The sequence below is a fragment of the Aeromonas allosaccharophila genome (assembly GCF_000819685.1).
GTDB lineage: Bacteria > Pseudomonadota > Gammaproteobacteria > Enterobacterales > Aeromonadaceae > Aeromonas > Aeromonas allosaccharophila.
Genome location: NZ_CDBR01000109.1, coordinates 1 through 89,883, shown reverse-complemented (window position 1 = coordinate 89,883; position 89,883 = coordinate 1). Strand labels below are relative to the sequence as shown.

The following is an 89,883-nucleotide window of genomic DNA, read 5'->3' as shown; positions in this document are numbered from 1 at the left end:
CTGAGCAGGGAGAGCAATCGGGTAACCGGTAGCAGATGGCCCGCCCCCTTGATCTGCCCCATCACCATCAGGTCCCAGCAGGAGACCAATCATCTCGGCGCTGACGCCCACCCCCTCCAGCCAGAGCGACCAGAACGGCAAGTAAGCGCCGTAGACAAAATAGAAGGCGCCGAAAAAGAGCGCTAACCAGGAGAACGCGGGCATAGATCCTCTGCAACCAGATGACGGGAGCAGAATGATAACCCATCCGCCCCCACAGATCCCGATGGAAACCCCGCGAAGAAAACGAAAAAACTTCAATAAAATTGAACCATTACCGAAGAAGCGGGGTCTACCTGATAACACCTCCTCCTGGTTAGTGTTGCAATCCTTCCACCCGCCCATGGCGGGTTTCTTTTTTTAGGCAAACATCTGCCCTGCTCCATCGTCACAACATGGCGGCCGCAAAAAAGGGGCCGAAGCCCCTTTGATCATCTGCGTCTGTTGTTTGCTCTTTAGAATACGTATTTGACCCGTGCACTCAGGTTGCGGCCCGGTTCGGTCATCAGGCTGTTATCGGAGCCCTCGGCACGACCGGCGATGCGCTCGTAGCTGGTGTACTCCTTGTCAAACAAGTTGAATACCCCGACGTTGAGCTGCAGGTCGGTCATCGGGTTGAACTGGGCGTACATATCCACCACACCCCAACCGGCGCTCTTCACGTACTCGTTGCCTTTGGCATCCTTGCGCACCTTGTCCATGTCGTCGGCAAAGCGCAGCGCGGTGTTGAAGTTCCATTGGGACTGTTCCAGACGCACACCGACCGAGCCGTTCAGCGGGCTCAGGCTGTTGATGTAGTTACCATCCCCATCCTTGCCCTCGATGTAGGCGAGGTTGCCCCAGACATTGACGATATCGTTGAGCCAGTAATCCGCCTTGGCCTCAACCCCTTTGGTAGTCGCCTTGCTCAGGTTCTGGTACTGGTAGACGGCGGTGCGCCCTTGTTGACCCACTTCCACCATCTCGATGAAATCATCGAACTTGTTGTAGAAGCTGGCCACTTCGTAGCTAAAGCCGTGGCTGTTACCACGCACGCCGAGATCGATGCCGTCGCTGCTCTCAGGATTGAGGTTCGGGTTGGGCTCGATGCGATAGCCGTAAGCCTGATGGTTCAGGGTGGAGAAGGCGCTGTCATACATGGGGGCCTTGAAGCCGTGGCTGTACTGGGCGAACAGGTTGGCCGCCTCGTGCGCCTTGAACACCAGACCCAGCTTGGGTGACAACTCCCCTTCGGAGAACTTGTGCAGCTGATCGCCTGTGTAGGCGGGATCGTTGTCCGGGGTCATCCGGTAGTAGTCATAACGGGCACCCGGGGTCAACACCCAGCGCTCGCCAAACTTGATCTCGTCAAAGGCCCACAGGGCGCTGCGTTCGCTGGTGGTCGCCGGGAAGCTCAGCTCGTTGTAGCCGACAAAATCACCGGGAGTGGTCGGCCCCTTGTAACGGGTACGTTCGTTGTCGGTATGCTCGTATTCAGCGCCCCAGGCCAGACGGTGATTCGCGACCGCCTTGTGGAACTGCAACTGGGCGCCGATGTTCTTCTGATCGAACACATTGTGATCCAGCGAGTTTTTGGTCACATAGGGGTTGCCGGGGCTGACCGGATACTTGGACGAGGCGTACTGATCCAGCGTCTGCTTGGTGCGACCGAAGTAGACCTTGGTATCCATCCGATCGGCCCAGCCTTGATTCAGTGCGATACCGTGATCCAGCACCAGCGAGAGGTTGTCGGTCTGCTTGTCGGTGATGGGCTGATCGAACACGCGGGCAGTGCCGGTCCCCACCTTGTTGAGCTTGACCGCATCCGGCTCCTCGCCATCGGTCAGGTAGTCAACGGTCAGCTTGAGGAACTGCTCATCGGAGAGGTTCCACTTGATCTTGAGCAGCAGGGCGTGGGTACCAATGTCGAAGTCGTTCTTGCTGGAGTCGTAATTCTGGGTCACCCCGCCATCACGCCAGGTGTAGCGCAGCAGGTTCTCCACCTCGCCGGTGCGCAGGGCGCCGGTAAAGCCCGCCATCTTCTGGTGGCTGCTGGAGGCGTAACCGCTGGTCACATCCAGATAGCTATCCTTGCCCTTGAGGAAGTCGCTGGCATCCTTGGTGGTGATGGCAATCACGCCACCCAGCGCATCGGAGCCGTAGGCCGCAGACGCAGGCCCCTTGGCCACTTCCACCTGCTTGATCATGTCGGTATCAAAGTAGCTCTGGCCGACACCACCCTTGCTGTAGGCATCGTTTTGGCGCACGCCGTCGCGCACCACCTTGACCCGGTTTTCACCCATGCCGCGGATGACGAAGGTCTGCGCATCCCCCTGACCGCCGAGCACAGTCACACCAGGTTCGTAGCGGAACAGGTCGGCGACATTGGTGACGACCTGCTCTTCAATCTGCTTGGCGGTGATCACCGAGATGGGGCCGGAGACATCTTCCAGTTTTTGCTCCATCCGTGAGCCGCTGACGACCACGACTTCATCCGCCTTCTGGGTGGCAGCAAAGACCTGGGAGGAGAGACCGGCCGCCACGGCGAGGGCAACCAGAGAGAGTGCGTTATGATGGGTCACAGCGAATCCTTATTGAGAACTGTTATCAAACAGGCCGCATATTACCCAGCTCCCGACAAAGATCAACAATAAACGAAATCATTCTCATTTGTTTTGAACCAAATTGGTTTTACACTGTCTCCACGTGTTGCCCTTATTCTGTGTTAGCCCCCCGAGATGCACCGGCATCCGGGCATATCTGCCGTGAGATCCCATGATGAGACGACTTCCCCTGCTCGCCCTGCCGCTGCTGCTGGCAGCCTGTGCCACCCCCACCCAGCCGACCGTGTCATCACAGTTGCAGACGCTCTATGACTACCGACTGAGCAGCGAGGGCGCCGCAGACCTGACGCTGGAGCAGGCGATCGCGCGCATTGCCGACGCTGACATAATTCTGGTGGGCGAGCTGCACAGCCATCCCGCCGTACATCTGCTGCAATCGCGCCTGCTGAGCGGGCTCTACACCGCCGGTCAGCAGCACGGTCGGCCATTGGCCCTCTCCATGGAGCAGTTCAGCCGCGCCGATCAGGAGACGCTGGATGCCTATCTGGCGGACCAGATTGGTGAAGCGGCCTTGATCCGCGAAGGCAACGCCTGGCCCAACTATCCGAGCGACTACCGCCCGCTGGTGGAATTTGCCAAGGCACACCGGATGCCGGTGATCGCCGCCAACGCCCCCAAACCGCTGGTGAGCTGTGTCGGTCAGGAGGGGGCTGAGTGGCTCGACAAGTTGCCCGCGTCGCGCCGCAGCCAGCTGGCCCGCCAACTGACGCTGGGGGATGATCCCTATCGCCAGAAATTTATGGCCTCCATGCACCACGGCGATGCCGACAGCAACGCCCGCCGCTTCGCCGCCCAGACCAGCTGGGACGACACCATGGCCGAGAGCATGGTGGATTATCTCGCCAAGCACCCGGGCCAGCAGATCATGCATATCGCCGGCAATTTCCACGTCGAGGGGGGGCTTGGGCTCGCCAGTCGCATCGCCAGCCGCAATCCGGCACTCAAGGTGGCGCTGGTGGTGCCCCGTACAGATGAGACCTCTGTTGCAGATCGCGCAGCCGATGTGCAGGTAACCATCATGCCGCTGCCTAAGCGCTGGCAAAACAGTGACGAGATGAAGCAAGATATGGGCGCGCTGCATCAATCCCGCAGTCGTGACTGCAGCCAGTGGCTGCAACCCTAATCTTCAAGGAAACGGCGGGTAAGAAAATGGATGTGTTACTGATCATCGATGTGCAGCAAGGCTTGTTCAACGAGCCCCGTTACCGCCAGGAACAAATGCTGGCCAATATCAACCGGGCGGCGGCCCATGTCAGGCAGCAACAGGGACGGGTCATCTATATCCAGCATGACTCGCCCCCCGGCACCGAACTGGAACCGGGCACCCCGGGTTGGCAGTTGCACAGTGCGCTGCAACCGGCCAAGGGAGAGAGCCGGGTACGCAAGACGGCCTGTGACAGCTTTCTCGACACCGAGCTCGCCTTCCTGCTGGCCGAGCAACCGGTCGATCGGCTCATTCTCTGTGGCTGTGCCACCGATTTTTGCGTCGACACCACGGTGCGCAGTGCCGCTTCTCATGGCTTCGAGGTACTGGTGCTGAGCGATGGCCACACCACCGCCGACCGCCCGCACCTGAACGCGCCCCAGATCATCGAGCACCATCACTGGATGTGGCGCCACCTCAGCCTGCCGGAGGGGCGCAGTGTCACCCTGCTCACCACCGACGAACTGCTGGCAGTAACACCCGCCCTGCAGCCGTGCTAATCTGCGAGCCTCGCCTCGTTTCTCACCGGAGTCTGTCGTGCGCCAGTTGTCTGCCACCCTGTTGTTGATTGTTCCCCTGCTGTCGGCCTGCTCCAGCTTGCCCGGACAGAAGTATGACGGGCCTGAACCCCTGTTTCTGACCCACATCAACGAGGAGGGGAGCAAGCGGTTCACCTTTGAAGCCGCGCCCAACGACACCTTGCCGCGCGGCCTCTCGGCGGCCCAGAGCCAGCGGCTGCTGGAACAGCGGGAGGCATTACAGGAGAACCTGCTGACCGAGACCCTGGCGACCAAGCAGTATTGCCGCCAGGGCTACATAGTGCTGAGCCAGACCTCCTGGAAGGTGCGGGGAGAGTGCAACGAAACGGCCACCGATGCCGATCGTCGCGCCTTTCCCAACAAGGCCTCCTGGCAGGATTGAACAGGCCGAATGAGATAACGCAATAAAAACGGGCAGCCCAGTGGCTGCCCGTTTTGTTATGGCTGCTGTCGTGGTCGACAGGGATCGTCAGACCGGCGCATCGGCCGGGCTGGTGAGCTCGGCACCGGTGTCGATGCGCTTGTGCCCTTCCACCAGATGGACGAAATCCACCAGCTCGTCACCGGAGACCGCGAACGCCTGGCCGAAACCCTTGACGAACAGCCCCTGCTCCGGCTTGAGGCGGAACAGTTTGAAATCCTTGAGGTTGGAGAGTCCCTTGATGATCTCGCCAAAACGACCTTCCAGTGCCGCCACCGCCTTGCTCCAGCGCGCATCGTCACGGGCCACTACTTCAGCCACCGCATCGAAGGTCAAGCGCTTGCGGGCAAACAGCTCACGGGCACCGCTCTCATCCTCGATCAGCATCAGGGATACTCGCGGCACCTGTTGCAAGTTGCGGGCGTGGCGGGCGATCTCGGAGATCAGCACATAGTAGCCATCTTCCTGCAGCACGAACGGGGCATAGCTGGCGTTGGGATTGCCTTCGCCATCGACGGTGGCGAGCTGCAGGGTGCGGCAGCTGTCGCGAAACTCGCGGATCTCCGGTTGCAGGCGGTTCTGCAGACGCTCCTGACGTTCACTCATGCTTTGACTTCCTCTTGAGAGTTGTGGCGCAGCGCCATGAAACGGGTGACCTGATCGGCCAGCAGCTGGCGTTTCTCGTCGCGCCCCAGATAGACCTTGAACATGCAGCGGCCGGAGTGACCGAAGAACTGGAAGGAGTGCCCCTCCTTGCCCATGAACAGCTTGCTGACCAGCGCAATCCCCGCCACGTTGTCGAGCTTGAGGTGACCATGCAGCTCACCGTCGCGGCCCATCAGGTTGTAGTAACCGCGTGCGTCCTTGCCTTTCGGGAAGGGAGCTTTTACCTCGAAGATGGAACCTTCTGATTCGACGATGGTGGTCACCGGGCCCCAGTCGGCCAGATCTTCCAGCAGACCCTGCGCCCGATCGGCGGGCAACAGGGTCACCAGCTCGGCGGGCAGATGGCGAACCACCTCCCATTCGCTGATGGCGAGCTGGGTTGCCAGAGTAGACGGATGAGCGCCGGGATCCTGCTCCAGCAGCGCGTGAATGCGTTGTGCAATGCTCATGTTTTCTCCCTCTGCGAGACCGTGTCGTCCCGCTGTTTATCATGGCGGCTACTCTAATAAAGCACCGAAACCAATGCAATTGATAATTGCTATCATTATCAGTGCATTTTTTTCAAAGCCTTGATATTCTCGGCGGCACACCCGTTTCATTCACCCCTTCGGAGGTTAGCATGGGCCGTCGTCTTGCCCTCGCCATCACCCTGCTCTGCAGTTCACTGTCCCCCTTCTCTGCCGTTGCCGCCGACGGACAGCAAGAGCGTATCGTCAGTATCGGCCCGGCCACCACAGAACTCATTCTGGCCCTTGGTGGTGAATCGAGCCTGATCGCCACCGATGTCAGCAGCCCCTTGCCAAAAGGGCTGCCCAAGGTGGGCTATCACCGGGCACTGGCCGCCGAAGGGATCCTGAGCCTCTCCCCCACCCGACTGGTGGGAAGCGACGAGATGGGCCCGGCCCCGACCCTGGATCAGCTGCGCCGTGCCGGGGTCAAGGTGGAGGTGCTGGCTACCGCGCCGACCCTCGCCAACCTCAACCAGCGTATCGATACCCTCGCCAGCCTGCTGGGCGACAAAGCGGCTGGCGATCGCCTGAAGGCAGAGATCCAGGCCCAGACCGATCAGCTGGCGGCGCAAGCGAAACAGAACAAACCGCTCAAGGTCGCCTTCCTGCTGCTGCACAAGGGGCAACCCACCAGCATCGCCGGGGGGGACACCACCGCCAGTGCGCTTGTCTCGCTGGCAGGTGGCATCAATCCGGTCGCCGAATTGCGCAACTACAAGCCGGTATCCGCCGAATCCCTCATCGAGATGCAGCCCGATCTGGTGCTGGTCAGCGGTCGTGACTGGCAGCAATATGCCGATCCGGCCAAGGTGCTGGCAGAAGTACCCGCACTGGCCGCTACCCCGGCTGGCAAGCGCAATGCCATTCACGCCATCGACGGTCACGCCCTGCAAGGGGGCCTGAGCCTCAACTCACTGCAACAGGCGAACCAGATCGCCCAGTGGATCAAGCAGGGGTCATGATGCGCTTGCCCCTCTCCTGGCTGCTGGCCTTCACCACGGCCGCACTGGCGCTGTTGCTGCTCGGTTCGCTGGCAACCGGCCCCATGACGCTCACTCTGGGCGAGAGTCTGCGGGCGCTGTTTGCCGGGCAGGAGAGCGGGATTGAGTCACACAAGCTGCTGATCGTGCAGGAAATCCGCCTGCCACGTACCCTGCTCTGCATCGCAGTGGGCGGGATCCTCGGGCTCTGTGGCGCCGTGATGCAGGGACTGTTTCGCAACCCACTGGCTGACCCTGGCATCATCGGGGTCTCCGGCGGCGCGGCGCTCGGTGCGGCGCTCGCCATCGTGCTGCTGGCCCCCCTCGGCCAGCAGTTGCAAGCTACCATCGGAGTTGGCCTGCTGCCGCTGCTCGCTTTTCTCGGCGGCGCGCTCACCACCACTCTGGTCTATCTGCTCGGCACCCGTGAGGGGGGCACCTCGGTCACCGTCATGCTGCTGGCCGGGGTCGCCATCACCGCGCTCTCCGGCGCGGTGATCGGCCTGCTCACCTATCTGGCCGACGATCAGATGCTGCGCAACCTGAGCCTGTGGCAGATGGGAACGCTGGCGGCAGGCAAACCCGCCGATGTGGCGCTGGCCCTGCTCACCCTGGCGGCCCTGCTGTGGCTCTTTATGCGCGATGCCAATCCCCTCAACGCCCTGCTACTGGGTGAAGGGGAGGCCCGTCATCTGGGGGTCAATGTGCAATCCCTCAAACGTCGCCTCATTCTGCTCACCGCAGCGGGCGTCGGGGTGGCGGTGGCGGTATCGGGGATGATCGGCTTCGTCGGGCTGGTAGTGCCCCATCTGGTGCGCCTGCTGGCGGGCCCCAACCACGTCAGGTTGCTGCCGCTCTCGGCCCTGCTTGGCGCTGCCCTGCTGCTGGCGGCCGACATGCTGGCGCGCACCCTGCTGGCCCCGGCCGAGCTGCCGGTGGGCATCATCACTGCCCTGCTCGGCGCCCCCTTCTTCATCTGGCTGCTGGTAAAAGGCCGCCGCGCCCTGTGATACGGACTGTTATGCAACCACTCTTCTCATCCTCACTCTCCGCCCCCCTGTTGAGCTGCAGCCGGCTCAGCCTGCGCCGTGGCCAGCGCCAGATCCTGGATGGGCTCGATCTCAATCTCGAGAGCGGCACCCTCACCGCCCTGCTCGGCCCCAACGGGGCGGGCAAGAGCTCGCTGCTCAAGTGCCTGACCGGCGAGCTGGAATATGAGGGTTCCATCACCCTGTTTGGCGCGGATCGCCAGCAGTGGGACAGCGGCCAGTTGGCCCACCGGCTCGGGGTATTGCCGCAAAGCTCCTCGCTCAACTTCCCCTTTCTCTGCGAAGAGGTGGTGGCCATGGGGCGCTTGCCCCACAGTGAACCGGCAGCCCGACGTGACGAGATAGTGGCGGCGGCCATGACCCATGCCGGGGTCGAGCATCTGGCCAAACGACTCTATCCTGGGCTCTCTGGTGGCGAGCGGCAGCGGGTGCAGTTTGCCCGGGTGCTGGCACAGATCTGGCAGGCTCCCTCCCTGACCGAGCAGGCCGAGCAACCGCGCCTGCTGCTGCTCGACGAGCCCACCTCGGCGCTGGATCTGAAATACCAGCATCAGCTGCTCACCATGGCGCGCGCCCTCGCCAGCCGCAATACTGCGGTGCTGGTGGTGCTGCACGACCTCAATCTGGCGGCGCGTTATGCCGATCGGCTGGTGATGCTGGAGCGGGGCAAACTGATGGCCGATGGGACACCTGCCGAGGTGCTGACCCCTGAGCTGATTGCCCGTCTCTATGACTATCCGGCGCAGGTTATCCACCACCCCGAGAGCGGCCTGCCGATGGTGGTGTGAAGGAGGGGCCGCCAGACGCGAAGACAAACGCTTTCATTTGCCTGCGTCTATTTGCCTGCGTCCCGCCCCGCAAACTGCATTAAAATTCATCATCGCCAGATATGTGGTGTGAATATCCTCACACTTTACTCAGGCAAAACCCCCGCAGCATCGCCGTCTACTTATAATGGCGCCGCCTCACAGAAGGCATAACTCATTGATGCTACGGAACAATTACAATGAAAAATATCAACAAGACCCTACTGGCTGCCGCCATCTCCCTCGGGATGCTGGCTGGCTGCAACAGCGACAACGACTCAAAGGCAGCTGATCCCATGGTTCGTTTTGCCACCTTCAACCTCTCTTTTGACCGCACTGCCGCCGGTATGCTGACCGGTGAGCTGGCACTGACCCGCACCGAGCAGGATGCCCTGCTGGCCCGCCTCGCCGAAGGGAGCCTGAGCGGCACCACGGAAACCAAAGCCAAGAACGTACAGCAGATCCGCAACGTGGCGGAGATCATCCAGCGCACCCGCCCGGATGTGTTCCTGTTCAACGAGTTCGACAACGACGGCAAAGGCGAGAGCACCGCCGATCTGAAAGCCTTCAACGACAACTATCTGGCCCACGCCCAGCACGCGGAGGTGACGTCCATCAGCTATCCGGTGATGCAGAACTTCGCCACCAACACCGGCCTGATGAGCGGTTATGACCTCAATCTGGATGGCAATATCAACAACGGCCCCGACGATGCCTGGGGCTTTGGTAACTACCACGGCCAGTACGCCTTTGCGGTGATGTCCAAATATCCTATCGACACCAAGCAGATCCGTACCTTCCAAACGTTCAAGTGGAAGGATATGCCGGGCGAGCAGAACCCCATCATTGATGATTGCAAGGCGAGTATCCCGGCCAGCCGCCAGTGTGGCGATGCCTGGTATTCAGATGCAGCCTGGCAGCAGTACCCGCTCTCCTCCAAGAATCACGCCGATGTGCCGGTGCTGATCAAGACCGAGAAGGGTGAAGAGGTGATCCACTTCCTGATCTCCCACCCGACCCCGCCCATCTTTGCCAACGCGGCACGCCATACCGTCAAGCACAACCGTGCCGAGATCGCCTTCTGGAACGACTACGTCAAGGGTCTCAACTACATGACCGATGACAAGGGCACCAAGGGTGGGCTGGCCAAAAACGCCAAGTTCGTTATCGCCGGGGATCTCAACGCCGATCCGCAAACCGGCGACGGCGACCTGAGCGCCATTCAGGCGCTGCTGGACAATGCCCTGATGAATCAGGCCATCACCAATGGCACCCTGATCCCGGTCAGCGAAGGGGGCCCGGAGTGCGTCAGCAAGGGGGCCGACTGCAAGCGCAACCTTGATCGACCCAACCCGGAGCGGATCACCAACAGCAGCGTACTGCAGCTGGATCACGTCATCCCCTCTGCCAACCTCAACGCGGTCAAGAGCGGCGTCTTCTGGCCTGCCAGCTTCGAGGCAGGTTATCACCTGGTCTATGATGCGAAACTCGGCATCGCCAAGGGAGTCAGCTCGGATCACCGCATGGTCTGGGTCGATCTCAAACTCGATTGAGCCACCCACTGACCGTCAATTCGGGGGCCTCTTGGCCCCCTTTTTGTTGCCGCAATATCGCCGCGTCTGCCGCTGGCTCAAGTGCCATGCTGAGTAACCAGACAGTTACCGCCCGCCACGGCGGCAGACGATTCGGCAAATCGTGCGCTGCGCCACCATTCCGATAACCCTGCCTTGCAAGGGGGTATGGGGTTTGCTAATACTCCGCGTCCATTAAATGACCAACCATTACCGGGGCAACGAGCCGTGGCGTTTGAACAATTCACTCTGGTGATCTCGCTGTTCCAGCAGCTCTGCGTCTATCTGGTGATCGCCTGGCTGCTCTCCAAGACGCCGCTGTTCATGCCGCTGACTCAGGTGACCCTGAGCTGGCCCCACAAGATCCTCTGCTACCTCATCTTCTCCGGCTTCTGCGTCATGGGCACCTACTTTGGCCTGAGGGTCGAGGACTCCATCGCCAATACCCACGCCATCGGCGCCGTTCTGGGGGGCATCGTCGGCGGCCCGGCCGTGGGACTGCTGGTGGGGCTGACCGGCGGCATCCACCGCTATTCGCTGGGAGGCTTCACCGCGCTCGCCTGTACCTTTTCCACCATCGCCGAGGGGCTGCTCGGCGGGCTGGTGCACCGCCACTTCGTCGCCCGCCACCGGCTCGATCTGCTGTTCAGCCCCTGGGTGGTGGGCTCGGTGGCCCTGGTTGCCGAGCTGATGCAGATGGGGATCATCCTGCTGGTGGCCCGCCCCCTCGATGACGCCATCCACCTTATCGAGAACATCATCGCCCCCATGCTGGTGGCCAATACCCTGGGGGCCGCCATGTTCATGCGGATGATCCTCGATCACCGCGCCATGCTGGAGAAGTACTCGGTCGCCTTCTCCGCCCGCGCTCTCAAGATCGCCGAGCGGGCGATGCGGGTGCTGGACAAGGGCTTCACTCAGGAGGCGTGCCAGCAGATGGCGCGCATTCTCTACGAGGAGACCGGGGTGGGTGCCGTGGCCATCACCGATCGGGAGAAACTGCTCGCCTTCATCGGCATCGGCGAGGATCACCACCTGCCGGGCACCGCCATCAACTCCCGGCACACCTTCAAGGCGATCCAGCACAACGAGGTGGTCTATGCCGACGGCAACCTCATCCCCTACAGCTGCACCATCCACCCCGGCTGCAAGCTCGGCTCCTCGCTGGTCATTCCGCTGCGGGGGGAAGAGGGATCCGTGGTGGGCACCATCAAGCTCTACGAGCCCAAGCGCAAGTTCTTCTCCTCCATCAACCGCACGCTGGGAGAGGGGATCGCCCGGCTGCTCTCCGGCCAGATCCTGGCGGGCAAATACAACGAACAGAAGCGACTGCTGGCCCAGTCGGAGATCAAGCTGTTGCAGGCGCAGATCAATCCGCACTTCCTGTTCAACGCCCTCAATACCCTGTCGGCGGTGATCCGGCGCGATCCCGAGAGCGCCCGCACCCTGGTGCACCACCTCTCCACCTTCTTTCGCAAGAACCTCAAGCGCCAAGGGGACGAGGTGACCCTGGCCGACGAGCTGGAGCATGTGAACGCCTATCTGCACATCGAACAGGCCCGCTTCGCCGAGCATCTGAGCGTGCAGATCCATATTCCCGAGTCGCTGCTGGAGTACCGGCTGCCCACCTTCTCCCTGCAACCCATCGTCGAGAACGCGGTCAAGCACGGCATCTCCCAGATGTTCGAGCCCGGCCTGCTGACCCTGACCGCCCGGGTTGAGGCCCAGCGGGTGGTGCTGGAGGTGTGCGACAACGCCGGGCTCTATCAGACGAAACAGGAGGGGAGCGGCCTTGGCATGCATATCGTGGATCGGCGCATCAAGGCCCGTTACGGCGCCGAGTACGGGGTCGTCATCGACTGCGTCCCCCATCAATCAACCCGGGTGAGGATCACCCTTCCCCTGCAGGAGAGCCCATGCTAACCGCCCTGATCGTTGACGATGAACCCCTCGCCCGCGAGGAGCTGCGCCTGTTGCTGGAACAGGCGGGCAATATTCGCCTGCTGGGAGAGTGCGCCCACGCCATGGAGGCGCTGCCCGCCATCCATCGCCTCAAACCCGACCTGCTGTTTCTCGACATCCAGATGCCGCGCATCAACGGGCTGGAGCTGGTGAGCATGCTGGACCCGGACTTGCGCCCCCACATCGTCTTCATCACCGCCTACGACGAGTTTGCCCTGCGCGCGTTCGAGGAGAACGCCCTCGACTACCTGCTCAAACCGGTCACGGCAGAGCGGATGAACCGGGCGCTGGAGCGCATCAACCGGCTGCTTTCGCCAAAAGGTGAACTGGCGGGCCAGCCGCTGCCGGATCCGTCCCGCATCGCCCAGCCCCTGCGCAGCATCCCCTGCACCGGTCACAACCGCATTCTGCTGTTGCCCCTTGGCGAGGTGGAGTTCATCCACAGCGATCTCACCGGCAACCGGGTGATCAGCGGCCAGCAGCAGGGCACCACCGAACTGACCCTGCGCACTCTGGAAGAGAAGACTGGCTTCGTTCGCTGCCACCGCCAATACCTGCTCAACCCGGGCCAGATCCGCGAAATCCTGTTGCTGGACGGAGGCTTGGCTGAGGTGGTGACCCAGGGCGGCCACAAGGTGCCGGTGAGCCGCCGCTACCTCAAACCGCTCAAGGAGCTGCTCGAGATTCCCTGATGGGGCGGGACGCCTCACCCCGCTCCCGCCCTGCCAGCGACCACTCACCCGCTTACCACGGCCGTCGGCACTCCCGCCAAACCACTCGGGGCCGCTTTTCTGCCACTCGCGGGCAGAACCCGGCCACTGACCTTTTCTTCGCTCCCCTTTCCCCACCGCATGAGTAGAGTGCAGCCTGAGCCCGGCCAGACTGGCCACAGGAAAAGGAAACTCCCCCATGCAACACGCAATCACTTTTGTCATTGCGGCCCTCTGCATCCTCGCCATCGCATATCGCCTCTACGGCGTGTTCTTTGTGCGCAAGGTGCTGCAGGCTGACGACAAACTGGTCACCCCCTCCCACCAATTGGAAGATGGCAAAAACTATGTGCCGACCAACAAGTGGGTCAACTTCGGTCAACACTTTGCCGCCATCGCCGCCGCCGGCCCGCTGGTTGGCCCGGTTCTGGCGGCCCAGTACGGCTACCTGCCGAGCTTTCTCTGGCTGCTGATCGGCTGCGTCATCGGCGGCGCGGTGCACGACACAGTCGTGCTGTTCGCCTCCATGAAGCATCAGGGCAAGTCCCTCTCCGAGGTGGCCAAGGCCGAACTCGGTCCCATCGCCGGCTGGTGCACGGGCCTGGCGATGCTGTTCATCATCACCATCACCATGGCGGGTCTCTCCATGGTGGTGGTGCACGCGCTGGAGCGTAACGCCTGGGGCGTGTTCGCCGTCTTCATGACCATCCCCATCTCCATGGTGGTGGGAATTTGGCACAAGCTGACCGGCAACCTGCAAGCCGCCTCCTGGGTCGGGTTTGCCGCCGTGCTGGCCTGTGTCTTCTTCGGCCCCTATGTGCAGGAGAGCGCCTTCGGTGCCTGGCTGACCCTGCGTGCCGAGACCATCAGTCTGGCGCTGCCCATCTACGCCTTCTTCGCCACCGCGTTGCCGGTCTGGCTGCTGCTCACCCCGCGCGGCTACATCTCCAGCTTTATGAAGATCGGCGTGTTTGGCGCGCTGGTGATCGGCGTGATCTGCATCAACCCGGAGATCCAGTTCCCCGCCATGACCCAGTTTGTCCACGGCGGCGGCCCGGTACTGGGCGGTCCGGTCTGGCCCTTTATCTCCATCACCATCGCCTGTGGCGCCATCTCCGGCTTCCACGCCTTTATCGGATCCGGTACCACCCCGAAACTGGTGGACAAGTGGAACGACATTCTGCCGGTTGCCTTCGGTGCCATGCTGGCCGAGTGCGTGGTGGGCGTGATGGCGCTGATCGCCGCCACTGCCCTGCACCCGGCCGACTACTTCGCCATCAACGCCACCCCGGAAGCCTTCGCCAAGCTGGGGATGCAGGTGGTGGACTTGCCCTTCCTCTCCCAGGAGATCGGCATGGATCTGAACGGTCGCACCGGCGGTGCCGTCACCCTGGCGGTAGGCATGTCCTACATCTTCACCAAGGTGCCCTGGTTCAGTAACCTCGCCTCCTACTTCTTCCAGTTCGTGGTGATGTTCGAAGCGGTCTTTATCCTGACTGCCGTTGACTCCGGCACCCGGGTCTCCCGCTACCTCATTCAGGACTTCTTCGGCGAGTTCTACCCGCCCCTCAAGCGCATCGACTGGATGCCGGGCGCCATCGGCGCCAGCGTGCTCGCCTGCGTGATGTGGGGTTATCTGCTGATGTCCGGCGATATCGGCTCGGTGTGGGCGCTGTTCGGGGTATCGAACCAGCTGATGGCCTCGGTGGGCCTGATTATCGGTGCCACCATCATCTTGCGACTGGCCAGCAAGCGCCGCTACATGCTGACCTGCCTCATTCCGCTGGCCTACCTGTTCGTCACCGTCAACTACGCCGGTTACTGGATGATGAGCAACGTCTACTTCAACGCGGCGGCCAAGGGTTACAACCCGATGAACGGCATCATCTCCCTCATCATGCTGGTGCTGGGGATGCTGATCCTGCTCTCTGCCCTGCGCAAATGGAGCGAGCTGTGGAAGCTGCGTCAGCAGCCCTCCTACAAGGTGGTGGAAGCGACCGCCTCCTGATGGGCAAGTTGCTTTACCCCTGACATGACCCCGCTGCGGCGGGGTCTTTTATTGGCGATGGGTGACGAGTTAACCACGGTTCATTAATCCACCGCTTGGCATTGAGTTATCCATCCATAGCCGTTGAATGGACCCCCCGATCACAGAACCGCCGCGCCAATGGTGGTAGCATGCCTCCTCTTGCCATCCGGCCGCAGCGCGGATCCGGTGGCCCTCCCTCCTCCGCTTTCACTTTTTGAGGACGTATTGATGGAACTGCTTCTGCTTAGCAATGGTAAAGCCAACGAATTTCCGGGTCTGCTCGGCTGGGCCCGCGACCGGGTGCAGAGCCTGCTGGCCCGCAAACCGGTCAAGCGCATTCTGCTGATCCCCTATGCGGTGATCCGCAGCGACTGGGATGCCCGCGCCAACGATCTCACCGAGAGCCTCGGGATCGAGACCATCAGCATTCACCACTTCGATGATCCGGTCGATGCCATCAACCAGGCCGACGCCATCTTTATCAGCGGTGGCAACACCTGGCGCCTGAATCAGCTGCTGCATGAAAATGGCCTGATCGTGCCGATCCAGCGTGCCGTGCGCGAACGTGGCGTCCCCTATGTGGGCTGGAGCGCCGGTTGCAACGTGGCGACCCCGAGCATCCGCACCACCAACGACATGCCGGTCTGCAACGCCGCCGTGCTGCCTGCGTTGGGCCTGTTCCCGCTGCAGATCAACCCCCACTATCTGGACGCCAGCATCAGCGGCCACATGGGCGAGACCCGCGACGAGCGTCTGGCCGAATTCTGCGCCATCAACCAGAGCGAATACGTGGTGGCCCTGCGCGAAGCGAGCCTGCTTCAGATCAGCGGCGACACCGTTGAGTACTGGAGCGCCCGCGGTCAGGACTTCAAGATCTTCAAACATGGCCTGGAGCCGCAAGCCTTTATGGACGCGAGCCCCTTGGCCGAGCTGACGCCGTTCAAGGTGCGCTGAGCGCCACCGGCAAACGGGTCACTCACAACACCATAGAAACGAAAGAGGGATGGCTCGGCGCCATCCCTCTTTTTTATTATCGTATTTCGGCTGGTTGCAGCCTGATTACTCACCCTGCAGGGTTACCAGCACCTTGCGGGCACCACCATCGACGCGATGCTCGCCAAGCCAGATCCCCTGCCAGGTGCCGAGCGCCAGCTGACCATCGCGGATCGGCAGCAACAGACTCACCCCGAGCAGGGAGGATTTGATGTGGGCGGGCATGTCATCTGGCCCCTCATAGGTATGGCGATAGTAGGGGGCATCCTCCGGCGCCAGCCGGTGCAGATGGGCCTCCATATCGCAGCGCACGCTGGGGTCGCAATTCTCGTTGAGGGTGAGCGAGGCGGAGGTATGTTGCAGCAGCAGGTGGGCCATGCCGACTCGGTAATCCGCCAGCATCGGCAGCTTGGCCACCAGCTCGTCCGTCACCAGATGAAAGCCCCGCGAACGGGGCTTTAAGGTCAACAGGCACTGCTGCCACATCAGACGTATTCCATAAAGACGCGGGAGGTGAGCTTGGTGATGAGCTCGTAGGGGATGGTGCCAATCTCGTCGGCCACCCGCTCTACCGGCAGCCCCTCGCCCCACAACACCGCCTCGTCGCCGGGCTTGTCGGTGGCACCTGGGCCCAGATCGACCGTGCTCATATCCATGGAGACACGCCCCACCAGCGGCACGATGCGGCCGTTGATCAGCACGGAAGTGCCGTTGGGCGCCATGCGCGGATAGCCGTCACCGTAGCCGATGGCGATCACCCCGAGCCGGGTATCGCGATCCGACACCCAGTTGGCGCCGTAGCCCACCGGCTCGCCCGCCTTGTGATCCCGCACCGCAATCAGCTGGGTCTTCAAGGTCATCACCGGCTGCAGGTCGTAATCGGCCGCCACCGTATTGGGGAACGGCGACACGCCATAGAGGATGACGCCGGGGCGAACCCAGTCGCAGTGGGAGTCCGGCCAGGCCAGAATGCCCGCCGAGTTGGCCATGGCCCGCTCGCCTGCCAGCGGTGCCGTGAGACGGCTGAAGAGATCGATCTGCTCGCGGGTGGTGGGCTGCCCCAGCTCATCGGAGCGGCTGAAGTGAGTCATGATGTTGAACGGCTGCACCACGTTCTTGCACTTGCCGAGTCGCTCGATAAAGGCAGGCATCTCGTCGGCACGTACCCCGAGGCGGTGCATGCCGGTGTCGAGCTTGAGCCAGGCCACTACGGGGGCTGGCAGCTCGACCTGCTCCAGCGCTTCGAGTTGCTCCCAGGTGTGAACCGCCGTCTGCAGGTTGTTGGCCGCCAGCACCGGCAGATCGTCGGCGGAGAAGAATCCCTCCAGCAGCACGATAGGCTTGACCACGGCGCAGGAGCGCAGCATCAGCGCCTCTTCGATGCGGGCCACCGCATAGGCATCCGCATCCACCAGGGTGCGGGCGACCGGCAGCAGTCCGTGGCCATAGGCGTTGGCCTTGACCACAGCGATGATCTTGCAAGCGGGAGCGTGGCGTTTGACCACGGCGAGGTTGTGGCGCAAGGCCGCAGTGTTGATTTGGGCAGTAGCCGCTTTCATGGTTTTCCCTTACGAGGGCACAAATGGTCTCCCCCTCATCGGGCCGAAGACCGCCACTCACTTATCGTCGTCGAAGGCCGGACCGGCATAATTGTCGAACCGGGAAAACAGGCCCTGACGGTTGGCCGCTGTCTGCTTGGGCTATCGGTCAGGGCAGTCGTGGTGATGGCTAATCCCCCATCACCCTGGGTTTACATCAATAGTCGTCATCAAACGCTGGGCCGGCGTAGTTGTCGAACCGGGAGAACTGACCCTGGAAAGTGAGGCGCACTCTTCCTATCGGCCCGTTACGCTGCTTGCCGATGATGATCTCGGCAATCCCCTTATCCGGGCTGTCATCGTGATAAACCTCATCACGATAGATAAACATGATCAAATCCGCGTCCTGCTCGATGGAACCCGATTCACGAAGATCCGAGTTGACCGGGCGCTTGTCGGCACGCTGTTCCAGGCTTCGGTTCAACTGGGAGAGCGCCACCACCGGGCACTGCAGCTCTTTCGCCAGCGCCTTGAGGGAGCGGGAAATTTCACCGATCTCCAGGGTACGGTTGTCAGAGAGTGCTGGCACCCGCATCAACTGCAGGTAGTCGATCATGATCATCGAGAGGCCACCGTGCTCACGGGCGATGCGGCGGGCGCGAGAACGCACATCGGTCGGGGTGAGGCCGGAGGCGTCATCGATATACATCTTGCCCTTCTCGAGCAGCAATCCCATGGTGGAGGAGAGGCGGGCCCAATCCTCGTCATCGAGCTGACCGGTACGCACCTTGGTCTGGTCGATACGGCCGACCGAGGCGAGCATACGCATGATGATCTGCTCGGAGGGCATCTCCAGCGAGAAGATAAGCACCGGCTTGTCCGCGGTCAGAGCGGCATGTTCACAGAGGTTCATGGCAAAGGTGGTCTTGCCCATGGAGGGACGGGCCGCCACGATGATCAAGTCCGAACGCTGCAAACCGGCGGTCATCTTGTCGAGATCTCCATAACCGCTCGACACCCCGGTCACCCCGTTGTGCGGGGTCTTGAACAGCTCTTCAATCTTGTCGACCGTCTGCTCGAGGATCAGCTTGAGGGGCTGGGGGCCCTCATTGGCGCTGCTGCGCTGCTCGGCAATCTTGAATACCTTGCTCTCGGCCAGATCGAGCAGATCGCCGGAGGTACGGCCCTGTGGCTCGTAGCCCGCTTCGACTATCTCGTTGGCGACCGAGATCATCTCCCGTACCACCGCCCGCTCACGCACGATCTCGGCGTAGGCGTTAATGTTGGCAGCACTCGGGGTGTTCTTGGCGATCTCCACCAGATAGGCGAAGCCACCGGACTCCTCCAGCTGCTCGGAGCGTTCCAGCTCCTCCTGCAGGGTGATGAGGTCGATGGGGTTGCCCGCGTTGGAGAGGCGGGTCATGGCCTGGAAGATCAGCCGGTGCGGGCGGCTGTAGAAATCCTGATCGATCACCCGCTCGGCAACCCGATCCCAGGCATCGTTATCCAGCATCAGGCCGCCCAGTACGGACTGTTCGGCCTCAAAAGAGTGGGGAGGAACTTTCAGCTGTTGTGTCTTGGCGTCTTTTTTCGCCGTCACTTGCTCTGCCATACACATAAAAACCGCAGCGGGAAGGGGACGGGAATTTTACAAAAGAAAGCCAACTACGGCGAGCCCTATCTGGCGACTCATACCATCATAAAGGGCCAGACCAGGGTCGGCTCACTCTTGTTGCTTTTGATTTTGCTACGCATTTTGCGCTCCTTGCGACTCAATCGTCTGCTTTTCATGCTGTGTACTCCTGCTCTTGACGTCTGATGACCAGACAACTCGTTCATGAATAATTCATGCCAACAGTGATATTGATGAATACAAGCTGCGACACATTTAGGGACAGGCAGCCTGCCATGCGCCTTGCTGAGCTTGCCAAAGCGGAGCATGCCCCACCCACAGACGAGAGTGAAAAGAGTCAAAATGAAAAAGATGCTGACCCTGTTTGCCGTGATCCTGGCCATTGGCCTGGGGGCACCTCACGCCGAAGCCAAGAAATTTGGCGGCGGCAAATCCTTTGGTAAAAGTTACAAAACTGCGCCGGCCCAGCCTGCGGCCAAACCGGTCGACACCAAGAACCCGGCACTGGGTGCCCAGACTGCGCCGAAAAAGAGCGGCATGATGGGTGGCCTGTTGGGCGGCCTGTTGGCCGGTGGCCTGTTTGCCTACCTGCTGGGCAGCGGTGCCTTTGAAGGTCTGCAAGGAATGGACTTCCTGCTGATCGCCCTGCTGGCGCTGGGTGCCGTCTTCCTGTTCCGTGCCATGCGCCGGGGCAAGGTCGCGACGCCACAGCCACAACAGGCGGCCTATGCGGGCTATCAGCCACCGCAATCCGCTGCCCCGCAGCAGTTCGAGCAGAGCAACAGCGCACCGCAAGCCACCGGCTTTGCCGACAGCGACGTGCCGTTCCGCCTGCCACCTGGCTTTGACATGAACAGCTTCCTGGCCGGTGCCCGCGATCACTATCGCACCCTGCAAGAGGCGTGGAACAAGAACGATCTGGAGAAAGTGCGCGAATACGTCAGCCCGGAGCTGTTTGAACAGCTCAAAGCCGAGCGCGCCGAACTGACTGGCGACCAGCATACCGAAGTGATGTATGTGGATACCCAGCTGGTACGCGCCGACTACGGCAGCGACTGGGCTCAGGTGAGCGTGCGCTTCAGCGGCCGCTACATGGACCGTCAGGAACAGGTTGAGGAAGACATCAAAGAGGTGTGGCACCTCGAGCGCGATCTGGCCCAGAACAATGCCCCCTGGCATATCGTCGGTATCGAGCAGCTGTAAGGCTTCGCGCCCATCAGTTAGTCACTACGCAAGAGGCGGCCACGGGCCGCCTCTTTTCATTTCATCCTGTCAAGTCGTGCTCACCCGCGGCTATCACTCCGTATCTTGCTCCTCTTTGGGCCATGTTAAGTAACAGCTCTCGAACGTTCAAACTAGGGACGTTTCTCCACATTGAGACAGCGTCGTTGAAAACCGAATGGTCACGTTAAGAAAACAAAATCCCCGAGCAATGCTCGGGGATTTGATACGAGGCGCAACGCCCAGTTGCATTGATCTCAACAGGGATTAACGCCGTTATCAGCCATAGACCGGGAAGCGGCGGCAGATATCCAGCACCTTCTCGCGTACGGTGGCCAGCACGGCATCGTTGTCGTGGTTGTCCAGTACGTCACAGATCCAGTGGGTCAGCTGGATGGACTCGGCTTCCTTGAAACCGCGGCGGGTGATGGCCGGGGTACCAATCCGCACACCGGAGGTGACGAACGGGGAGCGCGGGTCGTTGGGCACGGAGTTCTTGTTGACGGTGATGTTGGCTTTGCCCAGCGCAGCGTCAGCATCCTTACCGGTCAGCTCGCGGCCGATCAGGTCAACCAGCATCAGATGGTTGTCGGTACCGCCGGAGACGATCTTGTAACCGCGCTCGATAAAGGTCGCAGCCATCGCCTTGGCGTTTTTCACTACCTGAGCCTGATAGGTCTTGAACTCGGGCTCCAGCGCCTCTTTGAAGGCAACGGCTTTGCCGGCGATGACGTGCATCAGCGGGCCACCCTGACCACCCGGGAATACGGCAGAGTTGAGCTTCTTGTAGAGCTCCTCGTCGTCAGCGGCGGAGAGGATCAGGCCACCGCGCGGACCGGCCAGGGTCTTGTGGGTGGTGGAGGTAACCACGTGAGCGTGGGGCACCGGGTTCGGGTAGACGCCAGCGGCAATCAGGCCAGCCACGTGGGCCATGTCGACGAACAGGTAGGCACCGATCTTGTCAGCGATTTCGCGCATGCGAGCCCAGTCAACGATACCGGAGTAGGCGGAGAAGCCACCGATCATCATCTTCGGCTTGTGCTCAATGGCCAGACGCTCCATCTCGTCGTAGTCAATCTTGCCGGACTCATCGATACCGTAAGGAATGATGTTGTAGAGCTTGCCGGAGAAGTTGACCGGAGAGCCGTGAGTCAGGTGACCGCCGTGGGCCAGGTTCATGCCCAGTACGGTGTCGCCCGGTTGCAGCAGCGCCATGTAAACGGCGCTGTTGGCCTGGGAGCCGGAGTGCGGCTGCACGTTAGCGTAAGTGGCACCGAACAGCTCTTTGGCGCGCTCGATGGCCAGGGTTTCGACCACATCCACATACTCGCAACCACCGTAGTAACGCTTGGAGGGGTAACCTTCGGCGTACTTGTTGGTCAACTGGGAGCCCTGGGCTTCCATGACACGGGGGCTGGTGTAGTTCTCAGACGCAATCAGCTCGATATGCTCTTCCTGACGACGGGTTTCGTCTGTGATGGCCTGCCACAATTGCGGATCATAATTGGCGATGGTCATGTCACGTTTCAACATCCGTTTCTCTCCTGAAAATCGTTTGCGCGTTAGGTGAAGTGGGCGTGGGCATTGTAACGTGAGCTGGATCAAAGAGACAGTCCAACCACCTAAAAAAATGTTGAATTTATGTTGTAAAAAGCAAGATTCCCTCCACGTTCAATACCCTGGCTCCTTCGCCAAAAGAGACATTTTTCATCCCGCGGTTGGGCGGGCAAAACCCGAAGGGGATCACAACGCCGTCGTGATCCATCCTGTAACATATTCATTCGAAACAAATTTAATGATGATGGAGCTGATTGCCGCCACCCACCCGAAGGGCGACATCTGACCGGAGGAGTTCAAGATGGACCATCTGCTGACATTCGTGATCCTGGCTGTCTTTTTTCTGTTCTACTGGGTCTACTACACCAGCCAGCGCAAACATGTTTCTACCACCTCGTGGGATCAGCTCCCCACCAAAGCCGAATATCTGGCGGCCCACCCGGAAGCTGTCGATGGCGACATCATTTTCTGTCACCACTGCGGCCACCACGAGTTGCTGGAGGTGGGCATGGTGCACCTGACCGATTTTCGCCGGGAATGGGTCTGCGCCAAGTGCAAACAGGTGCTGTTTCGGGATAGCGATGACCAAACCCTTTAGCGTGCCGCCGGGTACAAGGAAGCAAAATGAAACAGTTACACGCCAGTTGCCTCTGTGGCACCGTTCATCTGCACCTGCCAGACCAGTTTGATTACATGGGTCACTGCCACTGCTCGGAGTGCCGCAAATTCTCCGGCGCCGACTACGCCCCGGTCGGCGGGCTGGATGGCGACAAGGTCACCATCGCCAGAGGGGAACAGGCGATAAGCCGTTACCAAAAATCTCCGGAGACCACCCTCGCCTTCTGCAGCCAGTGCGGCTCCAGCCTCTTTAGCCAGAAGCACAGCAGCGGCAAGATCAATCTGCGACTGGGGATCCTCGATGACGTACCGACCCAGCAGCCAAGCTTTCATATCTTTGTCGGCTCCAAGGCCCCCTGGCACCAGATTGACGACGATTGCCCGCAATTCGAGACCCGCCCCTGAACAGACCAGCCAACCGCAACCGCTGGATCGGCTGCCAGGGTTCACTGAAACCGCCCCATCAAGTTTCCTTTATTTTTAAAGTCGTTAGAATCGGGAGCCATCAAGGCTCCCGATTTCCATCCACGGAGGAAAAATGCAGGAATTTATGGCTACCAGCGAACGCCGGGCCGAACTCTACTGGTGGTTCTCCACCCTGTTCGCCGCCGAACTCAGTGATGAGCAGATCGCCGAATATGACACCTATGATGTGCGAAGCTTCCTGAAAAGCCTCTCCACCCTGGATCCGATGCGCGAAGCCGTGGCCGAACTCAACGACGCCATCGCTCGCCTGCTGGTGCGCCCGGATCGCCAGCTCGAACTCGCCGCCGACTTCACCGGTCTGTTTCTGGTGGATCCCAAGCAGGGCGCCCTGCCCTACGAATCGCTCTACCGTGGCGATGCCAAGCTCAAGCTGCTGATGCAGGCCCCGATGACCGAGATGCAGGCTCGCCTCGAGCGCCTCGGCATCAATATCAGCGATAAATATAAAGAGCCTGCCGACCATCTGGCCATCGAGCTGGATCTGATGGGCAATCTCATCATCCGCGCGGCGGAAGCCAAGAGCGCGGCCGAGCGGGAACGCTGGCTCGACGAGCAGGAAGCGCTGCTGCACGGCCACCTGCTGGGCTGGTTCGACAAGTTCGAGACCGCCTGTCGCGCCGCCGACCGGTTTGGCTTCTACGGCGCCAGTGCCCGTCTGCTGGGGGTATTCCTCAAGATGGATGCCAACTACCTCTCTCTGGTCAAACCGGCACCGTCTGCCGACTGAGGCCGCGATGAAAACAGCCCTGCTTCTGATTGCATGCTGGCTGCTGGCCCTGATCCCGCTGGATCAGGGCATGACCCCTCTCGTCACCCTGCTGTTCCACCCGGATCGCGAGCTCTACGGCACTGCCCAGCTCACCGGCTTTGGCGGTATCCTGCTCACCCTCTACCTCGCCAATCTCGGGGTCGAGGTGGTACTGCGCCGCCGCTTCCAGATCGCCGGCATGCTGGCGCTGCTGGCCGCCTGGATTGATTTCATCAACTGCAGCGGCAACGAGTCACACTTTCTGCTGCTCTATCTGCTGGCTCTGCCATTCCACCTGCTCGGCTGGCTGGTACTGGTGCGCGGCATTCAGGCATTTGGTCGTCAAAAAGGCTAAAAAACCGGCCAAACCATTACAAATCATGACAGCCAAATTCCTCTCACCCCAGTCATGGCAAGGGCAAGGGGTGGAAGTCGGGTAATATTCGTTTACATTCAGCCCCCGTTCAGTTTTGTTACAACCGTTATAGTGCGGCTCCTTTTCAACCGATTCAGGAGCAACCCCATGCCTCTACAGGACGTACGCATCACGGGTCTCGACCTGTTGCGAGGGCTCGTCATCTTTATGGCCGTCTTCGAGCACTACACCGGCTACCTCAACTACTGGTATATCGACTTTTTCACTCGCGAACACGCCTTGTGGGACAGCTTCTACCTCTCCCACAAAGCCATGGCTGGCCACCTGTTGCCCATGGATCACACCACGGCCCAGGTCTCGGCCTGGCTGATCCCCTGGGTCAGCCAGATCTACCTGGCCCTGGCCGCCTTCAACCTGAGTCGTCGTGACCAGGCCCGCTTCAGACCGCAGCTAAAAAGCAAGCTGGTGCTGTTTGTCAGCATCATTGCCGTGCTTTATGTGGAGGGGCTGGTCATCGCCCCCAACTTCGGCGAGGCCATCTCCTTCTACCCGGTGATGCTCTGGATGTGTCTGCTGGCGCTCTTCTCGCTGGTGTATGGCTGGTTTGGCATTCGCGGCATGCTGGCACTGACCGTGCTCAGCCTGTTGCTGGATCAGCTCGGCGTGCAGGATCTGCTCGGTCACATTGACAGCTGGATGAAGCTGCACGTTCACCCCGACTATGAGCTGGATGCCCGCCTCGATCTCTTCATGGCCAGCGGCTGTTTCGGCTTTCTCTATGGCTGGTGCTGGCATCAGCGCCCCCAGTGGCGGGACCGCCTCAATCGCCTGGTGCTCACCCTTTCCGTGGTGGCGCTCGCCATCTATCTGCGCCTTGGCGAGACCAGCTCGGTCGAACTCAACGACATTTACGCCAACGAACATGAGCTGGCGCTGGACATGACGGGCCGTGCCGGGATCTGGGGCATGGAGTTTCTGGTGATCGGCATCATCCTGTGGCTGCATCAGCGCAATATTCGTCTCTGCTGGCGACCGCTCAACTGGATCGGGATGTATTCGCTGACCGTGTTCATCTTCCACAAGAGCATCTTCGTCCACCTGTGGGGCCCCTTGCTGCTGTGGTGGACGGCTCGTCAGGGCACCATATTGCCCAACAGCTTCGGCCTGATCATGCTGCTCTGCTGCGCCAGCGTACTGCTTATCCATGCTTTCCAGCGCTCCGGCATCATCTGTCACCTGATGGGGATGCATCAGGATCGGGACTGGCAACGACTGTATGGCAAATAAGCGCGGGTTACTGCTGCTCATCGCCCTGCTCTCGCCCTTCCCGGCCAGGGCGCTGGTCATGGGCAGCCAATGGCAACTCGATAGCAGCCGGGCGGGAGAGGGCGCCGACTCCAGCGTGCAACTCTGGCTCGGCTATGAACGCGAAACACAGATGGGCCTTATCTTTATCGATGGCCAAAGTGCGGGCGTCGCGTTGCCCCTTTATCAACAGAGTTTTATCGCCGTGGGGGTCAGCCCCATGCAGGTGGCGGATCACACCCGTTTCGGCGCGCTATGGCGCCTTGGCTGGCAACTGGATGACGAACATCAACTGAGCATTGGCCAGCTTTATGATGTGACCGGTCGTTATGGCCAGATCTGGTATATGGAGCATTCACTCCCGCTGCCTGCCAGCATCTCCTTTAATCTCTGGCTGACGAGAGGTAACCAGGCATACATGTCTGCATATGATGCCGAAGAGGGGTGGCGTGAATGGGGAATGACGCTGGAGCTGGGATCAATGGACGCTGGACACCGAAGTGGGTGCGAAACAATGGCTGATGAAGGAACGTGACTGGCAACCCACCGTCAGCCTGACACTGCGCTACCAATTCAGTTTGCAATAGGTGGGAGGGACTCAAAAAAAGTCCCGACATTGCCCTCATATGGATACTGCCACCCAGTGACCGCACACCGCAGATGGTCGATACATGGCACAACTTTTCCTCAACAAACAGCAAGATAACTCTGCTGGGCACCCCCTGAAACCGTTCGTGCCATACTGAAAATCGACACAAGTGACAAATCAATCAATGCCGAGGTCATCATGGATGGGAAGCCTTTCAACGCCGCCACCGAGGCAATCTTGGCCCAGCTGTCAGATCACACCGTCCTGACACAGCTGATGGATAACGCCCCTCTGGGCATCGGTGTATTTGACCGAGAATTTCGCTACCGCAAAGTCAATCAGGTGCTGGCCGACATCAATGGCAAGAGCATCGAGGAGCATCAAGGCAAGCACCTCCGAGAAGTGGTACCCAAACTGGCACCGACGCTGGAGCCCATGTTTCAGCAGATCATGCGCAGCGGCATGCCCTACGTAGATATCGCCATTACAGGTCAAACGGCTGCGTACGACAGCAGCGCCCGCCGCTTTCAGGCCACCTACAGCCCGATGCGCAATGAGCAGGGCGAGCTGAGCGGCATCCTCGCTATCGTGCGGGACATCACCGAGCAGTACGAAACCGAACAACGGCTGCAGCTGGCAATGCGCGCAGCTCAAATCGGAGTGTGGGAGTGGCACGTGGCGGAGGACAGATTACTGTTCGACGGCCAGATTGAGCCGCTGCTGGGCATCGAGGCCAACCAGTTCCACGGCGGGCTGCAAGCGTTCGTCGACTGTTTTGAACCGGGCTCAGGCAACCAGCTAAAAGCAGCCCTGCAAAGCCATGACCCCATCCATCTCACCCTGAGCTACCTCACCGCCCTCAAAGAGCGGCACTGGGTCGATATTCATGCCGACCATGTCCCCGCCACCGAGTCGGTCGGCCACCGGGTCATGGGCGTCATTCACAATGCCACCGCCCGCCGCCGTCAGGAGGAGCGGCTCCATCAGGCCAACGTGGTATTCGATACCACCGCCGAGGGGATCATCATCCTCGACAGCGAGCACCATATTCTGTCGGTCAACCCGGCCTTCACCATGCTGACCCAATACAATGCCGAGGAGGTGATAGGGCGCACCCCGGATATCATCATGCACCCCAGACGCTACACCGACCTCGACTATCCCTGGTATCACCTGCGCCCCGGCAACAACGCCTGGCACGGCGAGATGGTCTGCCTGCGCAAGGATGGCAGCTACTTCTCCTCCTGGCAGCAGATCAGCGCTGTCTATGACAACTTCAACAACACCACCCACTATGTGATTGCCCTCTCCGACATCAGCGCCATTCGCAAGGTGGAGGCCGAGCTGAATCACCTTGCCTATCACGACCCCCTGACCGAGCTGGGCAATCGCCATCTGTTGCAGGAGCGGTTGGCCCTTGAGCTGAAAACCGCGCAGCTCAATCGCAAACGGTTGGGGCTGCTCTTTATCGATCTGGATGGCTTCAAGCTGATCAACGACAGCCTGGGGCACGGGGTCGGCGATGAGCTGCTCAAGCGGCTTGCTGAGCGGATCCGCGGCTGCCTGCAGCACAACGATCTGGCAACCCGCCTCGGTGGTGACGAGTTTCTGGTGCTGATCCCCTATCTGGAGGAGCCTGACGAGCTGGCGACCCTCGCCAATACCCTGCTGAGAGTCTTGCGCGAACCGGTTGAGCTGGCCCATGAACTGGTGGCTATCTCGGCGAGTATCGGTATCGCCATCTATCCGGATCATGCCGACAGCCCGGAAACTCTGGTCAGCGCCGCCGACAGTGCCATGTACGAGGCGAAGAGTCAGGGGCGCAACGGCTTCCAGTTCTATACCCCCTGCATGGCGGCACGAGCCCGCGAGCGGATGCAGATTGAGCAGGGTCTGCTCAAGGCCCTTGAGCTCGAACAGCTCTGCATCTTCTATCAACCCATGACCAATCTGGCCAACGGCCACCTGAGCGGGCTGGAAGCCCTGCTGCGCTGGCAACATCCAAATGAGGGAATGATAGCGCCGACCCGTTTTATTCCGGTAGCGGAGGAGTGCGGCCTGATCGAGAAAATTGGCGAGTGGGTGATGCGCAACGCCTGCGAGCAGGGACAAAACTGGCTGGCCGCCGGACTGCCGGTGCCTCGCTTGTCAGTCAACGTCTCGGTGCGGGAGATGCGCTCCCCGGGCTACGTTGAACGGGTCGCCGCCATCCTGGCCGAGACCGGATTTCCGCCAGAACGGCTGGAAATTGAGGTGACGGAGAGCATCATCCAGCGGGTCGAACAGAGTCTGGATCTCTTTACTCGCCTGAAAAATCTCGGCGTGCAGATTGCCATCGATGACTTTGGTACCGGCTTCTCGTCACTGAGTCTGCTCAAGACCCTACCGATCGATCGCATCAAGATCGACCGGGCGTTTGTGCAGGCATTACCGGAAGACAAGAACAGTCGGGAGCTCTGCCGCACCATCATCAATCTGGCCGACAGTCTGGATATGGAGGTCACCGCCGAGGGAATTGAAACCAAGGCACAACATGCCTTCTTGCAGTCACTCAACTGCGGCGAAGGGCAGGGCTATCTGTTCAGCAAACCACTGCATGTCGAGCATATGGGAGATCGCCTGCATCAGCGCTATGCGTCATAGCGGCAGGCAATGCTCATCACCAGCCGGGAGGCATCCGCCTCCTGGCTGCCAACCGGACTACCACTCAATATGCAATCGGGATTCCCAACCATCATCACGGTCATTGAGCATCCGCGTCAGCGGTGATTCGCCAGCATAACGGGGGGCAGGCTCCCTGAAGGTGAGTCTGGTGCCGGGCTCTTTGGCCTGCCATGCATGACCAAGCTGATCGGCCACCCGATCCCGCTGCGCGGGTGAGGCCTCCTGGTGGGTAATCGCAAACTCTTTCAGCGGTTCGCCAGCAGGCACTGGCGCATCAAACTGCCAGAGGGATGCACAGAGCAACAGGGAAAACATAATCACCTCCAATTAATCGACACGCCCCTTTTACCCGCTCACCGATTAATTGTCACTCTTTGCCCTGTAACCAACTGTTGCCGCCTATCCAAAAGTCTAATTGCCCCCCGCTACCAAAGGTATAAGTTGTTAAGAAACCATTAAAAGATCTATTCAAAGGAGTGACAGATGAGCGAGAGCAAGGTCTACCCGGTCAAATCCCATATCCGCGACAGCGCCCTGCTGGACAAGGCCGGGTACGAGGCCATGTATCAGGCCTCCATCGACAATCCGGACGCCTTCTGGGGAGAGCAGGGAAAAATCCTCGACTGGATGACACCCTATAGCAAAGTCAAGAACACCTCCTACGATCCGGGCCATGTCTCCATCAAATGGTTTGAAGATGGCCAGCTCAACGTCTCGGCCAACTGTCTCGACCGCCATCTCGCCGAACGGGGTGACAAGGTCGCCATCATCTGGGAAGGGGACAACCCCGCCGAAGATCGCAAACTCACTTACCGTGAGCTGCACAGCGAAGTGTGCAAGTTTGCCAACGTATTGAAAGCACAAGGAGTTCACCGCGGCGACGTGGTCTGCCTCTATATGCCCATGGTGCCCGAAGCCGCCATCGCCATGCTGGCCTGTACCCGCATCGGCGCGGTACACAGCATCGTCTTCGGCGGCTTCTCGCCGGAAGCGCTGGCTGGTCGCATCATCGACTCGGGCTCGCGCATCGTGATCACCGCCGATGAGGGACTGCGTGGCGGCCGTCCGGTGCCGCTGAAGAAGAATGTGGATGAAGCGCTCACCAACCCGGATACCCAGGTCAACAAGGTGATCGTGCTCAAGCGCACCGGCGGCAATGTCGCCTGGCACAACCACCGCGACATCTGGTGGCACGAAGCGACCGCCGCCGTCAGCAGCGACTGCCCGCCCGAGGCGATGAACGCCGAAGATCCGCTCTTTATCCTCTATACCTCCGGCTCCACCGGCAAACCCAAGGGGGTGCTGCACACCACCGGCGGCTATCTGGTTTATGCCACCCTCACCTTCAAATATGTGTTCGACTACCACGAGCAGGATATCTACTGGTGTACCGCCGACGTGGGCTGGGTCACCGGTCACTCCTATCTGGTCTACGGGCCGCTGGCCAATGGCGCCACCACCATCATGTTCGAAGGGGTGCCCAACTACCCGGCCACCAACCGCATGAGCCAGGTGGTGGACAAGCACCAAGTCACCATTCTCTATACCGCCCCCACCGCCATCCGCGCCCTGATGGCCAAGGGCAACGAAGCGGTCACCGGCACCTCGCGCCAGAGCCTGCGCATCATGGGCTCGGTGGGTGAACCCATCAACCCGGAAGCCTGGGAGTGGTACTACCGCACCATTGGCGACGAGCGCTGCCCCATCGTCGATACCTGGTGGCAGACCGAGACCGGCGGCATCCTGATTACGCCGCTGCCCGGCGTCACCGACCTCAAGCCGGGTTCGGCCACCCGCCCCTTCTTCGGGGTACAACCGGCGCTGGTCGACAACATGGGCGAGCCACTGGAAGGCGCCACCGAGGGCAATCTGGTGATCACCGACTCCTGGCCGGGTCAGATGCGCACCGTGTTCGGCGATCATGAGCGCTTTGAACAGACCTACTTCTCCACCTTCCCCGGCCGCTACTTTACCGGCGACGGCGCCCGTCGCGATGCCGATGGCTACTACTGGATCACCGGTCGGGTGGATGATGTACTGAACGTCTCCGGCCACCGCATGGGTACCGCCGAAATTGAATCAGCGCTGGTGGCCCATCCCAAGATCGCCGAAGCGGCGGTGGTGGGGGTACCTCACGAGATCAAGGGTCAGGGCATCTACGCCTATGTCACCCTGATCGCCGGGGAAGAGCCGAGCCGCGAGCTGCACAAAGAGGTGAAGGAGTGGGTGCGCAAGGAGATTGGCGCCATCGCCACACCAGATGTAATTCACTGGGCGGAGGGGCTGCCGAAGACCCGTTCCGGCAAGATCATGCGCCGGATCTTGCGCAAAATCGCCACCGGCGAGACCGACAGTCTGGGGGATATCTCCACCCTGGCGGATCCGGGCGTAGTAGACAAACTCATTCGCGAGAAGTCGGAAGCCGCCTGATCCCGCTTCGTTTGTTGCTCAACAAAGCCGGCCCTGCGCCGGCTTTGTTGTTTCTAATCCGCCAGCAAACAGCAGGGCGGCAGTCACGGAGCCTTGCCGACCGGAACGTGCAATAAATAGCCAGATGTAGAGATTAGACCAGTAAAATGCTGCTAATTTTCACGAAATCAATATAATTGCGAAATCTGTGTGCCAGGGCACACCGATTTGCGCAGAAAATGGCTAGATTTCTGGTAGTCCACAAGATAGCTGATAGATAGCAGCATTATCATCGAGGATGCACTCAATATGTCGCAAAATCACCGAATTCTCCTGCTCAACGGACCAAACCTGAATCTGCTGGGCAAACGGGAACCGGGTATCTACGGCAGCAAGACGCTCGATGAGATCGTCGCCGATCTGAAGCTTAACGCCAGCGAACTCGGTGTCACTCTGGAGCATCTGCAATCCAACGCCGAACATGAGTTGGTCAGCCGCATCCATCAGGCCATGGGCCAGGTGGATTTTATCATCATCAATCCAGCCGCCTTCACCCACACCAGCGTCGCCATCCGCGATGCGCTGCTGGGCGTTGCCATCCCTTTTATCGAGGTTCACCTGTCAAACGTCCATGCCAGGGAGCCGTTCCGCCATCACTCCTATCTGTCTGATGTCGCCAAAGGGGTCATTTGTGGTCTGGGAGCCGATGGCTACCAATTCGCTTTAACCGCGGCCGTGCACCATCTGCGCGCGGCTTGATAATCACTGATCAGATAAAGAAGAAAGAGAATGCTAATGGATATCCGCAAAATCAAGAAGCTGATTGAACTGGTTGAAGAGTCCGGCATCGCCGAACTGGAGATCTCCGAAGGTGAAGAGTCCGTTCGCATCAGCCGCAACTTCTCCGGTCAGGTGACCACCGCCATGCCACAGATGATGATGCAGCAAGCCGCTCCGGTTGCCGCACCTGCCGCTGCCGCCCCGGTTGCCGCACCTGCCGCTGATGCCGCGCCGAGCGGTCACCTGATGCGCTCCCCGATGGTTGGTTCCTTCTACCGCTCCTCCAGCCCGGATGCCAAGCCGTTCGCGGAAGTGGGTCAGCACGTCAATGTCGGCGACACCCTGTGCATCGTCGAAGCCATGAAAATGATGAACCAAATCGAGTCTGACAAGGCCGGTGTGATCAAAGCGATCCTGGTTGAAAATGGTCAGGCCGTCGAATTTGACGAGCCGCTGTTCATCATCGAATAAGGGAAATCGCCACCCATGTTGGACAAAGTAGTCATCGCCAACCGCGGTGAAATTGCCCTGCGGATCCTGCGCGCTTGTAAAGAGCTCGGGATCAAGACAGTGGCCGTTCACTCCACCGCCGACCGGGAGCTCAAACATGTGCTGCTGGCCGACGAATCCATCTGTATCGGCAAACCGGCCAGTACCGACTCCTACCTCAACGTCCCGGCGATCATCGCCGCCGCCGAGGTCACCGGTGCCGTGGCTATCCACCCGGGTTACGGCTTTCTCTCCGAGAACGCCGATTTCGCCGAAGTGGTCGAAAAATCCGGCTTCATCTTCATCGGTCCGCGCGCCGAGACCATTCGCCTGATGGGTGACAAGGTCTCTGCCATCGAAGCGATGAAGAAGGCTGGCGTGCCGTGTGTACCCGGCTCTGACGGCCCTGTCGACAACGACGCCAAGCACAACGCCGCCATCGCCAAGCGCATCGGCTATCCGGTGATCATCAAGGCCGCCGGTGGCGGTGGTGGTCGCGGCATGCGCGTGGTGCGCAATGAAGCGGAACTGGCGGGCGCTATCGCCCTGACCAAATCCGAAGCAGGCCAGTTCTTCAAGAACGACATGGTCTACATGGAGAAGTACCTGGAAAACCCGCGCCACATCGAAATTCAGGTGTTGGCAGACGGCCAGGGCAACGCCCTCTATCTGGGCGAGCGTGATTGCTCCATGCAGCGTCGCCACCAGAAAGTGGTGGAAGAGGCACCGGCACCGGGCATCACCGCCGAAATGCGCAAGTTCATCGGCGAGCGCTGCGTGCGCGCCTGTATCGAGATCGGCTACCGCGGTGCGGGTACTTTCGAGTTCCTGTACGAGAACGGCGAGTTCTATTTCATCGAGATGAACACCCGTATCCAGGTTGAGCATCCGGTCACCGAGATGGTCACCGGTATCGATCTGATCAAGGAGCAGCTGCGCATTGCCGCCGGTCAGCCCCTGTCGATCACCCAGCAGGATATCCGCATCCGTGGCCATGCCATCGAGTGCCGGATCAACGCCGAAGATCCGGCCACCTTCATGCCCTCTCCGGGTCTGGTGCAGCGCTTCCACGCGCCGGGTGGTCTGGGCGTGCGTTGGGACTCCCACATCTATGCCGGTTACAAGGTACCGCCCCACTACGATTCAATGATCGGCAAGCTGATCTGCTACGGCGAGAATCGTGACATTGCCATCGCCCGCATGCGTCATGCGCTGGACGAGCTGGTGGTGGAAGGGATCAAGACCAACGTACCGTTGCAAAAAGAGATCATGAAAGACGAAAACTTCCAGCATGGTGGCACCAATATCCACTACCTGCACAAGAAGTTGGGTCTGTAAGATCTCGCTGGCAGAACAATCACTTCCGGCCAGATAGCAGCCAGCTGTTTATCTGCAATCCAGCCGGAAGTCAGCTCCGCAAGGAGTCTCTGCTGAAAAAGGGCCATGGCGACATGGCCCTTTTTTGTTATCCTTGCGCCCCTCAAATTTGTCGGAGGCCAAGGTGAACCGTTTTGCTCTCGCCCGCCGGGAAGCAGCTTTCTGCCTGCTGCTGACCCTGCTCTACTTCTTTGCCTGGTATGGCACCGCCTATTTTATCCCGCTCCAGCTGGAGTGGTGGGGGCTGCCGCTGTGGTTCCTGCTCAGCTGCATGGTGATGCCACTGCTGTTCATTCTGCTCTGCGCCCTGATGGTGAACCGGCTGTTTGTGGAGATCCCCCTCGATACCCACGCCCCTTCCGGCAAGGAGTCATCCCATGAATCTTGAGCTGATGCTGCCGCTCGTCATCTATCTGGTACTGGTGCTGGGGGTCGGTTTCTGGGCCAGCCGCCATCGCGCCGAAGGCAACTTCGTGCAGGAGTATTTCATCGGCAACCGCAGCATGGGCGGGCTGGTGCTGGCGATGACGCTGGTGGCCACCTACACCTCGGCCTCCTCCTTTATCGGCGGGCCGGGTGCGGCCTACAAGATTGGTCTGGGCTGGGTGTTGCTGGCGATGATCCAGCTGCCCACCGTCTGGCTCACTCTGGGGGTGCTTGGCAAGAAGTTCGCCATCATCGCCCGCCGGGTCAATGCGGTGACCATCAACGACATGCTGTGGGCCCGCTATCAGAGCAAGGCGGTGGTGATCCTCGGCTCCGTCACCATCATCCTCGCCTTTATCGCGACCATGGTGGTGCAGTTTATCGGCGGTGCCCGCCTGCTGGAGACCGCCACCGGACTCTCCTACCAGCAGGGGCTGATGCTGTTTGCCAGCTGCGTGCTGCTCTACACCATCATCGGCGGCTTCCGTGCGGTGGTGATGACCGATGCCCTGCAGGGGATCATCATGCTGATTGGCACCGGCGCCTTGCTGGCGGGGATTCTGATTGCCGGTGACGGCCTGCCAAACCTCATCCACCAGCTCAGGGAGATCGATCCCAAACTGGTCAGCCCGCAAGGGGCCGATGACATGCTGACCCAGCCCTTTATGCTGAGCTTCTGGATCCTGGTCTGTGTCGGGGTGGTGGGGCTGCCCCACTCGGCGCTGCGCTGCTTTGGCTATCGCGACAGCAAGGCGCTCCATCGTGGCATTCTGATCGGCACCGTGGTCAGCGCCCTGTTGATGTTCGGCATGCATCTGGCTGGCGCCCTCGGCCGCGCCATCCTGCCCGGCATGGACAATCCGGACAAGATCATGCCCTCCCTGATGATGGAAGTGCTGCCCCCCTGGCTGGCCGGGGTCTTTCTGGCTGCGCCGATGGCGGCCATCATGTCCACCATCGACTCCCAGCTGATCCAGGCTTCCGCCACTCTGGTGAAAGATCTCTACCTCAACTACCTGAGTCCGAAACAGGAGAAGCTGGAGGTGCGCATTCCGCGCCTCTCCCTGCTCTGTACCCTGATCCTCGGCACCCTGGTGCTGCTGGCGGCGTTGCAACCGCCCGAGATGATCATCTGGCTCAACCTGCTCGCCTTTGGCGGTCTGCAGGCGGTATTCCTCTGGCCGCTGGTGCTCGGCCTCTACTGGTCGCGGGCCAATGGCCCAGGCGCGCTGGCCAGCATGGTCAGCGGCATCGTCAGCTATGGGGTACTGAGTCAGTGGGGGATCAAGCTGGCTGGCCTGCACGCCATCGTGCCGAGCCTCACGCTGGCGCTGGTGATCTTTATCGCGGTGAGCCTGCTGACCGCGCAGCCCTCGCGGGAAGTGCGCGAGCTTTTCGAGCAGAAGTAATAAAAAGATAAATTAGGGGTTCCAAAACTATCCCCAAATGGGTGGTTTCCGGTTAAACTGTGCGCCAAGTCACAAAAAGTAGCCGCTGTATGCCCGTAAAAGCCACTCGACAAGTCGTCACTCAAGCCCTGCAGAGGCTCGGTTATGCCCTGCTGCTGCCCGTCTCCATCCTGCCGATGGCGGCGTTGATCTACCGGCTTGGGCAACCCGACGTACTCGATTTGGCGGTGCTCTCCCTCACCGGTCAGGCGATCTTCAGCCAGATGCCGCTTATCTATGCGGTGGCGATCGCCTTTGGCCTGAGCCGGCAGGAGCTGGGCGGACAGACGCTGGCGGGGGCGGTCAACTTCCTGCTGCTCAGCACCGCTTTCAATACTCTGGCCCCCAACCTGCACGCCGACATGATCTGTGGCCTGCTGGCGGGGCTCACCACCGCCATCATCTATCCCTGGGTTCACCAGCAAACGCTGCCTCGCTGGCTGCAGATCGCCAAGGGGGAGTTTCCCAGCCTGCTGGTGTCGGCCTTGGCCTGCCTGCTGATCGCCATCCCCCTCTCGCTGCTGTGGCCGCCACTGGAGCGCGGGCTGACTTTGCTCACCTCCGAGCTGCTCACCACGCCATTTGGCGCCTTCTGCTATGGCACCCTCAACCGCTTGCTGATCCCGCTCGGTCTGCATCAAGTGCTGGGTAGCGTCATCGGCCTTGGCGAGAGCAACCTGCAGGCGCTGGCTGCCGCCCAACCCCTTCATGAAGGGTATGTGGCCGGTCTCTACCCCATCATCATGTTCGGCCTGCCGGGCGCCTGTTTTGCCATCTGGCTGCACCGCCAGCGGATGCAGCGGCTGCCGCAGGGCGGGTTGCTGCTCACCCTGGCGCTCACCTCGGCACTGGTGGGCATCACCGAACCCATCGAGTTTCTGTTCGCCTTTACCGCCCCCTGGCTGTTTCTCGCCCACGCCCTGCTGACCGGGCTGTCGCTGGCGGTCTGTAGCGGACTGGGGATCAAGGTGGGCAGTTACTTCTCCGCCGGTCTGCTGGATCTGGTGCTGAGCTATCAATCCGGTGAGCACAGCTTCTGGCTCATTCCGGTCGGTATCCTGTTCTTCGTCGCCTACACCCTGCTGTTCTATCAGCTGCTGGAGCGAGCCCCCCTCAGCATGCCGAGCAAGCCCATCGCGGTGGAACACCCGCGCCTCGCCAGTGTTGCCCCCTCCGACCCGCAGATGCTGGCGATCCAGTATCTCAAGGTGCTGGGCGGGATGGACAATCTGGTGGCGATGAGCGTCTGCCTCACCCGGCTCAGCCTGCGGGTGCGCGATATTTCGCTGGTGGATCAATCCCGCCTGCTGGGGCTGGGCTGCCTCTCCTGGATCCAGCTCAACGACCACCAGCTGGTGCTGGTGCTGGGGCCCAGCGCCAGCCTGATTGAAGGGCAGATCCGCATGCTGGCGGAGCGCCAGTCGGTCCCCCTCGGCCTCAAACCCAATCAGAAGTCGGCCAGCCAGAGCAGCTGGTAACTCAGGCGAACGGCAACCGCTCGGCCACGAAATCCATCAGGGTGCGCAGGGCGGGGGCCAGATGCTCCCGACTCGGATAGATAAGGTAAAACGGGTTGGCCGGAATGGGCTGATCCGGCAACACCTTCTGCAACCGCCCCGCCGCCAAATCCCCTTCACAGACATGGTGGGGCAACAGGGCAATCCCCCCGTCATGGATCGCCATCTCCCGCAGCGCCAGCAAGCTGTTACTGACACAGGCCCCCTGCGGCCGCCAGCCCCCCTCCTGCAATGGCCACACCGGCATGGCCGAGTGCACCAGACAGGCATAACGGCCCAGCTCGCTCAGCTGTTGCGGCATGCCGTGAGCCGCCAGATAGGCAGGTGCCGCCACCAGATGGCGTGCCACCTGACCGATGCGCCGACAGATGAGGCTGGAGTCTTTCAGCGGCGCCGCCCGCAGCGCCAGATCGTAACCCTCCCCCACCAGATCGAGCTGTTCGTCACTCAGGGTCAGCTCCAGCACTACCTCTGGATAGAGGGCGCGAAACTCGGCGAGGATCCGGCCAAGCAGCAGGGTGCCGGTCGCCTCGGGGGCGGTGATCCGCACCCGCCCTGCCGGGGCCGAGCGCAGCCGCGCCATCGCCAGATTGGCGCTGCGGGCCAGTGCCAGCAGTCCCTGACAGTGCTCCACATAGAGCTCCCCCTGCGGGGTCAGGCTCAACCTGCGGGTGGTGCGCTGCAACAGCCGCACCCCGAGCTGGGATTCGAGCCGCGAGATCTTCTGGCTCACCGATGACTTGGGCATGCCGAGCAGTTCGGCGGCCCGGGTAAAGCTTCCCTGCTCCACCACGGTGGCGAACAGTCCCATCAACTCCAGATCGACATTGTTCATATATTCAAACAGTCTTTACCGATTACCCATCTTAATTTTGATAATCAACCAGGCTAGAGTGAGTGGCAATCCCGAACACAGCGATTTGAAAGGAAAAACCATGAAAGCCATTGCCCTGACTCACTATCTGCCAAGCGACCACCCCGACTGCTTTATCGCCGCCAACCTGCACGATCCCGTTCCGGGTCCGCGGGATCTGCTGGTGCGGGTCACCGCCACCTCCGTCAATCCGGTGGATACCAAGGTGCGCTCGCCCAAGGCCAAAATTGAAAGCTCGCCCAGGGTACTGGGCTGGGATGCGGTGGGGGAAGTGATCGCCACCGGCAGCGAAGTCACCCTGTTCAAGGCGGGCGACCGAGTCTGGTATGCCGGCGACATCAGCCGTCCGGGCAGCAACAGCGCCTTGCAACTGGTGGATGAGCGCATCGCCGCGATCGCCCCCACCACCCTGAGCGATGTGGAGGCCGCCGCCCTGCCGCTCACCGCCATCACCGCCTGGGAGACCCTGTTCGAGCGCTTCGCCCTCACCCGCGAGAGCCGTGGCAAACTGCTGATCATCGGCGGCGCCGGTGGCGTGGGCTCCATCGCCATCCAGCTGGCCCGCCAGCTCACCGGCATGGAGGTGATTGCTACCGCCTCCCGCCCAGAGAGCCGCGAGTGGTGCCTCGAGATGGGCGCCCATCAGGTCGTGAACCACCACAAGTTGCAGGAGGAGCTGACCGCCCTTGGCATCACGCAGGTCGATGCCATCTTCTGCACCAACGCCACTGCCGAGCACTGGGCCACCATGGCCGGGCTGATCCGCCCGTTTGGCCATATCTGTACCATCGCCGAATCGAGCGAGCCGTGGGATCTCTCCCTGCTCAAGAGCAAGAGTGTCACCTTCAGTCAGGAGTTCATGTTCACCCGATCCCTGTTCCAGACGCCGGACATGATCGAGCAGCACCACCTGCTCGGCCGGGTGGCAGCACTGGTCGATGAAGGGGTATTGCAGACCACTCTGACCAGAACCATCCCCTCACTGACCCCGGTCACGCTGGCTCAGGCCCATGCCGAGGTCGAGGCGGGCCGTATGGTAGGCAAGCTGGTGATCGACATGAGCGGCTTTGCCAACTAAGCCCTCAAACGCACCATGATGGGATAAGTTCACCAAGGAGATGCCCCAAACGGGCACAACCAGCGGCACTCATGACAGCCAGTGACAAGCCAACGTCCGACAATCAGCCAAAAAAGAGGCCATTTCGCGAGAAATGGCCTGAATACCTGAACATTGGGGTAACAATCACACACATATCCTTATGCAGGACAATCTAGTCTTTGCATCTGGCGTGCCAACAGCAGCATGAATGCGCCAAGTCGGCGCCAGCCCGTCCTTGAGCAAGGTATCAACCTTGCTCTTTTTTTGTCTGGCAGACGTCTTAGCTGGCAAACAAGCGCAGATAAAAAAATGCCACCCGAGGGTGGCAGTGAAAGATGACGGAACTTGAGCAAAGCGTTCAGCGAAAACCGATCGTCTTCGCCTGCATAGAGCAATACAGGAACCGTGCCAATCCGACAAAAGCCCCCATATCCCCCCACATCATGGGCAAACCACGACAGCACAGCCCCATGATGATAGAATCTCGCGGTTTCACATTTATGAAGAGTCGACGCCATGCCCTGGATACAAATTCGAATCAACGCCACTGCCAAGACTGCAGACAAGGTGAGCAACATGCTGCTGGGGCGTGGAGCCCAGGCTGTGACCTTTATGGATGCCAAGGATGTGCCCGTCTATGAACCCATGCCCGGTGAAACCCCGCTCTGGGGCGAGACCGAAGTGATGGGTCTGTTCGATGCCGAAACCGATCCGGCCCCCACCATCGCCTTCTTCCAGCAGATCTTCGGCGAAAACGTCGGCTACAAGGTCGAGCAGCTGGAAGACAAGGACTGGGTGCGCGAGTGGATGGATCACTTCCACCCCATGCAGTTTGGCGAACGCCTCTGGATCTGCCCGAGCTGGCGCGATGTGCCGAACCCCGATGCGGTCAACGTCATGCTGGATCCGGGTCTGGCCTTCGGTACCGGTACCCACCCCACCACAGCCCTCTGCCTGCAGTGGCTGGATGGGCTGGATCTGACCGGTAAAACCGTGGTCGATTTTGGCTGTGGCTCCGGCATTCTCGGCATCGCCGCCCTGAAATTGGGTGCCGCCCGCGTCATCGGCATCGACATCGACCCGCAGGCCATCCAGGCCAGTCACGACAACGCCGAGCGTAATGGCGTTGCGGGCCAGATCGAACTCTACCTGCCGGCCGACCAGCCGCAAGATGTCGAAGCGGACGTCGTAGTCGCCAATATCCTGGCCGGCCCGCTGCGCGAACTGGCACCGCTGATCGCTGGCCACGGCAAGCCGGGCAGCCTGATGGCCCTCTCCGGCGTGCTGGAGAGCCAGGCCCCGGAGCTGGAAACCATCTATGGTCAGTGGTTCAATATGGACCCGACCGCCGTCAAAGAAGAGTGGTGCCGCCTCTCCGGCCGCAAACACGGCTAAACATAGCTCCCGCTCTCAAGGCGGCAAGTCAGCATCTTTATTAAACAAGAGCACCCACGGGTGCTCTTGTTGTTTCTCCCCCCTTTCCTACTCTGGGGGACGGTTCACGCTTCTCTGGCCAATGAGGGATTAACATCGTTCTTCCACATCATTGAGGCCCTGCCATGAGCGAATACCAGAAGATGATCAGCAGCCAACCTTACAACTGCATGGCACCGGAATTAGCGCAGCTGCGGTTGGAGGCAGCACGGCGCTATCGCCGTTTCAATCAGGCGGAAGAGGAAGCAGAGCAGCGGACACTGCTGGCGGAGCTGGTTGGCGAACTGGCAGAAAACGCCTTTATCTGCCCGCCCCTCTACTGCACCTATGGCCGTCATATTCAGCTTGGTAAGGACTCCTACATCAATATGGGGGCGACCCTGCTGGACAATGCCCCCATCCGCATCGGCGCCAACGTGATGATTGGGCCAAATGTGCAGATCTATACCGCAGCCCATGCACTGGAGGCCGGCGAACGGATTCAGGGAACAGAGACGGCGCTGCCGGTCACCATTGAAGACAAGGTCTGGATTGGGGGCGGCGCCATCTTGCTGCCCGGCGTCACCATAGGGCGGGAGGCGATCATCGGCGCGGGTGCCGTAGTCACTAAAGATGTACCGGCCGGAGCTCGGGTAGTCGGCAACCCGGCCCGGATCCTGCCAGCCAAAAACAGGGCATAAGGTAGCCAACCGGGCGGTGAGCCGATGCCGCCATCAGCTCACCGCCGCCCCGACACCCCATAAAAAATAAAGCCCAATGTCACGAAGACGTTGGGCTGTTAAAAGGTGCTACGGAATTGCGACTCTCATCGCAGAAAAATTAGAAGGAGTGCCCTTCTAAACTGGCAGGGAGATATTATCGAATGCGCAAACGTTTTACATAGTGAAATACAACAGGATTGCGAGGTACATCGCACTATTTAAATAATTACCTGCTATGGCGCGCGAAGCCTCTTTGACCCATTTATTTTCCCCAACCACTCTGGTTACTATCCATGGTTAAACAAAAAAGCCCCGATTTCTCGAGGCTTTACTTTTTCTAGCGCAACGTGACCGAGGTGTCAGAAACGGCGGACAAACTCATCACGCGGCAGTTCGCGTAGTTTGCGCGCTTCCAGCATGGGGGTGCCGAGGTAGAGGAAGCCCACCAGCTGATCCTCTGGCGCCAATCCCAGTCCCTTGTTGACCTGCGCATCGAAGATAAACCAGCCGGAGCGCCAGATGCCGTTGAAGCCCTGCGCCTGCGCCGCCATCTGCATCGCCATCAGGGCGCATCCGGCGGAGAGCTCCTGCTCCAGTTTCGGCACCTTGGGGTGCTCCTGATAACGGGTTGCCACCGCCACGACCAAGGGGGCGCGCAACGGCGCTTCGCTGCACTTCTTGACGCTATCGTCATCCTCGCCACGAGCACGGGCCGCCTCGGCCAACAGCTTGCCCAGCCGCTCGCGCCCCTCCCCTTCAAACAGAATGAATTGCCAGGGAGTCAGGGTGCCGTGATCCGGCGCGCGCAGACCCGCCTTGAGGATATTGTCGAGCACCTCACCACTGGGGGCGGGTGTGGTCAGGCGGCCACAGGAGTGGCGGTTGAGTAGTAGAGTAAGTGCATCCATCGGGAGCTCCTTTATTGAGAGGAAGGGGAACACGGCAAACAGCCGCGCTCACTTCCCGGGTATCAGAATGGCTTGGAGAGATTGATGCGCCATTCCCAAATGTTGAGCCCATCCTGACCAAGGCTGAGATAACCCGCACTGGTCGTCAGCGTTGTCGAACCATCAAGCAGGGTACGCAATCCCAGCCGTACAGTGCCACTGAGCGGTTCGGTGCGTGCAGAGTCAAGATTGCCCGTCAGGATATAGCCATCGTTGGGTCTCTCAAAGCCATAATCCACCCCCAACTCCCCATAGGGCATCAGCGGCAGGCCACCGGAGGTATGGTAGATCCGGCTGAATTCGACCGAGCCGATCAGGTTGCCCTGGTTGTAGCTGTCACTCTCTCTGTCCAGTTTCAATGCCAACCCTTGATAATCCCCCTGCAACGGATAGCCTTCGCTGTGGCTATGGCTGTAGTTCAGAGCCAGTCGCGGACGCACTGACAACTGCTCCCAGAAGTACTGGCCCGTGGTCCCCAAGCTGCCACTCAGCGACCTTGAGCCATAGTCCCCCGAGAGGAACAGCAGATCCTGCTCATTGTCCATCCAGCCGTACATCAGGGTGGCATCCAGCATCCAGCGCTCCGACGCCTGATAGACCAGATAGGGGCCGATATTGTAACCACCGGTCGCCAAGCGCATACCACCGTTGAAAGAGTCCACCTTGCTGTCGACCCGGGAGACGATAAAACCAACGCTCAACTCGGGGTTGAGGCGCGTCTCGGCCCCCAGACTGAATACATTGGTGCTGCCAGACACATTTGCACCTTCTCGATGATCCGAGATGTCGTAGTAGACCTCATCACCCCACAGACTCCACTGCCGTACCGCCGGTTGGGCCTGCGCAGCCAGATCGGTGCGGGTGAAGGGACAATCCGGGTACTGATCCCGCTGCTCGGGCGGCAGTTGCGCCCGCTCATCCGCCATCACGCACAGCACGCGATCATTCAGGGCTCGTTCGCTCGCCTGTTGACCGGCGCCAACCACAGCCGGCGGGCTGACCGGCACCAGAGGCTGGGGCAATCCCGGATTGGGCAAGAGCCCCCCGGGTGGCAACGTGCCGATCGGCGGCTGTACCCCGCCGGGCAGAGTCGGCATCACCCCCTTGGGCGGTAGCGTGGCGATCGGCGGCTGCACCCCGCCGGGCAGAGTCGGCATCACCCCCGTGGGCGGTAGCGTGGCGATCGGTGGCTGTACTCCACCGGGTCGGGTCGGCATCACCCCCGTGGGCGGTAGCGTGGCGATCGGCGGCTGCACTCCACCAGGCCGGGTCGGCATCACCCCCGTAGGTGGCAGTGTTGGTTTGGAAGGCAAACTTGGCGGGGGAAATGTATTGGGGAAAGTAAAATGCCCGGCTTGCTGGTTATCTGTATCAAGCAGAACCCGCTTACCGGAGCTTGAGTCTATGTAGGCGTAAAGCTTGTGAGTCCCCCCGTTTTGTACCTCGGGAGAAACCGTCAGATGCAATCCTTGGTGTCCCTGACTCCAGCTGTCATAGATCTGGCTCTGTTTGGCCGACTCAACCTCAAACTGGCCCGGAGAGACGGCTGACAGCCAGAGCGAATGTTGTCCATCTGCAGTCCAGCCAAGAAAAACCAGTTGCCCGGAAGGGTCGGCCGTAGCAGGGGTAGTATGCAATGCAATCACAGTGGCCAGAGCGATGACACTCAGGGAACGCACCGGCATGTGGGCAGAAATCGTTGACTTCGCAGGGCTCATGGCAATTCCTTTTACCAGACTCGACATATCCGACACCGGGCAGACAGCCATCGTCGATGGGCACCACCCACGACCAAGTGCCAGAGATTACCCTGACCCCACATGGATGCCACTGCAACTGACGTCGATAATCTGCCCGCAAGCAATCCGTATGAATGAATCGTCAAACGGGTACAATCTGTACCATATTGTAACGCCATCAGTTCGACAACCGGCTTCTCTCGCCATGGTGACCACGCGAGCAAACCCACGAAAAAGGGACCGTCTGGTCCCTTTACGCATGGCTGAACAGGCTCAGATGACGGCCGCCAGCTCGGCCCCTTGGCGGATGGCCCGCTTGGCATCCAGCTCGGCAGCCACGTCGGCACCGCCGATGATGTGCACCGGCTTGCCTGCCGCCTGCAACCCGGCCTGCAGCTCCTTGAGGGGCTCCTGCCCGGCGCAGATGATCACCTGATCCACCGGCAGACACTGTTTGGTCTCACCCACCTGAATGTGCAAGCCCTCGTCATCGATCCCCAGATATTGCACCCCGGAGAGCATCTGCACCTTGCGGTTCTTGAGCACGGTACGGTGGATCCAGCCGGTGGTCTTGCCAAGGCCGTCACCCACCTTGCTCTCCTTGCGCTGGAGCAGCCAGATCTGGCGCTCGGGGGCGTCGATTTCAGGAGTCGTGAGGCCGCCGCGCTCGCCGAGTTGCTTGTCGATGCCCCACTCCTTGAGCCAGTGATCACGGTGGCTCCCGGCATCTGTCTCAACCCTTTTCTCCACAAGGAATTCGGCCACATCGAAGCCGATGCCGCCAGCGCCGATCACCGCCACCTTCTGGCCGACCGGCTTGTGATCCCGCAATACATCGAGGTAGTTCAATACCTTGGGATGCTCGATCCCCGGGATGTTGGGGGTGCGCGGGCGGATGCCGGTGGCGAGGATCACCTCGTCAAAACCGCCGCCGAGCAGGCTCTCGGCACTCTGGCGCTGACCAAGGTAAAGCTCGACGCCGCACTTCTCCAACCGCTTGGCGAAATAGCGCAGGGTCTCGTGAAACTCCTCCTTGCCGGGGATCTGCTTGGCGAAATTGAACTGGCCGCCAATCTCGCTCGCCTGATCGAACAGGCTCACCTGATGACCGCGCTCGGCAGCGTAGCAGGCAAACGCCAGCCCGGCCGGGCCCGCCCCCACCACCGCCAGCTTTTTGGGCTGGGGCACCCGACCGAACGTCAGCTCGGTCTCGAAACAAGCGCGGGGATTGACCAGACAGGAGGCGCGCTTCTGCTTGAACACATGGTCGAGGCAAGCCTGATTGCAGGCGATGCAGGTATTGATCTCGTCTGCCCGGTTCTCGGCCGCCTTGATGACAAACTCGGGATCAGCCAGGAAGGGGCGCGCCATGGAGACCATATCCGCCTCGCCCCCCGCCAGAATCCGCTCGGCCACCTCAGGGGTGTTGATCCGGTTGGTAGTGATAAGCGGCACCTTGAGATGCTTTTTCAGCTCGGCGGTCACCCAGCTGAAAGCGCCGCGCGGCACGCTGGTGGCGATGGTGGGAATGCGCGCCTCATGCCAGCCGATGCCGGTGTTGATCAGGGTCACGCCGACCTGCTCCAGCGCTTTGCCGAGCGCAATCACCTCTTCCAGGGTCGAACCCTGTTCCACCAGATCGAGCATGGAGAGGCGGAAGATGATGATGAAGTCGGTGCCGACCCGCTCGCGGATGGCGTGGACAATCTCCACCGGAAAGCGCATCCGGTTTTCGCTGCTGCCGCCCCAGCCATCGGTGCGCTTGTTGGTGCGCTCGCAGATGAACTGGTTGATGAGATAACCTTCCGAGCCCATCACCTCGACGCCGTCATAACCGGCCGCCTTGGCCAGCGCTGCGGTGGCGGCAAAGTCGCGGATGGTGCCACGGATCTGCCGCTCGCTCATAGCGCGCGGTTTGAACGGGGAGATGGGAGCCTTGAGGGCGCTCGGCGCCAGACTGAAGGGATGATAGGCGTAACGACCGGCATGGAGGAGCTGCAGCGCTATCTTGCCCCCCTCCTGATGCACGGCGCTGGTCACCTTCTTGTGCTTGCTCACCTGCCAGGGGAAGCTCAGCTGGGAGCCGTGAGGTACCAGCCGACCGCGCAGATTGGGGGCGATACCGCCAGTGACGATCAGGCCAACGCCACCGCGGGCCCGCTCGGCATAGAAGGCGGCCAGCTTGTCAAAACCGCCCTTCTCCTCTTCGAGGCCGGTATGCATGGAGCCCATCAACACCCGGTTGCGCAGCTGGGTAAAACCGAGGTCAAGGGGCGTCAGCAGATGGGGATAGCGACTCATGATGCCTTCCTCTTTAAGGCCAGGGTGCATGGAACAACGCCCAACACCCGGTTGCGCAGCTGGGTAAAACCAAGGTCGAGCGGGGTCAGCAGGGTCGGATAGCGGCTCACGATGCCTCCAGTTAATTTTTTGTTATCAAACTGAGGCTAGAGTAAAGAATCGAAAATCCTTTTTCAAACAAATGTTTGGACAAATTTTCAGCGAACAGCCGTGCCCTGAACGAAGATAGGCGGGATCCACCAGTGGGAAATGGCAATTTCGCCCGCAACTGGTTAATAATGACCCTTCTTTACCCATTAACAGGGCGATAACGCGACTATGTCTATTTTCAAAGGTCTGGGTTGGTTGTTCCGCAGCCTGTGGCGCCTGCTCAATTTCACCCGGCTGATGCTGGTCAATCTGCTGTTTCTCATCGTAGTGCTGGTCATCGTTTTCAGCGTCAGCCAGAAAGAGGCCCCTCAGGCTCCCATCGAAGGGGCGCTGACCCTCAATCTCAACGGCGTGCTGGTGGAGCAACGCTCCCAGACCGATCCCACCGTACAGCTGCTGCGCCAGATGGACAGCAGCGACGAGCAGCCGAGCGAGATCGTCCTCTCCGACCTGCTGTGGGCCATCAAGAGTGCCAAGGATGATGAGCGCATCAAGGCGCTGGTGATCAAGCCGCAAGGGCTACAGGGAGCCAACTTCTCCAAGCTGCAGGAGGTGGCGAGCGCCATCGACTCCTTCCGGGAGAGCGGCAAACCGGTGATCGCCATGGCCGACTTCTACAGCCAGGGCCAGTACCTGCTGGCGGCCCATGCCGATCACGTGCTGCTTAACCAGAGTGGCGCCGTGGTGATCGAGGGGCTTGGCGTCTACCAGACCTATTTCAAGTCGGCACTGGAGAAGCTCAACATCACCCCGCACGTGTTCAAGGTCGGTACCTACAAATCCTTCGTCGAGCCCTATACCCGCGACGAGATGTCCCCCGAGAGCAAGGAGGCGAACCAACGCTGGCTGGATCAGCTGTGGCAATCCTATGTGGCGGATGTCGCCGAGCAGCGGGAGATCGAGCCTGACGCCGTGGCGCCGGGCAAGGAGCGCTTCCTCGAACTGCTGCGCAAGGCCGGCGGCAATGCCGCCAACTACGCCCTCGACAACGGTCTGGTGGATCAGCTGGCCACCCGCGACGAGATGACCCAGGCGGTCATTAAAGAGGTTGGCGAAGCGGACGATCACGGCTGGAAAGGGGTCGGCCTGAAAGAGTATCTGGCCGCCGCGCCCGAACAGTATCCCCAGAGTGGCAAGGATGAGGTGGGTCTGGTGGTCGCCAGCGGCGCCATCATGGATGGCGTGCAGCCTGCCGGTACCATCGGTGGCGATACGCTCTCCGATCTGCTGGCCGATGCCCGCCGCGATGACAAGGTTAAAGCCGTGGTCTTGCGGGTCGACAGCCCCGGCGGCAGCGCCTTCGCCGCCGAGCAGATCCGCGCCGAGCTGCTGGCCCTGAAACAGGCAGGCAAACCGGTGGTGGTCTCCATGGGCAGCTATGCCGCTTCCGGTGGCTACTGGATCTCTGCCGATGCGGACAAGATTTTTGCCTCCCCCACCACCCTCACCGGCTCCATCGGGGTGTTCGGCATGTTCGCCACCATCGACAAGGCACTGGCCCAGTTCGGGGTACATACCGACGGGGTCGGCACCACAGATTACGTGGGCGTTGGCCCAACCCGCGCCCTGCCGGATCACGTCGGTCAGGCAATCCAGCTGAGCGTGGAAGATACCTATCAGCGCTTCATCGGTCTGGTCAGCAAGGGCCGCGGCCTGAGCCCGGAAGAGGCCGAGAAAGCGGCCGAAGGTCGGGTCTGGACCGGCGAAGATGCCAAGACCCTGGGTCTGGTGGACGAGTTCGGCAATCTGGATGACGCCATCAAGGCCGCCGCCGAGCTGGCCAACCTCAAGGAGTGGCAGGTGACCCCCATCGAGCAGGAGGAGTCTGCCAAGGACAAGTTCCTGCGCCAGCTGTTTGACAGCAGCGCCCAAGTGCTGGCTCCCCAGTTACAAAGCTGGTTGCCAGCAGGATTTGGCAAGGCATTGGTGGAAGTGAACCGCAGCCTCGACCCGCTCACCCGCTTCAACGACCCGCAAGGCACTTACGCCTTCTGCCCAGTCTGCGTGCAATGACAACACTGCGATAGCGAGATCTATCACGTCTGTATGCATGGGGCGTCGGTCCTCATGCATAACGTGATTGAGAGCGCCAATAAAAAACCCGCGATAAATCGCGGGTTTTTTATCATCGGCATGGCCGTGATCAGTGGTGATGGCCTTTGCCACCGCAACCGCCGCCACCGCAGCAGCCGCCTTTACCCTGACCATCAGCATGGTCGTCACCGTGGTCGTGGCCATGATCGTGACCGTGGCCAGCACCACCACAGCAACCGCCCTGGTCGTCGTCATCATGGTCGTGACCATGACCGCCACAGCAGCCGCCGTGATCGTGGTCATGACCGTGATCGTGACCGCAACCACCGGCACCGTGAACGTGGCCGTGGGCCAGCTCTTCGGCAGTGGCAGCACGCACGTCCTTGATCTCGACCTTGAAGCCCAGGGTCACGCCAGCCAGCGGATGGTTGCCATCCACTTTGACGAACTCTTCGGACACTTCAACCACGGTCACCGGACGGTGGCCATCGTCGGTCTCAGCCACAAAAGTATCCCCTTCGGAGACTTCCATGCCGTCGAACAGCTCGCCCGGTACTTCTTGTACCAGCGTCTCGTCATATTCGCCGTAGGCCTGGCTCGGTGCCAGTGTCACTTCGAAGGCTTCACCTACCGCGCGACCTTCCAGCTCGGCTTCTAGGCCAGAGACCAGGTAACGGGTGCCGTGCAGATAGACCAGCGGCTCTTTGCCGACAGTGCTGTCGATGACTTCACCGTGCTCGTCGGTGACTGTGTATTCCAGCGTAACCACGCTCAGAGGAGCTACTTTCATGTCAGGATCCTGCGGATAGAAAAAAACGGGCTCAGAATACCCTAAAAAGCGGGCCGCGCATATGCCGTGCCGCGCCTCCGGGTGACGAAAAAAACGGCAACAGCGTCAGCGAGGAGACCCGCATCGCACCAGCCATTGACTCATCAGGGACGAAACACCCCGATCACCTCTTCCGCCTCGCGCGTCTGCTTGTCGACCTCGGCCGGCGTTTGTACCTGGGTGTCGCCACAGGCGACGCAGGTCACCTTCTCGACTCCATGCTCCAGATACAGCATCATGTTGTCCAACTTGCCGCACGCCGGGCAGACAGCACCGGCAATGAAGCGTTTTTTACGTCTGGTTTCCATATTTGTTACCTCCAGGCAGCATCATATCAGGGTTTTTACATGCATCACGCCATCGAGTATCACCATTTTTCCTGCCAGGGCCTGCACGCCGGCAACCGCAAACGGACCCCGGTCGGGCAGCTGTTGCGGATCACCCGGGGCGCCGCGCTGCTGAGACTGGGCCAGCATGAGCTGTTATTGCCTGCAGGCAGCAGCTTCTGGCTCTGCGCCGATGCCCTCGCCGCCTTCAGCCCGCTCAGCGGTTGCGATTACGATCAGCTGAATGTCTCCCTGCGCCTTGATCAGCCGCAGCAGGCTGGCTGGCTAGAGGCCACGCCGCTGCTCGATGCCCTGCTCGATTCGCAGGCCCGGTGGCAGCGACCACAAGAGTGGCAAGGGGTTTACGGTCAGCGACTGCAGGTGATCCTGGATGAGTTGCAAGAGTGCGCCATCAGCCAGCAGGGATACCGTGATCTGCAAACTCGCTGGCAAGCCCTGGCCAGTGGCCAGCCAGAGTCTCTGCAACTATGGGCACAACAGGCCGATGCGCCTGTAGAAGGCCTTGCTCTGCAACAGCAGTGGCAACTGCTGCAGGCGCTCAGATTGCTGAAGGGCGGCAGCAAACCCGTACAGGTGGCCAGCAAGCTGGGCTATGCCAATGAGGCCGCGCTGCAAGCTGCCTGTCAGCAGTGGGGCGTTAGCGGGGATGATGGCCAGTAGCCGATTGTCAGCGTGATAACGCCAAGAAAGTCGGTGAAACGAGTCCAGTTTTTTGCCAGATGGTCGCTAACAAGGGAGGGCCATTCCCCCCGTAATCCTTTATGCTAGAGGCCTGAAGTGACTGCCAACGTTTCGACCAACAGGACATCTGCCATGACGAGCAAAGCCAATCAATCCCAGGGCATGTTGCTGTTTCACCTTTCAGCCAAACAATCCTTTGCCATCGGTACCCTCAAGGTAAAGGAGATAGTGCCCTACACCCAGCTGACGGCAATGCCGCACTCGCATCCGACCGTGCTGGGGGCAGCCAATATGCGTGGCTCCACCATTCCGGTGATCGACATGGCGATGGCGGTGGGTTATCGCCCGATCAGCAAGGAGGAGATGCCCCACTGTTTCATCATCATCACCGACTGCCGCCGCACGTTGGTGGGCTTTCTGGTACGGGGCATCGACAAGATCACCGAGTGCAACTGGCGCGATATCGAGTCACCGCCCGCTGCCCTCGGCCAGAATGTGTTCGTCACCGGTGTGACCCGGGTCAATGACCAGTTGATCCAGTTGCTGGATGTGGAGCTGATCCTCTCCCGGGTCTATCCGGATGACCCGAGCCACCTCTATCCGGTACTGACCGATGTGCAGCGCGAACGGATCAAGCCGATGCGGATCCTGCTGGTCGATGACTCCTCGGTCGCCCGCCGTCAGCTGATGGCGGCGCTGGACTACATCAATATCCCCTATGAAGTCCGCTCCAACGGCAAGGATGCATTGACCCTGATGCAGGAGCGGGCGAGCCAGAAGACCCCCATCGACATTCTGGTGAGCGATATCGAGATGCCGGGGCTCGATGGCTACGAGCTGGCCTTCGAGGTGCAGAGCGACAGCAAGCTGGCGGGAGCCTATATCATCCTGCACACCTCACTCTCCAGCGAGATCAGCGTGGAGCGGGCCCATCAGGTGGGTGCCCACGAGGCGCTGACCAAGTTCGAGGCCAACGAGCTGATCCAGGCCATGCTGCGCGGTGCCGAGCATCACGATCATTTGCAACAATAAGCCAATGACTGGCGGGAGGAACACGCCTCCCGCCCTCCTTATCTTCGACCCAGACCGACTGACCCCATGCTGACCGAGAGCCACTTCCACGCCCCCTGGTGGGCCCGCAATCATCATCTGCAGACCATATTGCCCAAATGGCTGCGCCGCACCCCTGCCCGCTTTGTGGCGGAGCGGTTTGAACTGCAGGATGGGGACTTTGTCGATCTCGCCTGGAGCGGGGAAGTGCGCCTTGACGAACGGCCACTGGTAGTGGTGTTTCACGGGCTGGAGGGGAGCATTCACTCCCACTATGCCAAGGGATTGTTCGACCATCTGCAACGAGAGGGCCGGGAGGCGGTGCTGATGCACTTTCGAGGTTGCAGCGGCGAGCCCAATCGCCATCTGCAGGCCTATCACTCCGGCGGCATCGGTGATGCGCAGGAGGTGATTGCCGCGCTGAGCCTGCGCTTCCCTGGCAAGCCGCTGATTGCCATCGGCTTTTCACTCGGTGGCAATATGCTGGTCAATCTGCTGGCCCGCGCCTGCCCTGCGGCACTGAAGGCGGCTGTGGTGGTCTCGGCTCCGCTGCAACTGGCGAGCTGCGCCGAGCGGGTCAATCAGGGTTTCTCGAAGGTCTATCAGAACTATCTGCTGCGCACCATGCGCCGCAACCTGCTCAGCAAGATCAGCCACCAGCAGCAAGCAAGCGAACGCTGGCAACCCAGACAAGTGGAGCAGATTGCCACCCTGCGTGATTTTGACGAACAGGTCACGGCGCCGCTGCACGGCTTTCACAGCGCCAACCACTACTACCAGAGCTGCTCCGGTCTGCCGCTGCTGCACCAGATCCCGATCCCGACCCTGGTCATTCACGCCGCCGACGATCCCTTTATGTCACACGCCGTCATTCCCCGGCCGGAGCAACTCTCGCCCACGGTGCGCTATGAGCTGAGCCAGCGCGGCGGCCATGTCGGCTTTTTGCACGGCACGCCCTGGCGACCAAGGTTCTGGCTGGACGAGCGGATCAGTCGCTGGCTGGATGAGTGTCTGCAGGAGCAATACGGTAGCAGTTGCGCCCCTCGGCCTTAGCCTGATAGAGCGCCTCATCGGCACGGGCGATGACCCGGTCGAGAGATTCACCGCTTTTCCACAAGGCGATCCCCTGACTCACGGTGACATGGGCAGCCACGCTGGACTCGGCGTGGGGCAACGCCTGACGCGCCAATGCCGCCGCCACACGCTGGGCCACCGTCTCGGCGATAGCCAACGTAGCCTTGGGCAATAACAGTACAAACTCCTCACCGCCGTAACGGGCCACCAGATCACCCTGATTACGCACCACCTCACGCAAGCATCCGGCAACGCTCACCAGCACCTCGTCGCCCCGTTGATGGCCATAGCAATCGTTCAGCTTCTTGAAAAAATCCACATCGAGCAAGATCACCGCGAAGGAGTGCTCCTGCAGCATCGCCTGCTTGATCGCCAGCTCCCCCACCTGATTGAAGTAGCGGCGATTGGCCAACCCGGTCAGCGGATCCTGCTTGGCCTGACCATCCAGCCGGCACGCCAGCGCCAGATTTTCGTACTCTCTGGCCACCGCCAGCACAAACCACCCATAGAGCATGCGCCGCCCCGTCTCCAGCAACAGCGCCAAGCCGATCACCAGCAATAAATGCATGAGCATAAAGGGGACCTCTACCGTCAGAGGGGCGATCAGCAGATAGAGCCAGGGGGGCGCCATAAAGCAGTAACAGAGGCTCTTTTCGCAATAGAGGGCGATCAGGGAGGTCATCAGCAGCAGGCTGAGGGACATGAAGGCGAGACTGAATCCGCCCTTCAACTCGGTGACGGCGGTGGCATAACCCACCAGCGCCCAACAGGAACCCCAAAACAGCGCATAGCCCTGCAGTACGCGCAACCACTCTCGACCGGGCTTGTACAGTAACCACCAGCGCAACAGCGGGTAGAGAATATTGCCAGCCATCATGGCCCACAGTTGCCACTCGTAACGCCAGGGCAACCGGTTATCCATGATCAGTTCGGCATGCTGGTAAACGTAAAAACGGACCAGCAGCAGCAGGCACCCAAGCAGATTGGCCACCCAGAACCAGCGGATCCCCTGACTCAATGCCTGCCGGCGAATGCTCCAGAGATGGTCGTCAAAATCGGCAGCGTGCGGACGAGAACCGACAGAAAACATCTCAGGCCGTCCCCGTAATCATACAAATACCTTGCGCTTGATGGTCACAGATAGACAATAGCGACATTGCAGCTAAGACAACTTCAATCATGATCATTCCCTGGCAAGAACTGGACGGCCACACCCTGACCAACCTGATCGAACACTTTGTGTTACAGGAAGGAACCGAGTACGGGGAGCAGGATGTGCCGCTCGGCGTCAAAGTAGACGCAGTGAAAACGCAATTACAGCAAGGCAAGGCAGTCATCGTCTATAGCGAGCTGCACGAATCGGTGAATATCGTCATGAAAGATCGCTTCGTCGAACCGTCTTGACCAAACCGAAATTCTGACCTTATAACGGAACTCCCAAGGAAGAGAGAATCCCATGTCGGCCAAGCACCCCATTATTGCCGTTACCGGTTCGTCCGGTGCCGGCACCTCCACCTCGACCAACGCCTTTCGCTCCATGTTCCATCAACTGGGATATACCGCGGCGGTGGTGGAAGGCGACAGTTTTCACCGCTACACCCGACCGGAAATGGATGTAGCGATCCGCAAGGCGCGCGAACAGGGACGCCACATCAGCTATTTCGGCCCGGAGGCCAATGACTTCGGCCTGCTGGAGAGCTTTTTCCAGGGCTATGGCCAGGATGGCAATGGCCAGTATCGCCGCTACCTGCACAGCTTTGACGAGGCGGTGCCCTTCAACCAGATGCCCGGCACCTTCACCCCCTGGCAGCATCTGCCCAGCAATACCGATCTGCTGTTTTATGAAGGGCTGCACGGCGGCGTGGTCACCGAGGATCACAATGTGGCGCGCCACGTGGATTTTCTGATAGGCGTGGTGCCCATCGTCAACCTGGAGTGGATCCAGAAGCTGATCCGCGATACCTCGGAGCGGGGCCATTCGCGCGAGGCGGTGACCGACTCCATCGTTCGCTCCATGGATGACTACATCAACTTCATCACCCCGCAGTTCTCCCGCACCCATATCAACTTCCAGCGGGTGCCGACGGTGGACACCTCCAACCCCTTCAGTGCCAAGGTGATCCCGAGTCTGGACGAGAGTATGCTGGTGATCCGGTTTCGCGGTATCAAGCAGGTGGACTTCCCCTACCTGCTGTCGATGATCGATGGCTCATTCATGTCGCGAATGAACACCATAGTAGTGCCGGGCGGCAAGATGGGTTTTGCGATGGAGCTGATCCTGCGCCCGCTCATCCAGCAATTGCTCGAAACCGGCAAAATAACCTGATTCAAAGGAGTTCACGATGCGGCTTGCTTATCTCTCTGTGGCTCTGCTCGCCCTGCTGGGCGGTTGCAGCAGCGGGCCGGCGGCCCCCACGCTGGAGTCCGGCACCATGCTGGTACGCCCGCTTGGCACTTGGACCTATGGCGCGACCCCACGCTACGCCCTGGCCGAGCAGTATCAATTCGCCGGTGAGCTGGCGGAAGGATGGCTGGAGCCGATGCAGCAGGCGGTGAGCCGGGAGCTCAATGGCAAGGGGTGGCAAAGCGCACCGCTCGACGAGGCCGATCTGTGGGTCGCCATCGGCGTCGCAGGCGGCAAGGATATCAGCGACGGCGAGATTTTCGCGCGCCTCGGCATGACGCCGGGGGTCTATGCCTCGGCCAACGAACGCAAAGGCTCGCTGGCCATCGTACTGCTCGATCGCAAAACCCAGAAAGCGGTCTGGAGCAGCATCATCCAGCTGACCAGCGATGTGAGCATTGCCGACAGCCAGCGTCAGGCGCTCAGCCAACAGCTCGCGGCCGAACTACTTCATAGCGTCCCGACCAACTAACGCTTGTTTAGCGATAATGGATAGATAGAAAAACGGCTTGCCTCCCGGCAAGCCGTTTTTTTGTGCTGTCAACCTCTTGACCCAATCTGACCCTGGCCAGATTGGGGGACACAGCCGCACACCTTCAGACCTGTGCAGCCACTTATTTCAGCGTACAGGTCAGCAGGGTCACCCCTTTCTGGGTGAGCAGCCCTTGCTTGTCCTGATTCCAGAAGGTGGTCACACCGTCTGAATATTTGGCACCGGACTCAGCCTCAACGCGGCCCAGCTTGTGGTAAACCCCGGCATAGGGGAACTGCACCATGTCAGCCTGGGCATCATAGGTAATGGCCAGCATCTCTTCGCCACACTGGTACTGGCTGTATTGATACTGGGTAGGCTGTGGACTGCTGCAAGCAACCAGACCCAGCAGGGGAAGCAGAGCGATCAATTTTTTCATTGCACTTTCCTTATGTGGTGGCCTTATGTAATGACCTTGTGCCGTGGCCTGAGGTGATGGCCTTATGGCAGGGATTCAACGAAACAATCGTCAGTTATCAAGCTTCAACAATTTGATAACTATGGGTAATTTGTACCGCTTTTTCCAACATCAGGGAAACAGAACAATATTTTTCCATCGACAGATCCACCGCTCTGGCTACCTGCTTCTCTGCCAATCCCTTGCCTGTCACCACGAAGTGCAGATTAATCGTCTCGAAGACCCGCGGCACGCTATCGACCCGCTCGCCACTGACATCGACATGACATGCAGTTACCGACTGGCGCGCTTTCTCGAGGATAGAGACCACATCGATAGAGCTGCAGCCGCCGACTGCCAGCAGGATCATCTCCATCGGGCTGGCGCCCTCACCGGGGTTGGCGCCATCCAGAATCACCTTGTGACCGGATTCGCTCTCACCCACAAACTTCATTCCTTCCACCCAGCTGACCCTGGCTTTCATCTCACGCGTCCTCAGTTATTGTCGCCATAGTATGATCTGCCTAGCATACCCCAGCCATCGGACTAGCGGCATATCTCGATGCGCAGACCCGGTGGGGAGGCGACTGTCGGGATGGAAATAGATCAAAATCAACATCTCCGAGCGCTATCTTCCCTAGAATGGCCGCAGCGGCGCAGCAGGCATTACTCAAAGGGCTCTTTCAAAAGCCCGCAAAGCCTTGTCAGCACAGGCAAAGGCTCTTATCCTACTGCGACCAATACAAGGAATGGCAAGATTGGCAACTTGCCCGGACGCACAAGTCCATAAAAAGACACTACAGAGGAATTCTCATGGTCATTGGCAAACCGCAAAGCGATCCCACCCTGGAATGGTTCTTGTCGCACTGCCACATTCATAAGTATCCCGCCAAGAGCACCCTGATTCATGCGGGTGAAAAAGCGGAGACCCTCTACTACATCGTCAAGGGCACGGTGGCCGTCTTGATCAAGGACGATGAGGGCAAAGAGATGATCCTCTCCTATCTCAATCAGGGCGACTTCCTGGGCGAGATGGGGATGTTCGAAGAGAACGAGAACCCCGAGCGCTCCGCCTGGGTTCGCGCCAAAGGATCCTGCGAAGTCGCAGAGATCTCCTACAAGAAGTTCCGCCAGCTGATCCAGGTCAACCCGGACATTCTGCTGCGCCTCTCTGGCCAGATGGCCAAGCGCCTGCAGCACACCAGCCAGAAAGTGGGTAACCTCGCCTTCCTGGATGTGACCGGCCGGATCGCCCAGACCCTGCTCAACCTGGCCAAACAGCCGGATGCCATGACCCACCCGGATGGCATGCAGATCAAGATCACCCGCCAGGAGATCGGCCAGATCGTAGGCTGCTCCCGTGAAACCGTGGGCCGCATCCTCAAGATGCTGGAAGAGCAGGAGCTCATCTCTGCTCACGGCAAGACCATTGTGGTATTTGGCACTCGCTGATGACCCGTCCACGGGCCTGACAGAGGCCTTGGGATAAAAAAGGCTGCTACGGCAGCCTTTTTTGATCCTCTCCCCTATAATCCCGAACGCCCTTCCTGTTTCGGCGTTCGCCAAGAGAGTTTCTATGCACCTTCAATGTCCCCGTTGCCGCAGCCCGCTTCATCTTCATGAAGCCTCCCAGGGCCGCTATTGCGACAACAAGCATCACTTCGATCCGGCACCGGAAGGTTATCTGGATCTCATCCCCGGCAAGAAGAATCCCAAAGACAGCGACAGCCGCGCCCTGATGCGCGCCAAGCACCACTTTCTGGAAGCTGGCCACCAACTGCCGCTGGTCGAGGCCATGGCCGCCCTGCTCTCTCCGCTGGCCCCGCAAGAGCTGATCCATCTCGGGTGCGGTGAAGGCTACTACTGCCGTGCGCTGGCAGAGCGTCTGCCCGGCTGGCAGTTTGCTGGTGTTGATATCGCCAAGAACACCATCTTTGCCGCCAAAAAAGCGCAACCGGACGGCCAGTTTGTCATTGCCGACCCCGCCCGCGCGCCGCTGCAGCCGGGCTCGGCTCAGGTGCTGCTGGTCAACGATCTCAAGGTAAGAAGCGAATTGCTGGCGGAGTGGCTGGCCCCCGGTGGCTATCTGCTCTATCTGCAGCCGGGCCCCCGTCATCAGTGGCAACTGCGGGTCAGCCTCAACCCGGTGAGCATGGAACACCCCCTCAGCTGGCCGACCCTCGGTGGCCTTAATCAGGTGGCCCAACAACGCTGTCAGTTCAGCCTCAGCATGGATCACGCCATGCGCAGCTTTATTCTGGAGACCAGTCGCCTCGGCTGGCGCGCCACCGGTGAGCAGCGTCACGCTTTCGCTCAACAGGGCCCGGATGAGCTGGAACAGGATCTGCTGCTGACTCTGTGGCAAAAACCGCTCTGATCGTGTTCAAAACGGCTGTGTTTTATACAAACACTGCCGTTTTCCTGTCTGCAGTTAAAAACTAATCACTTGATTCTGAACAACAAAAATACCAATCACCCGCCCGCCCCAATAATGACAATAAAGTCATCAACAAGTAACCCGCCGCTGATTCAGCTCCAGTCAAGGTTAACCGCTCTACCTTGTCCCCATCGGTTCAATCCCGATCAAACTAACAAAGACCGGAACAGGTCCAAGTGTTTACATCAGAGGAATAAAGCATATGAAGAAGTCTGCACTGACTATTGCCATCTCCAGCCTGCTGCTGGCGAGCGGCGCTCATGCCGCTACCGTTTACAACCAGAACGATACCAAGCTGGATATCGGTGGCCGTGCTCAGGGTATGTACTACGGCACTGATGACAACGGTTCCGAAGGTGACCAGAGCTACTTCCGTGTAAACATGCGCGGCGAGACCAAGATTGCTCCCGAGATGAAGGCATTCGGTTTTGCCGAGTACAACCTGCCGACCTCCGGTTCTGACAACGACGAACTGCGTTACGCTTACGCAGGCATCAAGCACGACCGTTTCGGCGCATTCAGCTACGGTCGTCAGGATGGTCTGTTCCGCATCGTGAACGACTACACCGACGTACTGCCCGAGTGGGGCGGTGACGGCCTGGGCAAAGGCACCGAAGTATTCGGTACCGGCCGTACCAACGGTCTGGCCCAGTACCTGTACACCTACAACGGTCTGACCCTGGGTGCCCAGTTCACCGGCAACAACGATCCGCAGAATGCTGATCGCTCCAACTTCACCACCAATGGCATCACTTGGAACAAGAAAGGTTCCAAAGAAGGTTTTGCTGTAGCTGCTTCCTATGACTTCGATATGGGTCTGGGCCTGTCTGCTGCCTATAACCAGGCTGGCAAGACCGACGAGCAAGCTCGCTATGCCGCCTTTGGTGGCGACCAGGATGCCAAGCTGATGGGCTTTGGTGCCAAGTATGCTGTGGGTGACCTCTATCTGGCGGCGACCTACTCCCACGGTGAGAACCACCTGTTCGTCAACAACGGCTACGCCGAGAAGCACGATGGTTACGAAGCCGTTGCCCAGTACACCCTCGGCAAGTTCAAGCCTTCTCTGGCTTACCTGCGCACTGATGTAAAAGACACTGCTCACGGTATCGATGATACCTACACCGAGTACGTATCTATCGGTGCCTGGTACAACTTCACCGACAACTTCAACGCCTACGTTGACTACAAGGTCAACCTGCTGGATTCCGTTGCTGACTCTACCAGCAAGCTGGGTCAGAACACTGACGACGTAGTTGGTGTGGCTCTGCAGTACAACTTCTAAGTAATTGGAAGTCAGTTATACCCTGTGATACCAATGTCTACTGTTTGAATTACTTCCGGCCGCTCTGCGGCCGGTTTTTTTATTGCGCCTTTTCAGCGCCTTGCATATAACTATCGAGCAGATTGAGGGCGATATCAGCTCTGTTGCAGGGAATGCCAAAGGAGAGATGCAAGGATGGGACAAGCAGACCGGAACACAGGCTGGCAACACGGGTGGTTGCTGTTGCCACTGCTGTTGATATCGCTCATCTGGAGCAGCACCGCAGATGCCAGCTGGGATCAGAGCCTCTATCGCCAGCTGGGTCTGGCAGGCAAGCTGGACAAACAGACCTTTCGCCAAGCCCTCAACAGTTATCAAACCGTGCGCCACAAGCGCAAAGCCATTCTCACCATCATCGATTACAGCAAGCCATCTACCCAGCGCAGACTGTTTGTCATCGACATGAAACGCCACAAGCTGCTCTATCACACTTGGGTCAGCCATGGCCGCAACTCGGGTGAGTTGGCCGCAGAACGCTTTTCCAACCAGCTCAACTCCCGGCAAAGCTCCCTCGGTGTCTACCGCACCGCTGAAACCTATCTGGGCAAGCATGGCTACTCCCTGCGGCTGGACGGGCTCAGCCCCGGCAAGAACAGCAATGCTCGCAAACGCGCCATTGTGGTACATGGCGCCACCTATGCCAGCCCGGCCCATCTGCGCAAATATGACAAGCTGGGCCGCAGCTGGGGTTGCCCGGCCCTGCCCAAGGAGCAGGCCCGGGCCATCATAGATACCATCAAGGGAGGGAGTGTCATCTACGCCCACGGCTAGCGGGCACGGCAGCAGAAAACGCAAGGCCAGCAATCGCTGGCCTTGTTTGTTACGCTTTTCACGCTAAACGGGGCGCGTTATTGGCGCACCACCAGTACCGGGCAGGGAGCATGACGCACCACGGATTCTGCGACACTGCCTACCAGCAGATGGCTGATGCCGGAGCGGCCGTGACTGCCCATCACGATCAGCTCCACCTCATCATCCTTGGCTTGAATCACGATCTCGTCGGCAGCGCGGCCAAAGCGAATATCAAAGGTGGCAGGGATCGGCAGCGTCGCCACCAGCTCTTTGAGCTGGGCTTTGGCCTGACGCTCCATCTCGTGGGTGATCTCGACTGCCGTCATATGCAGGATTTTGTAGCTGTCAAAACCGTGCAGTTGATCGACCACGTGGATCAGCTTGAGCTGGGCCTGATGGCTCTGCGCCATGAATACGGCATAGTCGAGTACCGCACGGGACATTTGGGAAAAATCGACCGGACAGAGCAGCGTTTTGATCGATGGCATAATGCAGTCTCCTCTCCTGATTGGGGCACTATTGAATCTTTTCATGATCATAACAACCCGACCGAAAATAACCCTCGACCCTGTCGCAAAATGGAGATGCGAGAATTTTTCTACGTCCTGTCACGATCAATGCCATGGTATAAAGCAGGGTATCCGTTTTCCCTTTGCCCCAACGAGACCTGCGCTGACCATGTTACGCATCTGTCTGTTACTCTGTTGTTTGTGCACGGTGGTTAATTGCCGGGCAGATTCTATTGAGGTTTATTGCGATGACTGGCCCGGCTTTTGCCAACAAGATGGCAAAGGCATTTATCTCGATCTGGTTCGCGCCATCTACCAACCCCACGGTTATCAGGTAACCCCCCATATCGTGCCCTATAAACGTGCTCTCGCTGTGATTGCCAAAAAAGGAGGCGATATGGCGATGGGGGTATATCGCGATGAAGTCACCGGTGTCCGACAACCTCGCTATCCCGCATCAGCGGATGACCTGACCGTGTTCATGCTCAAAAAATGGCAGCCAAAGTGGCAGGGAGAAAAAAGCCTGCAGGGACAATCTGTGCTATGGCGACGGGGCTGGGCATTCGACAAATACATTGCAGTCACCATGCAGTGGCATGAAATCGATAGCGATGAGATGGCTCTGCAACTGCTCGGCAAAGAGCGCTATCGCTATTACCTGACTGCCGGCGTGCTCTATGCAAATGAGGACATTCCACCCAACCTGCATCGCGCCTTCCTGCGCTGGATCCCGACCTACCCCATCTTTGCCGACACCCCCCAGGGCAACCGGATGATGGAGCTCTGGGATAAGGGGATGGTTGAGTTGATCCGTAGCGGGACTCTGGCTGACATCTATAAGCACTATCAGCTCTATGACTACTACCAAGGGTTTATCAGGGAACTGGAACAGAAAGCCACAGCCAGCCCGACACCTGAATGATAGCCCTGAGCTAATTACGCACCCCTCATCCTCTTCGCCAAGCGATCATAGAGGATCACATTGACCGAAGCGGCCAGATTCATGCAGCCTTGAGTCGGCACATAGACCACATCTTTCACCGCCCCGTAGAGCGCGGGATCGAGCGTGCCATCCTCCGGCCCGAAGATATAAAAGGCGCGCTCCGGGTGGACATAATCGGGGAGCGGCGTGGCGCCGTCGATCAGATCGACCACCACGGGCACGCATCCCTGCGGGATAAACGCCATCAGGTCATCCACTCCGAGCAGCGGGATCTTCTCCACCATCTGCTTGGTATCAGTTGCAAAGCGGCGCGCCAGCTCGAAGCGGTTGCCGGTGTAGTAGACCTCGTCCACCCCGTAGCAGCCCGCAGCCCGCATCACGGAGCCGACATTTTCCGAGGACTTGGGATTGACCAGCCCCACACAGCAGAATGCACTCTTTTTCATCATCTCTCCTCCTCTTGCGGCGGCCATTATAAGCCGCGGTGGGGCCACCGACCCGTTAAAAGTACCTCGCCAGGCTTAACGACTCGTCGCCCCATCACGGATGTCGATTTTTTGTGCGCAACCCGACAGATTTTGGACAAACCGATAGCCGGCAAACGTTTATCGGAAATAATAGACAAACGTTTGTAAATGGATGTTTGTCTATGACTGAGCGTGAACAAGAGATCCTCGCCCTGCTGCGTCAGGATCCCATGATTGCCCAGCAGGATCTGGCCGATCGCCTCGGCATCAGCCGCTCCGCGCTGGCCAGCCACATCTCCAGCCTGATCCGGCAGGGGTATGTGCAAGGCAGAGGTTATGTACTGCGAGAGGGCACCTACGTGGTGGTGATCGGCGGTGCCAATATGGATATTTGCGGCACCAGCCACGACAACCTGCTGCTCGGCGACTCCAACCCGGGCAAGGTGCGCACCTCGGCGGGCGGTGTCGGCCGCAATATCGCCGAGAATCTGGCGCGGCTCGGCAGCGATACCCGGTTGCTGACCGCAGTCGGCAACGACCAGTATGGCCACCATCTATTGGAGGTGAGCCAGCGGGCTGGCGTCGATGTGCGCCAGACCCTGGTGCTCGATGGCCATACCACCTCCTGCTACCTCAGCCTGCATGATGGCAGTGGCGAAATGAGCTGCGCCATCAATGACATGGCCATCATAGAGCAGCTCACCCCCGCCCGCCTGACCCCGCTCGGCGGCTTCCTCGGCGGTGCCCGACTCTGGGTACTCGACACCAATCTGGCCATCCACACCCTCGACTGGCTGTTCGAGCGACAGGGGGATCACGCCATCTTTGTCGATACCGTCTCGGTAGCCAAGGTGGAGAAGATCCGCCCCTGGCTCGGCAAGATCCACACCCTCAAACCCAATCGCAGCGAAGCCGAGCAGCTGTGCGGCATGACCATCGCCGGGCCCGAAACCTGGCCCATGGTGGCCGCCTGGTTCCACCGCGCCGGAGTCAAGCGACTGTTCCTCAGTCTGGGTGAACAGGGGATCTTCTACAGCGATGGCGAGCAGCAGGGCCACCTGCCGGTGCTGGGCAGTCCGGTACTCAACGTCACCGGCGGCGGGGATGCCTTTATGGCTGGCCTCGCCCACGCCTGGCTGCAAGAGCTCGACATTGCCCAAACCACCCGCTTTGCCCTGGGCTGCGCCGCCCTCACCGTCAATTGTTCCGATACCGTTTTTTCCGGTCTGAGCAAGACCGCCGTTGACCGCATACTGGAGGAGTACTCATGCTGAACGCTTACCTCGATATCCAACCGGAAGTGGCTGCCGCACTGGCCGCTGGCAAACCGGTGGTCGCCCTCGAATCCACCATCATCTCCCACGGCATGCCCTATCCGCAGAACGTGGAGACGGCCCGTCAGGTGGAGCAGGTGGTGCGCGATAACGGCGCCATTCCGGCCACCATCGCCATCCTCGACGGCCGCCTCAAGGTGGGTCTCGATGCGGGGGCGCTGGAAGCGCTGGGCCGGGCTGGCCACGACGTGACCAAGTGCAGCCGCCGCGACATTCCGTTCGTGCTGGCGCGCAAGGGGATGGGGGCCACCACGGTCGCCTCCACCATGATCATCGCCGCCATGGCGGGGATCCGGGTCTTTGCCACCGGTGGCATTGGCGGGGTACATCGCGGCGCGCAGGAGACCTTCGATATCTCCGCCGATCTGCAGGAGCTGGCCCAGACGCCGGTGGCCGTAGTCTGTGCCGGTGCTAAATCGATCCTCGATATCGGGCTGACGCTGGAATATCTGGAGACGCAAGGTGTGCCGGTGATCGGCTATCAGACCGAAGAGTTGCCCGCCTTCTACACCCGCGAGAGCGGCTTCAAGGTCGATTACCGGCTCGATACCCCGGCCGCCATCGCCGAGGTGCTGCGCCTCAAGTGGGAGCTGGGACTGGCGGGCGGCGCCGTGGTGACCAACCCCATCCCGACCGCACACGCCATGCCTAAAGCCGATATCGACGCGGCCATCGCCCTGGCGCTGCGTGAAGCCGATGAGCGGGGGATCAAGGGCAAGGCCTCTACCCCCTTCCTGCTGGCCCGCGTCTGCGAGCTGACCGGCGGCAACTCGCTCGCCGCCAACATCCAGCTGGTACTGAACAACGCGGCGCTCGGTGCCCAGATCGCCGCCAGTCTGTGATCGCACGCCGATCACTCGCCATGTAAAAGAGGGCCTGATGGCCCTCTTTTGGTTTCTGCTATCTGCAACGCTTGGTTATTGCAGCCTTTGTTATTGCAGTACCACGCGCCCATTGAGGGGCTGCACCGGCCGGTTGTTGGGGTGGTGCATCACCGCCTTGAACGCGTCGATCTGGGCCTGACTGACCTCGACCGGCTGCTTCATCACCAGCCAGCGCACCCCTTCCGAGCAGGGAGGCGTGGTGAGAGAGCCGCTGAAACGATAGTAGTCACGGCTCTCGGGCAGCAGTTGCTCCGCAGCAAGCTGCGCCTTGAGGGCCTGGATCTCGCCCACCTTGGCAGGTAATGCACTCCAGGCTGCCGCCAGCGCCGGATTGGCCTTGCCAGCTTCGAACATCACCGCTACCACGGCGATCTCTCCCTTGTCACTGACGTGCACCAGATGCCCTTCCAGCGGATAGGATTTGCCCTCGATAAGGTTTTCACTCGGGGCGTGAAAATGAAACTGCTTGAGTTCAAACGTGGTGCCATCGAGTTGCAAGGTGCTGCCCGGGGCATAACCGACCTGCACGGTGTGACCGTTGTTGACCACGGTGTTGCCACCCGCCTGATAGTGGAGCGCCAATGGTGCCAGCTTGGCCTCAACCAACCCGTTCAGATCGACCGGCGACTGATTGCTGCCAGCACACTGACCAAACTCCGGGGTCAGCTTGGCCCAGTGAGCAGGCCCCGCCTCGCCGCTATATTCCCAATGAGGGGTGGCAGCAAACACGGCAGGGCACAGCAGCAGGGAGCAGGCCAACAGAGACTTTCTCATCATACATCCTTATCTTGATTGAAAAGCACGACCATCCCCTCCCCGCGATCACGGTACATGCAGGGATGGCATATCTGATATGCGGGATACAGAGCATCAGAGCGACGTTCTAATGGTAACGAGCATGAGCGGGTCAATCGGTTTGACCGCCACTCAATACAGAGTCGTTTGGCAAGTATATGGTGAGGGATCGGGAGAGACAGTGGAAGGGGGTGAATTAATCAGCCTGTCAGCCACTCATCGTCAGGCTGACGCGGGCCAAGGTGCAGGGTGTCACGCTTTCATAACAACCATCCATCACAACCATCGCGGGAGTCCAAGCTCCCGCGATGGTCGCCGATAACGGCAATTAACGGTCGCGATTCAGGGCGATCAGGCGATCAAGAATCGCCTCGCCATCGGCGCGCAAACCATTGTGCTCATATTCATTAGTGATCCAGGCGCGACTGTTGCCAAGGCCACGCAGAGTTTCGCGACTGTAGTCAAACTCCACATACATATCTTCGGCATAGACGGCGCAGGCTACCGGCACCTGGTTGCGGGCCAGCTGGGCCGGGTCATAGAGCGTCCCCCAGTCCGCCTTGTTGGCCAGCAGATGGGCCGCCTCTTTCAGGGGCAGCAACTCGCGGTACTGCTCGAACATCCAGGGGTAAACCATCTCGCCGGTGAAGGCGAAATCCTTGCCAGGCACCCAGTTCACCGCCGGGAACTCCCCTCTGACCCGAGCCGCCGCCCAGCGAGTCACCTCCCCTTCGGCGTAGATAGCCTCGTGCAGGATGGCGAACAGCGGGTTGGTATTGAATGGCTGCATGCTCTGCACCTGATAGAGAAAGGGCAGGCTCAGCTTGTCGCCGATAAAAGCCTCTTCCAGCAGGTAATAGAGCTCGTCGAAGGCGCCCGTGGCACCGAGATCCAGTCCTTGCTGCTGGAACTGCTCTACCGTCAGACGCTGGCCGTTGGGCAGTCGCACATCGTGCTGGTGCAGATGGTTGGCCAGCCGGTTGGCAATCCCCTGAGCGTGGGGGAAGCGGGCGAAGAAGGCGCGGTTCTTGTCAGCCACCCGCTGATAGGTGGCGCGGTAAACCTCCTCGGCACTACGGCCGATCGGCGCGATGCCGCCGGTGATATAGACCTCCCGCAGGCTGTCGGGGAACAGCGAGAGGTAGGTCAGGCAGCAGAAGCCGCCAAAGCTCTGACCAAGCAGGCTCCAGCGATGCTTGGGGCTGAGTTCCTGCCGGATGAACTCGGCATCTTGTACTATGCTGTCGGCGCGAAAATGGCTGAGATACTCCGCCTGCTCGGCCGGCGTCATGTTGGCCAGACTATGCCCGTGGATGGGGCTCGACATCCCGGTGCCACGCTGATCCAGCAGCAGCACTCTGAACTCCTGCAACGCCCGCTTGAGCCAACCACTATTGGCCGTCGGGCGCGGCGCCCCGAATCCAGGCCCCCCCTGCAGAAACAGCAGCCAAGGCAGCTTCTCATCGAGCTTGTCTTTACGGCAGAGGGTGCGGGCAAACAGGGTAATGCTGTCGCCATCCGGCTCATCATGATCGAGGGGAACGGTAAAAAAGTGCGGCTCGCAATGAATGCCGTCCAGTACATAGCTCAAGGGGCTGTTCATCGGGGATCTCTCCGTCAGGATGGGAACATCATTGACCCCATCATAGCCCCGCCCAGCCTTGGGGTCACTCCGGTTTTCCAAAATGTTAACAATGGCTTAAAGGTCGAAACATCACCAGATAACGCACGGTTCAACAGCGCTGAATTAATTGTTTTGCGGGGGAGATTGACGCCATGGCGCCATTCAACAAAGATGGCTCGCCTGCACAGGCGTGCAGCCATTCAGGCCGACAAAATGGATAAGGGAACGTGATGAAACCGAAGTGGATCAGGGCTAGAAAAAGAGAGAAGAAGCCATGCCCTGGCAGCATGCTGCAGACCGGAATGCTGCTGTTCAGCGCAACCTGTGGCGCAACGCTCTTTTTGGCAGCATGCAACAGCAACTAGAAATGAAAAAGCCCGCTCGATTGAGCGGGCTTTTCGAATTTGGCTCCTCCTACTGGACTTGAACCAGTGACATACGGATTAACAGTCCGCCGTTCTACCGACTGAACTAAGGAGGAATTTTGGTGCCCAGAGACGGAATCGAACCGCCGACACGGGGATTTTCAATCCCCTGCTCTACCGACTGAGCTATCTGGGCAACGGCGCGCATTAAACCCTTTCTGGACTGGGGTGTCAACCTTGCAGCCCCAGTTTCTGGCATGTTTTTGCATAGGGTGAACCAAGTGGCGAGATAGTGTGCAAGGAGCCCCTGACTCCACACCGGGATCCGGTTGTCGGCAGGTGCTTCTATCGAGGTTTTTTCCCTTTATAGAATTACCTTTTCGCTCTCTCACCCATCCCGAGCCTCCAACAAGTGAGTCCATTTTTTGTCAAAAAACGGATGAACTAACGTGCATGTTTTTTGTGCGCTGAAAAGTTACCAGAAATTGACCAGACAGGGTTTGGTGCGTCGATACCGAAGGACCTCCGGTCGCTCAACTTCCGTATCTGCGTTTGAAGAAGAGTGATAACCCCCTACAGCAAGAGCTGTAGGGGAAGTAAATACTTGTGCTCAATGTAGTCTTTTAGCTCATAAAGTGAGCAGGGCATCGGGGGGGGACGGAAAAAAATAAAATATTTTTCTGTCAAAAATTGGACTCTATTGAGTTGTGATTTTCTGATTCTTTAGAGGGGGGCAAAAACTGATTTCGACTCTCCGGCTATAGGGGGATTTTGTAAAGCACAAAACATACCATGTGCAGGGAAGTCTGTTTTTATAAGGCATTATCGGATGGTTACGCTCTGGAGCTGGTCTTCCATTTCGGTTTTTCTTCGTCCAACATTCTTGTCATGAGTCACCACTGTGGGGGCTCTAGATGATAGGAGGTGCGATGCCCGAACAGGCTGTAGCTCCAACTGTAGATAGTACCAAGTTGGAGGAGTGCAGTTCAAAGCAGCGTGAAAGCAAAGATAAATACGAGCGTTCCCTTACGTGGATTACTTATGCCACTGGTCGCAAGGTTGGTTGTCTTAGTTTCACCAAAAATAAAGTCCGTTATCGGTTAAAAATTGCGAGCACGGACGAAGTCAGCGTTAAAGAGATACGTGAGCAGGCAAGAAAGCTAAAAGCGGAGTTTGTACTGGATCCTGTGGGATTCAACCAAACCTATCTTTCGAGCTTGTCAGTAGAACAGTTTATACATGATAAATACTTGCCTTCAGTACGAGCAACTCATCGGTCATATAAAACCATCGAGTCTCGGGTAAAGCCGATCGTGGCAGCTCTAGGGCTCAAGCCATTAAACAGAGTAACCCGTTTCGACATCGAGGATTTTCTTACAGAATCAAATAAAACGTGCTCTGTCGCCACGCGGAACCGCTACTTGGCACAGGTAAAGGCCATCATGTCCTTCGCTGTAGAACGTGGCATTCTCAAGTCCTCGCCAGCAGCAGGTATTCCGGCAAAGCATGAAGCTGTTTTGCCACCCAAGGGGTTGCCTGATGAGGTGGTGAATAAGGTGGTCCATCGTTTGATGAAAGACATCGACGATGAAAAAGCTAGGCTTCTGCTGTTCCTGTTTGCAACAGGGTGCAGGCTGGGTGAGGCACGAGCGCTACAGCTTCAAGATTGTAATCTCAATCGAAAGATTGCGTATTTGCCCACCAGTAAGTCTGGTCGAGAAAGGCTCATACCACTTAATCATTTCGCGCTGGAGTTGATTCAACTCCAATTCCAGCGCCATGGCACAACCGGTCTGCTCTTTAGAGGCCAGGATAGTGTCTCTCAGATTTCCGAACCTCGGCGGTATTGGTACCGGGTCTGCAATGATTGCGGACTATCAGGAGTGCGCATGCATGACGCCCGCCATACCGTCGCTACATCGCTGTTAAACCAAGGTTGCTCGCTGGATGTACTGCAAAAAGTCCTAGGCCATAGCTCGCCGAAAATGACTGAGCGATACGCACGCCTCCACGACACCACGCTGGTCAAGGCCGTCAACGAATTACACACCTTGTGGGACCTCCCACGCATCACCTGTTAACAATTTTTGGAGAATGGGGGAGGAGACTCCCCCATAAAGAATTATGCGTAGACCCAGATCTAGTAGTGATAACCCCCCGAGGCTTTTTGCCCGTCGTCCAGGGACTCAAGCATCTCTTGATAGGATGGCAAGTCAGGGTGTACCGCCGACAGACTCGGTACCGGACTCGGATCAGGAGGCATCAGCGCCAGAATCGCACCCTGCAGTCGCTCCTGACTCGCTGCCGTTACTGGTGGAGGACACGAACCTTGATGCACACCATGGTGATGCTCATCGAGCGAATATTGCCCCCGATGCTGTTAGCCCATTGTCCGAACAGCACGAATGTTGTCAGCCATATCCTGACGATGAGACTCAATATGAGTCTTTTGTTCGGCGTGAGCTTCTTATGCTGGATCAGTGTTCAGCAGAATACAGGTTGTACAACGAGGGGCGTTGCTCGATTGCCTCTGATGGGACTGTGTGTGACCTAGATGGCGTGGTGCTTTCCAGGTCTGAGCCGGAGATGAAAAAACCGGTTCATTCGATAGCTATTCCTGATGGGTTTGCGATGTCCCCGTGGGGGAAATTGGCTAGCGATCATGGCAAGCCAAAAACGATACTCGGTAAGCCATTGCTGCCGGTATCGATACTCCAAGCTGACAGTACAGACATCAGTGGTGTTCGTTTCATGTATCTGGATGAGCGGAAGCAATGCCAGCGCATCGACCTATTATTCGATAGGGTGATTCAGGACTACAAAACAGTGAGGGCTGCGCTATACCGCGCGGGGATTGAATGCCCAGGTGCACGGGAGGAGGGGCTACTGTCATACATGTCCGCCAGCATCAGTATCCAAGATATCAGCGTGGTCCATCAGCATCTGCAAGCGGGGTTTGTTAGCGAACATCCCTGCTATGTCTGGGTAGGTCGGTCAATTTACAAAACGGGCTATAGTGGTCCTCAGCACGAGCTGCTGTCCGCGCCTGGTGAGCATGACGCTATCCACTCGAATGGAACGTTGCTGGAGTGGAAAGAGAACGTCGCGCTTCCTGTCAAAGAGTCACCAACTATGCTCTTTGCAATCATGGCAAATCTATCCAATGTATTCATGAAGTTATCAAATACAGGGACCATGATTTTTCACTTCTATGGTGCAAGCTCTTGTGGCAAAACGACGCTTCTACAAGTGGGGCAGAGTGTGTCAGGCGTGGCATCTGACCCAAGTGCGGGCCCCGCAACGGCGATTGTGAAATGGGACGGAACATCTGCTGGGTTCAAAGGCATGTTTCAACAACGAACTGGCATTGGCATTTGTTTGGATGAACTGGGCTCATTGTCTAGTAACGATCCGCTTCAGTTTGCCTATTCGGTGACGGGTGGACAGTCGAGAGTGCTTGGCAATTTGAAGGGCACAGGTAATAGGAGCCCATTGGCATCGAATGTTTGTGCTCCCTCTTCGGGGGAGGAATCCTTCAAGGAACTGCTAGAGCGGAGCAAGGCGGGCACTAAAGGGGGGATATTCGTCAGACTGCTGGATATTGAGATGATGGCGGAGGATGTCGCGCTGGCGGGTGAGAGCCTTGAGCTGACTCGTTGCCGGGTGAATGGCCTTAAAGCTGCAACCTCTCAGTACTACGGTACGGCGATGCCTGCATATATTCAGGCGCTGTTGAATATGCCAGACATCGATACCCCTGCTGATTTAGCGGTTATCTTTGCTGCTAAGCGTGAGGAGTGCCAAGAGTGGCTGATGAGTCGCTCGGGATTAGAAAACCCTCCGCCTCTTGCTGCTCGTGGTGCTGGTTGCTTCGCAAACGTCATGGCAGCGGGGCGATTGGCCGTTGAGCTAGGTATTCTGCCGTTTGATGTGGCGTATGCAGATAATGCAGTTTTGGTATGCTTCCGACGGTGGCTCATGTCGATGGAAGGCATCATGGATGATGTCACCAGAGAGGCTTATCGGTTATTGGATACGCTCTCCGAGCAACGAAGAAAGATCCACATCGGCAAGCCATCCATGGAAGTGCGGGAGCTATTAGGATTCACGGAAGACGGAAAGCTTTATGTCGAAATGACCCAGCTTCAGAAACTGTTGACAAGCAAGCCGAAGCTGGTCATGAAGTGGCTTCGTGAAAACGGGTACATAGTGCACTATGCTGACGGACGATATGTCAAAGAGATCGTAATAGACAGCCTTCCTGGCAATTATTACGTATTCTCGGTGAACAAGGTATTTCAATTTAGAAGCCCGCTATTTGATGAACGGACTGAGAGCCTCGTCCAACCTTGCAGTACTGGTTCATCAACGGCCCCTGGCTCCCCCGCTCCGAGTTTCACCCGCCGCGCGACGAGCGAGACGGGGTGCGTGATGGTTGAGTCCTCACCAGACATGCCAGAGATATCGGTGGAAGTCGAAAAATTCTAAAAAATGAAAGGGGGCCAGTGCGAACTGGCCCCTTTGCTTTTATGGGATCTGGTGGCAAAAGCAGGCAGCAAGGGGAGGAACGTTTTAGCAGGCCGAGAAGGCCAGGATGATCTTGTTGCGGAGGTTTGGAGGGCGGTGCGGCCAAAACGGCTCATTGGGTCGCTAAACCGCGATACAGGTGCCTCGGCATGCGGGGATTACCCCAGTATTGCTCACTGGTGTGATCTCAGCCGGTGCTGTCGAACGGTCCAAAAAAAAAAGAGGCCAGTAGAACTGGCCGCTTTGTCGTTACGAGCGTTTCGTGGCAGATATCGCTCACAGGAGTCAACTAATGACCAACTAACATGTACGCGTTGACGTTATCGATACACTTCATATCCGGCAGGAACGCGGTCTTCATTATCGACTTCCTCTCGGGATTCACCGATCACCCGGTTCACCCGATCCCAGAAAGCCTGGCCATCCGTTTCGGTCAGGCCGTATTCCTGCTTCACCTCGCGCTTTGCGGTGGACTCTTTCATCTGGATCATTTTACTCATGCATCACTCCTTGGATTGCTACTGCTTGATGGTTGACGACAATGTGAAACAGCGGCGACAGGTGGTGTCGCGGCATGTCAGGCGCTGTCGCCAGATGTATAAACTGGGATCTTTGTCACAAATGGATCAGGGCGGAGCCTGACTCATCAGGGTCAATAAATGGCGTAAATCACGGACGATCTGCTCATGGATAAAACCGGGTGAGATCACGGTCAGTCCCGGCATCCAGGATTTGATGACAGGCAGAATTTGGTTGGCATCGAGCACACGACTGCTCAATAACAGCGAACCATCATCCAGGGTTTTGACAATCTCCTGCTCGGGCAGCAACGGGCGGTGCTGAAAGTTGATGGCGATGGAGGCACTGGCCTTGAGTAGCACCTCGATCATGCCGGAGCGCCAGAGCGTCGGATCGGTATCGATTTGTCGCGCAATGAGCGCATCACGGGTGAAGGTCTGTTGCGATAGCTCAACCAGCGCGATGGAGCTCAGCGGATAGGCTTGCAACCGCCCCTCGCTGACGCCGACCAAGTGCCAGGTGCCCTTGTAGTTGACAAGCTGATAGGGGCTAAACAGTTGCTTGCGCTGGTCTTTGGTGATGAGCCAGCATTGCAGATGCTGGGTCAGTGCCTGCTCTAATACCGGTAACTGATGGCTCAGTGAGTCAGCTGATTGACCATCGAATCCCTTGATGGCGAAGAGGCTTGGGGTGTCTCTGTCCAGCAGCTGACCCAGACGATGTTCACTGGCACGGGGGAACAGGTCGGTGATACCCAACTGCTCGGCCAGCTTTCGCACCTTTCCGTCGTTCTTGTGATTGAGAAACCCAGGATCCAGCCAGTATTGCTGGCTGCGGTGCTCTATCGGTAGATAGCTGAGGCGTTGATTGAAATCCCGCTGCAGGGTGCGCACGGTGACGTTGTACTCGGTGGCCAGATCACTCAGGTGCAGCTTCTCACCGCTGTACAGGCGGGTGAGGAGCATACCGAGGCGCTGAGCAATCTTGTCGTGTTCGTGCATACCATCTAGCAAGGGGAATAACCGTGTCGCGGATTATCCAAACAGGCCGCGACACGGCGTGACGAATTGGCTGGCAGGCAGTTTTTCGCAAAACCCATCATCGGCGATGGGCTTTTGTCATCAGGTGAGGGATTTTGTTATCAACCGGCGAGAAGCGGTTGAGAAGGCTCATAAGCCACGACAGGTTTTGTGTAGCGGTTTGTCGGGACTGTCGCTGAAAACGGATCATTGGGCGGCTAAACAGCGATATCGGTATCTCACCACTGGATGAGATACCGACATACCTAGCTGGCCTGAACCCACTCGCCCTCTTCGGGAAGCGGCAGCGGCTTGGATGGAACAGAGCTGGTCAGGGCATCATGGATGCAGTTGGCTATTTTCTGGCTGGTCTGCTGCATCCGGGTGTTATGCAGGTGGGCATAACGCAGCGATGTCTGGCTGCTCCGGTGCCCTAACTGGGATTGCACATCAAACAGGGTGCCGCCGTTGGAGACAATCAGCGCCGCGACCGAATGACGACAGGTGTGCAGGCAAACCCCCTCCTTATCTATACCGGCTCGCGCCAGCATCCGCTGAAAACCCTTGGTGGGATTTTGCAATGGCTGCCCTTGTCGCTTGCCGGGAAACAGATAGGGGTTTCCCTCTGTCACCGGTAGGTAGTTCAACAGCTCCACCGCCATATGGTTCAGGTGCAACACACGGCTATGGCCGTTCTTGGTGTGTGGAATGTATAGGGTCTTGTCCTCCTTGTTGTAGTGCTGCCATTTGGCCCTTGCCAGCTCGGCCCGACGCAAACCGGTGAGCAGCAACATCTTGACGTACTGACCGGTATAGAAACTCTCATGCTGATCGGCAGCCCGGAACAGGCGACGGATTTCATCTGGGGTGAAGTAGCGTTCGCGCCGATTGTTCTCTCGCAGCAACGACACCAAGGCGGCGGGATTGTCCTTGATCAGTCCGGCACGGGCTGCCCAGGTCATGATGGCCTTGAGCAATGCCAAAACGCGATTGCAGGTGGCCGGGGTGAGGCGTTTGAGCAACATCTGTTGCATGTTCTGGATGCGGGTAACGGTGATCTCCTCCGGTATCAGATTGCCGAAGATTGGCCGTAGGTGATTACGGAAGCGATGTTCATCCGTCTTCCAACTGCGATTTCGTGATTGCAGATAGGGGAGATAGTCCTCCTGAAACAAATTGCTCAGGGTCTTCTGATTACGCTTGTCCTCCTTGGCTTGTTGCGGGTCAACGCCTTCGGCGATCTTGCGTTTGTAGTCGAGCGCGAGCTTACGAGCCGCGCTGACATCCAACGCGGGATAGTGCCCCAGGGCAATGGCCCGCTTGCGCCCATGTATTTGATAGCGCAGCAGGAACTTGCGGCGGCCTTCCCCTTTGCCCACCAGGCAGCGCAGACCGGTCACGTCGGTATCTGAATACTCCGCTTCGGTACTGCGGGCGTCATCTGGGTTTGGGGGCAGATCGGCAATCCGTCGATTGGTGAATTTAAATCGGGTAGGTGTTTCGTTCATGGTTCGCTCCTCAACATGTGAGCTGGTTAGACACGGCATAGGCCCCCTTCACAGTGGAAAGGAGGCCTAATCCCCGTCTCTGGCTTGGCGATTGAAGTGGTCGTTGCTCATCGCGCCTTGGCCTGGTTGGCCCGGCACGATGACAACGCGGGAAAGGTGAGTGAACAGATGGCCGCCCCGGTCGCTACCCGGTCCGATCCCGTAAAAATGCTACCGAGCCCCGTGTCCGCCCCGCACAAACGGGGGGAAACGGGGCGCGTTTTTCCCTTTGAGTGATTAGGCTTTTCCATCTCAACCCCGTGAACCCGCGAAATTTGCGGAAAAATGGGTGAGTTAATGAATTGGTCGGGTTGCCCCGCATATTCACGGCGAGCCCCGTACCCGCCCCGCACGAACGAGAGGAAACGGGGCGCGTTTTTCCCTTGGAGAGATTGGGTTAATCGACGCCAACCCCGTGAACCCGCGAAATTTGCGCATTAACAGGGAGGGATCATTCAGTGGCTACCCTGATCGCGTAGACACCCAGCGACAGGTAGGTGAGGAAATTGCCCTCCCATAATTCATAGAACTCACCCAACTCAGACAACGGCACCACATGCGCATAGGCAATCAGCCCTTCCTGGCTTGAGAAGTCAAAATCAACCTCCTTAGCCAATTCGGCATAGTCACCCATGCCGACATAGGAAAAGTCCGTCATATAGACCAAGGACCATAGATTTCCTCGGCGTTGTAGACGGATTTCCACCGGATGAAAGCCACCGGTTTCCGGGCCATAACCCGGATCACGAAAGTTCATCGTGACAGCACGGGCTTGTGACCATGTGGGATGGTGCCTGTTCAGCAGGTCGGTCAGACATACGGCGAGCCGGGGTGAAACCGGCAAGGGGAGCCCCTGCCAGTTCAGTGCTATGTCACGGTTGCTCATTTATGGGTCTCCTGCCCGGCTACCGCGTCGCCGGTCTCGGATCCCGTCTCTGCCCCGGCCTCATCCATCTTGTCTGACAAACCGGCCTGGTCGTTGGCTGTTTCAAGAAATGGGGGCTCATCGCCTGGTTCGTTACCGGTGGCATCCCCCGGTGCATCTTGCTCCTTCTGTCCCTTGGCTTTTCCCTTGCGAGCCTGTTTATCCATATTGGCCGGTTCATCCAACTGACTAGACCAGTCGCTGAGGGATAGGCCGACCCGGTGGAACGGCGAGTTGGGCTCGGCGGCGACCAGCAACTCTTCAGCCCGCAGGATGGCGGCGAGGAAACCGTGGTTATTGGCACTGCCTCGAACAAACAGCGCTCTGAGCGCCACCGATTTAAATGGCGCATCCTTGAGGATATCCAACAGTGCCAGGATGTCGTCCAGCGATAACCAGTGCTTGCTGAACAGGCCGCCCGTGTCGTTGGCGGTAATGCGAAGGGCGTAGCGACCCTCATCGTTCTTGCCCACCTCGTAGTGCAGCAAACCACTGGCCCGAGCGCTGATCTTCGGGGCCTTGGAGGATTTAATAACAGTCCAGACCGGAGCAGCCGACGCTGCCGGTTGTGTGGCTTTTGCCATGATGGTGTTCCTTCTGAAGGGATTACTTGAAGAAGTCAGCCGCTTTACTGTGATGACCTTGATGGATATGACTGCCTAACGAGGCAATGGCTCCGCTGATGACCCCCAGGTCATCGGTGAGACCTACGCCGGGGATAAAGTCCGGTACGGCATCGACCGGACAGAGCAAATAGGCGAGTGCGCTGACCACGATGGTCTTGACCCACACGGGCGTCTGCTCGTCGGCCATCAACAGGTAGAGCAAGACGGCCTGCTCAACCAGCAGCTTCATGCCCTTGATGTGTTTGAGCTTGGAAAGTAGCGAGGAGCGGTTGATCTCGGTCATGCGGCCCACACCCCATCCCAATCTGACGCCAGCGCCAGATTGACCACGCCATCGCAGATATCCAGGACCGGACCCGCGTTCCGGGCGGTGACGTTGAGTAACTTGAACACCGGATGGTCTTTATCGTGCAGCACCACTTGTGTGCCATCCAGAGCGATCCAGCGCTCCGGTAACGGCAACCAGTAGACGGCCTGCTCGGCGCTGTCCGTTGTGAAGCTGCTGTCACCCATTTCCCAGACCTCTTCAAAGATACCGTTGTCCAGGTCATGGGTGGCCTGACCGGAGAAGCGAGCAATCGACAGCACCAACTGCCCTATCTGAGTAGAGGGCAGTTGGTGCAAGGTGTAGGTATTGGTGTGACTGAAGATGGCAACCAATACCGGCAGACCGGGCATTGGCAACGATTCCGGTACATAACGACCGTGGATGCGGATGGCTTTGACCAGTTGATGATGGCGCAGCAGTGCCCGCGACAGGGTATCCAGATAATCCTGAGTCGCGTTTTTGCCTTCGCCAATGGCATCGAACAATGAAAGTTCAGACATGGATATCTCTCCTTTGAATTTAAATAGCCGAAATGGCTATTGGATATCAAAGGATTTATATATGTTTAAATTGATAGATGATTCGGCAGTTGGTATATTTTTAAATATTAATCACATATATTTCACATGGAGTTATTCTCACGCGCGCGAGAATACATGGGTGAGAATTAATAATTGAGAAAGCCTATTTACATTCTTGAACTGGAGTCGTAGATTATAACTGACGATGACAACATGAGCACTGCGTTGATAGGTGAATGAAGATATTGTTGATCAGGTATGGGGAACCACTACTCGTATCTTGAAAGGAGATAAACATGATTAATTTATTAAACCTGATTGTCAATAAAACAAACGTTTATCATGTCAATGAGCTCGTAAGTCGTGATCATCGTGAAAAGTTCGATTTGAATTCATTTGAGGAGAGGATTAATCGTGCATTGAGATCTATATTTGGTGCTGAGTTGGATGATGTCCGTATTGGAGACCGATTCTACGCATACAAACTCAAACAGCGGCTGGCAACTCGCACGGAGAAGGTGCAGTTAGGGCGATTGATTGTGCGCACAATCCCGGAGCTAATCCCTGCCATCATGAGCTATCCGAAGCGGCACCCTGAAGAGTTAAGAGCCTGTCGGAAATTGTTCCAATGTGTGAAAGCGAAGAAACGACTAGCTAAAGTTTCTCTACAGATATCTTGAATAAGTAACCCCTAGAGCTCAACGCTAGGGGTTCAAAACCACTAGAGCCAATAGTGGAAGTAGGATGAATTATCTTTGTGAGCGATCTAGCTTTTTTTATGAATTTTTATTTCTTCGTTTGGATGTGAGAGTTATATTGGTTGATACGTTTTATCTTCGAGTGTTTAATTATGAAGGTTGGGGCTTTTAGGCGGCAAGTTAACGTTTCACAAGAATATTTAGCTCTAGCCCGTTCGGATGAGATCGCAGCAGAGAAACTATCGCAGGTTGATTGCTATAGACAGGCATGCTATTTCATTATCCAGTCTATGGAGAAGTATATAAGAGCAAAAATATTTAGTTTGGTAAACGCAGACGTCAAATATTTTAGAGATGAGAACAGAAATCATTCCTTAGATTCTGCAATAGATTTTCTCATTAAAGTTATAAGTTCAGATCCTATAATTCAAGAACAAGTGTCGAAGCAGTTGGGTGAGTATGTGTTGGTTAATACAAAATATAACCACCTTCATAATAATCTCAGATATCCTGCTTATTTTTCAAAAAGTGAGTCATATTCTATGCTTGATGTTGGTAGAGAGGACTATCAAATGTTATGTAATCGACTTTCATCATTAAAGCATTTCCTGAATGACATCAATAAACTGTCATAGGGGAAAGCGAGAAACTCGCTCAATAGTTTCCTCATTTTAAGGCCGTGAGGTGTCTGGGAAACTGGGGGCGATTCAGCGCGGTTCAAGGGGCTGCGCAAGAACGACAACCAACTGGCGATGTTGTTTACGCTGGCGAATCTGTTTCGCGTGGACCAGATGATACGGGCATGGGATAGTTGTGCCCAAAAATCGAGATAAGCCTCTGAAATGAGGCTAAATGGCGCTTAATAGCCCAATACTTGCGGTAAAAAGTCAGTTTTTTGGAGTTATGGGCATTTCAAATGTGGACAAGGAGTTCGTGATAAAGGTGCGGCCCACTTGCTCGCACTTTCCTTAAAATAAACAATAAGTCTCTATTCTGTATCTATTTTCAAAGGGGGTTGTGTATGAGTTATTATGGTGGTCAGAGGGTTGTGGTAGTGGATCCCAATTCTCCATTTGCGCAAGGGGCGTTGTTTGTTTTTAGTTGCGGCATCCTCTATCTTTTGGGGTATTTCTTCTGGATGTTCTTGTCGCAGTGGGGGACGTATCAGTTCCCGCTGAATTACAGCGTTGGATTTTACTACTTCATGGTGTCCGGTTTCGTTGGGTTGTTCACAACTCCTTATGACTGGGGTCGGGAGATCTACAGGACACTCGAATACTTTCAAATTACCCCGTATGAGAACCTGAACACTGTTCTCATCTTGTCGGTGGAAGCTGTCTACACTGTCATCGCGGCTTTTGTAGTCTATAAGATACTGAGTTTGATCGCTTATCTGATTTACACCTTCAGGTTTGTCAGGTGGATGATTTATCTCCCGGCCATCATCGGTTCGGTATCATTTTTCATCTTGTGGCTCTTTGAAAAGCCGTTGTGAATTAGCTTTCTGCCAGCGATAAAAATGAAGGCCGCCCGATGGGCGGCCTTCTTCGTTCGCGGGGAACTGATGGATTTGAGACTAAGACCCGCACCATTTCCAGCAAGGGATAGATCCTGACAGGGGAAAGATGCCCAAGCAAGGTCAGCATGACCAGGTAAAGCGGTTGTAACAATCTTGTTGATGTCTTCAACAGTGAGGTGATCATCACCCGGTATTCTCCCCATTTTTAGGGGCGCTCAAAAGTAGTGGCCATGCGGCCTGCGCTGGGAGCTGCTTTGGCATGTAGCCACCCGGCGCTATATTGGGCCGTTCATGGTTATATGTCCACAGCCAGTTCGTGGCAAATGTCTGTAATTCATTCACCTTAAATGGTGTCCGGGATAATGAGACTACTACAGTTTCGTGGGACTAGGAGGAAAATATAGGGGCACCCGAACAGTTATTTATAGTAGAAATAAACCAATATGTCTGTATATAATAACCAGGCTCTCTGCAGAGAGCCCTAACGAAACCACAACATTATAAGTTATTAACTTTTGCATGAGAATTTCAATAAATTAAGGGGGAATAATGAAATTGACTAAATTGACCGCAATAGTGATGTTTTCTACCATGCTGACAGCATGTGGAGGCAATGGCTTTGAGGGAACCTACGAGATTAGTATGGATGCGGGAAATGATGCGATTAACAAGATGGCAATTCAGATGATGGGGGGCAGCAATGGTCAACTCATCATCGGGTCAGACTATACTGAATCAAATGGCCAACGCACAGAATTCGATGAAATATCTGTTCGTAAAAGTGGTGAAGTGAGTTACTTGGTTTTCAAAAGCAAAGCAGGTGAGGAAGCACTGAAAATCATTGATGACGAAACCCTAGAAAAGCAAACCCCAGTAATGGCCATACGGTTCAAAAAAATATAAATATAACACCCCATTGCAGGCCTAATAAAATTAGGACACCCACCTTTCTGAGCGGGTCGCTACCTAGCAGCACACCAAAAGGTGGGTGTCCCAGTTTTCCCGATGTAGGTTCAGGTTACTCCCATCCCACACCTTGCAGCTCTGATGACTCTGGATTAATCCACCTGGGTCACCGTGATCGTGTATTTCAGGTTGTTATAAACTTTGGAGTCCTTGACGGCCACGCCAGACCCTTCCCACTTACCATCAATCAATGGCCCGCCAGCGGCAATTTCGTAGAAGTCCTTGTTAATATCCGGAGCATTTGTATCATTAGCTGCAGCCAAGCCCGTAGCCCCAGCCAATGGACCAACCTGATACCGAGTCCGGTCAACAACTTTCATTTTAAATATTGAAAGGAATTCGGCTTTGCCATATTCATTCTTCACCACGGTCATCAATGGCTGGACGTATTCAGTTGTGGATACAGCTGCAGCATCAGGGTTCACTTTTGATTTGGCAGAAACTTTGTAAACATCAGGCCGAGGATACGCGAAGACATCACCGCTATTCCCTAGTCCAACCAGCTGTTCCTCTTCTGCCAGCGTCTGATCGGCGAAAGTAATCTTGAAGTTGACTTTATATTCCCCGCTTGGTTTTGCCTCTACCAACTTCATTGGGACTGGATCAAAAACCTGCTCAGCAATCTTTTTGGAATTGCTTCGGTTGTCGCCGAAATACTCGACTTTTGTTATTTGGGCATACACCGTATCTACAGCATTCGTGCCAATCAACTTGTAACTTACCTTTGTGAAAAAGCTATTTATATTACGGCTCTTGAGCGCCTTCGCCTTATCCTTGGTCATTTTAAGTGGGAGGATATCGCTACCGTTAATAAACTTAATCTTGGTGATGTTCGGGATGGCCGGGTTATTCATGTTCCTAGAAAACCCGTCGAGGCTATAAGATGCATCGAGCATCATTGGGGATACGCCAATAAATGTTCCCTGCCGTTGAGGGTGATCATACAGTCTGTATACGCCATCCTTAAAGTCGTACTTGCTCAAATTGAATTCTGTATACATATCGTATATTTTGTCAGTGTCGAACTTTTCTATAGTTGTTCTCGCTAGTTCTCTAAACTTCTCCAAATTCTCTTCAAAAACAAATTCGTCGCTATAGGCCTTGTTGTAGCTGTCTTCATCCGTAAAGTAGGTTACGTCACGAATAAATGAATCATCGTCCAGCTTGGGTTGAGTTACATTTGTTTTGTATGCATAGAACAAAGCATCCTTAACATTTGCACTCTCCGCCAAAGCTGCAGTTGAACACATTCCAAAAATCACCATAACTGCCAAAACATTCTTCTTCATAACCACTCCATTATGTTATTTTTTTGTTGTTTTCTTACTTGAGACCAGCAAAGGGAGTTACCTATCACAGCAATAGGCACTGGATGGCTATCTTAAACCAAACGAATCCGAACTCACCAGTCAAAAAGTGCATCGCCGAAGGTACTTGCAGACGGCGTTACGAGACCCCCGCAGTTCTTGCTATTGGTTGCCGATTTGCAAGTAAAACAGATTCTTCATCTAGTTTACTCTGAGCTTGAAAGGATTCGATAGGGTCCTTTTCGTGAGGACATGATTTCTAAATAAGCTCCTCCATAAGGGACATTGACCAAAATTACAATTCTGATGGCGTCATTTGATCTGATAACGGGTATTTCTACCGCCCCCCGGCATTTTTTCAAGGCCGCCTTTCTCTAACAAGTCGGCCAGATGGTGGGTCGCGTTGGCTTTACTGACCTTGGCCATTTTTTGATACTGGCTGGCGTTGATGCCCTGCAAAAAACCGTTCTCGCCGCCGTCCAGCATCCTATTCAGCACCTTGATTTTCTCAATGCAACGTCGCATACGAGCCGAAGTGGATACATATTTGGCTCACATAATGAGCCGATAATGTTGGGGATTCGGCTCACGATACAACCGGTATCACGCAAGTGTTGACTGGGAGAGCACGCGTTGTTCGAAGGAGGCGGGGGTCATTGCAGGGGAGGGGGCGTGCGTATTTTGCTATCTGTTGTCAGATGAAGCAGCAGAGCAGGAAGCGGGGATTATTAATCCCGTGCTCGGTGAGCAACCTTGCCAGAGATTGACCAGAGACGCATAACAAAAAGGCCTCGCATTGAAAGCGAAGCCTTGTAGGGTGTGCTGTCCAGAGCTGTGGTATTGAAACTGTCATGGGGATTTTCAATCCCCTGCTCTACCGACTGAGCTATCTGGGCAACGTCGCGCATTAAACCCTTTCCAGCGCAGAGTGTCAACCATGATGGCACGATAAAAAGCGCGTTCGCTCAACAACTGAACGCGGCGACCATTTATTCGCCATTCCGGTCCCGTTTCCCGCACCTGCTGGCTACCGCACACCCTACCGGCAGTGCCAATATCATGGAAATTCGAGACTCTGTGGGTCCGCCGCATTGAGCCAAATCCACTCTGCGAGTATGCTTTGCCGCAATGATACCGCCTGGAGGCAACATGAGTCTGAATATGCAAGGGTGGCGTGATGAGACCACCGAGATCGTCAACGAACTGCTGGCCGATGGCAGCAATCCCGATGTGGATTACGACATCGAGCACCACTTCGCCTGCCAGGATTTCGACCGTCTGGAAAAAGCAGCGGTTGACCTGTTCAAGGCCGGTTTTGAAGTGACCGATGCCGAAGAGATGGAGCTGGATGACGGCGCCACCATCTTCTGCTTCGATGCCACCATCGAGTGCAAGCTGAATGTCGAAGCGATCGTCGCCGATATCGCCAAGATGCTGCCCATCCTGGAAAAATACGGGGTGGATTACGATGGCTGGGGCACCTACTTCCAGGATTGATCCTGCCTCCATCGTAAAACAGCAAGGCCACCGAGAGGTGGCCTTGCTGTTGCTGGCGATGTCTCACGCCAGATAGCTGGCAGCGAACTCCGCCGGCGGCAGAGGCCGGCTGAACAGATAACCCTGGAGCCGATCACACCCCGCCTCGGTCAGCCACTGCTGCTGCTCCGGCGTCTCCACCCCTTCGGCGGTGATCCGGATCCCCAGCTCGTGGCCCAACCCGATGACCGAACGCACGATGGCGGTGGTTGCGGTATTGCTGGCGAGCCCCTGGGTGAAGCTGCGATCCAGCTTGAGGGTCGCTACCTGCAAACGCGGCAGATAGGCCAGCGAGCAGTAACCGGTACCAAAGTCATCGATGGCCAGCTGAAAACCGGCGGCGATCAGGTTGTCGAGGTTAGTCTCAATCTCGTCTGCATTCTCCATCAACACCCCTTCGGTGATCTCCAACTCCAGCTGACTGGCTTTGAGCCCATGGCGAGCGATGCAGGCAGAGACCCGCTCACAGAGCGCCGGATCACGGAACTGCAGCGGCGACAGGTTGATGGAGAGCACCATATCTGGCTGCACGGTTTGCCACTGCGCCAGCTGGGCACACCCCTGCTCCAGCATCAGCTGGCCAAGCTGACCGATGATACCCATCTCTTCCGCCAACGGAATGAACTCATCGGGGGAGATCATCCCCAGCTCTGGATGAGGCCAGCGACAGAGCAGCTCGGCGCCGTGCAGGCGGTGAGTGCGGGTACAGATGATCGGCTGATAGACGGCAACCAGCTGGGCGGACTTGATGGCAAGCGGTAACTGGGCGGCGATCAGCTGACGCCGCTTGAGGCGGGCATGCAACTCGGGATCAAACAGGGTGCAGTACTGCTGCTGCCGCTTGCCTTGCGCCAGCGCAGCCTCGGCATGGCTGAGCAACCGCTCGGCATCGCTTGCCCGCCCCTGGGCCAACCCCAGAAAAACCGGGATCTGGATGCGATGATCTTCTACCTGATAGTGCTCCATCAACTGCTGCTGCAGATGCTGGCTCCACTCCTGCAGCGGCTCGTTGAAGTCTGGCAGCAGCAGGCTGAAGTCGTCGGCTGCGACCCGACAGAGCAGGGCTCGCGGCGGCACCAACTGCTGCAACCGCTTGGCCACCTGGCTGAGCAGGCGGTCGGCAATCCGGATCCCGAAGCGATCGTTGATCTCGCGAAAATGGTGCAGATCGACCAGCACCAGCGTGGCGCTGCGCCCCCCCAGATGACGGCTGGTCTGCAAGAAACGGGAAAGCTTGAGCAGCCCGGTCAGACTGTCGTAGTGCTGCTCCTGCTGTAACTGCGCCTGAGTGGTACGCAGACCGGTGATGTCGCGCCCCAGCGTCAGGATCCCGAGGGAGTGGCCGTCACCATCGGGCACATCGACCCGGGTGATCTCCATGTGTCGCCCCTGCCCGCTGGCATCCAGCAGACAACACTCGCCGTGACCCATCCCCTGCGGCGCGGCCAGCCGGAACGGCAGCTGCTGACCCAGCACCTCCTCCGACGCCTGACCGATAAAGTCGAGAAACGCCTGATTGCACTCCAGCAATACCCCGTTGTGATCATCGAAACGGATCAGGTCAGGAATGGCATCGAGCAGAAAACGCTGCAACAACTGCTGCTTTTTGACGGTCTGTTCCAGGCTCTTGCGCTGGGCAATCTCGTTGACCACCCCGAACACTGCGCACGCTTCCCCTTGCGCCGTGTAAAGCGGGATCTTGTGCACCTCCATCCAGCAGGTATCGCCGCCCCGGTTGCAATGCAGTTGCTGATGAAGCAACGGCACACCTCCCGCCAGCAGCTGATCATCCTCACCGCGAAAGACATCGCCCCAGGGCATTTGCGCATCACTCTTGCCCACCACCTCGGCAGGCGAGCCCAGATGGGCCTCACTGGCAAACTCGCGATTGACGAACAGATAACGCCCATGCTTATCCCGACAGAAGATACTCATTGGCAATTGGTCGATGATCTGCTGCAGCAGATCCGGGGTGAGCATGTTGGTCACAGGGGCGCTTATGGAGGAATTTCGAGCAAATCTATGATAGCAAACCCATTTTGTAAAGCACCCCGATATTCCCCCCATGACACCCGATTCAGGATGCTTGCTGACAGAGGTTGTCGCTCCGGCGATAATAGGCGCCGGTTGGCCAATGGCCTGGTGATATGGACGAGAGAGACAAGATGAAAAAGATAATGGGGAGCGCATTGGCGCTGCTGCTGGTTGGTTGTGCGGGTGACAATAACGGTGGTGAGGAGTATCGCTACAACCCGCCGATTGCCAAGGCAACCAACAACACTCAGGAGATGGCGATCCCGGTGGATCTGGTGTGGGCGCGCGCCGAGAAGTGGTTCACCGATCACGGTCTAACTATCGAGAACAGCCAGCGAGGTTCCGGCTTGATGACCGCCAACGTCAACCAGTCAGCCGATGGGCTGGAGTGGCTGGACTGCGGCACCATGGGTTCCAAAGTTGCACTTGGCAACCCGAACCTGCAGATCAACCTGATCATCACCCAGAGCGGCAACAGCAGCGTGGCGACCGTCAACGTCAAGGGCAACACCGAGTTGTTCTTCGTTGAATCCTCGGGCGAGCGCGTACCGGCCCCGTCCATCAAGCCGGTCTGCGTCTCCCGCGGCTCCCTGGAGCAGAGCCTGTTCGCCACCCTCGGCAACTGATTTCGCTTCCCTGCAAAGATAAAAAAAGCGGCAGATTGCTCTGCCGCTTTTTTATTGCCCCGAAGAGGGCTTACTTGTCGATGTCGAGCAAGTGGTTTTGCAACATATAGTCGATAACCTGACTGGCCTGGCTCTGAGCCGTATATGCATTTCCTGTCAGTGAGGCAAAAGAGTGACCTTCCAACACTATTGTTTGCATCAATTTATGATCACTTGTGTCATCTCTCACTTCCAAACGAACCTTGCCGTTATCTTCAAAAATGGAGAGTAGCTCTTTAAGGGATGCCACACTCTTGCTGCTATGTGCATCGAGCAAATCGCTCAAGTCAATGACATCCTTCTGGTCCCCATCGACAGCATTATTGGCCGTCTTGTTAAAATCAGTAATGACATCAACGGCAGGATTGCTGACACTGGCATCCCCCTGATTCCATACGAAGGAATCTTTACCTTCGCCACCGGTCAGAATGTCGTTACCCAAACCACCATACAGTTTGTCACTGCCAGTGCCGCCATAAAGGATATCGTTGCCATCTTCACCATAGAGCTCATCGTCACCACCCTGCCCGAAGAGGATATCGTCCCCAAGACCACCGTGCAGTTTATCGCTCCCCCCTCGGGTATCACCCGCCACATCAAATGACTTGGCATTCCCCTTGATGTACTCGTAAAGCTCAAGGGAGCTGGGCGCATAGCCGTTTTTCAAGGTCAGGAACTGGGTCAGACCATCCAGTCCCTTACCATCGACCCAGTCTGCCGGTTTGGCAGGATTACCCGCACTTCCCCAGGGCAGGTGGTCGGTGTTGATGGCATCCCCGAACAGGATATCGTTACCCGTGCCACCGTGTAGTACATCAGCCCCCACTTCAGCAAGTGTATTGGTGGTCGAACCGCCAACCAACACGGCCTTAAGCTGGTCTGCCGTGGTGATGATGTCGGGTTGGCCAACCAGCGGATAGTTCGTCACCTTAGCGAGGTTATCAATCACCAACGTGGCCGACGTGTTATCCCAATACCAACCCCGATCCCGATCCCAACTCAGACCATCATCTATATCGCTTAATGTAAAGACATAGCGATAATCGCCAGCAGCCAGAGGACCACTGTTAATGGTACCGGTCGCACTCACGGCGCTTCCGACATCGACCCATCTCAAGCCATCCTTGCGCTGTAATTGCACCGAGAAACTGTCACCGGAAGAAAAATTGCTATCTGTAGACAAATCAAAGCGGATGCCATTACCCGCTTCGACTGCCAGTGCTCCACTGGTAAAGATCGACGCACCGTTATAGTCTTTATCAGTCAACTCAATCTTACCGTTGTCTCTCACAACAGTGCCGGAACTATCGCCAGATTTAACCCAGCTATTCGCTTTCCACACACCGTTACTATTCGAGAAGTCATTTAGTATTTCTGACTGACTATACTGACTCCCCGGGCCGGCCACTTGGGTATTGTCGAAATACTTCAGGTTCTCCACCGTCACGCCGGCACCAATGCCAATCGCCTTGACCCCGCTCAATCCCGACAGTGATGTAAAGGCATCGATGGCCTTCCGCATGTCTGCATCATCAGTAGTACCACCGGACGAGGAGTCACCGTTGTGCACAGTGGGATCACCGTCAGTCAAGAAGTAGGTCAGGTTTTCGAATTTCAGATCTGTCTCACTACCAGGCTGGGTATTGAACCACGCGGTTGCCTCGATAAAGGCATCCTCGTAGTTAGTTCCACCATCTGCGCTCAACAAATTAATTTTGCTAATCAAATCAGACAGATTGGCTGCACTCAAGTTATTGAAAGGTAGAGCGTCAGCAGCAGTCTCATTAAAACCAATCAGAGTGATATTAACGGTACCATCATGGTCAGCTAATTGCGTCGCTAACACCTTGAGTGCATCAATCGTCAATTTCATCCGGGACGCTGCATATTGCTCAGGAGTCTGAGACCAGCTTCTATCCCATTCCTGTGTAGCATTTTGATTACCAGCAAGGTCATAACGCATACTGCCCGATGTATCGACAATGAGTGCAATATTGTAGTTTTTACCCGGTTCAACCGAGGTCTTGATACCACCAATATCCCCCAGCAACACATCATCACCACGGCCCCCTTCAACAGGCTTGTCTGACGTACCATTGTCCCCATTCGGATTAGTGGTGGGCTTGACCATAAAACCAGCATCCGCTTCGGTATATTTCACTTCATCGACTATCGGCTGACCATTCATGTCATACTCTTGCGAGCCTGCCACCACGGTCACCTTGATATTCTGGCTATCGACAGGCAACTCCACCTGCAGCGACACTTTCCCGTCTTTATCCAGCATGCTGGCCGGCACCTTCCAGCTGCCGTCGGCCTGCGGGATGCCGCCTTGCACCACGGCACCTGTCGGCAGGCCGGTAATGGTCAGATCGGTGAAGCGCTCGCTGCCATCGGTATCTTTCAGGTCAACATCAACCTTCAAGGTCGCCAGATCCGCCACCTTAGTCAGCTTGCCATCCTTGAACTCATACTTGCCATCTTGCAGGTAAAGAGTCTCAACACTGTAAAAATCATGGACGGGTTTGTTGGGCCCATCATTAGTACCTGTATAAATCAGTCGATAATCAAATGGATTTGGCGAACCGCCCATCACCAGCTGGAAATCCTTCATTGAGCCAGGGACATAGGCCACGTCTTTCCCGTCCCCACCGTAATAGGCCGTGGTCGCCTTCAGGCTTTGCGCAATCAGCGTATCGTTGCCCGCATCGCCCTCCAGTTTGACCGAGGATGCCGTATCCTTGCCGCCGATCAGGATGTCGTCCCCGTCACCACCGATCAGATGGTCATTGACACTCGCACCACCGATCAATGTATCGTCGCCAGCCTCGCCCTTTGCCTGGAAGTCGGTGCCACTGCCGTACTTGATGGTGTCGTTGCCGCCGCCGCCCAAGACCCAGCTGCCATCCTTGGAAACCAGATAATCATCTCCGCCAGTCGGCGACGTAGAAGGCGTCTTGCCATTCAGGCCGGACACAATCTGCTCGACCTTCACCGCGCCCGGCACAAACCCGCCACTCACCAGCTCAACCTTCAGCGTCACGCCGTCGACCACCGGCTTGACGTCAACCACAAAGGTCGCATTACCGCTGTTGTTTACCCCGTCGCTCACCTGATAGCCGAACGACGCATAATCCCCCTGCTTGTTACCGTCCGCACCGGTGTTTGCAGCACTGCCCGCCGACCCGCTCGCCTCATGCGGATCAGGAAGGAACTGCAGCTTGCCGGCAACGATATCGGCCTGGTTGATGGTCAGCCCGGCATCCAGCTGCGTCTGTGTCACGACATCGCCATCGAACAGCAACTTCCCATCTGCCGGCAGCGAGGTGATCTTGATCGATAACTGCGTCGCAGGTGTATCAGCATCGCTTACCTTGAAGTCGCTCCACTTCAAAGTAAGCGGCATATCTTCTTCTCCATGGGCATAACCACCCGAGGTAGTAGGGGCAGCCAGAACAAGAGCTGTGTCACTGCCAGGCAGGGATTCGTTGCCCGCCTTGTCTGTCTGAGTGGCACTCACACTCAGTGACTTGCCATCCGCCGGGGTAGTCTCGGTCCAGCTGATGGTGCCGTTGTCATAGGTAAAGCCAGTCGCCGGCTGGCCATTGGCCAGCTGCAGCACCCCGCTCACCAGCTTCAGCTCGACGGTGCTGGTGACATCGCCATTGCTGATGGTCAGACTCACTTTGCCACCCGCGGTCAGCTCGGTGTGATTGACCTCGGCCTTCACCTGCACCTGGTTATCACCAATCTCGCCCTTGCTCAGCAGTTGATCGTTGTTAGTGTCATCCACGATGGTGACGGTCGGCGCCGGGGCCGC

At 58.1% G+C, this 89,883-nt stretch carries 83 protein-coding genes, 3 tRNA genes and 2 pseudogenes; 52 read left to right on the top strand and 36 right to left on the bottom strand.

The window, feature by feature from the left end:
- Nucleotides 1-204 (bottom strand): annotated as a pseudogene (locus tag BN1115_RS22025) (3-phenylpropionate MFS transporter); the annotation flags it as partial.
- Between the two features lie 290 nt (nt 205-494).
- The gene (locus tag BN1115_RS19890; protein ID WP_042658525.1) at nt 495-2,600 is read right to left on the bottom strand and encodes a TonB-dependent hemoglobin/transferrin/lactoferrin family receptor; all 2,106 of its coding nucleotides are present in this window, start codon (nt 2,598-2,600) and stop codon (nt 495-497) included.
- Nucleotides 2,601-2,793: 193 nt separating this feature from the next.
- On the opposite strand from BN1115_RS19890, the gene BN1115_RS19885 reads away from it, so the two are divergent.
- Genes BN1115_RS19885 through BN1115_RS19875 form a run of 3 tightly spaced genes read left to right on the top strand, consistent with a single transcriptional unit; the run spans nt 2,794 to nt 4,767 of the window.
- Nucleotides 2,794-3,765 carry a ChaN family lipoprotein gene (locus tag BN1115_RS19885; RefSeq protein WP_042658524.1) on the top strand — a complete coding sequence of 324 codons (972 nt, stop codon included), beginning with the start codon at nt 2,794-2,796 and terminating at the stop codon, nt 3,763-3,765.
- A 26-nt stretch (nt 3,766-3,791) separates the two neighbouring features.
- Complete coding sequence (locus tag BN1115_RS19880; RefSeq protein WP_042658523.1) at nt 3,792-4,346, top strand: cysteine hydrolase family protein; 555 nt, start codon at nt 3,792-3,794, stop codon at nt 4,344-4,346.
- Nucleotides 4,347-4,383: 37 nt separating this feature from the next.
- The gene (locus BN1115_RS19875) at nt 4,384-4,767 is read left to right on the top strand and encodes a hypothetical protein (protein ID WP_042658522.1); all 384 of its coding nucleotides are present in this window, start codon (nt 4,384-4,386) and stop codon (nt 4,765-4,767) included.
- An 87-nt stretch (nt 4,768-4,854) separates the two neighbouring features.
- Here BN1115_RS19875 and hutZ read toward each other — a convergent pair whose 3' ends face one another.
- Both hutZ and hutX read right to left on the bottom strand, forming a co-directional pair.
- Nucleotides 4,855-5,412 (bottom strand): heme utilization protein HutZ, encoded by a 558-nt coding sequence (hutZ, locus tag BN1115_RS19870; protein WP_042658521.1) that lies wholly within the window; start codon nt 5,410-5,412, stop codon nt 4,855-4,857.
- Complete coding sequence (gene hutX / locus BN1115_RS19865) at nt 5,409-5,921, bottom strand: heme utilization cystosolic carrier protein HutX (RefSeq protein WP_042658520.1); 513 nt, start codon at nt 5,919-5,921, stop codon at nt 5,409-5,411. The genes hutZ and hutX overlap by 4 nt, the downstream gene beginning before the upstream one ends.
- Before the next feature lie 170 nt (nt 5,922-6,091).
- Here hutX and BN1115_RS19860 point away from each other — a divergent pair, with 170 nt between their 5' ends.
- From BN1115_RS19860 to pepE, 8 genes are all read left to right on the top strand, one after another.
- Nucleotides 6,092-6,943 carry a heme/hemin ABC transporter substrate-binding protein gene (locus BN1115_RS19860; RefSeq protein WP_042658519.1) on the top strand — a complete coding sequence of 284 codons (852 nt, stop codon included), beginning with the start codon at nt 6,092-6,094 and terminating at the stop codon, nt 6,941-6,943.
- Nucleotides 6,940-7,971, top strand: coding sequence for a FecCD family ABC transporter permease (locus BN1115_RS19855; protein ID WP_005335261.1), 1,032 nt, complete (start codon nt 6,940-6,942; stop codon nt 7,969-7,971). The genes BN1115_RS19860 and BN1115_RS19855 overlap by 4 nt, the downstream gene beginning before the upstream one ends.
- 11 nt (nt 7,972-7,982) lie before the next feature.
- The gene (locus tag BN1115_RS19850; protein WP_042021725.1) at nt 7,983-8,798 is read left to right on the top strand and encodes a heme ABC transporter ATP-binding protein; all 816 of its coding nucleotides are present in this window, start codon (nt 7,983-7,985) and stop codon (nt 8,796-8,798) included.
- Between the two features lie 218 nt (nt 8,799-9,016).
- A complete protein-coding gene (locus BN1115_RS19845; RefSeq protein ID WP_042658518.1) occupies nt 9,017-10,369 on the top strand; it encodes an endonuclease/exonuclease/phosphatase family protein in 1,353 nt (450 codons plus the stop codon).
- 246 nt (nt 10,370-10,615) lie between these two features.
- Complete coding sequence (locus BN1115_RS19840) at nt 10,616-12,310, top strand: sensor histidine kinase (protein ID WP_042658517.1); 1,695 nt, start codon at nt 10,616-10,618, stop codon at nt 12,308-12,310.
- The gene (gene btsR / locus BN1115_RS19835) at nt 12,304-13,041 is read left to right on the top strand and encodes a two-component system response regulator BtsR (protein ID WP_042658516.1); all 738 of its coding nucleotides are present in this window, start codon (nt 12,304-12,306) and stop codon (nt 13,039-13,041) included. Before BN1115_RS19840 ends, btsR begins: the two co-directional genes overlap by 7 nt.
- A gap of 217 nt (nt 13,042-13,258) precedes the next feature.
- Complete coding sequence (locus tag BN1115_RS19830) at nt 13,259-15,067, top strand: carbon starvation CstA family protein (protein ID WP_033114626.1); 1,809 nt, start codon at nt 13,259-13,261, stop codon at nt 15,065-15,067.
- A 249-nt stretch (nt 15,068-15,316) separates the two neighbouring features.
- Nucleotides 15,317-16,042, top strand: coding sequence for a dipeptidase PepE (gene pepE / locus BN1115_RS19825; protein ID WP_042658515.1), 726 nt, complete (start codon nt 15,317-15,319; stop codon nt 16,040-16,042).
- 105 nt (nt 16,043-16,147) lie between these two features.
- Here pepE and BN1115_RS19820 read toward each other — a convergent pair whose 3' ends face one another.
- From BN1115_RS19820 to dnaB, 3 genes are all read right to left on the bottom strand, one after another.
- Nucleotides 16,148-16,567 (bottom strand): secondary thiamine-phosphate synthase enzyme YjbQ, encoded by a 420-nt coding sequence (locus BN1115_RS19820; RefSeq protein ID WP_042658514.1) that lies wholly within the window; start codon nt 16,565-16,567, stop codon nt 16,148-16,150.
- On the bottom strand, nt 16,567-17,640 hold the full coding sequence (alr, locus tag BN1115_RS19815; RefSeq protein WP_042658513.1) for an alanine racemase: 1,074 nt from the start codon (nt 17,638-17,640) through the stop codon (nt 16,567-16,569). The genes BN1115_RS19820 and alr overlap by 1 nt, the downstream gene beginning before the upstream one ends.
- 196 nt (nt 17,641-17,836) lie before the next feature.
- On the bottom strand, nt 17,837-19,231 hold the full coding sequence (gene dnaB, locus BN1115_RS19810) for a replicative DNA helicase (RefSeq protein ID WP_033136212.1): 1,395 nt from the start codon (nt 19,229-19,231) through the stop codon (nt 17,837-17,839).
- A 363-nt stretch (nt 19,232-19,594) separates the two neighbouring features.
- Between dnaB and BN1115_RS19805 the strand changes: the two genes are divergently transcribed.
- On the top strand, nt 19,595-20,455 hold the full coding sequence (locus BN1115_RS19805) for a Tim44 domain-containing protein (RefSeq protein WP_042658512.1): 861 nt from the start codon (nt 19,595-19,597) through the stop codon (nt 20,453-20,455).
- Between the two features lie 297 nt (nt 20,456-20,752).
- Here the strand turns inward: BN1115_RS19805 and glyA are convergent, their stop codons facing one another.
- On the bottom strand, nt 20,753-22,006 hold the full coding sequence (gene glyA, locus BN1115_RS19800) for a serine hydroxymethyltransferase (RefSeq protein ID WP_042060071.1): 1,254 nt from the start codon (nt 22,004-22,006) through the stop codon (nt 20,753-20,755).
- Between the two features lie 58 nt (nt 22,007-22,064).
- Here glyA and BN1115_RS19795 point away from each other — a divergent pair, with 58 nt between their 5' ends.
- The 8 genes and pseudogenes from BN1115_RS19795 to BN1115_RS19760 all read left to right on the top strand — a co-directional run bounded on the left by BN1115_RS19795 (nt 22,065) and on the right by BN1115_RS19760 (nt 28,795).
- Nucleotides 22,065-22,316, top strand: coding sequence for a hypothetical protein (locus tag BN1115_RS19795; RefSeq protein ID WP_128821507.1), 252 nt, complete (start codon nt 22,065-22,067; stop codon nt 22,314-22,316).
- A gap of 15 nt (nt 22,317-22,331) precedes the next feature.
- Nucleotides 22,332-22,628: a hypothetical protein gene (locus tag BN1115_RS19790; protein ID WP_042658510.1), complete on the top strand. Its 297-nt coding sequence runs from the start codon at nt 22,332-22,334 to the stop codon at nt 22,626-22,628.
- Between the two features lie 26 nt (nt 22,629-22,654).
- Nucleotides 22,655-23,053 carry a GFA family protein gene (locus tag BN1115_RS19785; RefSeq protein ID WP_042658509.1) on the top strand — a complete coding sequence of 133 codons (399 nt, stop codon included), beginning with the start codon at nt 22,655-22,657 and terminating at the stop codon, nt 23,051-23,053.
- A gap of 133 nt (nt 23,054-23,186) precedes the next feature.
- Complete coding sequence (gene torD, locus BN1115_RS19780; RefSeq protein WP_042658508.1) at nt 23,187-23,861, top strand: molecular chaperone TorD; 675 nt, start codon at nt 23,187-23,189, stop codon at nt 23,859-23,861.
- A gap of 7 nt (nt 23,862-23,868) precedes the next feature.
- A complete protein-coding gene (locus BN1115_RS19775) occupies nt 23,869-24,237 on the top strand; it encodes a hypothetical protein (protein ID WP_042658507.1) in 369 nt (122 codons plus the stop codon).
- A gap of 168 nt (nt 24,238-24,405) precedes the next feature.
- A complete protein-coding gene (locus tag BN1115_RS19770; protein ID WP_042658506.1) occupies nt 24,406-25,545 on the top strand; it encodes a hypothetical protein in 1,140 nt (379 codons plus the stop codon).
- Nucleotides 25,535-26,150 (top strand): annotated as a pseudogene (locus BN1115_RS19765) (hypothetical protein). Before BN1115_RS19770 ends, BN1115_RS19765 begins: the two are co-directional and overlap by 11 nt.
- A gap of 200 nt (nt 26,151-26,350) precedes the next feature.
- Nucleotides 26,351-28,795, top strand: coding sequence for a sensor domain-containing protein (locus BN1115_RS19760; RefSeq protein ID WP_082034909.1), 2,445 nt, complete (start codon nt 26,351-26,353; stop codon nt 28,793-28,795).
- A 57-nt stretch (nt 28,796-28,852) separates the two neighbouring features.
- Here the strand turns inward: BN1115_RS19760 and BN1115_RS19755 are convergent, their stop codons facing one another.
- Complete coding sequence (locus BN1115_RS19755; RefSeq protein WP_042658505.1) at nt 28,853-29,131, bottom strand: hypothetical protein; 279 nt, start codon at nt 29,129-29,131, stop codon at nt 28,853-28,855.
- 168 nt (nt 29,132-29,299) lie between these two features.
- On the opposite strand from BN1115_RS19755, the gene acs reads away from it, so the two are divergent.
- From acs to BN1115_RS19720, 7 genes are all read left to right on the top strand, one after another.
- Entirely contained in the window at nt 29,300-31,246 is a 1,947-nt protein-coding gene (gene acs / locus BN1115_RS19750; protein ID WP_042658504.1) for an acetate--CoA ligase, read from the top strand.
- Nucleotides 31,247-31,534: 288 nt separating this feature from the next.
- Complete coding sequence (aroQ, locus tag BN1115_RS19745; protein WP_042060050.1) at nt 31,535-31,984, top strand: type II 3-dehydroquinate dehydratase; 450 nt, start codon at nt 31,535-31,537, stop codon at nt 31,982-31,984.
- Nucleotides 31,985-32,020: 36 nt separating this feature from the next.
- A complete protein-coding gene (accB, locus tag BN1115_RS19740) occupies nt 32,021-32,476 on the top strand; it encodes an acetyl-CoA carboxylase biotin carboxyl carrier protein (protein WP_042658503.1) in 456 nt (151 codons plus the stop codon).
- Between the two features lie 15 nt (nt 32,477-32,491).
- Entirely contained in the window at nt 32,492-33,832 is a 1,341-nt protein-coding gene (gene accC, locus BN1115_RS19735) for an acetyl-CoA carboxylase biotin carboxylase subunit (protein ID WP_033137748.1), read from the top strand.
- Between the two features lie 163 nt (nt 33,833-33,995).
- Entirely contained in the window at nt 33,996-34,259 is a 264-nt protein-coding gene (locus BN1115_RS19730) for a YhdT family protein (RefSeq protein ID WP_042658535.1), read from the top strand.
- On the top strand, nt 34,249-35,706 hold the full coding sequence (gene panF, locus BN1115_RS19725; protein ID WP_042658502.1) for a sodium/pantothenate symporter: 1,458 nt from the start codon (nt 34,249-34,251) through the stop codon (nt 35,704-35,706). Before BN1115_RS19730 ends, panF begins: the two co-directional genes overlap by 11 nt.
- 89 nt (nt 35,707-35,795) lie before the next feature.
- Nucleotides 35,796-37,223, top strand: coding sequence for a PTS transporter subunit EIIC (locus BN1115_RS19720; RefSeq protein ID WP_042658501.1), 1,428 nt, complete (start codon nt 35,796-35,798; stop codon nt 37,221-37,223).
- A gap of 1 nt (nt 37,224) precedes the next feature.
- Here BN1115_RS19720 and BN1115_RS19715 read toward each other — a convergent pair whose 3' ends face one another.
- The gene (locus tag BN1115_RS19715; protein WP_042658500.1) at nt 37,225-38,097 is read right to left on the bottom strand and encodes a LysR family transcriptional regulator; all 873 of its coding nucleotides are present in this window, start codon (nt 38,095-38,097) and stop codon (nt 37,225-37,227) included.
- 100 nt (nt 38,098-38,197) lie between these two features.
- Here BN1115_RS19715 and BN1115_RS19710 point away from each other — a divergent pair, with 100 nt between their 5' ends.
- The 3 genes from BN1115_RS19710 to BN1115_RS19700 all read left to right on the top strand — a co-directional run bounded on the left by BN1115_RS19710 (nt 38,198) and on the right by BN1115_RS19700 (nt 41,349).
- On the top strand, nt 38,198-39,214 hold the full coding sequence (locus BN1115_RS19710) for a zinc-binding alcohol dehydrogenase family protein (protein WP_042658499.1): 1,017 nt from the start codon (nt 38,198-38,200) through the stop codon (nt 39,212-39,214).
- Nucleotides 39,215-39,751: 537 nt separating this feature from the next.
- A complete protein-coding gene (gene prmA, locus BN1115_RS19705) occupies nt 39,752-40,630 on the top strand; it encodes a 50S ribosomal protein L11 methyltransferase (protein WP_042658498.1) in 879 nt (292 codons plus the stop codon).
- 164 nt (nt 40,631-40,794) lie between these two features.
- Nucleotides 40,795-41,349, top strand: a complete 555-nt coding sequence (locus BN1115_RS19700; protein ID WP_042658497.1) for a sugar O-acetyltransferase — start codon at nt 40,795-40,797, stop codon at nt 41,347-41,349.
- A 380-nt stretch (nt 41,350-41,729) separates the two neighbouring features.
- Here BN1115_RS19700 and BN1115_RS19695 read toward each other — a convergent pair whose 3' ends face one another.
- The 3 genes from BN1115_RS19695 to BN1115_RS19685 form a co-directional block, all read right to left on the bottom strand.
- Nucleotides 41,730-42,278, bottom strand: coding sequence for an NAD(P)H nitroreductase (locus tag BN1115_RS19695; protein WP_042658496.1), 549 nt, complete (start codon nt 42,276-42,278; stop codon nt 41,730-41,732).
- 62 nt (nt 42,279-42,340) lie between these two features.
- Nucleotides 42,341-43,534 carry an autotransporter outer membrane beta-barrel domain-containing protein gene (locus tag BN1115_RS19690; RefSeq protein WP_244152303.1) on the bottom strand — a complete coding sequence of 398 codons (1,194 nt, stop codon included), beginning with the start codon at nt 43,532-43,534 and terminating at the stop codon, nt 42,341-42,343.
- A 795-nt stretch (nt 43,535-44,329) separates the two neighbouring features.
- A complete protein-coding gene (locus tag BN1115_RS19685) occupies nt 44,330-46,357 on the bottom strand; it encodes an oxidoreductase (protein WP_042658495.1) in 2,028 nt (675 codons plus the stop codon).
- A gap of 318 nt (nt 46,358-46,675) precedes the next feature.
- Here BN1115_RS19685 and sppA point away from each other — a divergent pair, with 318 nt between their 5' ends.
- A complete protein-coding gene (sppA, locus tag BN1115_RS19680; RefSeq protein ID WP_042658494.1) occupies nt 46,676-48,520 on the top strand; it encodes a signal peptide peptidase SppA in 1,845 nt (614 codons plus the stop codon).
- A 130-nt stretch (nt 48,521-48,650) separates the two neighbouring features.
- Here the strand turns inward: sppA and slyD are convergent, their stop codons facing one another.
- Both slyD and BN1115_RS19670 read right to left on the bottom strand, forming a co-directional pair.
- Nucleotides 48,651-49,331 (bottom strand): peptidylprolyl isomerase, encoded by a 681-nt coding sequence (gene slyD, locus BN1115_RS19675; RefSeq protein WP_042658493.1) that lies wholly within the window; start codon nt 49,329-49,331, stop codon nt 48,651-48,653.
- 143 nt (nt 49,332-49,474) lie between these two features.
- Complete coding sequence (locus BN1115_RS19670; RefSeq protein ID WP_005335287.1) at nt 49,475-49,678, bottom strand: YheV family putative zinc ribbon protein; 204 nt, start codon at nt 49,676-49,678, stop codon at nt 49,475-49,477.
- Nucleotides 49,679-49,717: 39 nt separating this feature from the next.
- On the opposite strand from BN1115_RS19670, the gene BN1115_RS19665 reads away from it, so the two are divergent.
- From BN1115_RS19665 to BN1115_RS19655, 3 genes are all read left to right on the top strand, one after another.
- The gene (locus tag BN1115_RS19665; protein WP_042658492.1) at nt 49,718-50,377 is read left to right on the top strand and encodes a hypothetical protein; all 660 of its coding nucleotides are present in this window, start codon (nt 49,718-49,720) and stop codon (nt 50,375-50,377) included.
- Nucleotides 50,378-50,530: 153 nt separating this feature from the next.
- The gene (locus BN1115_RS19660; RefSeq protein WP_042658491.1) at nt 50,531-51,430 is read left to right on the top strand and encodes a chemotaxis protein; all 900 of its coding nucleotides are present in this window, start codon (nt 50,531-50,533) and stop codon (nt 51,428-51,430) included.
- A gap of 66 nt (nt 51,431-51,496) precedes the next feature.
- Complete coding sequence (locus BN1115_RS19655; protein ID WP_042658490.1) at nt 51,497-52,501, top strand: hydrolase; 1,005 nt, start codon at nt 51,497-51,499, stop codon at nt 52,499-52,501.
- Here the strand turns inward: BN1115_RS19655 and BN1115_RS19650 are convergent.
- On the bottom strand, nt 52,437-53,612 hold the full coding sequence (locus BN1115_RS19650) for a sensor domain-containing diguanylate cyclase (RefSeq protein WP_042658489.1): 1,176 nt from the start codon (nt 53,610-53,612) through the stop codon (nt 52,437-52,439). The genes BN1115_RS19655 and BN1115_RS19650 overlap by 65 nt on opposite strands.
- Before the next feature lie 89 nt (nt 53,613-53,701).
- On the opposite strand from BN1115_RS19650, the gene BN1115_RS19645 reads away from it, so the two are divergent.
- The 3 genes from BN1115_RS19645 to BN1115_RS19635 are packed head-to-tail and all read left to right on the top strand — an operon-like array spanning nt 53,702 to nt 55,398.
- A complete protein-coding gene (locus BN1115_RS19645) occupies nt 53,702-53,926 on the top strand; it encodes a YheU family protein (RefSeq protein ID WP_042658488.1) in 225 nt (74 codons plus the stop codon).
- A 52-nt stretch (nt 53,927-53,978) separates the two neighbouring features.
- On the top strand, nt 53,979-54,848 hold the full coding sequence (locus BN1115_RS19640; RefSeq protein ID WP_042658487.1) for a phosphoribulokinase: 870 nt from the start codon (nt 53,979-53,981) through the stop codon (nt 54,846-54,848).
- A gap of 16 nt (nt 54,849-54,864) precedes the next feature.
- Nucleotides 54,865-55,398 carry a DUF4136 domain-containing protein gene (locus tag BN1115_RS19635; RefSeq protein WP_042060890.1) on the top strand — a complete coding sequence of 178 codons (534 nt, stop codon included), beginning with the start codon at nt 54,865-54,867 and terminating at the stop codon, nt 55,396-55,398.
- Between the two features lie 142 nt (nt 55,399-55,540).
- Here BN1115_RS19635 and BN1115_RS19630 read toward each other — a convergent pair whose 3' ends face one another.
- Together BN1115_RS19630 and BN1115_RS19625 are read right to left on the bottom strand one after the other, a co-directional pair.
- Nucleotides 55,541-55,837: an MliC family protein gene (locus BN1115_RS19630; RefSeq protein WP_042658486.1), complete on the bottom strand. Its 297-nt coding sequence runs from the start codon at nt 55,835-55,837 to the stop codon at nt 55,541-55,543.
- A 97-nt stretch (nt 55,838-55,934) separates the two neighbouring features.
- Nucleotides 55,935-56,339: an OsmC family protein gene (locus BN1115_RS19625; RefSeq protein ID WP_042658485.1), complete on the bottom strand. Its 405-nt coding sequence runs from the start codon at nt 56,337-56,339 to the stop codon at nt 55,935-55,937.
- 329 nt (nt 56,340-56,668) lie between these two features.
- Here BN1115_RS19625 and crp point away from each other — a divergent pair, with 329 nt between their 5' ends.
- The 4 genes from crp to BN1115_RS19605 all read left to right on the top strand — a co-directional run bounded on the left by crp (nt 56,669) and on the right by BN1115_RS19605 (nt 60,384).
- Entirely contained in the window at nt 56,669-57,307 is a 639-nt protein-coding gene (crp, locus tag BN1115_RS19620) for a cAMP-activated global transcriptional regulator CRP (protein ID WP_033135974.1), read from the top strand.
- A gap of 124 nt (nt 57,308-57,431) precedes the next feature.
- Nucleotides 57,432-58,232 (top strand): putative RNA methyltransferase, encoded by an 801-nt coding sequence (locus BN1115_RS19615; protein WP_042658484.1) that lies wholly within the window; start codon nt 57,432-57,434, stop codon nt 58,230-58,232.
- A 262-nt stretch (nt 58,233-58,494) separates the two neighbouring features.
- Nucleotides 58,495-59,574: a porin gene (locus tag BN1115_RS19610; RefSeq protein ID WP_042658483.1), complete on the top strand. Its 1,080-nt coding sequence runs from the start codon at nt 58,495-58,497 to the stop codon at nt 59,572-59,574.
- Between the two features lie 174 nt (nt 59,575-59,748).
- Nucleotides 59,749-60,384 carry a murein L,D-transpeptidase catalytic domain family protein gene (locus BN1115_RS19605; RefSeq protein WP_042658482.1) on the top strand — a complete coding sequence of 212 codons (636 nt, stop codon included), beginning with the start codon at nt 59,749-59,751 and terminating at the stop codon, nt 60,382-60,384.
- A gap of 77 nt (nt 60,385-60,461) precedes the next feature.
- Here the strand turns inward: BN1115_RS19605 and BN1115_RS19600 are convergent, their stop codons facing one another.
- Nucleotides 60,462-60,893, bottom strand: a complete 432-nt coding sequence (locus BN1115_RS19600; protein ID WP_042060878.1) for a universal stress protein — start codon at nt 60,891-60,893, stop codon at nt 60,462-60,464.
- 190 nt (nt 60,894-61,083) lie between these two features.
- On the opposite strand from BN1115_RS19600, the gene BN1115_RS19595 reads away from it, so the two are divergent.
- Entirely contained in the window at nt 61,084-61,836 is a 753-nt protein-coding gene (locus BN1115_RS19595) for a substrate-binding periplasmic protein (RefSeq protein WP_042658481.1), read from the top strand.
- A gap of 14 nt (nt 61,837-61,850) precedes the next feature.
- Here BN1115_RS19595 and BN1115_RS19590 read toward each other — a convergent pair whose 3' ends face one another.
- Nucleotides 61,851-62,303, bottom strand: a complete 453-nt coding sequence (locus BN1115_RS19590) for an RNA methyltransferase (protein ID WP_042658533.1) — start codon at nt 62,301-62,303, stop codon at nt 61,851-61,853.
- Between the two features lie 203 nt (nt 62,304-62,506).
- Here BN1115_RS19590 and BN1115_RS19585 point away from each other — a divergent pair, with 203 nt between their 5' ends.
- Both BN1115_RS19585 and BN1115_RS19580 read left to right on the top strand, forming a co-directional pair.
- On the top strand, nt 62,507-63,598 hold the full coding sequence (locus tag BN1115_RS19585) for a PfkB family carbohydrate kinase (RefSeq protein WP_042658480.1): 1,092 nt from the start codon (nt 62,507-62,509) through the stop codon (nt 63,596-63,598).
- Nucleotides 63,592-64,500, top strand: a complete 909-nt coding sequence (locus tag BN1115_RS19580; protein ID WP_042658479.1) for a pseudouridine-5'-phosphate glycosidase — start codon at nt 63,592-63,594, stop codon at nt 64,498-64,500. Before BN1115_RS19585 ends, BN1115_RS19580 begins: the two co-directional genes overlap by 7 nt.
- Before the next feature lie 90 nt (nt 64,501-64,590).
- On the opposite strand, the gene BN1115_RS19575 is transcribed toward BN1115_RS19580, so the two are convergent.
- The 4 genes from BN1115_RS19575 to BN1115_RS19560 all read right to left on the bottom strand — a co-directional run bounded on the left by BN1115_RS19575 (nt 64,591) and on the right by BN1115_RS19560 (nt 67,522).
- On the bottom strand, nt 64,591-65,316 hold the full coding sequence (locus BN1115_RS19575; RefSeq protein WP_042658478.1) for a carbonic anhydrase: 726 nt from the start codon (nt 65,314-65,316) through the stop codon (nt 64,591-64,593).
- A 349-nt stretch (nt 65,317-65,665) separates the two neighbouring features.
- Nucleotides 65,666-66,940: an alpha/beta fold hydrolase gene (locus tag BN1115_RS19570; protein ID WP_042658477.1), complete on the bottom strand. Its 1,275-nt coding sequence runs from the start codon at nt 66,938-66,940 to the stop codon at nt 65,666-65,668.
- Between the two features lie 426 nt (nt 66,941-67,366).
- A tRNA-Asn gene (locus BN1115_RS19565) sits at nt 67,367-67,442 on the bottom strand.
- A gap of 4 nt (nt 67,443-67,446) precedes the next feature.
- Nucleotides 67,447-67,522 (bottom strand) — tRNA-Phe (locus tag BN1115_RS19560).
- Between the two features lie 733 nt (nt 67,523-68,255).
- Here BN1115_RS19560 and BN1115_RS19555 point away from each other — a divergent pair.
- Together BN1115_RS19555 and BN1115_RS19550 are read left to right on the top strand one after the other, a co-directional pair.
- Complete coding sequence (locus tag BN1115_RS19555; RefSeq protein WP_042658476.1) at nt 68,256-69,407, top strand: tyrosine-type recombinase/integrase; 1,152 nt, start codon at nt 68,256-68,258, stop codon at nt 69,405-69,407.
- A 505-nt stretch (nt 69,408-69,912) separates the two neighbouring features.
- Complete coding sequence (locus BN1115_RS19550) at nt 69,913-71,814, top strand: DUF927 domain-containing protein (RefSeq protein WP_167335572.1); 1,902 nt, start codon at nt 69,913-69,915, stop codon at nt 71,812-71,814.
- 359 nt (nt 71,815-72,173) lie between these two features.
- Here BN1115_RS19550 and BN1115_RS19545 read toward each other — a convergent pair whose 3' ends face one another.
- From BN1115_RS19545 to BN1115_RS19510, 7 genes are all read right to left on the bottom strand, one after another.
- Nucleotides 72,174-72,353, bottom strand: coding sequence for a hypothetical protein (locus tag BN1115_RS19545; RefSeq protein WP_029304370.1), 180 nt, complete (start codon nt 72,351-72,353; stop codon nt 72,174-72,176).
- Between the two features lie 126 nt (nt 72,354-72,479).
- A complete protein-coding gene (locus BN1115_RS19540; protein WP_042658474.1) occupies nt 72,480-73,373 on the bottom strand; it encodes a helix-turn-helix transcriptional regulator in 894 nt (297 codons plus the stop codon).
- 284 nt (nt 73,374-73,657) lie between these two features.
- Complete coding sequence (locus BN1115_RS19535) at nt 73,658-74,899, bottom strand: tyrosine-type recombinase/integrase (protein WP_042658473.1); 1,242 nt, start codon at nt 74,897-74,899, stop codon at nt 73,658-73,660.
- 490 nt (nt 74,900-75,389) lie between these two features.
- Complete coding sequence (locus tag BN1115_RS19525; protein ID WP_050070546.1) at nt 75,390-75,824, bottom strand: DUF2787 family protein; 435 nt, start codon at nt 75,822-75,824, stop codon at nt 75,390-75,392.
- Nucleotides 75,821-76,447 carry a hypothetical protein gene (locus BN1115_RS22715; protein WP_050070545.1) on the bottom strand — a complete coding sequence of 209 codons (627 nt, stop codon included), beginning with the start codon at nt 76,445-76,447 and terminating at the stop codon, nt 75,821-75,823. Before BN1115_RS22715 ends, BN1115_RS19525 begins: the two co-directional genes overlap by 4 nt.
- Before the next feature lie 22 nt (nt 76,448-76,469).
- Entirely contained in the window at nt 76,470-76,772 is a 303-nt protein-coding gene (locus tag BN1115_RS19515) for a YkvA family protein (RefSeq protein ID WP_050070544.1), read from the bottom strand.
- On the bottom strand, nt 76,769-77,317 hold the full coding sequence (locus BN1115_RS19510; protein WP_128821508.1) for a hypothetical protein: 549 nt from the start codon (nt 77,315-77,317) through the stop codon (nt 76,769-76,771). Before BN1115_RS19510 ends, BN1115_RS19515 begins: the two co-directional genes overlap by 4 nt.
- A gap of 317 nt (nt 77,318-77,634) precedes the next feature.
- On the opposite strand from BN1115_RS19510, the gene BN1115_RS19505 reads away from it, so the two are divergent.
- The 4 genes from BN1115_RS19505 (at nt 77,635) to BN1115_RS19495 (ending at nt 80,458) form a co-directional block, all read left to right on the top strand.
- Nucleotides 77,635-78,018: a hypothetical protein gene (locus tag BN1115_RS19505; RefSeq protein WP_042658470.1), complete on the top strand. Its 384-nt coding sequence runs from the start codon at nt 77,635-77,637 to the stop codon at nt 78,016-78,018.
- Nucleotides 78,019-78,188: 170 nt separating this feature from the next.
- Nucleotides 78,189-78,671, top strand: a complete 483-nt coding sequence (locus BN1115_RS22995; protein WP_082034906.1) for a HEPN domain-containing protein — start codon at nt 78,189-78,191, stop codon at nt 78,669-78,671.
- Between the two features lie 386 nt (nt 78,672-79,057).
- On the top strand, nt 79,058-79,531 hold the full coding sequence (locus tag BN1115_RS22600; protein WP_042658469.1) for a hypothetical protein: 474 nt from the start codon (nt 79,058-79,060) through the stop codon (nt 79,529-79,531).
- A 573-nt stretch (nt 79,532-80,104) separates the two neighbouring features.
- A complete protein-coding gene (locus BN1115_RS19495; RefSeq protein WP_042658468.1) occupies nt 80,105-80,458 on the top strand; it encodes a hypothetical protein in 354 nt (117 codons plus the stop codon).
- A 155-nt stretch (nt 80,459-80,613) separates the two neighbouring features.
- Here the strand turns inward: BN1115_RS19495 and BN1115_RS19490 are convergent, their stop codons facing one another.
- The 3 genes from BN1115_RS19490 to BN1115_RS19485 form a co-directional block, all read right to left on the bottom strand.
- Nucleotides 80,614-81,810, bottom strand: coding sequence for a DUF4852 domain-containing protein (locus BN1115_RS19490; protein WP_042658467.1), 1,197 nt, complete (start codon nt 81,808-81,810; stop codon nt 80,614-80,616).
- Nucleotides 81,811-82,140: 330 nt separating this feature from the next.
- Nucleotides 82,141-82,314, bottom strand: a complete 174-nt coding sequence (locus tag BN1115_RS22010) for a hypothetical protein (RefSeq protein WP_244152302.1) — start codon at nt 82,312-82,314, stop codon at nt 82,141-82,143.
- Between the two features lie 337 nt (nt 82,315-82,651).
- Nucleotides 82,652-82,724 (bottom strand) — tRNA-Phe (locus BN1115_RS19485).
- A gap of 265 nt (nt 82,725-82,989) precedes the next feature.
- On the opposite strand from BN1115_RS19485, the gene rraB reads away from it, so the two are divergent.
- The gene (rraB, locus tag BN1115_RS19480) at nt 82,990-83,325 is read left to right on the top strand and encodes a ribonuclease E inhibitor RraB (RefSeq protein ID WP_042658529.1); all 336 of its coding nucleotides are present in this window, start codon (nt 82,990-82,992) and stop codon (nt 83,323-83,325) included.
- A gap of 63 nt (nt 83,326-83,388) precedes the next feature.
- Here the strand turns inward: rraB and BN1115_RS19475 are convergent, their stop codons facing one another.
- On the bottom strand, nt 83,389-85,344 hold the full coding sequence (locus BN1115_RS19475) for a sensor domain-containing protein (protein ID WP_042658528.1): 1,956 nt from the start codon (nt 85,342-85,344) through the stop codon (nt 83,389-83,391).
- Nucleotides 85,345-85,529: 185 nt separating this feature from the next.
- On the opposite strand from BN1115_RS19475, the gene BN1115_RS19470 reads away from it, so the two are divergent.
- Nucleotides 85,530-86,024 (top strand): hypothetical protein, encoded by a 495-nt coding sequence (locus BN1115_RS19470; RefSeq protein WP_042060865.1) that lies wholly within the window; start codon nt 85,530-85,532, stop codon nt 86,022-86,024.
- Nucleotides 86,025-86,094: 70 nt separating this feature from the next.
- On the opposite strand, the gene BN1115_RS19465 is transcribed toward BN1115_RS19470, so the two are convergent.
- Nucleotides 86,095-89,856 carry a type I secretion C-terminal target domain-containing protein gene (locus BN1115_RS19465; protein ID WP_208597771.1) on the bottom strand — a complete coding sequence of 1,254 codons (3,762 nt, stop codon included), beginning with the start codon at nt 89,854-89,856 and terminating at the stop codon, nt 86,095-86,097.
- Nucleotides 89,857-89,883: the final 27 nt, after the last annotated feature.

Coding starts and splice junctions, on each gene's coding strand:
- BN1115_RS19545 (WP_029304370.1), bottom strand. CDS start 72,353: ATGAGTAAAATGATCCAGATGAAAGAGTCCACCGCAAAGCGCGAGGTG.
- hutZ (WP_042658521.1), bottom strand. CDS start 5,412: ATGAGTGAACGTCAGGAGCGTCTGCAGAACCGCCTGCAACCGGAGATC.
- BN1115_RS19690 (WP_244152303.1), bottom strand. CDS start 43,534: ATGCCGACCCGACCCGGTGGAGTACAGCCACCGATCGCCACGCTACCG.
- alr (WP_042658513.1), bottom strand. CDS start 17,640: ATGAAAGCGGCTACTGCCCAAATCAACACTGCGGCCTTGCGCCACAAC.
- BN1115_RS19755 (WP_042658505.1), bottom strand. CDS start 29,131: ATGTTTTCCCTGTTGCTCTGTGCATCCCTCTGGCAGTTTGATGCGCCA.
- BN1115_RS19640 (WP_042658487.1), top strand. CDS start 53,979: ATGTCGGCCAAGCACCCCATTATTGCCGTTACCGGTTCGTCCGGTGCC.
- BN1115_RS19885 (WP_042658524.1), top strand. CDS start 2,794: ATGATGAGACGACTTCCCCTGCTCGCCCTGCCGCTGCTGCTGGCAGCC.
- BN1115_RS19855 (WP_005335261.1), top strand. CDS start 6,940: ATGATGCGCTTGCCCCTCTCCTGGCTGCTGGCCTTCACCACGGCCGCA.
- pepE (WP_042658515.1), top strand. CDS start 15,317: ATGGAACTGCTTCTGCTTAGCAATGGTAAAGCCAACGAATTTCCGGGT.
- BN1115_RS19850 (WP_042021725.1), top strand. CDS start 7,983: ATGCAACCACTCTTCTCATCCTCACTCTCCGCCCCCCTGTTGAGCTGC.
- BN1115_RS22010 (WP_244152302.1), bottom strand. CDS start 82,314: ATGCTGGACGGCGGCGAGAACGGTTTTTTGCAGGGCATCAACGCCAGC.
- aroQ (WP_042060050.1), top strand. CDS start 31,535: ATGTCGCAAAATCACCGAATTCTCCTGCTCAACGGACCAAACCTGAAT.
- btsR (WP_042658516.1), top strand. CDS start 12,304: ATGCTAACCGCCCTGATCGTTGACGATGAACCCCTCGCCCGCGAGGAG.
- dnaB (WP_033136212.1), bottom strand. CDS start 19,231: ATGGCAGAGCAAGTGACGGCGAAAAAAGACGCCAAGACACAACAGCTG.
- accB (WP_042658503.1), top strand. CDS start 32,021: ATGGATATCCGCAAAATCAAGAAGCTGATTGAACTGGTTGAAGAGTCC.
- sppA (WP_042658494.1), top strand. CDS start 46,676: ATGTCTATTTTCAAAGGTCTGGGTTGGTTGTTCCGCAGCCTGTGGCGC.
- BN1115_RS19710 (WP_042658499.1), top strand. CDS start 38,198: ATGAAAGCCATTGCCCTGACTCACTATCTGCCAAGCGACCACCCCGAC.
- BN1115_RS19805 (WP_042658512.1), top strand. CDS start 19,595: ATGAAAAAGATGCTGACCCTGTTTGCCGTGATCCTGGCCATTGGCCTG.
- BN1115_RS19475 (WP_042658528.1), bottom strand. CDS start 85,344: ATGCTCACCCCGGATCTGCTGCAGCAGATCATCGACCAATTGCCAATG.
- BN1115_RS19540 (WP_042658474.1), bottom strand. CDS start 73,373: ATGCACGAACACGACAAGATTGCTCAGCGCCTCGGTATGCTCCTCACC.
- BN1115_RS19550 (WP_167335572.1), top strand. CDS start 69,913: ATGAAAAAACCGGTTCATTCGATAGCTATTCCTGATGGGTTTGCGATG.
- BN1115_RS19665 (WP_042658492.1), top strand. CDS start 49,718: ATGCATCACGCCATCGAGTATCACCATTTTTCCTGCCAGGGCCTGCAC.
- BN1115_RS19715 (WP_042658500.1), bottom strand. CDS start 38,097: ATGAACAATGTCGATCTGGAGTTGATGGGACTGTTCGCCACCGTGGTG.
- BN1115_RS19630 (WP_042658486.1), bottom strand. CDS start 55,837: ATGAAAAAATTGATCGCTCTGCTTCCCCTGCTGGGTCTGGTTGCTTGC.
- BN1115_RS19635 (WP_042060890.1), top strand. CDS start 54,865: ATGCGGCTTGCTTATCTCTCTGTGGCTCTGCTCGCCCTGCTGGGCGGT.
- accC (WP_033137748.1), top strand. CDS start 32,492: ATGTTGGACAAAGTAGTCATCGCCAACCGCGGTGAAATTGCCCTGCGG.
- BN1115_RS19770 (WP_042658506.1), top strand. CDS start 24,406: ATGCCTCTACAGGACGTACGCATCACGGGTCTCGACCTGTTGCGAGGG.
- BN1115_RS19535 (WP_042658473.1), bottom strand. CDS start 74,899: ATGAACGAAACACCTACCCGATTTAAATTCACCAATCGACGGATTGCC.
- slyD (WP_042658493.1), bottom strand. CDS start 49,331: ATGAAAGTAGCTCCTCTGAGCGTGGTTACGCTGGAATACACAGTCACC.
- BN1115_RS19470 (WP_042060865.1), top strand. CDS start 85,530: ATGAAAAAGATAATGGGGAGCGCATTGGCGCTGCTGCTGGTTGGTTGT.
- BN1115_RS19700 (WP_042658497.1), top strand. CDS start 40,795: ATGAGCGAATACCAGAAGATGATCAGCAGCCAACCTTACAACTGCATG.
- crp (WP_033135974.1), top strand. CDS start 56,669: ATGGTCATTGGCAAACCGCAAAGCGATCCCACCCTGGAATGGTTCTTG.
- BN1115_RS19525 (WP_050070546.1), bottom strand. CDS start 75,824: ATGAGCAACCGTGACATAGCACTGAACTGGCAGGGGCTCCCCTTGCCG.
- BN1115_RS19775 (WP_042658507.1), top strand. CDS start 23,869: ATGAAAACAGCCCTGCTTCTGATTGCATGCTGGCTGCTGGCCCTGATC.
- BN1115_RS19830 (WP_033114626.1), top strand. CDS start 13,259: ATGCAACACGCAATCACTTTTGTCATTGCGGCCCTCTGCATCCTCGCC.
- BN1115_RS19585 (WP_042658480.1), top strand. CDS start 62,507: ATGACTGAGCGTGAACAAGAGATCCTCGCCCTGCTGCGTCAGGATCCC.
- BN1115_RS22995 (WP_082034906.1), top strand. CDS start 78,189: ATGAAGGTTGGGGCTTTTAGGCGGCAAGTTAACGTTTCACAAGAATAT.
- BN1115_RS19615 (WP_042658484.1), top strand. CDS start 57,432: ATGCACCTTCAATGTCCCCGTTGCCGCAGCCCGCTTCATCTTCATGAA.
- rraB (WP_042658529.1), top strand. CDS start 82,990: ATGCAAGGGTGGCGTGATGAGACCACCGAGATCGTCAACGAACTGCTG.
- BN1115_RS22600 (WP_042658469.1), top strand. CDS start 79,058: ATGAGTTATTATGGTGGTCAGAGGGTTGTGGTAGTGGATCCCAATTCT.
- BN1115_RS19580 (WP_042658479.1), top strand. CDS start 63,592: ATGCTGAACGCTTACCTCGATATCCAACCGGAAGTGGCTGCCGCACTG.
- BN1115_RS19650 (WP_042658489.1), bottom strand. CDS start 53,612: ATGTTTTCTGTCGGTTCTCGTCCGCACGCTGCCGATTTTGACGACCAT.
- BN1115_RS19720 (WP_042658501.1), top strand. CDS start 35,796: ATGCCCGTAAAAGCCACTCGACAAGTCGTCACTCAAGCCCTGCAGAGG.
- hutX (WP_042658520.1), bottom strand. CDS start 5,921: ATGAGCATTGCACAACGCATTCACGCGCTGCTGGAGCAGGATCCCGGC.
- BN1115_RS19610 (WP_042658483.1), top strand. CDS start 58,495: ATGAAGAAGTCTGCACTGACTATTGCCATCTCCAGCCTGCTGCTGGCG.
- BN1115_RS19845 (WP_042658518.1), top strand. CDS start 9,017: ATGAAAAATATCAACAAGACCCTACTGGCTGCCGCCATCTCCCTCGGG.
- BN1115_RS19495 (WP_042658468.1), top strand. CDS start 80,105: ATGAAATTGACTAAATTGACCGCAATAGTGATGTTTTCTACCATGCTG.
- glyA (WP_042060071.1), bottom strand. CDS start 22,006: ATGTTGAAACGTGACATGACCATCGCCAATTATGATCCGCAATTGTGG.
- panF (WP_042658502.1), top strand. CDS start 34,249: ATGAATCTTGAGCTGATGCTGCCGCTCGTCATCTATCTGGTACTGGTG.
- BN1115_RS19625 (WP_042658485.1), bottom strand. CDS start 56,339: ATGAAAGCCAGGGTCAGCTGGGTGGAAGGAATGAAGTTTGTGGGTGAG.
- acs (WP_042658504.1), top strand. CDS start 29,300: ATGAGCGAGAGCAAGGTCTACCCGGTCAAATCCCATATCCGCGACAGC.
- prmA (WP_042658498.1), top strand. CDS start 39,752: ATGCCCTGGATACAAATTCGAATCAACGCCACTGCCAAGACTGCAGAC.
- BN1115_RS19660 (WP_042658491.1), top strand. CDS start 50,531: ATGACGAGCAAAGCCAATCAATCCCAGGGCATGTTGCTGTTTCACCTT.
- BN1115_RS19505 (WP_042658470.1), top strand. CDS start 77,635: ATGATTAATTTATTAAACCTGATTGTCAATAAAACAAACGTTTATCAT.
- BN1115_RS19820 (WP_042658514.1), bottom strand. CDS start 16,567: ATGTGGCAGCAGTGCCTGTTGACCTTAAAGCCCCGTTCGCGGGGCTTT.
- BN1115_RS19595 (WP_042658481.1), top strand. CDS start 61,084: ATGTTACGCATCTGTCTGTTACTCTGTTGTTTGTGCACGGTGGTTAAT.
- BN1115_RS19695 (WP_042658496.1), bottom strand. CDS start 42,278: ATGGATGCACTTACTCTACTACTCAACCGCCACTCCTGTGGCCGCCTG.
- BN1115_RS19860 (WP_042658519.1), top strand. CDS start 6,092: ATGGGCCGTCGTCTTGCCCTCGCCATCACCCTGCTCTGCAGTTCACTG.
- BN1115_RS19600 (WP_042060878.1), bottom strand. CDS start 60,893: ATGCCATCGATCAAAACGCTGCTCTGTCCGGTCGATTTTTCCCAAATG.
- BN1115_RS22715 (WP_050070545.1), bottom strand. CDS start 76,447: ATGGCAAAAGCCACACAACCGGCAGCGTCGGCTGCTCCGGTCTGGACT.
- BN1115_RS19880 (WP_042658523.1), top strand. CDS start 3,792: ATGGATGTGTTACTGATCATCGATGTGCAGCAAGGCTTGTTCAACGAG.
- BN1115_RS19590 (WP_042658533.1), bottom strand. CDS start 62,303: ATGAAAAAGAGTGCATTCTGCTGTGTGGGGCTGGTCAATCCCAAGTCC.
- BN1115_RS19575 (WP_042658478.1), bottom strand. CDS start 65,316: ATGAGAAAGTCTCTGTTGGCCTGCTCCCTGCTGCTGTGCCCTGCCGTG.
- BN1115_RS19605 (WP_042658482.1), top strand. CDS start 59,749: ATGGGACAAGCAGACCGGAACACAGGCTGGCAACACGGGTGGTTGCTG.
- BN1115_RS19555 (WP_042658476.1), top strand. CDS start 68,256: ATGCCCGAACAGGCTGTAGCTCCAACTGTAGATAGTACCAAGTTGGAG.
- BN1115_RS19510 (WP_128821508.1), bottom strand. CDS start 77,317: ATGTCTGAACTTTCATTGTTCGATGCCATTGGCGAAGGCAAAAACGCG.
- BN1115_RS19785 (WP_042658509.1), top strand. CDS start 22,655: ATGAAACAGTTACACGCCAGTTGCCTCTGTGGCACCGTTCATCTGCAC.
- BN1115_RS19790 (WP_042658510.1), top strand. CDS start 22,332: ATGGACCATCTGCTGACATTCGTGATCCTGGCTGTCTTTTTTCTGTTC.
- BN1115_RS19490 (WP_042658467.1), bottom strand. CDS start 81,810: ATGAAGAAGAATGTTTTGGCAGTTATGGTGATTTTTGGAATGTGTTCA.
- torD (WP_042658508.1), top strand. CDS start 23,187: ATGCAGGAATTTATGGCTACCAGCGAACGCCGGGCCGAACTCTACTGG.
- BN1115_RS19570 (WP_042658477.1), bottom strand. CDS start 66,940: ATGAACAGCCCCTTGAGCTATGTACTGGACGGCATTCATTGCGAGCCG.
- BN1115_RS19515 (WP_050070544.1), bottom strand. CDS start 76,772: ATGACCGAGATCAACCGCTCCTCGCTACTTTCCAAGCTCAAACACATC.
- BN1115_RS19655 (WP_042658490.1), top strand. CDS start 51,497: ATGCTGACCGAGAGCCACTTCCACGCCCCCTGGTGGGCCCGCAATCAT.
- BN1115_RS19645 (WP_042658488.1), top strand. CDS start 53,702: ATGATCATTCCCTGGCAAGAACTGGACGGCCACACCCTGACCAACCTG.
- BN1115_RS19760 (WP_082034909.1), top strand. CDS start 26,351: ATGGATGGGAAGCCTTTCAACGCCGCCACCGAGGCAATCTTGGCCCAG.
- BN1115_RS19685 (WP_042658495.1), bottom strand. CDS start 46,357: ATGAGTCGCTATCCCCATCTGCTGACGCCCCTTGACCTCGGTTTTACC.
- BN1115_RS19670 (WP_005335287.1), bottom strand. CDS start 49,678: ATGGAAACCAGACGTAAAAAACGCTTCATTGCCGGTGCTGTCTGCCCG.